The organism is Martinezella sp. CNPSo 3964 (assembly GCF_057784375.1).
In genome coordinates this window covers 55664-171006 of the sequence record NZ_JBXSOW010000012.1, presented here as the reverse complement: position 1 = coordinate 171006, position 115343 = coordinate 55664, and the positions used below count along the sequence as shown (strand labels likewise).

Below are 115343 nucleotides of genomic sequence, written 5' to 3'. Positions count from 1 at the left end.
GATGGCGGCTGAGTTGTTGAAGGCAAGCAGCGAGGTCAAGGGGGCATAGGGTTGCTTCAGCTTGATGACGACGGTCGCCGGGTCCTGGGCGGTGATCGATTCGATGAAGCCGCCCGCCTGCTTGCCGCGCGAGGCGAGCTTGATCCAGCGGTTGAGCGAGGCGACCACGTCGTTGGACGTCATGACGCTGCCGTCGTGGAACTTGATGCCGGTTCTCAGCTTGATCGTGTAGGTTTTGCCGTCGGCGCTGATCTCGGGCAGGCTGTCGGCCAGCAGCGGCGTGACGTTCCAGCCCTTGTCGAAGGTGTAGAGCGTTTCGAAGATGTGCTGCGTGACGATGCCGACGAGATCGGCCGTGGAGGTCATTGGATCGAGCGTCGGCGGCTCGCCGATCGTTGCGACGTTGATGACGCCACCTTTTTCCTGGGCCATCAATAGCGAGGGGGTTGCAATCAAGGCAGCTGCAATCAGCAAGCCGGCACTTAGCTTCATCGATATTCTCCCAATTATGTTCCACAATTATGTTATATACAATTTTATAACAGAATACAGGACGCATGCGGGCTGTCAATGGTGGTGAAAACAAGGGTATCTCGGCTCGAATGCAACCAGGTTCCGTCTTGCCGAAACACTTTGGTCGGAGCAGATTGCTGCGATAGAGGAGATAGTGCATGGCGCTTTACGATGCTTCCGGCTCCAACGTGAACGGTATCGAACCTCGCTGGACGTCCAGTGCAAAGAGCGGAATTGGCACAGCGCTTTCGCCAGCCTGCCGCATCTGGTTCACACTCAGTCACGGCATCCTGAACGAAGTCTATTATCCCCGCGTCGACAGCGCCTGTACCCGCGACATCGGATTGATCGTCACGGGTCCCGATGGTTATTTCTCGGACGAAAAGCGCGATACGGAAAGCGTCGTCACGACGGTCGAGGATGGCGTTCCGGCCTATCGGTTGATCAATACCGCAATCGACGGTCGTTACCGGATCATAAAGCGCATCATCGTCGATCCGATGCGCAGCAGCTTGCTTCAGCAGATATCATTAGAGCCGCTCGAAGGATCGATCCACGATTATCGCCTTTACCTGCTTGCGGCCCCGCATCTGGTTAATGCCGGTTACGGCAATACGGGCTGGGTGGGAGATTATAAGGGCACGCCGATGCTTTTTGCGACCGGCACAGGCGGCGTCTCGCTCGCACTTGCCGTCAGTGGCGGTTGGAGGACGGCATCTGCCGGCTATGTCGGGGTGTCCGACGGATGGCAGCAGTTGCGGAAAGCGGCTCAACTGGACCCGGCCTTCGCGCGTGCAGCCGATGGCAACGTCGCACTGACCGGCGAAATCGATCTTACGGGTGGCAGTGATACGGTCGTCGTATCTCTCGGCTTTGGAAGCCATGCCACAGAAGCCGGCTACAATGCCCTTGCCAGTTTGCAGGCCGGCTATGACGATGCGGAGCGCAGCTATGTCTCCGACTGGCGGGCGTGGCAGGACGGGTTGCTGGCGCTCGACGAACCGAGAGCACCACCGCCGGAGCTCAATCGCTATCGGATATCGACAGCGGTGCTGGCGACGCACCGGCCCCTGTCCTTCGAAGGGCCGGCCGTTGCTTCCCTGTCCATCCCTTGGGGCTTTGCCAAGGGTGACGAGGACCTCGGAGGCTATCATCTGGTCTGGCCGCGCGATCTGGTCGAGACCGCCGGCGGCTTCCTGGCTGCGGGCGCCTCGCAAGACGCGCTGCGCATTCTTGCCTATCTGCGCGTCATCCAGGAAGAGGACGGGCATTGGCCGCAGAATTGCTGGCTGGACGGCGAGCCTTACTGGACCGGGATACAGATGGACGAATGCGCCTTCCCGATCCTGCTGGCAGATGCACTGCGCCGTGAAGGGGTGTTAACGGGCGAACTGCTTTCATCCTACGTGCCGATGGTCGAAAAAGCGGCGCGTTACGTGGTCGTCAACGGTCCGGTCACCGGTGAGGACCGTTGGGAGGAGGATGGCGGTTTTTCCCCCTTCACCTTGGCGGTTGAGATCGCTGCGCTGCTGGCGGCGGCCGATATTCTTGAAATCGCCGGTCAGACGCACAATGCGGACTACTTGCGCCAGACGGCGGATGCCTGGAACGACCAGATCGAGCGCTGGACCTATGTCAGCAGCGATGCGGAGAACTCCGCTCCCGGGGTCAAGGGCTACTATGTCCGCATTGCGCCGCCGGAAATAGCCGACGGAACCTCGCCGGCCGATGGTTTCGTGCCGATCAAGAACAGGCCGCCAGCCGAATCCTTTTTGCCGACCGCTCGCGTCGTCAGTCCCGATGCTTTGGCGCTGGTGCGGTTCGGATTGCGTGCCGCCGACGATCCCCGCATTCTCGACACCGTGAGGGTTATCGACGCACAGCTCAAATGCGACCTGCCGCAGGGCCGGCTATGGTATCGTTACACCGGTGACGGCTATGGCGAGCATGAAGATGGTGGGCCATTCGACGGCACCGGCATTGGGCGCCCGTGGCCGCTGCTCGCAGGTGAACGAGCCCATTACGAGCTTGCAGCCGGCCGGCCTGAAATGGCTCTGGAATTGCTCAAAACACTCGAACAGTCCGCAGGCCACGGTGGATTGTTGCCCGAGCAGGTATGGGACCAGCCCGATGTTCCTGAACTGGGCCTTGTCCTGGGCAAACCTTCCGGCAGCGCCATGCCGCTCGTCTGGGCTCACGCCGAGCATATCAAGCTCCTGCGCTCGCTGAGAGACGAAGCCGTTTTCGACATGCCGCCGCAGGGTATCGAACGCTATGTGAAAAACAACGTTGCGGCACCGTTCGTGCTATGGCGTTTCAACAACAAGCTGTCGCAGCTTGCCGTCGGCAAGCGCCTGCGGGTCGAGGTCATGGCGCCGACGGTCGTGCACTGGAGTTTTGACGGCTGGGCGAGTGTCAACGATACCGAAACGCGCCAGAATGGCTTCGGCATCAATGTTGCGGAGCTTGCAAGCGAACGCCTGCCCAAAGGCGCGGTGATTGCCTTCACCTTTTACTGGCCTGACACCGACCATTGGGAGGGAGAGAATTTCTCCGTCTCGGTCGTTGAAATGCCATAGCATGCATGGTGCCGGTCATGGATAGAAAGTGTGGACGAAGATGAGCCAGGTAACAGAGAGCCGCAAAGCAAACGCAAAATCGAAGAAAACCGTGGCTCCGGCTGCGACAGAAGAACTGGTCGTCTTGGCAATCGATCTCGGCGGTTCGCATGTAAAGATGCGTCTCAGCTCCGGCGGTGAGCGCCGAGCGGCCGTCTCCGGTCCAACAATGTCGGCAAAACAGATGGTTCAGACCGTCAAGGAGCTGACGAGCGATTGGCAATACGACGTTATCGGCATGGGATACCCCGGCCCGGTATTGAACAACAAGCCGGCTGTGGAACCACACAATCTCGGACCTGGCTGGCAGAATTTCGATTTTTCTTCCGCTTTCGGAAAGCCGGTCAAGCTTGTCAATGATGCCGTGATGCAGGCAATCGGCAACTACAAGAACGGCAACATGCTGTTTCTCGGCCTCGGCACGGGATTGGGTTCGGCGATGATCGCCAATCACGTCTGCCTGCCCATGGAACTCGCCCACCTGCCCTACAAGAAGCGTGACACTTTCGAAGATTTTATCGGCGAACGCGGCCTTGAAAAATACGGCAAGAAAAAATGGCGCCAGTCGGTCGAGGAGATCGTGGAAAGGTTGCGGGCGGCGTTGTTGCCACACGAAATCGTCATCGGTGGCGGCAACGCTGAAAAGCTCAAGGAGCTGCCAGCCGGTTGCCGTGTCGGCGAGAACGAAAATGCCTTCCTTGGGGGATTTCGCCTCTGGAAGGACACGACTTTGAGCTTCTAGGCTACGCAGGCGTGGTCGAACGCACTCGCAAAGGACCAGACACAAGCCGGTCGATCTTTCCTGACAGGAGGCTGGCTCAAGGTCCGTATTTCAGCGGCATTTTCTCCCGATGGACGATGTCGGCAAACAGCCGCAGCGCGCCACTTGGCTGTTCATCGCGCTGTGCGAGATAAAGTGGCGCTATGAGGTTGGTGCGGGGGTCAAGACTTAGATAGGCGATGCCGTTCGTCTCCAGCCGGGCGATCGATCCTGGAATGATGGAGATTCCGAGCCCGGCGGCGACAAGGCTGAGCGTCGACAGCAACCGGGGAGCTTCATGCCGTATTTTCGGGCTGAAACCCGCGGCAAGGCAGGCCGCTATGATGCCGTCATATAGTCCCGGCCCCGACGGTCGCCGGTAAAGGATGAAGGGCTCGTTTGCGAGTTCCGACAATTGAACGGGGTTCTCGCCCCTCGTCGTAGCAAGCGGATGACGATCGGGAAGAGCCACCAGCATCTCTTCGTCGAGAATTCGAGAAATTATCAGCCCGCTCGATTGTGCGACGGGAGAGCGCACGAATGCGACATCGAGAAGGCCGGAATGCATCATGGTAATGAGATCGGGCGTACTGGCTTCCTCAAGCTTGAGCACGACATTGGGCGATGTCTCGCCGAGCGAACGGACGGCCGAGGTGACGAGGGGATGAAACGCGGCCGAACTGGTAAAGCCGATGGCGAGGCTTCCCTCCTCTCCACGCGCGTTGCGTCTTGTTGCCTCTATCGCAAGATCGACGTCATGCAGGATGGTCCTTGCTCTCTCCACGAAGGTCTGCCCTGCATCCGTCAGTGCAACGCCTCTCGGCAAACGCTTGAAGAGCGGGGCACCGACGATCGCTTCCAGCTTGGCGATCTGCTGGCTGAGTGGCGGCTGCTGGATGCCGAGCCTTTCCGCGGCACGGGTCATATGCCCCTCATCGGCAACGGTTACGGCATAGCGAAGATGTCGAAGCTCGATCATGGCATATCTCAAACATATGGATACTAATAAATCCATATATTGGACGCATGGTCGATGAAAGCCTATTTTGCCGCCTTGTTCGACAAGAAGCATATAGGCCAAGATATGGATGCCATTTCCCCTCACAGCACCGTTCAACGCGAAGAGCCAACCGTCGCCGAACTCTTCTTCGGCTTTTTCAAGCTCGGCCTCATCGGCTTTGGTGGTGTCTTGCCGCTTGCACGCCGCATGGTGGTGGAGGATCGCAAGTGGCTGACCGGGGAGGAATTCACCGAGCTGCTCGGGCTCTGTCAGTTCCTGCCTGGCGGCAACATCATCAATATGTCGGTTGCGATCGGCTCGAAATTTCAAGGTGTGGCAGGCGCTTTTTCGGCCCTTTTCGGCCTGATCGTCGCGCCGACGGCAATCGTCATCGGTCTCGGCGTCATTTACGATCAGTTCAACAGCGATCCGCGGATCCAGCACATGTTTGCCGGCCTTGCCGCGGCAGCTGCCGGTCTGCTGATCTCGATGGCCGTCAAGATCGTCCTGCCGTTGCGCCGCAGGCCCGTCGCCCTGGTCATTGCCGCCGTTTGTTTTGCTGCCATCGCCATCGCCGGATTGCCCTTGCTGCCGACCATGCTGGTTCTGGCGCCTCTCAGCATCATCGCCACCTGGAAGCTTGAATCATGACCACGACCCTGCTCGCTCTCGCAATCATTTTCACGCAGCTTTCATTGCTGGCCTTCGGCGGCGGCAATTCCATCCTCCCTGAAATGCACCGGCAGGTCGTCGACGTGCAGCATTGGATGACGGCGCAGCAATTCGGTGCGCTGTTCGCATTGGCGCAGGCGGCTCCCGGTCCAAACCTGATGGTCGTGCCCCTGGTCGGTTGGCATGTTGCCGGATGGGCGGGCGTCTTGGTGACATCGGCGGCAAAGTTCGGGCCTTCTTCGGTGCTGACATATCTGGTGCTCCATCTCTGGAATCGCTTCAAGGACAGGCCGTGGCGAAGGATCGTACAGGCAGGCCTGGTGCCGATGACCGCGGGGCTTGTCACCGCCAGTGCGGCTGTCATTACCGAGGCGTCAACTCAGGGCTGGATTCTGGCGGCCATAGCGGCAGCTGGCGCGCTTGTTCTCTCGACAACGCGCATTCATCCGCTCATCGTTCTGGGCATTGGCGCGTTGATCGGGCTGAGCGGCGTTGGCCAGGTGTGATCAGGAAATCGCTGGCGCCAAGTTTGGGAGCAAATGCCCGCACTGACCTTCGACTCATTTTCGAAAATGGCGCGCTGCAGCCATTCAAGCGGCTGGCGGCGAAGCAAGTTCCCCCGTCAAGCTGCGCCCGTCGGTTGCTCCATGCTTTGCAAATACGTCTGCCGCTTGAAATAACCCCTTCTTTGGAGGCTTGGTCTCAAATCAGGGCTGTTGATATCGGCGATAATCGCAGCGCTCGTACTTTTAGAAACCAAAATGCAAACAATCCATGTAATCATTCCATTGGGAAAGATTCCCAGCGATAAAGCTGGTGACGCTCTTTTTGATCAGCTGGTGAGGGCCTCCAGTGTCTTGCGATGGAAATGCAATACTCGATCCACAGGCAATCGGCTCCCGCGAGTTCATGCATTTGCGGGAATTGTTCGATCGATCGTTCAAGGCCGCTCGCATCGGGGTATGGGAATGCAGCCTCCCCGACCAGACGCTCAGTTGGACGGATATGGTCTATGAGCTCTTTGATCTTGCGCCGCAAACGCCGCTGACGAGGGAGGAAATCCTTAAACTTTATACGCCGGAGACCCGAATACGTCTCGATGAGGTGCGCGAGAAAGCAATCCGCACCGGCGAGGGCTTCAGCCTGGATGCGCAGATCATTACCGCAAGGGGCAATCGTCGATGGATCAGGATAACCGCCTGCGTCGAGTTCGCGAATGGAGCCGCGACTAGAATTTTCGGGATGAAACAGGATGTCACCGCCGAGAAGACGATGGTCGAGCAGCTTCGTCAACTGGCCGAGTATGACATGCTCACCGGACTGACATCCCGCACCAGATTTGAAACGTTCTTCAACGAAATATGTGCGGCCGAGGGCCGAACCGGCAGAGCGCTCCTGCTGGTAGATCTCGACGGCTTCAAATCCGTGAACGATACTCTCGGGCATCAGGCTGGAGATGATTGTCTCAAAGCGGCAGGGCGCAGACTTTCGCGCGCAGTCCCCAAGGCCAATATGGTGGCGCGAATTGGCGGCGACGAGTTTGCCGTTATCCACGAATGCCTGTCGACCGAGCATCTTGCAAAAATCGCCGATCGTGTCGTCAAGGGATTGAACTGGACCGTCTCCACGCCGGCGAAGACCATTCGCATCGCAACCTCCGTCGGCGCGGCGATAATCGTGCCCGGCCATTCGTCCAAGGACATTTTTGCGAAAGCGGATCGTGGTTTGTACGAAGCGAAGTCGTCGGGGAAGAACGGCTTCCGGATCGCGCCGCCGACATGGTCTGCATACAAGGCAGCCCTTTAGATCGAGCCCGCCGATCGGTTACCAATCACAAGCATCGAATAGCGAATTGCCGGCGAGAAACGGGGAAAAATATTTCTCCATAGAGTATATAGACATTATGCAATTACTTTTCGAATTGCATTGCCGCCCCTAGCTTGATCGTCGGTTCAATTCGTCCGGAGCTGGCATGACAAGGCATATTCGATTCAACGCGTTCGACATGAATTGCGTCGCGCATCAGTCCCCCGGTTTGTGGAGGCATCCGCGCGATAAATCATGGAAATACAAGGATCTGGACTATTGGCAGGATCTGGCGCGGACGCTGGAACGCGGTATTTTCGACGGCATATTCATCGCCGACGTCATCGGCTATTACGATGTCTACAAGGGCTCGAACTACCATGCGATAGAGCAGGCCGCGCAGATACCGGTCAACGACCCGATCCAGCTGGCGGCGCCGATCGCGCTTGCGACCGAACATCTCGGTATCGGAATAACCGCCTCCACCTCGTTTGAGCATCCCTATACCTTTGCTCGACGGCTTGCGACCGCCGACCACCACACCAAGGGTCGCATCGGCTGGAATATCGTGACCTCCTATCTCGAGAGCGGCGCCAAGAACATCAGTCAGGGTGGCTTGAAGACCCATGACAACCGTTATGAGATCGCTGCCGAATATGTGGAGGTTCTCTACAAGCTCTTCGAAGGAAGCTGGGAAGAGGGCGCCGTGCTGCGCGATGCCAAGCGCGGCATTTTCACCGATCCTACCAAGGTTCACGAGATCGGTCACAAGGGCAAGTATTTCGAGGTTCCCGGCTATCATCTCTGCGAACCGTCGCCCCAGCGCACACCCGTGCTCTATCAGGCAGGTGCATCGGGGCCTGGCAAGGCCTTTGCTGCCAGCCATGCTGAATGCGTCTTCGTGGCGGCTCCGACCAAGAGCCTGCTGCGCGCCTATGTCGCCGATATCAGGCAAAGGGCTGCGGCTGCCGGCCGCGACCCACGAAAGGTGCTGATCTATAATCTCACGACGCTGATCATCGCGGAAACCGACGCAAAGGCGCAACAGCTCTTCGAAGAGTATCAGAGCTACGCCTCCTATGACGGCTCGCTTGTCTTCATGTCGGGCTGGAGCGGCATCGACTTTGGCCAATATGCGCCCACTGACGAATTGAAGAAGGTCGAGACCAATGCCATCGTCTCGATGATCGAGCATTTTGGCGGCAAGGATCGGGCTTGGACGGTCGAGGAACTCGCCAAATGGGGCGGGATCGGCGGAACTGGGCCGGTTTTCGTCGGCTCACCCTCGACCGTCGCTGATATCCTGCAGGAATGGGTAGAAGAGACCGATGTCGATGGCTTCAACCTCGCTTATGCCGTGACGCCCGACAGTTTTGAGGCGGCGGTCGATCTGCTCGTTCCGGAACTGCAAAAGCGTGGGGTATATCCGACGGCCTATCGCCCAGGCACGCTGCGCGAAAAGCTCTTCGGCGAGGGACCTTACCTGCCGGCGACCCATCCGGCCAATGGCTATCGCGACATCGAGGCCGTCAAACGCCGGGATGCCGAACTTGCCGCGCCGCTGCGCCAGTCGGCCGGCGTCTAGACTTTGCCATATAACCGAGTCGATTGAAGTATGCGCATATTCGGCCTGCTTTTGACGATGCTCTCAGGGCTGACGGCCCGGATTGATCCGGGAGATATTCCGCGCGGTCGGCCATTTAAGGTAGCAGCACATTAACGCTCTGTTCACCTTAAGATTACTAAGGTTTCCTGATGAAAAGGAAGGAAGCCCAATGAAAAAGATTTTTGTTCTCGCCATGGCTGCGGTAACGCTGGCAGCGCCCTTTGCCAACGCGCAGGAATGGCCCCGTCATCATCGCGATCGTCCCGACGAAGTTCATCGCAAGATGCCGCCGCGGGGACCGGGACGCCCGGGATGGGGACCATATCGGGGTAAGGACCGTTCGGGTTACTATCACGGCTACAGAGGTTACCACGATCGCCGCCCGGGCTATCGCCGTCACAGTGATGGTCTTTGGTATCCTGCCGCAGCCTTCGCACTCGGCGCCATTATCGGCGGCGCTTTGAACAACTAGAGCTCTTCCGCTTTTCCGGGAATTGCTCTTAAGCTTTCGATGCTCATTGAAGCGGTTTGGGGGAATGCGATCCGTCATTTCCCCAAACGCGCAGGCGGATCGAAGTTCGCCGCGAGCCGGAACAACGAGCCAATTTTCATGTCTCTTCGGCTGCGGAACATCGGCCGGCATCTGCTGCCCACAAAGCCAGACTTTCTTCAGGCGAAAGAGCCTCGCGATTGTCGCTAATCGATAGTCTCACGCAGAAATGGAGGAGTCGTCCGTTGGACAGTCATGGTTATTCCGGCCGCTAGAAAAAGCCGCTCTTAAAATCGCCCCATCTCGCGGCCGACCTTCGCCAAAAACTCCTTGCGGGAAGTCTCTGTCGAGCGGTTCATGTCGTAATGGGCGAGGAAGACGACCGGGGCGAAGGGCTTGATCTGGGCGCGCAGCACGCGCTTGACGATCTTTTTCGGAGGGTTGCCGGCGACGAAGGCGCGGAATGGGTCCGCGCCGTAGGTCAAGACCGCACCGAGCTTGCGGATATGCTGCAGCTTTGAGCGCACCTTGCCGTTGACGAGCTCGAAGGAAACGCCCGGAAGCCAGACCCGGTCGAAATAGCCCTTGAGGATCGCGGGAAAGCCGAAGTTCCAGACCGGGGTCACGATGACGAGGGCTTCGGTGCGCTCCAGCCGTTCCACGTAAGATTTCAGCGCATCGGTATTTTCGGGATAGTCATGGTAGATCAACCGGTCATGACGTGACAGGACAGGGTCAAAGCCCTCTGCGTAGAGGTTGCAGTCGTCGACCTCGTGGCCGGCTCGCTTCAGGCTCTCGATGGTCTGCCGGTGCAGCGCGCCGCCAAAACTTTCCTCGACCGGATGGGAATGAAGGACGAGAACCTTCATGAAGCCTCCATCAGGTCGGCGAGGCCGGGGAAGAGGTAGTTCTTGCCCGATTTAAAGTCAAAATTCGGATCGTCCCAGGCGATCATCTTGCCGGGATTGAGCAGGCCCTTCGGGTCGGTCTCCTTCTTGAAGGCAAGCTGCACGGCATCCGTCTGTTTCATGCCGCCTTCTTCCAGCGTATAGCGGTGCGGATTGAAGATCGGGCAGCCGTGGTCCTGGTGAATCCTAATGATCTCTTCCAGTCGCTCCTCGGACGTATAGCGCACAAGCGGCAGGCCGGCGCACTGGATCTGGCCGTCGAAGCGGATGAATTCGAGATGGCCGGGCACTTCGTCGCCGAAGATTTCCACCATCTTCTGGACCTTGGCGACGTGATCCGGTCCTGGATACTGCACCTGCAGATAGGTGATCGAGGGATCGACCTTGATGGCGCGCAGCGTCGTGTGGTTCCAGGCAAGCTCATAGGCATGTGGAATGCCCTTCATGCTCTCCACCTTGTCGGAGCGGAAGGTGATTTCGCCCTTCTGCTGCCGCGTAAAGGCAACGAAGGGATCCATCGCATGCGGTGCGATCATCAGCGCCACGATCGATTGCCCCTCACGGATATAGGGCTTGTGGCGGGCAAAATATTCGTGCGGAATGGGGGCGGCGATCGGGGCGATTTCCTTGACCAGAATGCCGTTGCACTTGGCAAGCGCATCGGAAAAGCGCACGGCATCCATGAAATCGTCATAGCCGACCAGCACATCGACCCAATCATAGGCCGGCGCCAGCGGCATTTCGATCTCGGTGATGATGCCGTTCGTGCCGTAGGCGTGGCTGACCTTGGTCAGGTCCCAGCCAGTCAAATCGAGGGTACGCGGCTCGGCTTCCATCGTCACGACGCGCAGGCGCAGGATATTGCCGAGATCGCGCAGGCCACCCCAGGTAATCGAGCCGACGCCGCCAGAGCCGCCGGCGATGAAGCCGCCGATCGTCGCAGTCTGGGCGGTTGAGGGATGGAAGCGCAGCTCCTGGCCCGAATGGGCCTTGGTCTGGCGGTCGAGTTCGGCAATGACGATGCCGGGCTCGCAGATGACGCGGCCGGGATGGATCTCCTTGATCCTGTTCATGGCGGCGAGGTTGAGCACGATGCCGCCGGAAAGCGGCATGGCCTGGCCGTAATTGCCGGTGCCGGCGCCGCGTGGTGTGACGGGCACGTCATGCGCGTAGGCGACCTTTAAAGTGCGGATCACCTCCTCCTCGGTCTTCGGCGTGACCACGAGATCGGCCGTGACATTGTCGAGCTGGGCTTTCAGGATCGGCGAATACCAATAGAAGTCACGACTCTTCTGGCGCACGAGCGCCGGATTGTCTTCGACGGCGATGCCTTCGAGTTCTTTCTTGATGCGCTGATAATCCGGCATGTCAGGCTCCAATGACGCTGTCGAGTTCACGATAGTCCGGCAGGCTGCGGTCGATCACCTTGCCCTTGCGAAGGACGACGCGGTCAGACTGTGGACGGGAAAGGAATTCGCTCCAGCGCCGGGCGCTGAAAAGCACGAGATCGGCCGGGCTGCCGACGGCGATCCGCCCGATATCCGGGCGGCCAAGTATCTCTGCGGGCGAGGTGGTGACGACCCTTGCAGCCGTATCCAGCGGATGGTCGAGATGCAGGATGCGCACGGCTTCGCGGAACACCTCGACCGGATCGAGATCGCCGTAGGCGTAGAAGGGGTCTCGCGTATTGTCGGAGGCAACCGCAGTCGGCACGCCGGCCTCGGCAAGCTCGTGCAAAAGCGTGACGCCGCGCCAGCGCGGCGTGCGGCCGGCATGGCGGTCCTGCAGATACATGTTGCACATCGGCAGTGAGACGATGGAGATCCCGGCCTTGGCGACGAGATCGATGGTGGCGCGAGCGACATCCTCGTCCTGTCGGGCGAGTGAGCAGCAATGGCCGGCCGTCACCTTGCCCTTGAAGCCATTGCGAAGCACGGCTTCGGCAAGCGCCTTCAGCGTCAAGACCTGCTTGTCTTCCGTCTCGTCCACATGCAGGTCGATGTCGAGGCCGTTATCGGCGGCGGCGCGCAGAAGCTTGTCTAGCTGCGCGTCAAGTTCCGGGGTCATCTGCGTGACACCGCCCATCAAGCCGCCGGCCTCGCGCACAACACGGAGCAGATCGGTGAAGAAGGCGTCATCCACCATGGCATCGAGCGGAAACAGGGCGACGGCCTGCAGCGCGATCTTGTCTTTCCAGGCCTCGCGGACCGAGCTGAAGACCTCGAAGGAGATGCGGTGCTGCGGTGCCAATGAATCCAGGTGAGTGCGGATCAGACCGGTGCCATGGGCATAGGCCGAGCGCAGCGAAAATTCCATGCGCCTGCGCACATCGTCGGCCGACCAATTGGCCTCGCGGTCGGCACGCACGGCATCGAGCGCACCCATGAAGCTGCCATCGGGGTTGGAGCGCCGCTCCCATATGTGGCCCTTGTCCAGATGGGTGTGCATGTCAGCAAAAGTCGGCCAGACCATGCCGTCGCGCACGTCGACCTTGGCATATTCGGCCGGCGCAGTGCCGGGCGCGCGGATATCGCTGACGAGACCGTCGGTGACGACGATGTCGGCCTTGACGAGGCCCTCGCTGGCTGGTGCCTTGAAGCCTAAGAGCGTCACGGCGGGAATGGTGGCTTTGCTCAGCACGAAGCGGGCGGCATTCGGCGGCGACATGAAGGCGTGTGACATCAGTTCTCCCGCTTGAGGCTGCTCTCATGCCAGCGATGCAGGCTCAGCCATGAGATGAAAGAGGTAAAGGCGAAAATGGCGACGCCGAGCGCCGAGAGCAGAAGCAGGGCTGCGAAGAGCCGCGGCATGTTCTGACGGTATTGTGCTTCCAAAAGGCGGAACGCCAGGCCTGAATTCGGGCCGCCGGAGCCGGCTGCGAATTCGGCAACGACCGATGCGATCAGTGACAGACCACCGCCGATTCTCAAGCCCGTCATGAAATAGGGCTGGGCGGCCGGCAGCTTCAGATGCAGCAGCGCCTGCCAGCGCGAGGCGCCGTAGAGATCGAACAGATTGAGGAGATTGTGATCGACGCTCTTCAAGCCCTGAACCATGTTTGAGAGGATCGGAAAGAAGGCGACGAGGAAGCCGCAAATTAAGAGCGCCGCTTCGCGTGTCGGTGCGTATATCAGGATCAGCGGCGCGATCGCGACGATCGGCGTTACCTGAAGGATGACGGCCAGCGGATAGAAGGCAAGCTCGATCCAGCGGGACTGCACGAGGAAGATCGCAAAGCCGACGCCACCAATCAGCGCCAGGACCAAGGATATGAAGGTGATCTCCGTGGTCACCCATAGAGCGGGCCACAAGATGCCCCAGTCGGAAACGAGTGCCTTGGCGACGGCAATCGGGCTCGGCAGGATATATTGCGGAACACCGGTGCCGACGACCAGAAGCTGCCAGAGAACAAGAAGAACAAGGACGGTCAGAATCGGCACGAAGATGCCGAGGACGCGTTCGAAACTGCGCTGCCTCGCAGCTGCGGTAGCGGGCATATCGGCCGTTTCAATGGACAGAGTGGCGGGCAGGCTGGTGCTATCGCTCATCAATGGACCTCCGGCCAGCCGATGGCCTCGATCAGGGAACGGGATACTTTTTCACACACCTGCCGATACTCTTCGGACGAACGGTAAAGAGGATCGCGCTCGCCACTGGTTTCCAATGGAAAGTCGGTATGGACGCGGCCCGGCCGCGCCTTCATGACGACGATACGATTGGAGAGGTAGGCGGATTCATAGACGGAATGCGTGACGAAGATGACGGTGATCCCCGTTGTCTGCCAGAGACGAAGCACGTCATCATTGAGCTTCTGGCGTGTGATTTCGTCGAGTGCTGCGAAAGGCTCGTCCATCAAAAGCAGTTTCGGCTTCGTCACCAGCGCGCGGGCGATCGAAACCCGCATCTTCATGCCGCCGGACAATTCGCGCGGATAGGCGTCGGCAAAGTCCTGAAGTCCGACCGTGGCCAGTGTTTCCATGATCTGTTCGTGCGCGGCCGCCTGCGACACGCCCCGTAGTTTCAACGGCAGATGAACATTGCCGAAAACCGTCTTCCAGGGAAGCAATGTCGGCTCCTGGAAGACGAAGCTGATATCGCCCTCCGGCAGGCCCTTTGCGTTGATGCGCGAACTCGGCCAGTCGATCCTGCCGCTCGAGGCGCCGCCAAGACCTGCGATGATGCGTAACGCCGTCGACTTGCCGCAGCCGGAAGGGCCGAGCAGGCTGATGAACTCGCCGCTTTCAACATTGAGCGACATGCCCGATAGCGCCAGCGTGCCGTTGGAGAAGATCTTGGAGACCTGCTCCATGACGACAAGCGGTCGCTTGCGCATTTCCGTTCGATCCGTTGTAGTGGTTTCCGATAGTGTCATTGTTCGGCTCATTGTTGATCCACCCTCCCCTTGAGGGGGAGGGTCGGAGCGAAGCTCCGGGGTGGGGTGATCCTCCTAATCTTCAAATGTCACCCCCACCCGCCGCGTTGCGGCGACCTCCCCCCTCAAGGGGGAGGTGCTAGGGCTCACTTCTTCAGCGCCATCCCAAAACCCTTGCAGACAAACTGCGTGTCGAAGGCCTTCTTGTAGTCGATGTCGGCATCGAAGAGCTTGATCTGCACCATCTCGTCGAAGAATTTCTTGTAATGGGCGTCCGTGATGCAGCCGATGCCCTTGTCAAGGGCATCACCGGATTCGATGATGCCATATTCCTTCATCTTGGCGATGGAATAAGCGATCTGGCCATCCGTCATATCGGGATTGTCCCTCTTGATCAGCTCGTTGGCCGCCTTGTTGTCGCCGTAGAGGTAGTTGTACCAGCCCTCGATCGAGGCATTGACGAAGCGTTGCACGAGATCGGGGTTCTTGTCGACCAGTGCCTTCTGCGCGGTGATCATCGTAGAATAGGGCGAATAGCCAGCGTCAGCGATCAGGAAGACTTTCGGCTTCCAGCCGGCTTGCTTCTCGATCTCATAGGGCTCGGAGGTTACGTAACCCTGCTGTGCGGACTGCTTGTCGGCGAGGAAGGGAGCGGGGCTGAAATTGTATGGCTTGAACTGTTCGTCCTTGAAGCCCGGGAAGTTTGCCTTCATCCACTCGAAATAGGTGATGTAGCCATCCTTGCTCAAAAAGAGCGTCGGCAGCTTGGCAAGATCCTCGAATTTTTCCACGCCGGCATCCGGATGGGCAATCAGCACCTGCGGATCTTTTTGGAAGATCGCCGCGACATCGACGATCGGAATGCCCTGCTTGACCGCGTCGATCTCCTGCTGCGGTCCGCCCATGTAGAAATCCAGCTTGCCGGAAATCAGCAAGGCCGAATTGGCGGCGTTGGGGCCACCCTGGACGATGGTGACATCGAGGCCGTATTTTTTGTAAGTGCCGTCGGCGATGGCCTGGTAGAAGCCGCCGTGCTCGGCCTGCGCAAGCCAGTTGGTGCCATAAGTGACTTTGTCGAGCGCATTTGCGGGCTCGGCCGCCATGATTGCGGCGGCGAGCCCGATGGCGGCGAGGAATGTTTTTGTCTTCAAGGCTTTATACATGGCTGACTGTTCCCTCTATCTGCCATGGGACGTCGTTGTTGGCGCCCATTTCCTGCATTTGAGCGGTTGCCTTGCTCTTTGAAAAGCATCAAAATTCGTGCGCATTGATGCCTTTTCGGCATCTGTTCCCGGGTCTGTGCCTAAATTGTGCGGCCTGGGCAAAAATTAAGCAATGGGAACTCGCATGCTGCACTCAAGACGGCTTCTCTATATCAATGAAATCGCCCGCTGCGGCTCGATCCGCAAGGCGGCGGCACGGCTGAACGTGGCCTCATCGGCGATCAACCGCCAGATCCTGGCGCTGGAGGAGGAAATGGGCGCCCCGCTCTTCGAACGCCTGCCGCGCGGCCTGCGGCTGACGGCGGCCGGCGAACTCTGTATCGAGCACATCCGCGAGGTATTGAAGAATTACGAGCGGCTGGAGGGCCGCATCCGCAGTCTCAAGATGCAGCAGGCCGGCAAGGTCAGGATGGTCGCGACCGTCGGTCTTACGGGCGGTCCCTTGCCTGAGATCATCGCGCGCTTTCTCTCCGAACATCCAAGGGTCTTCATCCAGCTGCGCAACGATGCCGGCTCGACAACCATTGCGCCGGTGGTTTCGGGCGAGGTCGATATTGGGCTTGGCTTCAACATCCCAGCAACACCAGGTATTCGTTCGCTGGGCAATTTCGATATCCCGATCGGCGTCGTGCTGCCGCCCGGTCACCCCTTGATCGGACCGGGGCCGATCAACCTTGCTGACGTCGTCGAGGAGCGGCTGCTCCTGGCGCAGCCCGGCACCAGCCTTAGAGACGTCATCAACTTGACTCTCGCCCGTCTTGCCGTCCAGGTCGAGCCGGTTCTGGAGAGCAATGCTTCGGAGATGCTGAAGCAGATGGTCAAATGCGGGGCGGGGCTGACGCTGCTCAATCCGCTTGATGTCATCACCGAATGTCGGCGCGGCGAGCTGGTATTCCGGCCGATCGCCGAGCCACACTCACGGCCTCAGCCGATGAAGCTCTTCGCTCGCACGCGAGCACCGCTCGATGCCGCCACCAGCCTCTTTGTCGAATATTTGCTCGCGGAGTTGGCCGGGATCGTTGAGGAGCTGCAAGCGAAGGGGCATATTATCCCGCCCTCCGAGCGACGACGCGCGGACGCCTATTTCGAATAGAGGTTGGCAAGCGAATAGTCGCGCAGGTCGTGCAGCATCTCGATGAAGCCGGCGACCTCATGACGGCAGATCAGCGCGCCTTTTTCCGCCGTGCCGTTGGCGGCATTGCCGACGACGCCGTTCGGATTGAGGTCGTGCGCGATCCAGGCGAGCGAATGCGGCGGCAAAGGCTGCAGATATTTCGAATGTTCCTTCATCCACTCGGCCTTGGAGGCGAAATTCTGAGCCTTGTCCATCCGCACGAGCTCGGGCCGGAAATGGAGCATGAGCGAGGTTTCGACATCGCCGCCATGGATGCCGAAGCGCTGCTCATGGTCGTCGATCATGCCCTCAGGCGTGCCGAAGCGGGTCCATTGCGTGGCGACCACGGCCATCTGGTAGCGCACGCGAAGCTCGCGCGCGACGATGCCCATGATATCGAGGTTTCCGCCATGGGAGTTGACGATGACCATCTTGCGGATGCCGGCCTCGGCCACCTTGGCGCCGATGGCGGTCCAAACCGGGATCAGCAACTCTGCGCTCAGCGACAGCGTGCCGGGGCCGTAGACGTGTTCGTTGGCCTTGCCGATCTCCTGCAGCGGCAGGACGAGGAAATCGAGATCGTCCGGGCGCTGCACCTTCAGCTCCGCCAACATGCCCTCAGCGATCGCGACATCCGTTGCGATCGGCAGATGCGGACCATGCTGTTCCGTCGAGGCGATCGGCAGGATCGCGATGGTGGTATCGGGCGAGAGACCGGCGAAATCATAGGTGTTGAGTTCATTCCAGTAAAAGGGCTTCGCCATTGCCATGTCCTCTCGTCAGCGTCTTGTCCTTAAACGGATACGGCAAGGATGATGGCGGTGGAAAGCATCAATTTGCGGCCGTGCCGCTGCCTTTTTGCGTACGCGCAGGGCGGAGTCGTCAAACTGGCTCTTTGTCGCTCCGACGGTCATCGGGCTTCGGTTTTATCGCTAGGGCCTATGCAGGACGTGGGCCGCCTTCACCGCGGCAGATGCCCGGTTCTCGACGCCGAGCTTCACATAGATCTGTTCCAGATGCTTGTTCACCGTGCGGGCCGAAAGCCCGAGGATCTCGCCGATGTCGCGGTTCGACTTGCCCTTGGCGAGCCACAGCAGCACCTCGGACTCGCGCTGCGTCAGCGCAAAGCTCTGACGCAAGGTTTCATCGTCGGCGTTCTGATTGCTGGCCGTCAGGCGGAAGAGGTATTCGTCGGCCCCGATCGCGCCGAGGAAGGTGAATTGCAGGGCGGCCTGACGGCCATTGCTGATCGAAAGAAGATCGTCGCGTGCCGGGCCGAGCCGCTCGCGTTCGAGCATGAAGGCAGCAATATGTTTGGATGCCAGCTCCAGACCGTCGTCGCTGCCGGTGGCGGCGTTGATCAGGCGCGTTGCCTGCGGGGTCGACCAGTGGATGGCGCCATTGCCCTTGACCGCCAGGAGATGACGCCCGGCGGCGTCGAGCGCCACTCTGGCGCTCTGGGCGGAGCGGGCATTGCGCAGGTGCACGCGGATGCGGGCGCGCAGTTCGTCGACATTGATCGGCTTGGTCAGATAATCGACGCCGCCTGATTCCAGCGCATGCACCACATGCTCCGTCTCGGTGAGGCCGGTCATGAAGACGACGGGAATCTGGGCAATGCCCGCATTGGCCTTCAGCCGGCTGCAGGTCTCGAAACCATCCATGACAGGCATGACGGCATCGAGCAGGATGAGATCGGGCGTGATGCGTTCGACGATGTTGAGCGCCGCTAGTCCCGACGTGGCGATCAGTACCGAGAAGCCGGACTGCTCGAGCGCATCCGTCAGGAAGCCGAGCGCTTCGGGTGAATCGTCCACCAGCAAGACTATGTCGCGGGGATGGGTGGGCTCAGCCAATCTGTTCTACCTTTTCAGTGTCGAAGCTGCGCAGCACATTCAGGAATCCGTCGAGATCGAAAGCCTGGACATGAGCGCGCAAGGCGTCGGTGAAGGGCTTGTTCTCGTCGAGCCTGGCGAGATCCGCAAGCTTTGCCTCGATGCCCCTGACATAGCCGATCTCGCCAAGCCGTAGCAATTCGCGGACATGTTCGATGCCAGGGCTCTTCAGGGTTGGCGTCGGCTTCGGTGCGGCCGGGGCGGAGGCATCGGTGTAGATCCATTTCAGCCCGAGATGCAGCGCAAGCTTGTCGCGAAGCTGGCGGATGTCGACCGGTTTGGAGATGGCGTCGTTATGGCTGTCGTCGCTGTCGGTCGCCGCGGCGGCATCGCCGATATTGGCCGACAGCATCAGGATCGGCGCCGTCTGGCTGTTTTCCCTGAGACGCGAAACGAGCTGCCAGCCGTTCATGCCGGGCATGGAGATATCGACCAGGAACAGATCGGGCTTGATGCCTTCTATCAGCGTCAGGCAGTCGGGGCCGCCGGCGGCGGTCAGCACGATGAAATCGAGCGGCGACAGGATCTCGCGCATCAGCTCGCGATGATCCTCATTGTCGTCGACGACGACGATGGTACGCCGCGGCCCCTCGTAGCCGACGATACGCTGTTCCTGTGCAGGTGGTTTCATCGGCCGGATCACGGCAGATAGCATCAGGCGCACCTTGAAGGTCGAGCCTACATCCTTCTCGCTCGTAACTGAAATCTCGCCGCCGAGCGTATTGGTCAGCAATTGCGTGATGGTGAGGCCGAGGCCAAGGCCAGGCATCGGCCTGACGCTGTCGGCCTCGCCGCGCTGGAAGGGCTCGTAGATGCGCGTGATATCCTTGGCCGCGATACCGCGGCCGGTGTCCGAAACCGTGAATGTGGCGACCTGATTGCGGTAACCCACTTCGAAGCGAACGCTGCCGGCATCGGTGAACTTGATGGCGTTGGAGAGCAGGTTGACGAGGATCTGGCGCAGCCGCTTCTCGTCGGTACGGACATAATCGGGCAGGGCGGACGAGCGCTCATGGATGAAACTCAACCCTTTTGCCTGTGCCTGCGGGTGAAACATGTCGACGATCTGGTCGAGAAAATCCTGGATGTTGATCTCATTGGAATAGACCTGCAGGCGGCCGGCCTCGATCTTCGAAATATCGAGCAGCCCGTCGATCAGACCCGACAAATGCTCGGCGCTGCGGCGGATGACCTTCAGGGAGGATTGCCTGGGCGCCGGAATGGTCTCGTCGCGCTCCAGGATTTGCGCATAGCCAAGCACGGCATTGAGCGGCGTGCGCAATTCGTGGCTGAGGCCCACGACATAGCGGCTCTTGGCGCGGTTTGCCGCCTCGGCCGCTTCCTTGGCACCCTGCAGGGCGGCGTCCGTCTTCTTGTGCGCGGCGATTTCCTTTAAGAGCAGCGTGTTCTGGCGCGACGATTCTTCCTCGGCGACCACCCGGCTGTCATGGGCAAGCACATAGAACCAACAGGCCACGCCCGCGATGACGGCAAAGACGAAGAAGACGATGAGGATCGTGCGATTGACGACGGATGCCGTCTCGGGAGAAGCGGCGCCGACCTGATGCGCGATCATTGCGAGGATGGCGCCAATGGCGATCAGTGCCACGGCGACGGCAATGCCATAGCGCCCGAGGCGTGTTGCGAGCTTGGCGACGATGCTTTCGGGCAGCAGGGTCTTTGCGACGGTGGCGACCTGCGTGTTGAGCCGTGCCTTTGGCTTGCACATGTCGTGGCAGCGGCTGTCGAGCGAACAGCACAGCGAGCAGATCGGTGCGGCATAGGCCGGGCACCAGGCCATGTCCTCCGGCTCGAACGGATGCTCGCAGACCGAGCAGGTTATGGTGCTGAGGTTCTTCCAGCTCTGCCGCGGCTTGCGGGCGAGATAGTATTTGCCCTTGGTAGCCCAGGCGATGGCAGGCGAGGCGATGAATGCGACGATCAGGGTGATATAGGGCGCAAGCGATGCCGCGATCGATCCGAAGGCGCCGAAATGGGCGGCAAGGGCGATGGTCGCCGAAAGCGCCATGGCACCGAGGCCGACGGGATTGATGTCGTAGAGATGCGCGCGCTTGAATTCGATGCCTGATGGAGCTAGTCCCAACGGCTTGTTGATGAAGAGATCGGCCGAGATCGTGCAGAGCCACGCCATGGCGATGATCGAGAAGATGCCGAGCGTTTCTTCCAGCAGTCGGTAGATGCCGAGCTCCATCAGAAGCAGCGCAATGGCGACATTGAAGACCAGCCAGATCACGCGGCCGGGATGGCTGTGCGTCAGCCGCGAAAAGAAGTTCGACCAGGCGAGCGAGCCGGCATAGGCGTTCATGACGTTGATCTTCAGCTGCGAGATCATGACGAAGGCGGCCATCAAGAGCAGCGCGGCATTGTGCCAGGGGATCATGTAGCCGAAGGCCGTCAAGTACATCTGGGCGGGATCGGCGGCACGATCGGCCGGCACGCCGGAGGTCAACGTCAAGACGACGAGGAAGGAGCCGGCCAGCAGCTTCGGCGCACCGATGATGACCCAGCCGGGGCCGGCGAGGAAGACGGCGAGGCGATGGCGCCATTTGCGGTGGCCATCCGGCGGCAGGAAGCGCAGGAAATCGGCCTGTTCGCCGATCTGCGACATCAGCGCGAGGATGACGGCGGAGGCGGCACCGAATTCCACCAGATCGAAAGGGGCGGCACTGCCCGGCGCGCTGGCAGTATGGTGAATGCCGGCAAAGGCACGCCAAAGATCGAACTTTCCCCAATCGGCAAAGGCGATGAAGACGAAGGGCAGAATGTTGAGGACGATCCAGAAGGGCTGCGTCAGCAACTGGAACCGGCTGATGAGACGCACACCGTGCGTGACAAGCGGGATCACCATGACGGCGCTGATGATGTAGCCGATCCACACGGGTATGCCGAGCGTCAGCTCCAGCGCGCCGGACATGATCGAGGCTTCGATCGCAAACAGCATGAAGGTGAAGCTCGCATAGATCAGCGAGGTGATGGTCGAGCCGATATAGCCGAAGCTTGCGCCGCGCGTCAGGAGATCGATATCGACGCCGTGACGAATGGCATAGCGGCTGATCGGCAAGCCGACCGAAAGCATGACGATGCTCGCTACGATGATGGCGTAGAAGGCGTTCGTCGTGCCGTAGGAAAGCGTGATCGCGCCGCCGATTGCTTCCAGCGCCAGGAAGGAAATGGCACCGATCGCTGTTTGCGAAATGCGCTGCGAGGAAAACTGCCGGGCGCTCTTGGCCGTGAAACGCAGGGCGTAGTCTTCCAGCGTCTGGTTCGCGACCCAGCGATTATACTCGCGCCTTACCGGAATGATGCGTTGCCGCGCAGCCATGCTTGCCCTTCGTCCGTCCTGCCATAATCAGTCTGGCAGTCCAGGGATGTCGTAACATGGATCGATACCGTGCTTAAGGGCATGAGAGTGCCCAAAGCTGCACATTTCGCCCCGGCGCCTACGTCATTTTACGTATGTGGTTTCCCAAGAGGCGGCCGGATAGTCGCTGAAGGCAACGGCCAATCCTTGTTTACCGGCCGTTGCGGCAGACAAAAAGAGGGGAACCACGGATGAAATTCAAGACTCTCGTCTCCGGCGCGTTGCTTGGCGCCATCATGTCCACGACAGCATTCCACGGCGCTTTCGCAGCCGATGACACCATCAAGGTCGGCGTCCTGCATTCGCTTTCCGGTACGATGGCGATCTCGGAAACGACGCTGAAGGATGCCATGCTGATGCTCATCGACGAGCAGAACAAGAAGGGCGGCGTTCTCGGCAAGAAGCTCGAGCCCGTCGTCGTCGACCCGGCTTCCGACTGGCCGCTCTTTGCAGAAAAGGCCCGCGAGCTGATCCAGAAGGACAAGGTCTCGGCTGTCTTCGGTTGCTGGACCTCGGTATCGCGCAAGTCGGTTCTGCCTGTCTTCAAGGAACTGAATTCGATCCTGTTCTATCCGGTGCAGTTCGAGGGTGAGGAGTCCGAGCGCAACGTCTTCTACACGGGCGCTGCTCCGAACCAGCAGGCGATCCCGGCCGTCGACTACCTGATGAAGAACGAAGGCGTGCAGCGCTGGGTGCTCGAAGGCACCGACTATGTCTATCCGCGCACGACCAACAAGATCCTCGAAGCCTATTTGAAGTCCAAGGGCGTCAAGGACGAAGACATCATCATCAACTACACGCCGTTCGGTTTCTCCGACTGGCAGACGGAAGTCTCCAAGATCAAGGCCTTCGGTGCAGCCGGCAAGAAGACCGCCGTCGTCTCCACCATTAACGGCGATGCCAATGTTCCCTTCTACAAGGAACTTGGCAACCAGGGCGTCAAGGCCGAGGATATTCCGGTCGTTGCCTTCTCGGTCGGCGAAGAAGAGCTTGCCGGCGTCGACACCAAGCCTCTGGTCGGACATCTCGCAGCCTGGAACTACTTCCAGTCGGTCGATACGCCCGCCAACGCCGCCTTCATCAAGGAATGGCACGCCTACACCAAGAACGACAAGCGCGTCACCAACGACCCGATGGAAGCCGCCTATATCGGCTTCAACATGTGGGTGAAGGCCGTCGAGAAGGCCGGCACCACCGATCCGGACAAGGTCATCGACGCACTCGTGGGTGTCAGCGTTCCGAATCTCACCGGCGGTACCGCCACCATGATGCCGAACCACTACATCACCAAGCCCGTGCTGATCGGTGAAGTGCAGGAAAACGGCCAGTTCGATGTGGTTTCGCAGACCCCTGCCGTGGTCGGCAAGGAATGGTCCGACTATCTGCCTGACAGCAAGGATCTGATCTCGGATTGGCGCATGCCGATGAACTGCGGCAACTTCAACGTTTCCACCGGCAAGTGCGGCGGCAAGGGCTCCTGATATCAGCCGACGCAAGACCGCCGCGGGCAGGCTTTTCTGCCCGCGGCAGCTTGAGGGGACTAGTGCAATGTTCGACAAATTCGTTTACCGCATGGCCTTGGCGCTGGTCGCCGGCTTCTGTCTGGTGCTGGCGTTGACCGCGACGACCGTGCGCGCCCAGGAGGATGCTCACGGCCTCATCAACTCCCTCGGCCAGGCGAATTTCCAGAAGGCCGGCGATATCGTCCAAAGTCTTGCGAAGACAGGCGATCCGAAGGTGGTGCCGGCATTGCAGGCCTTTTCCGACGGCGATCTTTATATAAGAAAATCGGACAATCAGGTGTTCATCGCCAAATCCTCCGGCGACATGATGGATCTGGTGGATCCCTTGACCGGACAGGCGGCCGGCCAGGAAGCCAAGGACAATCTCGGCAAGATCAAGATCAACAACAATCTGCGCCGTGCCGTTCGCGCGGCTCTCGGCAGTCTGACGCTGATGAGCCCAGATCGCGCGACGCGGCTGGAGGCCGCGCAATCCATTCTGAAGGCGCCGAGCGCGGATTCGCTGGAAGCCGTCGAGACCGCGCTGCGGAGCGAGAAGGACGGAGAAATTCGCGGCGTGCTTGAAAGAGCAAGGGCCGTTGCGATCCTTGGCTCGGATCGCCCTGTGGAAGACAAGAAGGCTGCAATCGAGACGATCAAGAATGAAGGCGGGCGCGATGCCATTGGCATTCTGTCTTCGGTTTCCGTAGACGATAGCCTCAAGCCGGACATCGCAGCCGCCATTGCCGGCATTCAGGAGCAGCTGAAGGTCTGGGATGCGGTTCAGAATGTCTGGTACGGCCTGTCGCTCGGCTCGGTGCTGCTTCTGGCCGCCATCGGCCTTGCGATCACCTTCGGCGTCATGGGCATCATCAATATGGCGCATGGCGAGATGGTGATGCTCGGCGCCTATTCCACCTTCATGGTACAGAGCGTCATTCGCACGTCCTACCCCGAGCTCTTTGACTGGTCACTGGCCATCGCCCTTCCGGTCGCCTTCATCGTAACCGGTGCAGTCGGCCTCGTCATCGAGCGCGGCGTCATCCGCTTTCTCTATGGGCGACCGCTGGAAACGCTGCTTGCCACCTGGGGCATTTCGCTGATCCTGCAGCAGGCGGTGCGCTCGATCTTCGGGCCGACCAATCAGGAGGTCGGCAATCCCTCATGGATGTCGGGTTCCTTCGATCTCGGCTATCTCTCCATTACCTGGAACCGGCTCTGGATCATCGTCTTTGCGCTCGGTGTGTTTGTTGCGCTCCTGCTTCTTTTGAAGCGCTCGGCCTTTGGCCTGCAGATGCGCGCGGTGACGCAGAACCGACGCATGGCATCTTCGATGGGGATCCGAACGTCCTGGGTCGACGCCTTCACTTTTGCGCTTGGTTCCGGCATCGCCGGCATGGCAGGCGTCGCGCTCTCGCAGATCGACAACGTCTCGCCGAATCTCGGCCAAGGCTACATCATCGACAGTTTCATGGTCGTGGTGTTCGGCGGCGTCGGCAATCTCTGGGGGACGCTCGTCGGTGCCTTCTCGCTCGGCATTCTGAACAAGTTCCTCGAGCCCTATGCGGGGGCGGTGCTCGGAAAGATCCTTGTCCTCGTCCTCATCATCCTCTTCATCCAGAAACGTCCGCGCGGCCTTTTCGCGCTCAAGGGAAGGGCGGTGGAAGCATGATCACGGCCTTTATCCTTCGCTCGCTCGACCGCCGCATCAGCATCGCTATCGCGATCCTGCTTGCTGTCGCGGCGCTAGTGCCGCTGTCGAACCTGGCTCTGCCGGAAACGAGCGCGTTGCATGTGCCCACCTATCTCATGTCGCTGTTCGGCAAGTATTTGACCTATGCGCTGCTCGCCTTGGCGCTCGATCTGGTCTGGGGCTATTGCGGCATTCTTTCGCTTGGCCACGGCGCCTTCTTCGCGCTTGGCGGCTATGCGATGGGCATGTATCTGATGCGGCAGATCGGCTCGCGCGGCACCTACGGCAATCCCATCCTGCCCGACTTCATGGTCTTCCTGAACTGGAAGGATCTGCCATGGTTCTGGTACGGATTCGATCATTTTTGGTTTGCCATGCTCATGGTGCTCGTCGCTCCCGGTCTGCTTGCCTTCGTCTTCGGCTGGTTTGCCTTCCGCTCGCGCGTCAACGGCGTCTATCTGTCGATCATCACGCAGGCGATGACATATGCTCTGCTGCTTGCCTTCTTCCGCAATGACATGGGTTTCGGCGGCAATAATGGCCTGACCGATTTCAAGGATATTCTCGGCTTCAACATTCAGGCCGATGGCACCCGCGCCGTGCTTTTTGCCGTGACGGCGGTGTTCCTTGCGCTCGCCCTGATGCTGTCCTCGGCCATCGTGCGCTCGAAGTACGGCAAGGTGCTGGTCGGCGTGCGCGATGCCGAAAGCCGCACGCGTTTTCTCGGCTATCGCGTCGAACATATGAAGCTCTTCGTCTTCGTCGTCTCGGCCATGATGGCCGGGATCGCCGGCGCACTCTATGTGCCGCAGATCGGCATCATTAACCCTGGCGAATTCGCACCGGCCAATTCGATCGAAGTCGTCATCTGGACGGCTGTCGGCGGGAGAGCGACCCTGATCGGACCGATCATCGGCGCTATCCTCGTCAATGGAGGCAAGACCATCTTCACCGGCCTGTTTCCCGATTTCTGGCTGTTTGCCCTTGGCGGTCTGTTCGTCGCGGTAACGCTGTTCCTGCCCAAGGGCATCGTCGGCACCATCGCGCAATATCTCGGCAAGAAAAGCAAGCCGGCAAGCCCACCACCGAGGGCTGCGAAGGATGAGGGCCAGCAATCCGTGCAGGCTGCGGAGTAGAACCATGATCCCGGACATCAAACCCAACAACATGCTCTATCTCAACAATGTCTCCGTATCCTTCGATGGCTTCAAGGCCTTGAACTCGCTGTCGATCGTCATCGAGCCGGGCGAGCTTCGCGCCATCATCGGCCCGAACGGAGCCGGCAAGACCACGATGATGGATATCATTACCGGCAAGACGCGGCCCGACGAGGGCGAGGTGTTCTTCAACGGCCAGATCGACCTGACGAAGAAGGATGAGGCCGATATCGCCCAGCTTGGCATCGGCCGCAAATTCCAGAAGCCGACGGTCTTCGAAAGCCATACGGTCTGGGACAATCTCGAACTGGCGCTCAACCGCAGTCGCGGTGTCTTTGCGACGCTCTTCTATCGTCTGACGCCTGCCGACCGCGATCGTATCGAGGAGATTTTGGAGACCGTTCGGCTATCGCATCGGCGCGACGAGCTGGCGGCGAACCTTTCGCATGGCCAGAAGCAATGGCTGGAGATCGGCATGCTGCTCGCCCAGGAGCCGAAGCTCTTACTGGTCGACGAACCGGTCGCGGGCATGACGGATGCGGAGACGGCCGAAACGGCGGTGCTGCTGAAGGAGATCGCCAAGACACGCTCGGTCGTCGTTGTCGAACATGACATGGGCTTTATCCGCGATCTCGGCGTCAAGGTCACGTGTCTGGCTGAAGGGGCGGTGCTGGCGGAAGGGTCGATCGATTTCGTCAGCAGCGATCCGAAGGTGATCGAGAATTATCTGGGGCGGTGAGATGCTGACAGTCGAAAACGCAAATCTGCATTATGGCGCCGCGCAGGCGCTGCGCGGCATCTCCGTCAAGGCGGAGATGGGCAAGATCACCTGCGTCCTCGGGCGCAACGGCGTCGGCAAGAGCTCGCTCTTGCGCGCCGTCACCGGACAGCATGCACTGTCGGCGGGTACCGTGACCTTCAATGGTGTAACGCTGAACGGCATGGCGCCGTTTTCGCGCGCCAAACAGGGGATCGGCTATGTGCCGCAGGGCCGCGAGATCTTTCCGCTGTTGACGGTGAAGGAAAATCTCGAGACGGGCTATGCACCGCTCTTGCGCCGCGACCGCAGCATTCCCGATGACATCTACAGCCTGTTTCCCGTGCTGAAATCCATGCTGTCGCGCCGCGGCGGCGATCTCTCAGGCGGCCAGCAACAGCAGCTGGCGATCGGCCGGGCGATGGTGACGCGGCCGAAGATCCTGGTTCTGGACGAACCGACCGAGGGCATCCAGCCGTCGATCATCAAGGATATCGGCCGGGCGATCCGCTATCTCAGGGATTCCACCGGCATGGCGATCCTGCTGGTCGAGCAATATCTCGATTTCTGCCGCGAGCTTGCCGACTACGTCTACATCATGGATCGCGGCGAGATCGTGCATGAAGGGTTGGCGGAGACGCTGGATACGCCGGAGGCCCGCCGGCATCTGACCGTTTGAGCGGGGAATGGTGCTTGCAGCCGGGGTTCGGGAGTTACAGGCTAGCGTGGCGGTAGTTTCGGGATACGACGGAAATTGTCTCGATCAGATGCGTCGGTAGCTTTGACCCCACGATTTCGCCGAGGTGCCGCGTGGAATATTCCGTATCTGCTTCCCTGGAAGCGACCCTCACGTATTTGTGACAGTTTCCAGAATTCCTGGGATATCTTTGCGACAAATCGCGACTAAAGTGCCGGCAGTCATTCTATCTCTTGAAGGCGCCCCGACTTTTGAAAGAGAATCCCATGCAGCGACGTAAAAACATATCGGTCGAAGAACTCCCGGAAAATACAGCACTTGCGATATATGAGCTAATCGGCGGCACGTTCCGCAACTATTCCGAGATCCTTTACATTCGCGTACCGGATGTGACCGATGACGGCAAGTCCATGGGTGGCATCGAAATTACCATTCGCAAGACGACCTCTGCTGCATCACTGCAATGAGTGCGGCTGAACACAGGTAACAGCCTCGCTTCTCAGGTGGAAGCTGGGCGCGGGTTCGCGGTGGTGTAATAGTCATGCACAACTGATCTTCCATCGCATTGCCAATACACAGTGATCGATGAATGGTATGATCATTAACCTGTGATCGTGCCGCATGAGTATCGATGTTTTTGCGATGATGAACACGATCAGGATTGAGTAGATGGTGGTACACTAAACCATATATTGCAACACGGTTTCGTGAATAGTCGTATCGAGACCGATTGACATACTTTGATGATTTCTTGGCAAAACCATGCAACAAAATTGGAGTAATCCTGCTGATGGCATTGATCAAACAGGATTTAAAGCAGTGATCATCGGCTTGATATCGAGTTGTCAGATATACAAGAAGTACGATTCAAACAGAGATTGTGATAGCTCTACACTTACTATTTATCCGTCCATTTCATGTGATGCTGATACGAGAATAACGGCAGAGATCGCCGAGACCAACCAAGACATGCTCACCAATCCGTTTCATGCAGGTAGCGGCTTTTGCGCAGATCGATCGGATCTTCACGAGAATATGTTCATTCAGCGGGAGCGATGAAAAACGTGAATCGCGGTCGATCCCGTCAGACTTGACGGTGGTTCCCTGAGACGACGGGATGATCGCGAATTCGCGCCGAGCTGTGCCGCCGGGAAACAGCCTTCCCGCTCCCTTCTTCCCTTCAGATTTAGATCCGTACGCAACGAGGGTTATATGAAACGACATCTAACACGGGCCGTGGTTTCGGGATTCGTGGTCACATTGTTGGCGGGCTGCAACCAGCAGCCGGCAGCACAGAATGGCGGCAGAACGGTGAAATCCGAGGTCAGTGCGATGGCATTGCATCCGCAATCGGTCGCCATCACCGCCGATCTCCCCGGCCGCATCAGCGCCAATCTCGTTGCCGAGGTGCGACCGCAGGTCGGCGGCATTATTCGCAGCCGCAATTTCAAGGAAGGCAGCGAGGTTCGGGCGGGGGACGTGCTCTACGAGATCGATCCGGCCTCCTTCCAGGCCTCCTACGATAGTGCGGTTGCCGCTCTGCAGAAAGCTGAAGGCGCGGTGCCCAATGCCCAGGCCCGGCTGGATCGCTACAAGGGCCTGAGCGCACAGAACGCCGTCAGCCAGCAAAATGCCGATGACGCGCAGGCGACACTCGTTCAGGCGCGAGCGGATGTGGCCTCCGCCAAGGCGGCATTGGAGACGGCGCGGATCAACCTTGATTATACAAAGATCCGGGCGCCGATTTCCGGGCGTGTCGACGCATCGACGGTGACGGTCGGCGCCCTCGTCACTGCCGAGCAGACCACAGCGCTGACCACCATTCGCCAGCTCGACCCGATCAATGTCGACGTCACCCAGTCGAGCACAAACCTTCTGAGATTCAGGCGTGCAGTGGAGGAGGGGCGCCTGAAGACAAGCGGCGACAATGTTTCGGTCCGTCTGACGCTGGAGGATGGAACCCAGTACAAGGAAAGCGGCACGTTGGAATTTGCCGAGGCGGCAGTAGCCGAGACGGTCGGAACGCTCAATGTCCGCGCCACCTTCCCCAATCCGGGGCGGGTTCTGCTGCCGGGCATGTATGTGCGCGCCACCATCCAGGAAGGCGTCGCCGAAAACAGCTTCCTGGTGCCGCAGCGTGCCGTAACCCGCAATACGAAAGGCGAACCGATCGCCTTCTTCGTGAGTGCGGACGGCAAAATCCAGCAGCGTGTTCTGACCGTTCAGCGCAGCATCGGTAACAGCTGGCTCGTCGGCAATGGAATAGAGGAGGGAGATCGCGTCGTTGTCGAAGGGATCCAGCGCGTCCGTGACGGCCAAGAGGTGAATGTCGCGCTGGTGACGGTCGATGATGCCAGCGGAAATCTCGAACAGGCGTCGGCGACGGGTGCATCCCAATCCGCTCAACTGAGCAAGGCCAACGGCGCCGACAAAGGCGCGGTCACCGGTTCGACGAATTGAGGGTAAAACATGTCTCGCTTCTTCATTGATCGGCCCGTCTTTGCCTGGGTAATCGCCATCGTCATCATGCTGGCGGGCGCACTTTCGATCCTCACGCTGTCGGTCGCGCAATATCCGCAGATCGCACCGACGACGGTGCGTATCACCGCCACCTATTCCGGCGCTGATGCGGCAACCGTCGAAAACTCGGTGACCAAGGTCATCGAGCAGGGCATGACCGGCATCGACAATCTCGACTATATGACCTCGACCTCGACAGCGACGGGTCAGGCCTCGATTTCGCTCACCTTCACCAACAAGGCCAATCCCGACGTTGCGCAGATGCAGGTGCAGAACAAGCTGCAGCTCGTCACCGCGCAATTGCCGCAAGTTGTTCAGAATACCGGTATCACCGTCTCGAAATCGACCAGCAGCTTCTTCCTGGTTGCGGCGTTTGTGTCGACGGATCGCAAGCTTATGCCGACCGACCTTGCCGACTATGTCGATAGCACCCTCAATGATACTTTGAAGCGCGTTCCGGGCGTTGGCGATACCACGCTCTTCGGCGCGCGCTATGCCATGCGCATCTGGGTCGATCCCAACAAGCTCGTCAAATATCAGCTGATGACATCGGATGTCGTCTCCGCCATCCAGGCGCAGAACGTACAGGTCTCATCTGGCCAATTGGGCGGCCTTCCGCAACTTGGTGGTCAGCAACTCAATGCGACCGTCACGGCCGGCAGCCGGTTCCAGACGCCGGAGGAATTCGAAAACATCATCCTCAAAAGCCAGCCTGACGGCTCCCTGGTGCGCGTCAATGATGTCGCCACCGTGCAATTGGGTGCCGACAGCTACGTCACCTCGGGCGTCTATAACGGCATGCCCGCCGCCGGCCTCGGCATCAGTCTTGCGACCGACGCAAATGCCATCGATACAGCGGCGAGGGTCGTGTCGACGATCGATAGCTTGCGCAGCACGCTGCCGCCGAATGTCGAAGTCGTCTATCCCTATGATACGACGCCCTTCGTGAAGCTGTCGATCGAGGATGTGGTCAAGACGCTGTTCGAAGCCATCGTGCTCGTCTTCATCGTTATGTTCGTCTTCCTGCAGAACATCCGCGCCACGTTGATCCCGACACTCGCCGTCCCGGTCGTGCTGCTTGGCACCTTCGGCGTACTCTCGCTGTTCGGATACTCGATCAATACATTGACCATGTTCGGCATGGTGCTTGCCATTGGTCTATTGGTCGACGACGCCATCGTCGTCGTCGAAAACGTCGAGCGCGTGATGGAGGAAGAAGGGTTGTCGCCGCGCGAGGCGACGATCAAGTCGATGCAGGAAATCACCGGCGCGCTGATCGGCATCGCCACGGTTCTGTCGGCCGTGTTCATTCCGATGGCCTTCTTCTCCGGTTCGGTTGGCGTCATCTACCGGCAGTTCTCGGTGACGATCGTCTCGGCAATGGTGCTTTCCGTCATCGTCGCCCTGATCCTGACGCCGGCTCTTTGCGCCACGATCCTGAAGAAACCGGAGCATGGAGCGCGGGAACGCGGCCTGTTCGGCTGGTTCAATCGCAACTTCGAACGGGGAACGCGCGGCTATCAGCGAACCATCCATGGCATGATCCGCCGCGGTGCCGTATTCCTGGTGATATTCGTCCTGATTGGCGTCGGTGTCGGTTATCTCTTCAACCGCCTGCCGAGTTCCTTCCTTCCGGAAGAGGATCAGGGACGCCTTCTGACCAGCATTCAGCTGCCTCCTGGTGCTACGGCCGAACGCACGCGGAAGGTGCTCGATCAGGTCATCGCCTATTATCTCAACAATGAGAAGGACTATGTGGACGGCGTGTTCGGCAGCGTCGGCTTCAATTTCAGCGGTCAGGGCCAGAATGTTGCCGTTGCCTTCATCGACCTCAAAGACTTCGATCAGCGCCGGACCCCGCAATCCTCTGCCCAGGCGATCGCCCGGCGCGCGATGGCGGCCTTTTCCAAGATCAAGGACGGCAATGTTTTTGCACTGGCACCGCCGGCAATCCCCGGCTTTGGCAACAATAGCGGCTTCGACTTCTTCATCAAGGATATCAACGGCTCCGGCCACGCCGCGTTGATCGGTGCCCGCAACCAATTCTTGGGCGCAGCGTCCGGCAGCACGAAGCTGAGCGGAACACGTCCAAATGGACTGGACGACACGCCGCAATATTCGATCCATATCGATCAGGAAAAGGCCCGCGCCTTGAACATCGATCTGGCTGACATTAATGCAACCCTGTCGACCGCATGGGGTGGCACCTACGTCAACGACTTCGTCGATCGTGGCCGTGTGAAGAGAGTCTATGTACAGGCCGACAGCAAGTTCCGTATGCAGCCGGAAGACTTCGATCGCTGGTATGTGCGCAACTCCGGCGGCGACATGGTGCCCTTCTCGGCCTTCGCCTCAGGTATCTGGACCTATGGTTCGCCGCGTCTGGAGCGCTATAACGGCTCGTCCGCCGTCGAAATCCAGGGTGCGGCAGCGCCGGGGGTCTCCTCCGGTGACGCCATGAACGAGATCGACAAGATCATGGCGACCCTGCCACCGGGCTTCAGCCATGAATGGACCAGCCTGTCCGCCCAGGAAAAGCTTTCCGGCAACCAGGCAAGCCAGCTCTACGCCATCTCCATCCTGGTCGTCTTCCTGGCGCTCGCAGCCCTTTATGAAAGCTGGTCGATCCCGCTCGCCGTCATGCTGTCGGTACCGATCGGCATCTTCGGCGCACTCTTGGCCGCAACCCTGTTCGGACAGTCGAACGACGTCTACTTCAAGGTCGGTCTCTTGACGACTATCGGCCTGGCGGCGAAAAACGCCATCCTGATCGTCGAATTCGCCATCGAGCAGCAGAACCAGGGCAAGAACCTGATCGATGCCACGCTCGAAGCATCCCGCCAGCGTCTGCGGCCGATCCTGATGACTTCGCTCGCCTTCATCCTCGGCGTTCTGCCGCTGGCGATCGCCAATGGGGCCGGTTCCGGCAGCCAGAACTCGATCGGCATCGGCGTCATGGGCGGCATGATCTCGGCAACTGTCCTCGGCGTCTTCTTCATCCCGCTGCTCTTCGTCTCCGTCCGCCGTGTCTTCAAGGGCAGGAGAACGATCGACACGACGAGAGGGGAGCTGGACGTTGCTGGTGCGACGCCGGATTCGTCACCATGACGACTGCACGCAGGCCTGGCAGCAATGCCGGGCCTGCGGAAAGAAGGATTCCGGCTATTGCGTCCTCTCACTGTCGATGTGCTGTCCGCTTTCATCGAAGAGATGGACGGCGTTATGAGCCGGAGCGATACGCAACATATCGCCGGGTGCGGCCCTGATCCGCTCGCGGAAAACGCAAGTGATCGTCTGCACACCGAGGCGCGCGATGACCATGGTCTCGGATCCCGTCGGTTCGACGACGACGGTTTCCACTTCGATGCCGTCATCGACCAGCTTGATGTCCTCGGGGCGAATGCCATAGGTGACGGCGGTTGGCGGGCTTCGTTCGCTCGGCAGGATAAGTCCGTCCGTGGTGCGGAAGCCTTCGTTCGTCATGCTGCCCTTGATGAAATTCATGGCGGGGGAGCCGATGAAGCCCGCAACGAAGAGATTGGCCGGCTGGTCGTAGAGATCGAGCGGCGATCCCGACTGCTCGATCAAGCCATCCTTCATGACGACGATCTTGTCGGCCATGGTCATCGCCTCGATCTGGTCGTGCGTGACATAGATGGTGGTGGTCTGCAGCCGCTGGTGCATTTCCTTGATCTCCGACCGCATCTGCACACGCAGCTTCGCATCGAGGTTCGACAGGGGTTCATCAAAGAGAAAGACGGCGGGATCACGCACGATCGCCCGGCCCATGGCAACGCGCTGCCTCTGCCCGCCCGACAATTGCTTCGGATAGCGCTCGAGAAGATTTTCGAGGCCGAGGATCTTTGCGGCGTTACCGACCCGCTGGTCGATTTCCGCCTTCGGCATCCGCTTCAGCCGTAAGGAGAAGCCCATGTTCTTGGCGACCGTCATATGCGGATAGAGCGCATAGTTCTGGAAGACCATGGCGATGTCACGGTCCTTCGGCGCCAGCTCGTTGACGATATGCTTGCCGATCTGGATATCGCCCGACGTGATCCCCTCCAGGCCGGCGATCATTCTGAGCAGGGTGGATTTTCCGCAGCCCGAAGGGCCGACGAGCACGACGAACTCGCCGTCGCGAATATCCACCGACACGCCCTTGATGGCTTTGAATGCGCCATAGTCCTTGCGCGCGTTGTTCACTCTGACATGTGCCATTTCCGTCCTCCCAAGGCTGCGTCAAAGCGTGTCCAAGACATTTCGAAGATAGGCAAGGCCGAGGCGCTCGCCCTCCTTCCGTTGGGCGAGATCCTTGCCCGGCCAACCGAAAGCTGCATCCTCGTGTTCGATTGAAAGCGTGCCGTCAAAGCCATTGGTGCGCGCCTGACGCAGGAAGCGCGGCCAATCGAGAAGGCCCTGTCCCGGCAGCTTGTATTGCCACCAGCCCTTGCGGTGATAGCCGAGGGCTTGCTGCGCAGTCGCATCGATTGCCGTGTCCTTGCCGTGAAGGATAGCGATGCGATCCTTCACGGCGTCCATCGCGACATAGGGATCGACGCCGATGCGGATGAGATGGGAAGGGTCGAATTCCAGACCGAAGCGTCTGTCGGGAATGCGTTTGAAGAGCTCCTCCCAGTCCCGCGGCGTGGTGCCGATGAAACTGTCCTTCGGGCCTGGCCAGTTCTCGATCGCGAAGATCAGGCCGCTCGATGTCGTTCTTTCGATCAGCCGGTTGGCGAAGTCGGCGAAATCGTTATAGTTGGCCTCCTCGTCCGCATTGTCGTCGCGGCCGGGAAAGATCACGAAGATCGGTACGCCTGCTTCGCCGATCGCTTCGGCGAATTCCTCGGTGAGGGCTCGAAGCTCGCCGCGCCTGGCGCGATCGGCATCGAGCTGATTGCCGAAAAAGGCAATCGAGGAGACGAAGAGGCCGTGATCGCGGGCAAGGGCGACGGCGGCCCGCACCTTGTCGGGCGTCTTGATATGGCCGCGGACATCGATTTCGATCGCATCGAAGCCGGCGGAGGCGGCGAAATCCACGACCTCCTCGAATGGCCTGTCGTTGAATGTCGACGTATAAAAGCCGATCCTCATCAAAATCCTCCCTGCGGCCGTGACGGCCAATTCAGTTGTTCATGCTCAGTTGTTCAGGCGATCCATGAATTTGAGTGGCGAACGCGTACGCTGGACCTCGTCGGAAGAGGCGAGCATGAGTGCCGCCGCCATCGGCATTGCGGCGGCGCCGATTGCACAGGCGTCTTCGCCGAGTGAGGCGCGATGAATGGATGGTAGAGTCATGTCGTCGGTATCGAGGTGTTCGTGGACATAGCGCAGCAGCTCATCGATCATGCGGATGGGCAAGCGGCCGCCGAGGATGATGGCGTCGGGATCGACGATCATACCGATGTGCTTGACCGCGACGGCGAGATGCGCGCTCATGCCTTTCAGCCATTGGGAGACCAGCTTCCTGCCGCGGGCATCCAGGGTGAGGAGGTCGGAGGGCACGCTTGCCTTGATGCCGTGCTCGCCCAGGAACTTGTAGAGGAAGAAGAGCGAGAATATTTCGCCGAAAAGCTCGACTTTCTGGGCCGCCTTGTCGCGAGGGTCGGCAATCGGCAGCCAGCCGATCTCGCCGCTGAGGCCCATGGCGCCGCGATGGCCGTTGCCGTCGAGCACAAGGCCGCCTCCGGGGCAGGCATTGATCGCGATATAGAAGAAGCTGCGGCTTTCGGCGCCGAGCCCGTAATCGAGTTCCGCAAGTGCTGCCGCATTGGTTTCGTTCTCGATGAAGACAGGGTGTGGCGAGAGGTTCTCCAGCGCGGCGCGCACGTCGAAATCCATCCATTCCCCATAATTGTCAGGCTTGCCCATGAAGGCGATCTCGCCTAGCCAGTCGGGCATGGCAAGGCCGATGCCTGCCAGATGCGCGTCGTCGATCAGGCGGCTTCGCTGGAAATGCGATATCGCGTCGGCGGTCAATTGCATGAATTCGCCCGGAAGGATGTAGCGTTTCTCGTGGTGCACGCGAGCACGCACGTTGCCGACCGCATCGACGGCAAGGATCGTCAGGTGATCGCGATCGATATTGATGCCGATGGCGAAGAAAGCATCCGGATTGATTTCGAGCTCGATTGCCGGCTGTCCCCTGAGGCCGTGACGCCGGCGGGCCTCGATAATCAGGCCCTCGTCGAGCAGGCGATCGACGATCCGGGCAATCGCCGGCTTGGTGAAGCCCGTCTGGCGAGCGATTTCCGCCCGTGACATCGGCGCCTGCCGATGGATGCGGCGCAGAACCACGGCCCTGTTATATTCGCCTGCATCTTCGACATTGGCTCCCGTCAGATCGGGAGAGAGTTTGGCGCTGGTTGTTTGGTTCATGGTCGGGATCCTCTATCAGCCACGGGCATGTAACCGCCTCAACCCTTCACGGAGCCGCTGGTCATGGAGCCAAGGATCAGCCGCTGCAGCGACAGGAACGCCACGATCGCCGGTACGACGGAGATGAGGCAGGCGGCCGCCAGCAGCTGGATGGACGAGTCGGTTTGCATGCCACGGAAGTTAAAGATCCCGACGCCGATCGGCATCAAATTGTTTTGAGTCAGCAGCAGAAAAGGCACCAGGAATTGCGACCAGCCGGCAATCACGGTGATGATGAAGACGGAGGCGATACCTGGTGCCGACAGCGGCAGGACAATTCGCCAGAAGACCGAGAAGCGGTTGCATCCGTCGATCATCGCCGCTTCGTCGAGGCTGCGCGGAATGCCGTCCACCGTGCTCTTCAACAGCCATGTCGCGAGCGGCACGCCAAGCGCGATATAGACCATCGTCACGGCGAAATGCGTATCGAGCAGGCCGAGGCGGTTCATGTAGCGGTAGAGCGGCACCATGATGACCAGCGGCGAGATCATCTGGAAGAGCAGAAGTCCCATCATCGACAGGCCCTTGCCCCGGAACTGGAAGCGCGAGAAGGCGTAGGCCGCGGGCATGGCGACGATCAGAACGCCGAAGCCACTGAGCGCCGCAAGCTTCAGACCATTCCAGAGATAGAGCGGGAAATAGCTGTTGTTGAGCACGGCGATGAAATTGTCGATGGTTGGATTGTGCGGGATATAGCGCGCCACGCCGCGGTAGATTTCGCGTTTGTCGCGTAGCGCCATCGACAGGAGATAGGTCAGCGGGCCGGCGAAAAAGACGAACATCGCCAGCATGAAAATATAGCTCAGGAAATCGCCGAAGCGTGTACCGGTGCGCCTGCTCATTGCTCGTCCTCCTTCGGCAGGAACGACGCATAGACGACGGCCAGCCCGAGGCTGATGATCAGCATCAGCACGGAAAGCACGCTGCCGCCGGACAGGTCGTAATTGCGGAAGACGATGTTGAAGACGTAGAGCGATATGACCTCGGTCGCGCGTCCCGGCCCGCCACCCGTCAAGGTGATGATCGCGTCGAAGGTATTGAGCGTCATGATCGTGATGAGGATCATGTTGACGAGGATCGCTGCGCGCAGCTGCGGGATGGTGATGAAGAAGAATTGTTGCGAGCCCGTCGCACCGTCGACCTCAGCCGCTTCATAAAGCGACGGATCGATCGCCTTGAGCGCGGCATACATGACGACCATCGAGAAGGCCGTTCCGCGCCAGATGTTCGAGATCAGAGCCGACCATGGCGCGATCGCAGGATCGGAAAGCCAGGCCACCGTCGGCAGGTGGATAAGCCGCAGAATGCTGTTCAGCGCGCCATAGGGCGCCTCCGAAAACAGCATCTGCCAGATTATGCCGCCGGCAATTCCCGGCACGACCCAGGCAATCAGCGCCGTGGTTCTAAGGATCGTCGTGCCGAACAATCCGCGTTTTTCGCCGCGAACGACAACGACCGCGACGGCAAGGCCAAGAATCTGTTGCCCGATGACGCTGCCGCCGACGAAGACGAGGGTTGCCCAAAGGATGTCGGGAAGCTGCGGCGAACTCAGCATGTTGGCGATCGAGCTGAGCGTATAGTCCTGATTATCACCGATCAGCGTCGCATTGGTGAAGGACAGACGGAAGACGTCGATCACCGGATAGAGATAGAAGATGCCGATGACGATGATCACGGGCATGATCCAGGGCAGAGGTGCGCCGGCAAAGCGGCGCATGAACGATCTGCTGTGAGGCCGACTGGCGGCCTCGATGGCGATTGGGGTCATTGGGCTTCTCTGTCCGGGTTTGACACTACCGGCGGCGCCCGCAAGGGGCGCTGCCGCGATCACAATCGTTAGAGACGCTTGTAAGCCTCCATCGTCGCCTTGAATGCTGCGTTCAAGGCCTCTTCTGGCTGCTTGGTTCCTGACAGGACGTCACCCATCATGATCTGGATCTGGTTGGAGATTTCCGGATAGATCGAGGCGCCCGGACGGGCCTGGCCATTGGCGAGCGCCTGCGCGAAGGTCTTGTTGGCTTCGGTCGCAAAGACCTCATACTTGTCGAAGAGCGACTTGCGCGTCGGCAATTGCTGCTGCAGCGCGTTGCCCGGCCCCATATAGATGTCGCGGGCAAGGTTTGCGCACATCTCGACCTTGTCCTTGTCCTTGCTGAAGGAAGCGATCGTCCAGCCGCCGGTGCCGGTGGAGCGCTGATCGGCCGTCGGGCCGGGGATCGGCGAGAAGGTCCAGTTGGCGAACTCGTCCGCATCCAGTGTTGCCTTCAATTGCGCAAGCTGCCAGTTGCCGCCGATGAAGAGCGCCGTGGTTCCTGCGGCCGCAGCAGCATTCAGGTCGTCATAGTTGCCGATGGTGGTCACACGCTTGGGCGCGGCGCCGGAATTGACAAGATCCTTGTAATAAGTGAGCGCCTTGAGGAATTTTTCCTTGTTTTCACCTTCGCCGAAGACGGGCTTGCCGCTATCGTCGACGAGCTTGCCGCCGAGCGCCCAATAATTGGCGAGCCAGTCGAAGGTTGAGCCCTCGTAGCGGCCGGCGTTGAAGAGGATGCCTTCCATCCCTTCCTTGACGGAAGCGATACCAGCCTTCTTCAGATCATTCCAGGTCTGCGGCGCGTCGGGAACGATGGACTTGTTGCGATAGAGCACGCGAAGGTCGGTATCCCACCACCAGGCACGGATGGTCTGGTCCTTGTCGGTGATGCCGTTGCGGATGAAGGGGAAGAGGTCGGCGATTTCGTCTTTCGAGAAATAGGGCGTGAAATCGGCAAGCACATGGTTGACCATGAACTGCGACAAGACGAAGGAGTCGACGGCGGCGCAATCCGGAGCGTTGCCGGCCTTGGCCTGTTCAAGCATTTTCGCTTGCTCCGTGCCGATATCCGCGGACATGAACTGCATCTGCAGCTTCCAGTCGGGATGTTTCTTGATGAAGTCGACGAAGAGCTTCTGATAGCCCTGTGCGATCGCCGGATCGGCATTGTTCTGGCTGTCGTTCGTGAGCCGGACAGTGAGTGTTTTCGGCGCGTCGGCAAGGCCGATCCTGTCCTTTGTCGCCAGTTCTTGGGCAAATGCGGCAGGCACTGAAAACAACATTGTGCTCAGCGCTAGCGCGCTGACGAACGCTCTCTTCATGATGGGTCTCCTCCCCATTTTGAACGGATACAGCATGGTGGCCAGTTGACCTCTCCTCATTTCCATGCTGCATTAATTAGATTAAGTTACTTTGGTTTGATGTCAAGTCGCAGCTCGGGAGGATTGAGATGCTGGCGACATTCAACAGCAGCTAGCGGCCTCAAGCCGCATTTCCCGATCGCATAATAGTCGAGCCATTGCGGGCATCCGTGATGGGCGGCGGGGTTTTGCCATGGCTGGCGGATGCTGGCCGAACCGGACATCTATGGAGGATCAGATGCGCCTACTCATTCTCGGCACTGGCGGAATGGCCAACAAGCATGCGGCAAGTTTCAAGGAGATCGAGGGTGTCAGCGTCGTAGGCGGCGTTGACGTCGTGCCCGAGCGATTGGCCGCCTTTTGCTCGGAACACGGCATTCCCAATCATTTCAGCTCGCTCCAAGAAGCGCTCGCCTGGGGCGAATTCGATGCCGTCGCCAATGTGACTCCCGACGCGGTTCACCACGCGACGACGCTGCTGGCAATTGCGGCTGGCAAGCATGTCTTCTGCGAAAAGCCGCTTGCGACCGACGCGATCAAGGCAATGGAAATGACCGAGGCGATAGAAAAGGCCGGTAAGGTCGGCATGGTGAATTTCACCTACCGCAATTCGCCGGCCTTGCAAAAAGGTCGGCAAATGGTGCTTGCCGGCGAGATCGGCGAGGTGAGGCATGTCGAAGCCTCTCATCTGCAGAGCTGGCTTGTCGGCAGGCATTGGGGAGACTGGAAGTCGGAGAGCAAATGGCTGTGGCGCCTCAGCAAGAAGCACGGTTCGAACGGAGCGCTTGGCGATATCGGCATCCATATCGTCGACTTTGCCTCTTATGGCTCCGGGCTCGACGTCGCCCATGTCTTTGCGCGGCTAAAGACCTTCAACAAGGCGCCGGGTGACAAGATCGGCGAATATGATCTCGATGCGAATGACAGCTTCACGATGAATGTCGACTTCACGACGGGAGCGATTGGCACGATCCAAGCGACGCGCACCGCCGCCGGCCAGATGGATCAACTGCGTCTAAGGGTCTATGGCGAGACGGGTTCGATCGAGATGATCTACGACACGGGAAAGTCGACGCTTAGAGCCTGCCTTGGCGAAGATGTTCACACGGCAACATGGCGCGATATCCCCTTCGATGATGTGGAGACGAACTACCAGCGGTTCGTCCAGGCCGTCAGAGCGGGCAAGACGCAAGAGCCATCATTCCGCCGGGCAGCCAATATTCAGAAGGTTCTGGACAAGGCGCTGGCTTCGGATGCCAGCCATAAAGACGAGGCGCTTGCCTGAACCGGCGACGGTGGGTCAGGCGGAAACCGGTGGCAGCAGGGTGTTGAGGAAAGGCAGCAGTGCCGCCCCCAGCGCCACGCCGCCACCGCTGAAGCTTGCGGGTTTCATCGGCGAAATCCAGGGCGTCAGGAAGGGCCGTTTCGACGTGTCGCGGCGCTCGACGGAAAGCTGATGGATCAGCGCCTCGATGACGCCTCGCGGCAGGTCGCCGCCGATCATGATGACGCTTGGAGCAATGAAGCCGGCAATCGCGATGATCGGGTCAAGAAGGTGGCTTGCTGCCTCGCGTATCCACGGCGCCAGCAGCGGAGAAGCCGGTTCTTCGCCCTCCAGAATGCGTGTGAATTCATCGTCGCTCATCAATCTGCGCAGCGCATCGAAGCCGACGACCGTGTTCAGACGGATATTGTCGGGGCCGGTGCGCATGTCGCCGATATTGCCCGCGCGTCCATGAACGCCCGAGTAGGGAATGCCGCGAACGAGGAAGCCGGCCTGGACATCCTCGTCGATGATAATCATTGCGAGCCCGCCTTTCGGCGCTGGCGTACCGATCGTGCGCTCGGCGAGCAGGCTTGCCGTGCATTCGTTCTCGACATAGCTGCGCGGGAATTTCGATGCGGCATCCAGCTGGTCGCTTTCTTCCGGGCTCCAGTCATTCGAGCCTATTCCCAAGCCGATGATCGCCGCGCCGGTGTGACGCGCCATCATGGCTTCGACGACTGACAGAACCGAGGCCACTCTTGACCTTGCCGCTACCGGAAAATAGGTGCGATCATGAACCTGGCCACTGAGGTCGATCAGTACGGCTTCGCCGCGGCTCTGGCGAACCCTGACACCGAGCGAGAAGGCTCCTTCGGGCCGCAGTGCAAATTCCGTTGACGTCGCACCGCCGCCGGCGCCATTGCGCCGATGCGACGTCACCAGCCCTTCATCGCCAAGCCGGCGCAGAATGTTGGTGATCCCCGGCCCGGTCAGTCCGGAATGCTTTCCGAGCTCCATGCGGGTCAAGGGACCGTGGCGGCGGATTGCCTCCAGGATGACGCGGATGTTTCTGTCGGCGATTTCTCCCGACCGCAGACCGAGTGTCTTACCCCGCGTAACGTCCGTCTCCTCCGGCAGATGCCGTCGTGGCCCGGATCGAAGATACCGCATAGCCGATTTCCTTGCGTACCTTCACGCTTGTGTATCACGGACAAAACTCTCGCAACTTATTTCTTGTGCGCTTGACGCCAAAACAAAGTTACTTAATCTAAACCGGGCTATGCGATCCGCTTGGAGGAGATGGGACGCAGGGCCTGCGACCTGTTTGCGCTGATATGTTCTCTCCTCCGCCGTCAGTTGCCGATCTTCCGATAGGACCCGCCATGTCTCTCACTATTGCCCAACGCCTTGATCGCCTGAAAGTCCGCACTACAGAGCTTGCGCATTGGCGCGACAGGCAAAGCCTTACGATCGACGGCTGGACGTTTGACGGGGAGCCTATTGCGCATCATCAGGATTGGCCGCACCGCAAGGGAACGGTTCGCTTCGCTGCCACGGCAACGGTGCCGCAAGACTGGCCGCTTGAGCAGACCCGCCTGCAGCTCGATCTTGGGGGTGAGAGCCTGTTGACGCTGCGTTATCCCGATGGCCATACCGAGACGTTCGGGCTCGACCCCTATCACCAGGAGTTTCCGCTCAAGCACGGGGAATTCTCGATTGCAACCGAGAGCGTCGCGCGGTTTCCCTTCGGAGAGCCGAACAGGGTACCGAAGCTGAACAAGGCGCGATTGATCTGGCTGGATGAACCAGCCCACAGGTTGCATCTCCTGTTGCAGCAGATCAGCGAGGCGGCCGATATCCTCGATGGTCACGAAGTCGTGCCGCATCTGATCGATGCGGCCGAACAGGCGCTTCGCAGCCTGGACTGGCCCTCGGACACGCCAGCCTATATCTCGCGCACGTCAACCGCAGCGATGCAGCAGAAGATATGGGAGCTGCCGGAGCTTCAGGATAATCCAGCCGGTCTCAACGAAGCGCAGAGCGCCTCGGCGGCCGCTGCCTATGATCGTCTGCTCGCGCAGCTGAAAGAGCTGCAGAAGCGTTTTCCGCAAAACGGCGAGCTGTTGTTGACCGGCCATGCCCATATCGATCTGGCGTGGCTTTGGCCCTATGGCGAGACGCGCCGCAAGATGCGCCGCACCTTCAACACCACGCTTTCGCTGATGGAACGCTCCGACGACTTCCGGTTCAACCAGTCGACTGCCCATTATTATGCGCAGATGGAGGAAGATGATCCGGAATTGCTGGAACGGATCAAGAAGAAGGTGGCCGATGGCAAGTGGGAAACCGTCGGCGGCATGTGGGTCGAGCCCGATACCAATATGCCCACGGGCGAGAGCCTGGTGCGCCAGGTTCTCTATGGCCAGCGCTTTTTCGAAAAGCATTTCGGTCTGCGCCATAGCGTCTGCTGGCTGCCCGATTGCTTCGGATTTTCAGGTGCCTTGCCGCAGATCCTCAGGCTCGGAGGTATCGACAGCTTCTTCACGATCAAGGTGAACTGGAGCGAGACCAATCATATTCCATCCGACCTGTTCTGGTGGAAGGGGCTCGACGGCAGCAAGGTTCTGACCCATACGTTCGACAATCCCATGCAAGGATATAACGGCTTCGTGCAGCCGGATTGCTTCGTGCCGACGTGGAAGAATTTTCGCGGCAAGACAGAGCACGACACATCGCTGCTGGCCGTCGGCTATGGCGACGGCGGTGGCGGCGTCACGCCTGAGATGGTCGAGCGCGAAGTGCAGTTGCGGGACTTTCCTGCGATCCCCAGGGCACGCTGGGGCACGGTAAAGGGCTATTATGAAAAGGCTCATCGCACCGCGGCGCAAAAGCAGCTGCCGGTCTGGGATGGCGAAATCTACCTCGAACTGCACCGCGCGACGCTGACGTCGCAAAGCGGCGTCAAGCGCAAGCATCGCCAGGCCGAGCGCGCCCTGATCACGGCGGAGACGTTGGCCTCGCTTGCCCATATGCTGGGTGCTGCCAAACCTCAAAGCCTCGAGGCGGATTGGCGGGTCGTTCTGAAGAACGAGTTTCACGATATCTTGCCGGGGTCCAGTATCCGCGAGGTCTATGTCGATGCCGAGCGCGAACTTGATGGCGTGATCGGCAATGCCAAGGCAGAGCAGGCCAAGGCTTTGAAGGTGCTGGCGGCCCATCTTCCGGCAGGCGGTGTTGCGGATGCGCTTGTTGTCGTCAACCCGTCGCTTTCGCCGCGCCCGCTCACCGCAACCCTATCGGATGGAACGGCCCTGGCTTCGGCCGATTCCGTCGCGCCTCTTTCCGTCGCGGTTTTCGATCGCAAAGCGCTGAAGCCCGCCGGTGGGCTCAAAGCCGATACCCATCATCTCGAGAACGAGCATCTGTCCGTTGTCATCGACAAGGATGGGGCGGTATCAAGCCTTGTTCACAAGGCGACCGGGCGGGAAGCGATCGAGGGGGCCGCCAACCAGCTCTGGGTCTATCCCGCAGACAAGCCGCGCAACTGGGATGCCTGGGACGTGGATGCCGATTATGCCGAGAAAGGCATCCGGCTCGATCAGCCGGAAAGCATTACCCTGATCGAGGAGGGGCCGCATCGCGCCGCGATCCGCGTCGTCAATCGATATCGCCACTCGACCGTGACCCAGCTCTATGTTCTGACGGCCAATGCCCGCAGGCTGGATATCGAAACGACCATCGACTGGCACGACCGGCGCACTTTGCTCAGAACCCTGAACCCGGTAGCCGTGCGGTCGCGTACCGCGACTTTCGAATGCGCCTTCGGTATCGTCGAGCGGCAAACGCATACCAATACCTCCTGGGAGCAGGCGATGTTCGAGGCGGCGGCGCACCGCTTTGTCGATCTGAGCGAGCCCGGCTTCGGCGTCGCCCTGCTCAACAACGCCAAATACGGCCACAGCGCCCGCGGTAATCTCCTCGGCATGAGCCTCGTGCGCTCGCCGATCTATCCCGATCCGCTTGCCGATGAAGGTCAGCAGAGCTTCACCTATGCGCTGATGCCACATGAGGGCGCCTGGTATGAAGGTGGCGTTCTGCCGGAGGCGATCGATCTCAATCAGCCGCTGGTCAGCATCGAGGCTAGCGGCCTTGCGGCGGGCACCTCGTCGCCGCTCGGCATCGAAGGCATACCGGTCGCCTTTTCGGGCCTGAAGCCGGCCGAGGAAGGGGAGGGCCTTGTCCTGAGGCTTTACGAACCAGCCGGCCGGCGCGGCCGCCTGTCGCTGACCCTGCCGTCGGGATGGCAGACATCGGGGCCGCTGAACATCCTCGAAGAGCCGATCGAACGCACCGGCCCCGCCGACATCATGCCGTTCGAAATCCGGACCTGGAAGTTGCAGCGGAGCTGACGGCAAAGTTCGGCTCTGTTGGACTACCGCCTTGCTCAGGAGAGCCGCCTCGTCAGCGGCTCTCCAATATCCGCATCAGCCGGCCGCGATAGCTGTCGAGAATGACGGCCAGAACGATGACGGCGCCGATGACGATCGGCTTGATGTTGTCGTCGGCGCCGAGTAGCTGCAGCCCCGTGGACAGCACCTGCAGGATGCAGGCTCCAACAAGCGTTCCGATGATCGATCCCTTGCCGCCGGAAAGGCTGGTGCCGCCGATGATGACGGCTGCGATGGCGTTCAGTTCATAGCCGATGCCTGCAACCGGGCTGCCGACATTGAGACGGAGCAGGTAGACCATGGCTGCAATGCCGGCGGTCAGTCCGGAAATGGTGAAGACTGCGATCTTGTATCTCTTCGGTTCATGCCCTGACAGGCGGACAGCCTCCTCGTTCGTCCCGATCGCGAAGACGAAACGTCCGAACACCGTGTAGCGCAGCACGAACCAGCCGATGAGGACGACGACGATTGCGATCAGGAAGATCGACGGAAAGACGCCCCAGAAGATCAGATTGCCGAAATCGACAAAGGGTTGCGGCAGGCCGGTGATGGTGGAGTTGTCGCTGACGACGCGCGCCAGGCCGCTTGCGACGTTGAGCATGCCGAGCGTGACGATGAAGGATGGAAGTTTCCATTTCTCGCAGATCCATCCGTTGATGGCACCCAGGATCGCGCCGGCGCCCATCGAGGCGAGCGAAGCAAGAACGATCGCCTGCCACGGAGAAAACCTCGGGTCGATCATGATCGTCGCGCCGATGACTGTGCAAAGGGCAAGCAGTGACCCGACGGAAAGATCGATACCGCCCGTGAGGATGACGAAGGTCATGCCGGCGGCGAGCACCGTGTTGATGGCGATCTGCACGAAGATCTTCAGGAAATTCTCCGGCGTCGCGAAATACGGCGCCGTCAGCGAGAAGAAGATCAAAATCAGGACGAGAGCGATGGCGACGCCGGCCTCTTTCATCGAGATCCGGATGAGCTTGTCCCAGACGCTGGCCTCTTTCGCCTCGGTCGTCTTTTCAATGTTGCCGGACACGACTGTACTCCTTGTAAGCGAGTGAGAGGATCCTGCTCTCGTCAAAGTGCTCCCGGGCTATTTCCCCGGCTATCTTGCCGTCCGAGAAGACGATGATGCGGTGGCAAATGCTCATGAGCTCCGGCAGGTCCGAAGACACGACCAGAACGCCTTTTCCCTCGGCGGCAAATTTCCACAGAAGCTCGTAGATTTCCGCCTTGGCACCGACATCGATGCCGCGCGTCGGCTCGTCGAAGATCAGCACTTTGGGACCGCGAAACAGCCATTTGGCGATGACCACCTTTTGCTGGTTGCCACCTGAGAAGGTCCTGACGGCCTGATGGATGGATGGTGTCTTGATCCTGAGTTCGCGCACCAGGCGTTGCGAATGGCCGTCTTCCTGCTTGCGGATGATCAAGCCGTTGCGGGAGACCTTGCCAAGATCGGTGATGGTGGTGTTCTCGGCGCAGCTAAGGTCGAGCATCAACCCTTGAATCTTGCGGTCTTCCGTTGCCAGGCACAGTCCCGCGGCCACCGCATCCTTCGGCGACGTGATATCGATCGCCTCGCCGTCCACACGGATTTCGCCGGCAGCCTTGGCGTCAGCGCCGAATATGGCGCGAACCGCCTCGGTGCGGCCGCTGCCAACAAGCCCGGCAATGCCGACGATTTCTCCCTTGGCGACGGAAAATGACAGCTCCGGGCTGTGGCGCGTCACCTTCAGGCCGGAGACGCCAAGCGCCTCGCCGGATATGGTGCTGTCGCCGCGGAAGGCGTCGTGCTTCGCGAGTTTACGCCCGACCATGAGTTCAACGATTTTCGGAATGCCGAGCCCTTCGAGCGGCCGCGTAATCACGTGCTGTCCGTCGCGCAGGATGGTCACGTCGTCGCCCACCTCGAAGATCTCCTCGAGCCGGTGCGATATGTAGAGCGTGGTGACGCCGCGTGCCTTCAGCCGCTTCAGAATCTCAAAGAGACGGTCAACTTCCTTGGAGGTCAAGGTCGCCGTCGGTTCATCGAGGACCAGAAGCTTGCTTTCGTTGGAGAGCGCCTTGGCGATCTCGAGGAGCTGAAGCTGGGCGACGCTCAAGCTGCTGGCAAGCGTCGTCGGTGCCACGTTGAGGCCGACTTCGGCCAGCAGTTCCGCCGCCCTGGCATTCATCTGCTTGTAGTTCACCAGACCGTATCGGCGCGGCAGATGCTCAAAAAGCAGGTTCTCGGCGACGGTGAGATTGGAAAGAGGATGCAGTTCCTGGTGGATAACCCGGATGCCCGCCTTGAATGCCTCCAGCGGCGAGGATGGATGATAGGCTTCGCCGTCAAACAGGATGCGGCCGTCGTCCGGCTTGAAGACGCCGCCAAGCAGATTGATCAGGGTCGATTTTCCGGCGCCGTTTTCGCCAAGAAGTATGTGACCCCTGCCGCGGCCGATCTCTATCGAGACATCCTTCAGCGCCACGACGCCCGGAAAGCGCTTGCCTATTCCTTCCAGCTTCAGGATGGCATCATCGACTGTCTCTGGCACGTCCACCTCATGCGCGTTTCTGTTTCGAATTGGAGAGGGTGGCCGCCCTTGTGCCGCCGTCTGGCAGGATTCAAAGTTCGATCCTGAGCGGGCGGCAAGAAGAGCGATCGCGGAGCGGATGCGCCGGCAAAATGCCGACGCATCCCTGTCCGCAAGACCGATAGTATCGGCTATTTGAGATCCTTGGCGGTGACGAGCGTTACATCCGTCTTGACCCAGCCGGTGAATTTTTCGCCGGCATATTCGCGAAGGCCGTACTTGATGCCCATGGCCGCCATTTCCGCACCATATTGCTCGACGGTGGCCAGCATCTTGCCGTCCTTGATCAATGGCTTGACAGACGGAATGTTATCGAAGCCGACAACCTTGATCTTGCCTGCCTGGCCTGATGCGTCAAGCGCCTTGACCACACCGAGGGCCATGGAGTCGTTGGCGGCCATGACGCCTTGAATATCCTTATATTTCGTCAGGAAATTCGTCATGACGGTATTGGCTTCCTCGGTCTCCCAATGCGCGGTCTTGCTGTCGAGAAGATCGAGCTTGCCGGCCTTGATCGAGTCCATGAAGCCGACCTTGCGCTCCTTGGCATTGTCGGCCTCTGGATTGCCCTCCAGAATCACGACCTTCGCGCCAGGTCCCAGATCCTTGGCAAGCGCGTCGCCGGCAAGCTTGGCGCCGGCCGTGTTGTCGGGACCGAAGAAGGCGAGATCGATGCCGGCCGCCTTCTTGGCGTCGGCATCGAGCGGCACGTCAATGTTGATGACCTTCACGCCGGCCTTCACGGCCTTGGCAAGCGGCGTCGCCATGGCCTTGGAATCGGCAGGCGCTACGACGATGATGTCGTATTTCTGCGTCACGAAGTTCTCGACGGCATCGACCTGCGAGGCGAAGTCACGCTCGTCCTTCATGCCGACGGCCTTGAAGTCGAACTTGTCCTTGTTTTCGGCCGCATACTTGTCTGCGCCGGCCTTCATCTGCTTGAAGAACTCATTGGACAGGGATTTCATGATCAGCCCGACCTTGGGCTTGCCTGCAGCAAAGGCAGGCGAGACGCCGCAGGACAGCGCAAGCACGAGAGTGCCGGCCAGCCCGAACTTCAGCGCTGCACGCCGTTTTGCGTTGATCAAGACGGATTGATGCTTTGTAGAATTGGTCATTTCTCTCCTCCCGAACGGTCCTGGGCTCAGCTCCACCTGAGTTGTCTGCGACAATGAACCGTTTCCACGCATATTGGGTAGCATGCCGCCAAGAATTGTCAAGGCGCCGAATTTCGGACTGAAAGGCAGCTGAAATTGTAACTTTACCAGTCCGGGAAGATAGATATGATGAACCGTTTCCATTTGACGCGAGCTTTGCTCTCGCGCGGCGGAGGATAGGCTTGACATGAAGCCTTTGACTAAGGCGGCAGAGATCATTAGCTGAGAGCCCGGATCAGGCGCATCCAGGGCGTCTCGGAAGGTGAAATGAAGGGATATTGGTTCCGTTATGCCAAAGGTTGGAATTCGAGACGTTGCCAAGCTGGCGGGAGTTTCCACCGGGACCGTTTCACGAGTTTTGAATGATCATCCTTCCGTTACGGATGAATTGCGGGCGCGGGTCAGGGGCGTCATCGAGGAGCTCGGTTATATGCCCGACCCCTCTGCCAGAAGCATGCGCGGCAAGGTCAGTCGTCTCATCGGCATCATCATTCCCGACCTCACCAATCCCTTCTTCTCGGAACTCGTCCAATCCGCGGAACAAGCAGCAGCGCGACATGGCTATAACATCATCGTCATGACCTCTTTTGACCATGCGGCCAAGGAGGCGGATCGGATCGGCCAGCTGACAAGTCGGAAGGTGGATGGCATCATCCTTGTTCCGAGCAACGATTTCCATACGCTCAAGTTGCCGAAGGGGCTGCCGATCGTCATCGTCGACCGCCTCCTGCCGGGGTATTCCGGCATTGCTGCCGATCATCGCAGTGGCGTGCGCCTCGGCGTCGAGCATCTTGTGAAGCTTGGCCATCGCCGCATTGGCTTCATTTCTGGTCCCAAAGACTCCGTCCCCGCCAACGATCGTCTCAAGGGCTATCTCGATGCGATGGAACTCGCCTGCGATGGCGAGCAGAATGCAGCGCCGCTGATCGCGGAAGCGGCTTTCGACTATGAAAGCGGCCGGTCTGCCGGAAACTATCTTCTCGCGCGCGCGCGTCACGAGCGCCCAACCGCCATATTCGCAAGTTCCGACCAGCAGGCGATTGGCTGCATGCGTGCAGCCCACGATTTGGGAATCCCGATCCCGGCTGCCCTTTCCATCGTCGGTTTCGACGGCATTCCGCTCGCAAGCATGACAACACCACGCCTGACCACCGTGAAGCAGCCGATTCAGGAAATAGCAGCAGCGGCAGTCGCTGTTTTGCTGAGCAAGCAGGATGCCCCGGGCCTCGGCAAACCACTCTTGCTGGGCTGCGAGATTTCGGAGGGGGAAACAACCTCTTCACCGCAGCCGGATTGAAAGCTGATGATATGTCGGTGATCGCAGCAGGCGCTATAGCCCAATATTGATGAGTTGCATGTATCTTTTTATCTGTGCGTATTGATCCGCTGATATGTCTTCAGCAATCTCCGAACTGTATCGGAATTGCCTTACCACTGCATTGTTTTATACCGGTCAAATCCCGAGCGTATTAAGCCAGTCGCTGAAAGTGGATGTTTCCGTCTTCCGCGGTAGATGCTCTATCTTGCAGTCTCCGGTATGCCTGCGGACTTCGCTTGGGCTGTAGCCGAATTCGTGCGTAAAGGCCCGGCTGAAGTTGGCTGCAGACTCGAAGCCGAGATTGCCGGCGATATCTGCAATTTTCTGACCATTGCTCGCGTCGGCAAGTGCTGCGCGTGCAGCCAGAAGTCGTCTTCTGCGCACGTAGTTCAAGACGCCACCCGATGCCTGGAACAGTTCGTAAAGCCTGGTTCGGGAGATTGCCAATTCACGGCTCAACGCTTCCGGAGTTAGGTCTGCTGATCCGAGATTGCTCTGGATAAAGCGACGAGCTTTCGTCATCAGTCCGATCTCGGAGCTGCGATCGCCGGTCATATGGCCATCCACCAGCGATGTGACGCTATGAAATATCATCTCTTGCAGCTGGTTGCGTACACTATGGAGATCGTCCCTTGTCAAACGATCGAGGTTTGCTTCGAGAAAAGCGATGTAGTCAGCCAGCAGCTTGACGCGTGAGCCCCCCAGGACAATGTTGTTGCTTGCTCCAGGCAGTCCGCCGTGATCGGCAAACAAATCGCAAGGTAGAATGAGGGCGACAGATTGCGCGCTTATGGTGCGGCCGTAAAACGGGCAGCCAAGCGCCCGGATTTCCATCATGCCAGGCTCGTTTTCGACTACATGCCCATTGACGCTGGTCCATGTCTTGCCCGTGCGCAGGAAGGTGATTTGCCAATGGTCTATGGCGCTGAAGCGCACTTTCTCCGGTGAGCGCTCGTAGCTGAAGGCTGGCGTTTGTTGCTGGATGAAGAGCACCCCTTCAAGATTCCAGACGGTTTGACTTGCTACGAAACCATCCCCCGCCTGAGCGCTTTCGGGGAGATAAGCGTCTATCAGCGGCGCCATATGCTTCTGCCAGGCTGGGAATTGCTGGCTGGGAGCCTCATTGGATGTGGAAAATGGCAGCGACGCGAGCTCTGGCAGATCTGTGGTCTGGCCGCAAAGTGGAGCTTCGGAAATGCGAGGCCACCGGCGCCTTTCGACAAAAGCTGATTGTCCGGCGGTAATCTCGGTCTTGTCCCACATCATCGTGGTGGCCTTTCGACAGAACGTGCCAAATCGGCTGGTAGTCGCCGCGGTGTGCTTGCCACAGGCGGATGAAGAGGTCCCGCCCTCATGGAGGCGAATGACAGACGTCCAGAATGGACCGCGCGCCAACAATACAGGCCTCTTATGTCTGCGATCTTCCCCATGCGTCGCAAAACAGCCCGAATTTCAGTCCATCCGAGCGCCCGCCAGGTGGCGGACGGACATAAAGGAAGTGACCGTATCATGTCTCGATAAAAGAATTCTGCCTTGCGGTGCGCCTTGGCCGGCAAACCAAAGAAGTCTGTGGATGTCTGAGCTAACGCTCTGTGCATCCATCGAATGTTGCGCCAAGTTATTGCCATTGCAGGCAGCATTGTTGCAGATCCCCGCCCGAAGGCCATGAGGGGAAATTAAGCAGATTTCGTTAATATTTTCAAGATATTTATAGAAATTGCTTAAATATTTTTCGCTGAAATACACGAATGAAACTTGTCAAGGAGAGTAAACTTATGAGTTTTTGGAAAAACTCTTGCAATCTATCCGCTGGTAATCGAAAAATTGGTGTTGCTGTAGCGGCAATACTTGCGATTGCATCTTCGATAGTCATGACTGAAAATGCAAATGCTGCCGAGAGCGCACATGTAAAGAATAAGACTGTTCAGCTGTATATGAAGAAGTATCAGAAGAACAATGTTGTATTCTATAGTGGAAACTCACTCGCCAAAACGACTTCGGTTTCTGCCCAGGATTACTTCAAGGGGTCTCCCTATATCTGCACGCCAAGTGGGTTTGGAAGAACGTCGCATTGCTACAATCGCAGCGCATTCTGAGTTGAACCGGTCGCTGTCGCGCGGTGCGCGCGGCAAAGAATAGGGGCATTTCCCGGATAGCGGTTCGACGGAACAGGTGAGACGCATGCCGTTCGCTATCCAAGTAAAAGCCCCTATGCGAGTATTCGACTTCAACCGGGCAGATGTCTGCGAACATAGTCGCCCGGCCGCAGTTTCAGAACTTCGTCATCATGTTTGATTGGATTATGACGGAACACATACCATTTTCCGCCTGATGCTCGTTTCTGATAGATGATCCCGGCTTTCTTGCGATGCAGGAAGCAGGACACGTTGGGTGCGGCACTTTTCTTGCTGTACCAGACAGCGCTCATGCAGAGCCTACCGCGATCGGTCGCATACCAGATGCCCCGTGCGTAGGATTTTTTGGCACCCGTGTGCGACCAGGCCGTAAATCGACGGTGATGACGAGAGAAGAAACCGGCCCCGTCTTTCCATATCCAGGAACGTCCCGCGTAGAGCTTTTTCAGTTCCTTGGCGCTCATCGGCATGGCTTGATGAGCCGCACGTGCCGTCATTCGATCGATTTGATGTTGCGTCGCCGCGTTCGCGGTGCCGACCAGCAGCATCGCGAACATGGCATTCAGGATGATGAAACGGAACCAAGACATGTGTTTCTCCTCAAGCTTTCATCATCGCGGTCAATTCAACAGGGGCGGCGTGGCAACGCGCCAGTCCGGCCGGCCCAGACCATCCGGCCAGGGGTAGACTTCACGGTCGTTGAAGTAGACGACCGCTTTCAGGTCAGGGAATTCGGAATGTGGCTTGTTGGCTTCCTCGGCCCATGCGTGAACATAGGCCTCATTTCCCTGGTAGCCCAATTCCGCGATCACGATGGGTTTCTTGAAGCGCTTCACGCGGTCGTAGCCGGGTTTGGTCGCTTCTACAAAGGTCGAATCCCGCCCGAGCTTGCGCAGATCGAACGGCTGGTAACCGAAGACTGACAGCCCGACGACGTCGACGAATGAATCACCGGGATAATAGGCTTCGAGCCCATCCTTGCCCATCGGCGACCACATGTACTTTGCCGAGGGAAGGCTCTTGCGGCAGACGGTAACGGCGTGTCTGTAGGCTTTCACGTAGTCGTCCGCTTTCCAGTAGGCCCAGGTGAACTGTCCGTTCTTCTCGTCCATTTCCTGAGCCCAGCGAATGGTGACGGGCGCATTGAGCTTGGCTGCCGCAGAACAGATTGCCGTCATGTTGGAATCGTAGTGACCCGCCAGAATTCCATTGAGAAGATCGGTTGGCGTGACGCGCCAGTCGCGAGCCCATGACCAGGGCTCGACGGTGATCAACAGCGAACGGCCGCGCTTGCGGGCATAATCGTCTGCCGTACTCAGCGTCGACAGATCGACATCTTCCCAGGGCAGGAAGAGATGCTCGATCTTCGGACTGGGATCATTGGAAAAGTCCCCGTTGGGATCATAGGCACCCCCCGGTAGCGATTGGGATGTGATGATCGGCCTCTTGTCGTTGAAGAGAGGCCGGGTCTCGGCCTTTGCGTCCAAGCCGTTGCTGGCAGCGTACACGCCCCCGCAGAGGGCGCCAGCCGCAAGCAAAGCCGTCGTTAGTTTTGATAGAGTTTTCATCGCATTGCCTCCTTCCTCTATTCGGTCTTGCGGACGGTCAAAGAGGTCTTCAAGGCCTCCAGTCGTTGTGAGACCAGATCGTCGGCGATCAAGTTTGTCGCCTCATCGGTTTTCTTAGTGATGGGATGGCGGAACACGAACCATGCTCCGCCAGTCTCGCGTTTCTGATAGATCGTTCCATCGAGAATGCGATGGACGAAACAGGTCTTGGCCGGAAACTGGCCGTTTGCAGCATGCCAGGTTGCGTCAAGGCAAAGGCGGCCCGTATCCGTCACGGCCCAGCGGCCTTCGGCCCAGGATTGTCCGCCGGTTCCGTCGACCCAGGCTGAAAATCGACGGTCGGTATTCTGCATTCGGCCAGCGCCATCGGGCCAGCGCCAGCTCTTGTCGTGATAGAGCATGTAAAGTTCGGCTGCCGTCATGGGTCTTGCGCCATCCGGCACCTTGGTGGTCGTCGCGGCTACGGCCGCATTGCTCCCCGCTGCAAGCCCAAGCACGATCGCACATGCCAGCGATGCTGCAGGGACCAGGGAGGTCTGTTTCCTTGATGGCTTCATATTATTTCTCCCGTATTGTGATTGGGACGAGCTTTGGCGTTGCCGCCTTTACGGCTCGCGGCCGGTTTCGCCGCTTGGCAATATCGCGCAGGCTGCTATGTGTGCTTGCCGACTTACCTATGGCGCAGACATGAAAGCCAATCTGGCGGGCCGCTTCCGTATCCAGCGCATTTCGCAGATCTATGAGAACAGGCTGACGCAGCTTCTGCTTGAGCTGAGCCAGGTCGATCTTGCGGATGGCGTCCCATTCCGTCATGACGACGACGGCATCCGCATTTTTCGCGCATTCATAGAGATCCTCGTAGAAGTCGACGCTGCTGAGGACCTTTGCTGCATTCTCGATGCCGACGGGGTCATATGCCCGGATGCGGCCGCCCAGGCGCTGCAGGGTTTCGATGAGCGGCACGGACGGCGCATCGCGCATGTCGTCGGTATCGGGCCTGAAGGTCAGGCCGAGAACGGCAATCGTCAGGCCGTCAATATCGCCGCCAAGTGCCTTGGTGACCTTGCGTGCCATGCGCCGCTTGCGCGTCTCGTTGACGGCGAGGGTTTCCTCGACGATACGCAGCGCCACGCCATGGTCCTGCGCCGTCTGCAATAGTGCGAGCGCGCTTTTGGGGAAGCATGAGCCGCCATAGCCGGGGCCGGCGGCAAGGAGGCCTGCTCCGATGCGCTTGTCGAGCCCCATGCCGAGAGCAAGCTCTCCGACGTCGCTGCCCATCTCCTCGCAAAGGTCGGCAAGCTCGTTGATGAAGGTGATCTTCGTGGCGAGAAAGGCATTGGCAGCATGCTTGATCAGCTCGGCCGTCCGACGCATTGTGATGATGACGGGCGTATTCTGGCGCTCGATTGGGACATCATAGAGCTCGACGAGCCGCTTGCAGGCCCACTCTTCCTCCACGCCGAGGACGATACGGTCCGGAACGAGAAAATCGTGCACGGCAACGCCTTCGCGCAGAAATTCCGGATTGGAGGCGACGGCGAAGGTGCCTGCCGTCCGGGCCGAGCTGATGATCCTGTGCACGGCGTCGCCGGTTCCGACCGGCACCGTCGATCTTATCACCACAACGCTATCAGGCGAGATGAGCGCTGCAAGTTCGCGCACTGCCTGATAAATGACGGAAAGGTCGGCGTCCTCTTGCCCCGGATGCGGCAGAGCAGCGATCGCTATGAAGACGATAGCCGCGCCTTCGACGGCCTTTGCGATGTCGCAGGTAAAGTCCAGCCGTCCCGCGGCATAGTTTCGCTCCACCAGCTCGTCGAGATCCGGCTCGTAGATCGGCATCCTGCCGTGACGAAGAGCGGCGATCTTATCGGCATTCTTGTCCACACAGACGACACGATTGCCCCATTCGGCGAAGCATGTGCCGCTGACCAAGCCTACATATCCGGTTCCAATAACAGCTATTTTCATGTGCGTTCCCGCCAATAGCGTCCTTCCCGTCATGAACCTCAGTTGTCTGTGTCACTCACGTGCCAGTGCGGATTGAGAACCATTCTGTGCAGTCCACGCCCGCCAATTCCTGCGCCTGCCACCGAAAAGCGATTGTCGAACAATACGTAGCCGTCGGTGTCCCAAATCAGTGATTGCACTCCGGCGCGGCCGTGCTCCATGATGCCGACAAATGGCAGGGCAGTCAGAGCAAGCAGAGCGCTCGCGAGCGCCGGCCGATAAAGGCGCTTATTCGTGCTGAGCGTGTTTTCACGCGCATGTTGGACGATGATGACCAGCAGCAGTAAAGTATAGATGGCGGCATTCATCGTTGCGAAGATATAGAAGCCGCTGCTCTCTTCGACGCTGACAGACAGCACCGGGGCGATGGAGGCGAGAGAGAGCATGGCATAGGGTGCAAGGACCCGGAACGGCAGCGGGTCGACTTCCGATGTGCCTTTCGGAGTGACGCGGAAATCCACGAACGATCCGGTCGCCCAATCGCGAATGGCAGCCAGAGCACCCACGAGCGCCCACGGCCAGCGAGCAAACAGGAACAGCGTCATCTCCCAGCTCAAGATCCTGGCATCGACCGGTCTGAACGTATGCGTACTGCGCCAGCGATAGGCGAACAGGATCAGCAGGACGGATTGCGGCACGAAGTGCAGCAGGAAGTCGGGGTAAGATACATCGACAAAGGTCTTTCCCCTGATAAGCGCGATGATCGGCATGATGAACATCAGAGCCATGAAGAGCGAGAAGAGTGAATACCAGAGCTGCGAAAACAGGAACTGGATCTTGAGACGTGGCGGCAGCCGCTTGATCAAGCTTGGTGAGTACTGCAGCAGGATCATCATCAGGCTGCGCGACCACTGAAACTCCTGGGTGATGAGATCGGCAAAGGTGCGCGGGCCATCGCCATGAGCAATGGCATCGAGCGCATGAATGCCACGCCAACCATGCGCATTCATCATCAGCGTGGTGGAATGGTCTTCCGCCAGCTCAGGCCCCAGCCCGCCAATGCTCTTGAGGGCCTTGGTGCGAACGGCATAGTGCGAGCCGATGCAAAGCGGCGAGAGCCCGTGATTGAACCCCGCCTGAAGCGACCCGTGCATGCTGGCTTCCGCATAGAGACGGCCACGTGCCGACCAGCTTTCACGGGCGTTCTGGTCGCAAATGCTCGGCGCGGATACATAGCCGACTGCCGGATCGGCGAAGGGACGAAGCATTTGGAAAAGATAGCCTTGCTCGGGCACATGATCGGCATCGAGCTGCACGACGAAATCATAGCCTTCATAGCCGTATTGATCGTAGAAGAAGGCAAGATTGCCTTCCTTGCAGCGGGTGCGCCGCGGCCATGTCTGGCGATGATAGTCTTCCCGTCCCTTCCGGGTGGAAACCTGGACACCATGTTTGCGGCACCAATCCAGCGTCGAGGGTGACGGGTCTTCATCTGCGAGCCAGGTGTCGTGCGGCACCTCCTGCGCCAGCATCGCATCCAACGTCCGGGCGACCACCGCAAAGGGCTCCGATGGCGCTTTGGTTACGACCATGGCGATGCGGCTGCCCGCCGGGAGCCGCAATTGCCCCGTCGGCTTTTCGGCGCGAAAGAAGACGACGATGAAATAGGCCGGAATGACCGTCACCCAAGCGAGCACCAGGGTCAACAAGACCGAACCTGCAACGTCGACATGGTGTGCGGGCGTAAGCCACCAGCTCCAGAAATAGCCGAGTGCCGCAAGCCACAGCATGGCGCAAACCGCATATTCCGCGCGCCGGCGGCCCTGCAGGACCGGCGTCATCAGCGCCCTGTCCTTCATTGCTTCGGCTCGTGTCCGGATCGATGTCATCCTCGCATCTCCAACCCGAAGAAGGGAGCTGCGGTCCGGATGATCGTGTCGATATCCGAATGCAGAGCGCGGAAGCCGAGCTTTTCGGCGGCAAGATCGGAAGCGGCATAGAGGGCAGGCGGATCGCCCGGTCGCCGCCTGTGCATGACGACAGGAACCTTGCGCCCGCAAACGCGCTCGATCGCGCCGACGATCTCCTTGATCGACGTGCCGCGTCCTGTCCCCAGATTGACAGCGAGATTGTCGCCGCCGGCCAACAGATATTCGACTGCCAGGACATGCGCCCTGGCAAGATCCAGCACATGGATATAGTCGCGCACACAGGTGCCGTCCGGTGTGTCGTAATCGTCTCCATAGACTTCCAGGGTTTCGATCGTGCCGGCCGTTGCCAGCAATGCGCGGGGAATGAGATGCGTTTCGGGATCATGCCATTCGCCGAGCTCTTGCTCCGGATCGGCGCCCGAGGCGTTGAAATAACGCAGCGCCACATAAGAAAGTCCGTAGGCGGCCGAATAATCGGCAAGCATATGTTCGGCAATCAACTTCGTTCTGCCATAGGGATTTATCGGCTGGGGCATCTCGCATTCGCGGATCGGCAGATGGGTGGGAATTCCGTAGATCGCGCAGCTCGATGAAAAGATCAGCTTATCCGCTTCCGTACGGCGGCATGCCTCCAGAACCGACAGCGTGCCGTTGACATTGTTGGCATAGTATTTCGCGGGGTTCTCAACGGACTCGCCGACATAGGCTGAGGCGGCGAAATGTATGATTGCCGCAGGCCTGTGGTCCTCGATCGCCTTGGCAAGACGGGGCGTATCGAGAATATCTCCTTGCACAAAAGGCCCCCAGCGCACGGAGGTCAGGTGCCCCGTCGAGAGGTTGTCATAGACGACCGGCTCGAAGCCCCGACGATGGAGGAGCTTTGCGGTGTGGCTGCCGATGAAGCCGGCGCCACCCACGACGAGTATCTTTTGCCTGATCATCACGCAACCTCGAAAAGCTCGCTGTTCGGACGAACCAGCTGACGTTCGAAGTAGGCGATGGTGGATTTCAGCCCATCCGCCAAGGCGACGGATGGTTCCCATCCCAGTTCGCGTTTTGCGACGGTGATGTCGGGCCGGCGCTGGCGCGGATCGTCGATCGGCAAGGGCTTATGGACGATCTTTGAGTTCGAACCGGTGATCGCGATGACCTGTTCGGCAAGGTCACGCACGGTAAATTCCGCCGGATTGCCGAGATTGACAGGCGTATGGATGGCTGTTTGGTCGGCCATCAGTCGAACGAAAGCATTGATCAGGTCGGCGACATAGCAGAACGAGCGCGTCTGGGAGCCATCGCCATAGACGGTGATGTCCTGGCCCTTGAGTGCCTGGACGATGAAATTGGAAACGACACGGCCGTCGTCGGGGCGCATGCGCGGCCCATAGGTGTTGAAGATGCGCGCAATCCTGATATCGACGCCGTGCTGGGCGTGAAAGTCACGGAAAAGAGTTTCGGCGGAGCGCTTGCCTTCGTCGTAGCACGAGCGGGGGCCGAAGGAATTGACGTTGCCCCAATAGTTCTCCGGTTGCGGATGTACCAGGGGATCTCCATAGATCTCCGAGGTCGAGGCCTGGAAGATGCGCGCTTGGTGATGCGTGGCAAGCTCCAGCAGATTGAGCGAGCCGAAGACGCATGTTTTCATCGTATGGATCGGATCGGCCTGATAATGCGGCGGAGATGCCGGGCAGGCCAGATTGTAGATCTCGCTGACAGGCAGATCGAGTGACGCTATGACGTCGTGGCGGATAAAGCTGAATGTGTCGTAGCGAAGCAGATGCCATAGATTGTCCATCCGCCCCGTTGAAAAATCATCCACGCAGATAACTTCGTGGCCATCCTGCAGAAGTCGATCGCAAAGGTGCGAGCCGAGGAACCCCGCGCCTCCCGCAACAAGAATAGTGCGTCTCTTCGTATTTTTTGGAGCTACACTTGCAGATTTGAACGCTATGCCCATCAAACCCTCCCGGTAATTTAGACACGCAGCCGAGTATTCAGGGCGAAGTAAGACTTCCGCCCCTGTTCAAGGCTTTTACAACTGGGAATTATTGCTGCAATTTACGGTTATAGTTTACTAATGTTTAACTATGCTGTCGTTATCAGGGAATGCAGAAGTTTTACATTCTGTCCATTTTTGCGGATATAATAATAGGTGCGTTCTCTCAAAATAAGTTATATTGAGCGCATGTTTTAAGCTGAAGTTTTTACTATGGAATTTATATATACTTATATTATATAGCATATCGATAGAATATCATTGAGTATTGTTATTTATGTTCGCCCCAGACGGAAAAACCGACAGGCGTAAGGGGGAGCTAACCGAAATTCGGCTTCAAATAAATTCGCGCAATATGCTGTGTCACGATGCGCCTCTTCTCCAGCAAGTTTTCGTGTCCGAGCGCGGCGCAACGGCGACAAAAGCGCTGTGGCTTATTTGAGGTTTTGTAAGCGGACATCCCACAAGCCGAATGCCCGGGCGCATGAGCTCTCTGGCACCCCGCGGGAACACCCCGGATAAGGGGCGTGAGCGTTTGATGGCTAGGTCAGGCGCAAATCCAGGCGCGGATGCAGCTTTTTCAGGTTTGGCAATGATTTCATCTGCCAGGGAATTTGCGACGAGCCGCACACGGTGAGGTGGATATCTGGATGCTTGCGTGCCTCTATCGTCAGTTTGGCAAGCAGGTTGATGCCCGAAGAATTCAAGAATTGCAGACCGGTCAGATCGAAAGTCGCTTTGCCTCCACCACCATGAAGGATTGTCCTGGCCAGATCGTAGACCGGCGCATAGGCATCGGGACCAGCCAGACGCATGGTTCCGTCAAAATACAAAGTACTGCCTTCGGACCAGACGCGGAATGCTTCTTCTTTGATTTCCATAAAGGGCCTCTCGCGGGTTCACGCCGATGATATCGCCATCGCGGCATAGGTTTGCAGCTTGATCCGTTTGTGCGGACCATCCTCTTCGAAATGCCAGGCCAATTGAACCTGGTAGTCGCTCATCAATGTCAACAGTCCTAACCCGGATGCATTGTCACCGGCAAGAACGCTTGCCTCGATCTGTTCTATCAGGAGATCGCTGGGGTCGCCGGCTGTAACCCTCAGCAATAATTCCTGGAAACGGTTAGTCGCTTCGCGGTCGATCAGGTTCACGATCCGCATTCTGAAATGATGGGCATCCTTCAGCGCCTCGATAAGGATCTCGCCCGAGGAGCGGAACTTGATGGAGTTTTCGATGAGCTCGTTGGTCAGGTAGCCTATGTCGTGTCGCACCGTCTTATATTGACGCTCGGAAGCGCGGAAGCCGAGCGCCATAGTCTCCGCGATAAAGTCGGATGTCATGGCCGAATGGCGCCATGCCAGATGAAGAGGTCCGTCGAACAGGCGAATACGAAGAGCGTTGGTGCCGTCGAACGAAACCAGATGTTCCTTGCCGAAAGTTGCCGTCCTCATCTCCTCACCTGTGCCGCATCACCACAAGAGTAATATCGTCATGGATCTTATGGGTTCCGATGTAAGCCATCAAATCGTCGAGTATGCCTTCGACGACCTCTTCCGCAGTCCCGCCATGCAGGCGGCGGGCATCCTCCAAAAGCCTGTCGAAACCGAACAGTTCGCCTTTTGAATTCTCCGCTTCGGTGACGCCATCAGTATGCAGGACAATCATGTCACCTTTCTCGAAGGATATTTGCCGCGTGTCGATAAACGGAGCAATATCAGGCTCGAGGCCGACAGGAAGACCGAGATCACCTGTGTCTATCCGCTCTACCTTGCCGTCCTGACGAATGATGATCATGTCTTCGTGCTGGCCGGAGATTGTCAGTCTCTCGCCGTCATAGTCGAGGAACGACAAGGTAAGATGCTTGTCGGTCCGCGTGCGCTCGATGTTCTTGAAGATTGCGCGATTGAGATCGGTCAGGAATTTCGCCGGGTCCATCTCGCCCGCCTCCTGCAGGGCGCGCGCGATCGATTGCACCATCAGCATCAGCACGCCGCTCTCCAGCCCGTGGCCGGTCACGTCGCCAATGCCGATCTTGAGGTTGTTTCCGTTCTGTAGAACATCGTAGTAGTCGCCGCCGACTTCGTCGGCAGGGCGCATGTAGGCGGCTATTTCCAGGTGCTTGATTGCCGTCAGCTCCTTGGCCCGCGGCAGGACCATGAGCTGGATCTGTCTGGCGACATTGAGTTCGGCACCCAGCCGCAGGTTTTCGTTTTTCAACTGGCTGTTGAGGGTCGAAATCTCTTCCTTGGCCGCCTCGATCTCCTTGGTTCGGTCCGAAACGAGCTTTTCGAGGTTTTCGGTGTGGAAACTGATATCCTCCGCCATCCGGTTGAATGCGACGCCGGCTTCCGCCACTTCGTCCCTGGTCGAGATATCGACCCTGACGGAATAGTCCTTCGCCTGTATGCGCTTGGCGGCGCTCGCCAGCGCGCTGATGCCGCTGGTGACGCGCTTCGAGGCAGCAAAGACCGCCGCCGTGACGATCATCAGGGACACCAGGACCGCCATGATTTGATAGAGCAGGATGCGATTGGTCGCCCGCGATATCTCATCCTTGGCGGCAATGAGCGAGGCATAGATCTCGCGCTCAGGTACGACTATCCCGAGCGACATCACCTCGCGCTGCACCGGTCCATCCACCCAGAGATTGGTCGGGTGCAATTGCTTGACGACCACGAGATAGGGAACGTCCTCTCCCTGTTCGTTGAGGGAAATATGCTGGATCGCGCCGTCGGCATCGAGCGGCAGCTTGGTAATCGCCGTTTGGCTACTGTTGCGCAAGGATCGGTCGACGCCGGTGACCCCCTTGGCAGTCGCATCGTTGGCGGCACGCAGGCCGATGACCTTCTCGCCCACGGGATTGATTGCGACGACATTTCCATTCGACATGGCGAGGAAGCCGAAGCCGGTCTGGGCGACTTTCACATGCTCAACGATCTCGGCAAGTTGTGTGAGCGTGATATCGGCGCCGGCTGCACCGGCCAGGTGATGCCGATCCGGCGTCCAGAGCGGATGAAAAAAGCTGACGATCAGCTTTCCGGTGATGGCATCGGTATAGGGAGCCGTCTGGGTAATGTAATCGGCAACGGGGCGCGATGACGGGTTGGAGGCCCATTGCTGCCAGGATTCGTAGAGACCCGGAAAGAAGAATGTCCAAAAATCAGAGCTGTTATGGCCTGGATAGAGCCGGTCGAAGGTCTGCGCCTGCGTCGTATAGGGCGCGGTCCGGAAAATCGGGCGCTCTCTCGGGCCGATATAATACATCTGCAGCTTGGACGCGCCGTTATGCAGCAATGAAGGAGCGACCAGATCGAGCACGGCGCTCCATTCTATGTCAGCCTGGACCTGGGGCAGGGGGCGGTGATCCTTATCCAGAAGGTAGCCCCAGACGCTGACGACCGAGGGCGTTCCGGGAAGATTTTGCGCCCACTGACCGCCTGGATCGTAGGTCACCGTTACGGCGCCCGGAGAAGCCTTGGTCATGGCGGCGCCGACATCGCCACTTCTTGCCGGATTGTCGATCTGTCCCTGAAGCACACCCGCCAGCGCCTTCACATCGGAATGGACCTGATCGATCAGCAAACCGACCTCCGCGGCGGTCGAATCCGCATAGGAGCGAATGTAATCCTGGCTGGCCTTCTCCAGGCCCTGTCCCACTTCCGTCGTGGCGTTGCGCGAAAGGCGCTGCACGTTCCACAATGCAAGGCCACCACTGACCATGAGGTCGAATAGGACGGCTCCCCCGACGACGAGTAGAAATTTGGCGCGAAATGAGCGTAGGCCCAGCCGTTGCTTGACAATTGACGCGTCTGTCATAGCGGTTTCTGTCCCGAAGAAGCCCAGATCGGCCAGCCGGCATAGCCTCTTGGATGGAGCGCGGCAAAAATATGATCGGCGAAACCTTGCTTGAATCGCTCGATGAATGCGGCCGAATCCCCTCTTCTGACCGCCATTTCATCGGCATAGACATTCTGCCATGCCGTGATGATGTCGGCGAAATCCTGGGGATCGCCATCGAGATTGGTGACCATGAAGCTTTCCATCCGCACATCCTTGAAGCCGGCGTCCAGCAACATGCGGCGGCCCTTGGGACCCATTTCGACATCCATATCGAAGTGAGCGAACAGCTTCGCGACCTCGTTATAGGTCCACTGGATGCTGTCGGCTCTGGGCTCGCCAAGACAATGGGAGTTCTTCTCGTTGGTGATGTAGACCCGGCCGCCGGGCTTGCATATGCGATAGAGCTCCCGAAGCAGAACATCCGGGCGGTCGAAGATCTGCAGCGAATGCCTGCAGGTCACGAAATCGAACTGGTCGCTGTCGAACAGCATCTGGGATGCATCGCCATAGGTATATTCGATGTCCTGGACGTCGAAGTCGTCGGCGACCTTGCGAGCATATTCCAGGCTGGGCACCGAATGGTCGAGGGCAACGATCCGCGCCGGCTTGAAATCCTTTCGCAGCAGCATGGCGAAATCGCCGATGCCGCAGCAGATATCGGCGACATGCAAACCCTCGCGAAGGCCGTGCCGCGGCAATATCTCGCGCTCGTGCCGCCAGGTCATTTTCGTCTGGGTCCGGAGGATCGGGATGAAGCTCTGGTTCTCCACGAATGTCTGCCCCGGATAGAAGGCGGAATCATAGATCTCGACGATGATGTTGGGCGACAGATCGCTCAAATGGCGAAACAGTCGCGATGCCCATGCAACGACGCTTGAAGCGACGACCGTCAGTTTGAGATCGGGTCTCGATCGCGTCGCATCGAGGAGCACATGGGTCAAGGCACGGAACGCCGTATTGTTCATGTGGGTGACGCGCTTCAGATTGATGTAGCAAATGCCATTTACCGTCTCGATGCCGTTGCGCAGCAGGGCGAGGTCATCGGCAAGCTCGGCAACCGAATGCGGTCTAAGGACCCCTGACAGGGAGAATTCCTGATTATTGGCATCGAATTGCGCCGTGAAGCGGCTGGAGGAGAGGTTGCTCAATTGAGTAGCCTTTCGAGCGCAAGATCCACCACGAAAGTCATCAGTCCTGTATCCTGACCGGACAGCGCGATATTGGCATCGTAATTGACGGCAAGACCGAGAAGGATCGCATGCTCGGCATGCGCCGCGTCATCGGTGATGACATCGAGATAGCTAGCAAGGGCCTGGCCGCTTCCAATGCGCTCTACGATTGCCTCATATGAATTGCATTGCTCGGCTGAGCAGGGAAAGGTCAATTCGATCCGTTCGGTCGAGCCATTTCGGTAGAAGCGGCAGGTAAGAGCACCGTCGTTCTCTCTGGTGTGGAACGACATCTCGAAGAGCTCGTTCAAGGCTGCCGAAAGCAGGTTGGCATGTCGGATGGGATCGTGGCGATCGTGGCTGACCATATGGGCCACATAGGCAGCGCATTGGTCGCAATGCGACCAGTCCGCCACCAGGGTTGCCATTTCCATCTCCAGTTCAAGCAATGGCTCGAAAGCCGCGGCCACTTGCACCTCCTCCATGGTACCCCTTCGAGAAATTCCCAAATGAAATGCGCTTCAGAAACTCACGGACTGGCGTGATATTCGTCAAATGTCGCGGCCGATTGAGTGCGCGCACCCTGTCTTATGAAATCATCGAGCTTGTCGGCGCCGAGCGGAGGGCTGATGCTATAGCCCTGCAGACGGTCGCAGCCCTCGTGCTGGAGCCAGGCTGCCTGCTGCTGTGTTTCGACACCTTCTGCCGTCACTCGCATGTCCAGGCCGTGCGCAAGGCTGATCACGGAACGTACGATGGTTTGGCTCTTGGTATCCTGCAAGAGATCGCGGATGAAATAGCGATCGATCTTGATCGTATCGAAGGGAAAATTCTTGAGATAGCTGAGCGAGGAATATTCCGTGCCGAAATCGTCGAGGGAGATCTGTATGCCGAGAACGTTCAATGTGTTCAGCGTGTCCAGATTGTTGGTGGTGCGTTCGAGAAGCACGCCTTCGGTGATTTCCAACTCCAGGCGCTCGGCCGGGAATCCGACGATATCGATCGTTTGAGAGACGCGATCGGTCAGGCCTGGCGTCAGGAATTCCGCCGGTGAAAGATTGACTGCAAGCGTATAGTGGGCCGGCCATGTCAGGGCTTCGCGGCAGGCTTCTTCCAGCATCCACTGGCCGATTTCGCGCATGAGACCGTCGGCTTCGGCCATGGGAATGAAAGCCGCCGGCGGAATGATCCCGAGGGTCGGATGTCGCCAGCGCAGCAGCGCCTCGAAGCCGACCACATTGGACGGGGGCTCCACCAGCGGCTGATATTCGATGAAGAACTCGTCGCGCTGTAGCGCCACGCGCAGGCTGCGCCGCAGCAGCTCCCTCTGCTCGACCACGATCAGCATGGCCGGATCGAAAGTCCGCGCCCGTCGCCGCCCTTCTTTCTTGGCGGCATAAAGGGCGACGTCGGCAGCCTTCATTAGCTGCTCCCCCTCGTTGCCGTCGCGCGGCGCAATTGCGATCCCCACGCTGACGCCGACGAAGAGAGAGATGCCGTTGACCGTGAACGGCTTCTTGAATTCGGCCACCAGCGCATCCGCCAGCCGTTCCGCCTCGAAGGCTCGCTGTGGGCCGACCTGGATGATGGCGAACTCATCGCCGGCAAGACGGTAGACCGTTCCGCCGTGGCCGAGTGCCTCCTTGATTCTTTCGGCGGCGAGTTTCAGTACGATGTCGCCGGCGCCGTGGCCAAGTGTGTCGTTGACGGGCTTGAAGTCATCGAGGTCGAGCTGCATCAGCGCCGGCCCGATCTTGCCGCTCGCCGGAAGCAGTTGCGCCAGTGCCGCGCTGAATTGGCGGCGATTGGGCAATCCGGTCAAGGCATCGTGCGTTGCCTGATGGATGAGTCGCGCTTTTTCATTATCGTCGGATGGCGGGCTCTCGCCTGCTCCGTTGGTTTCGACGATCAGCAGCTCTACCCGGATATAGGAGATGAGGATGTTGCGTTTTCCCCGCCTCGGATCGTCGAGCGGGATGGTGCGAGGTTCACCCGTATCGATGACCTGATGAATGAGCTCGGCAAGCGCCGGTTTTGCAAGCGCCGGGTAAGCTTCCCACAGTGTCACCTCGTTCCGGGTGGGAAGGCCGACATGCTCTTTGAATCTCCTGGAGGAATCGAGCAGTTTGAGATCGAGATCCCAAAGCGAAATCACCGCCTCTAAACCGTTGTCGGATTCGGACTCATATGGAATTCGCTGCGACCGATCCACTCGGTTCTCGGGCATATGGCCTCGTCCTCCCCCAAGCCGGCCACGCAAAATCCGGCCATTGTCCAGTTTGAAATGGTCCATTCGCATCGGAGCATGCGTATCAACGATCGCAGTCTCATCGAGCGCGCGGACGCAAGTCGTAACTTACCAGAACGTGGCAGCCGCTTTAAGCGAATATATTACGAGATCTTCATATTTAGCAATGATTGCTGAGACATGTGCAGATTAAATCGGCCACGGCGACATTATCTGTTTCATTCCAAGTACAAGAAGATTGTATTCCCGGGATGGAGGCAGTGTAATGGTTGTAGGGTTTCCATCGGGTGGTTTCGATTGCCCGTTGGTTGATTCGCAAAGCATGCCCGCCATCGGTGCTTCTTTCACGGTTCGCTTCCGATCGAGGTTGGTAGCCGCTGCCCGTGACGCCTACTGAAGCGTCCTGCTGTGCGGCTCCATCGCAAGTACCGGCAATTGCGCCTCGCGACCTACCTGAACGGCAGGGTGGCTGCGGAGCCTTGCGGCCTTGCGGATCAGCAGCTCCTCATTGATGATCGCTAGCATGCTTGCGGTGAATTTGCGCGTGCTGAATTGTTCGGCGTGTGCCTGCAGTGTTTCCGGGTGAAAGCGGTGCTGCATGGCCTCGAAATCGATCACAGCCTTGATCAGAGCGTCGACAGACTGCTGGTCGAAGAGAATGCCGGTCACTCCCGGCGCGACTGTTTCCAGCGCTCCGCCGCTTCCGTAAGCGATAACGGGCCGCCCGCTCGCCATCGCTTCCACCGGAACCATGCCAAAGTCTTCCTCGCCGGGAAAGATCAGCGCCCGGCAGCGCGCCAGTTTTTCCTTCAATATTGGAAACGGAGTTCGACCGAGGAAAGTGATCGAGGGACCGGCGATGCGTTTCAGCCCGTCTGCTTCGCTGCCTTCGCCGATGACGACCAGCTGGCGATTCATCCGGGTAAAGGCCTTGACCGCCAGATCGATCCGCTTGTAGGGAACCAGCTGGCCGGCGCAGAGATAAAAATCCTCGGTCGCCGGCGCCGGCATGAAATCATCGACATTGACGGGTGGATAGACCACGGTCGCGGACCGCCGATAATATTTGGCGATGCGGTCGCAGACATGATGCGAATTGGCGACGAAGCGATCGACCCGCATACTCGTATTGACGTCCCAGGAGCGCAGCATCGGCGCAAGCATCGGCATTACGAGCCGCGATGCGAGGCCCGCGTGGGATCGATAGAAGTGATAGTGATCCCAAAGATAGCGCATGGGGGAATGGCAATAGCAGACATGCGTTGCCCCCGGCGGGGGGATGATGCCCTTGGCCGGGCCTGATTCGCTGGAAATGATCAGATCGTAGCCGGTAAGGTCGAAGCTCTCCAATGCGAAGGGCATCAGCGGCAAGAGCGATTGATAGGCCTTGGCGGCACCCGGAATTCGCTGAAGGAAGGAGGTGAAAATCTTGTGTCCGCGGATCTTCTCGGAGACACGGCTTTCATCATAGACGAGAGTGAAGATATCGGCGTCCGGATACATGTCGCAGAGAGCCTCGACCACTTTTTCTCCGCCCCGCATCGACACCAGCCAATAATGTACGATCGCTACCCGCATTGCTCTTCCCTCCATGGGCCGAAACAACATTGGGCAGCCGGCAACTTTTGCGACAGGGCCTACATCGGTTCAACGCGGCATACAAATGGCCGAAGGGAGTAGCCAAAAGATTTAGCTGCAGGTCTGCGCCTGCACACAAGGATATGCTCGCCCGACCAAGAGACGGCAGCGTCGCCTACCTCCCTGCCAGAAATGATAAGCCCTGTTGCTTCGGTAGGGGATTTACACGTTATGCGTTCAGCTGCTGATCTCGTTGCATGGCGCCTTTCCGCGTGATGGCGCAAGCGATCAAGAAAGCGAGATTTCGACTCATGTCCAGAGTGTGCGCTTCAGCTTACCATTCCATCTCCAGGCCGTCTCGGCTCATGGCGCCCTGGTTGTTGGCGTTGCTTCTTTCCGGCGCAGCCATGCACGGCATAGCGAGCGCCGCAGCCACCGACGTCTATCATGTCGGGCCTCAGGCCCGGATCAAGGTCGCCATCGTCGAGTGGATCGCCGCAACCGGCGAATACAAGGAATGGACGGCACTGAACGGCGAATACGTCGTATCGCAATCGGGTTCGATCTCAATCCCGATGATTGGAGAAATGCAGGTCGGCGACAAGACCGTCGAAGACATCAGTGCCGATATTGGCGAGAAGCTGAAACAGATCACCGGTCTGGCGCTTGCGCCGACAGCTTCGGTCGAGGTTGTCAAATATCCGATGATCTATGTGTCCGGTGCTGTCGAAAAGCCGAGCGAGCTGGAGTTCAGGCCTGGCCTGACGGTGAAGCAGGCCGTTGCCATGGCGGGCGGGCGTGAACGCCGGTCCAGCCAGACCGGCGATTATTCGGAGGCGCAGCAGGTCAGCTATGCCGGCGAGATCAGCCGGATGGAGCTGCAATTGAAACAGCTTGGCGCCCGGAAGGCCCGCCTGATGGCCGAACTTAACGATCAGCCGGCGATCGCATTTCCGCCGGAAATCAAGGCCGCTCCCGAAGGATCGGCTATCTGGCAGATCATGACGAGCGAAGTCGACCTGTTCAATGCCAGGGCGGATGCTCTGCGTCAGCAACTCGCCGCCGCCGCGGATCTGGAAGTGCTGTTGCGCAACGAAATCAACATTCTTGATGAGAAGATGTCGTCGCAGGACGAGCAGGTGAAGATTGCGCAGGACGAGTTGAGCGACATTTCCAAGCTGGTCGACACCAAAATCCTGACCACCTCGCGAAAGACCTCGCTGGAGCGGATCGTCGCCGAGATGCAGGCAGGCAAGCTGGATCTTGTCGTTGCTTCGATGCAGGCAAAGCAGAAGCTGAGCGAGACCGAGCGCGATGCACTCAATCTCACGGGTCAACGCAAGACCGATGCTGGACAACAGCTGCAGACTACCGAGACCGAAATCGAGGATACGAAACTGAAGCGAAACACAACGCTGCAGCTGCTGCAGCTTTCAGGCGCTTCGCTTTCGAGAAGTCAGAGCATGAAAGCGCTCGATCTTCAGCCGATGGAATACTGGATCACCCGCAACGGCGACGAAGCCAATGCGATCAAGGCATCGGAAGCGACTGCGCTGCAGCCAGGGGACGTTCTGGACGTGCGCTACAACATTTCCGGAAGCCTGGACGGCACGGCGCTTTCTTCCGCCGACACCGGCCAATCTCAATAGTGATAAGCGAGCAATGTGGGGCGACAATCATGGCAATTCACGAGATCGGTAAGGGCTTGCGCAGCATTCCTTCGAACGCCAAAGGTACAGGGGGCAGCGAATATATCTCCTTTCGCGACGTCTGGCGTTTCCTGCAGCGCCATTGGATGATCTTCGCGCTGTTTACGGGGGCGGGTCTCGGTATCGGCGGCTTCTATATGGCGACGACCCAGCCAGTCTACTTGGCGACCACGCGGCTCGTCATGGATCCCGACCAGGGGCGCATCGTCTCGCAGGATGCCTTCACAGGAACGGTCATCATCGAAGCGGCGGAAATTGCGAGCCAGGTCGAGATCGTCAAATCCGAGGCGATTGCGCGCGCGGTCGTGCAGAAACTCAATCTCACAGAGGATCCGGAGATCGTAGGCGGCATGTCCTGGCAGGCTACGCTGCATGACAAGCTGCGCGCAGTCTTCAGCTATTTCAAGCATGGCGACGATGGCAGCGCGAAAGCGGAAACCACGGAGGATGACCTCATGCGCCGCACCATGGCGTCCTTCCTGTCGAGGGTCGAGGTTACGCGCGTTGGTCAGTCCTACATTCTTGAGATCGGATATAGTTCGGTCGACCCGCAAAAAGCGGCGAACGCGGCGAATGCGATTGCTGAGGCCTATATCAGCACCGGTCTGTCGGAACGGGCTTCCGCAGCGCAAAGCGGAGCCAAGTGGCTGGAGACGCGTTTGATCGAGGTCGGACGGCAGGCACGTGAAGCAGCGATGAATGTCGAGGAGTTTCGCGCCAAGAACGGCATCATGGAGATCAGCACGTCGTCCTCTCTCGATCAGCAGCAACTATCGGAGATCAGCAGCCAGGCGGTTGCAGCCAAGGCGCAAACGGCGGCGGAATCGGCCAAACTCGAGACACTCGACCAGCTGATGTCAGGTGGAAAGGTCGAAGGTGATGTCAATGAGACGATGAACAATCCGCGTATACAGAAGCTTCAGGAAGATCTCGGAGGCGCCACGATCAAGTTGAATAACCTAACCAGCAGATATGATGCCGATAACCCTGCCATCATTGCTGCCCAGCAGGAAATCGATCGAATAAAGGGGGACATGCGCAAGGAGTTCGAGCGCATCCAGGCAGTATATAAAGCAAATCTGGAAGTCGCTAAAACTCGGGAAAAGCTCCTCAGCGACGAATTGGCCTCGCTGAAGGACGCCGGAACGGACAAGAATCTGGCAAGAGTGGAGCTGTCGGAGATGGAAAGCCGCGCTACCACCTATCGCCGGATGTATGAAAGCATCCTGCAGCAGCTGATTGGCGCGCTACAAAAGGAATCGTTTCCGCTCGGCAATGTTCGCGTCGTGACCGCGGCTGCCGTGCCGCTGGCAAAGACCTGGCCGAAATCCTCCTTCGTCCTGCCGTTCACGGCCATGCTCGGCCTTGCAGCCGGCGTCATGGCGGCCCTTTTGCGGGATGGCCTCGATCGTCGCGTCAGCTCCAGCGAAAAGCTGCGGCGGGAATTGGGGATCAGCTCTCTCGGCCACGTGCCCGTCTACATCAGCCCGTCCTTCCTGCCGGGGCGCATGGCGACCGCCAATGCCGGCTGGCGACGAACGATGCTGCCGCTGAGGTCCGTGCTCGATACGCCCTATTCGCAATTTTCCGAAGCCTTGCGTGGCGTCAAGCACTCGATCGATTCCGCCTTCCCGCCGAACGCACCCATGGTGATCGGCATCACCTCGGTCGGCACCGGCGAAGGCAAGACCACGATCGCAACCAATCTCGCACAACTCTACCAGCACGAAGGTGCATCCGTTGTGCTCGTCGACGCCGATTTCCTCAATGCGAGACTGAGCTGCGTGGTGACCGAAGCCGGCACGGATTTCGGCATGGAGGCCTTAAGTATCAATGACGTGCCGCGCCGCTATGCCGTCGCCCATGAAGGTGGCGTGCTTGTCGCGAAGGCTGGGCAGGAGCCTGAGGCCGAGGTCATGCAGGCCCATGGCGGTGTCCCGGTCGTCACCGTCGACGAGACCGAAAAATCCGTGACCGCTTTTCAGCGCTATGGGCATCTGCCCGCGCTGAAGGCTGAGATCGACTTGTTGCGCCGGCGATACAAGGTCGTCATCGTCGATATGTCCGCTTTCGAGGATTCTGCCGATACCCGCGTCATCTGCACCTATCTCGAGGGCATCGTCGTCGTTGTCGGGCAGACGAACAAGATGACGGTGGAGAGGCTGTCGGACGCACTGGCGAGCTTCGGCACGACAACGATCAATATCCTGGGCATCATCGCCAATCGCAGCCACGAGAGGCGTCACCACCAGGATAAGCGTCTTTTGCGTCGCAGGCAGGACCGTCGTCAGGTGCGTGCATCCGCAAGGCGGCTTACGGGCAGCGTAACGGGTCGCCCCCTGAAGATCACGCTCGGTATCGCAAGCTCCGGCCGCCGCGATATCCTGTCGTCCATACTCCCGCATGTTGCCAGCCAAACCCGGAAGCCGGACGAGATCGTCGTCTGCCTTTCCTCGCCGGAAGACATCGATCCGAGCTGCCTGCGAAATCTCGACATTCCGGTGCGGGTGCTTATCAGCGAGCGGGGGCTTTGCCGTCAGCGCAATCGCATCCTCGACAGCGTTCAGGATGCGGATATCGTCCTTTTTCTCGATGACGATTTTCTGATGACGCCTGCCTATATCGAGGAAACGGAACGGCTTTTTCAGTTGCAACCCGATGTCGCCATGTGCACCGGAACCATCTTGGCCGACGGCATTACGGGACCGGGTATTTCCGTTCGCGATGGCTTACGTCTGGTCGATGCGGGGCGCCGCCGCCGCTCCGATCCTTCAATGCAAATCCGACCTGTCTACAATGCCTATGGCTGCAACATGGCGATCCGCATGGCCATCGTCAAAGCCGCGGCCCTGCGTTTCGATGAGAACCTGCCCTTCTATGGCTGGCTCGAGGATGTCGATTTCAGCCGGCTCGTGGCCCATTATGGCCAGGTTGTCAGCGTCAAGCAGCTCGAAGGCGTTCATCTCGGCACGAAAGGTGGCCGATCGGGTGGTGTCCGTCTCGGCTATTCGCAAATAGCAAACCCGCTTTATCTCATGCGCAAGCGCACGATGAGCGTGCCGCAGGCAACGATGCAGATCAGCCGCAATCTTGCAGCCAACCTCGTCAAGGTGTTGCGACCGGAACCCTGGGTCGATCGCAAGGGTCGCCTCAAGGGCAATGTCATCGCGCTTCGCGATCTGCTCAAGGGCAGACTGGCGCCGCAGAACATCGAAGCATTGGAATAGTCCTGTGGCGCGCTCATCCGGCCTCGATCGCATCGTCGTCATCAACGACCGCTCCGCCAAGATAGGCGGAGCGTCGAATCTTGCGATACTTTCAGCTACCTTGCTGCAGGAAGCCGGGGTCGCCGTCACCTATTTCGCCGGCGATAGCGCCGGCTCCGAAAGACCGGCATCTGACACCATCAATCTGGCAGCGCAGCCGCTGATGCAGCAGCCACGTCTCAGCGCGCTTGCCAGCGGCCTTTACAGCCGTCAAGCCTATGACGGGCTCAATGCTCTGATGTCGCGCGTCGATACCAAGGGCACCATCTATCATGTCCATGGCTGGTCGAAGATCCTGTCGCCATCTATTTTTCGGGCTTTGTGGCCGGTTCGCGACCGTGTCGTCCTGCACGCTCACGACTATTTCCTCTCCTGCCCGAACGGTGGGTTTGCCAATTACCGCAGAAGCCAGGTCTGCCCGTTGACGCCGATGTCGCTCGGCTGTCTGGCGACAAACTGCGACAAACGCGGCTACCACGAGAAGATCTGGAGATCGGCCCGCCATATGGTGAGGGAGCATTATTATCCCATCCAGCAATTTGCCGCCAATATCGTCGTCGTGCATCAACGCATGCGCGAATATTTCGCCCGCGGGCAGATCGACATGGGCAACATCGAGACAATTCGCAATCCGGTTGAGCCCTTCCTTGACCATCCCACGGAGCCCTGGAAGAAGCGCGACTTTTTCTTTGTTGGCCGGCTGGAGCCGGAAAAGGGATTTGAGGATGCCGCGATCGCGGCACGGCTTGCCGGTGGGAGGCTGCAGATCATAGGCGACGGCGCCGGTCGCGCTCGCCTGGAGCGGGATTTTCCCGAGGTCGTCATTCATGGCTGGAAGTCCAAGAGCGAGATGCGGAACATCCTTTGCGACGCGCGTGCGCTCGTTGTTTCCTCCCGGGTGCCGGAACCCTTCGGACTGGCAGCACTCGAGGCCGTGACAAGCGGCATACCGGTGATCTTGCCGGACACCGCGCTTCTCGGCGACGAACTTTCGATGCTCGGATGCGGCCTGACCTTTCAGGGCGGAAAGGTGGAAACGCTCGCAAGCGGAATGCGCCGGCTTGCCAGCGATGACATGCTGCTTCGCCTGATGAGTGTGAATTGCCTCCGCCGGTCAGGTGAGCTGGCGCATACACCGGTCTCGTGGCGCGACGCATTGCTCGCCCTGTACGATCGCGTTCTCGACCGCGCAAACGCCGCCGGGATGCACTTGCGGTCGACCTTGAATGACGACTTTTCAGCCGCTCATCGGCTGATCGATGAGGCAGGCTGAGGCTTGGGGGTAGCTCTGTGTCCGGCGTCCTACGCCAATGGGACTAACCCAATGTCCGCAGGGTCAATTGTCAAGGATTGGGGCAGCTGGCAGCCTTTGAAGGAAGCATGATAGTGGTGAGGGGTCCGGAAGATGTTATCGACTTTTGACAGCATTGCCCATCGCGAGCGATCTCGTCGCGAGGCGAAGCGGACGGAACGGCGCGGACGCGCCAAGCGTATTGTCGATCTTGTTCTTTCTGGGCTCGGGCTGTTGTTTCTGGCGCCGGCTCTGCTTGTCATCGCGATTGCATTGCTTCTGGTCGACGGCCGGCCCATCATCTATCGCCATACGCGTGTCGGCCGCGATGGACGCCCGTTCGACTGCCTGAAATTCCGCACGATGCGCAAGGATGCCGATCGGCAGCTGGCGGAGCTGCTAGCCCGTGATGAGGTGCGAAAGCAGGAATGGCTATCGACGCAGAAGCTGACCAACGACCCGCGCGTGCACTGGCTCGGGAAGTATCTGCGCATGAGCAGCGCCGACGAGCTGCCACAATTGGTGAATGTTCAGCGCGGTGACATGAGCCTGGTCGGACCTCGACCCGTCGTTGCCGCGGAGCTCGATCGCTATGGAGCCAATCTCTATTGCTATCTGGGGCTGCGGCCGGGGATCACGGGCCTCTGGCAGGTCAACCGCCATGCGGAAACCACCTATGAGGAGCGTATCCAGTTCGATCTGGATTACTTCCACAGTCGTTCATTGCGCACCGACTTTGCAATTCTCGTAAAAACGGTCGGCGTCGTGTTGCTCGCACGCAACGAAAAAGAACGTCTCACCAAATGAAAAAAGCGGCGACAGCAATCCAAGCGACAAGGCAGAAGATCACCAGAATCCAACGAAGCAAAAGTTTCTGGCGCAATCCACCTGGCTGTCTCGAGGCGATGCGATCATTGTTTTCGTCTTTCATAAGCGGCTCTGCGTGGTGTTTCATGACAATTGCCGGCAAGCCCCTCTTCTATTGCCGAGAATTTCGATGGGACCCTGACGTTCAGGGCGATAATTTCTGCAAAACAAAATCGAATAATTCCGGCGCACCCCGCTTACAGGCAGCGTTTCATTACACGGAATCATGTCCTGAATGGGAACATTATAGATTTTATCTGGTGCAGGGCTGGAAAGAACTGTGGATTATCATGTTAAATTTAAACAGAATTTCTCAACCGGGCGATGCGAAGGCCGGATTTGCTCGTATTTACTTACCGCGACGGTGCGCTGATGGATAGCTTTCCGCTTCGCCCCAAGCGCACTGTCTGGACGAGCCTGCGTCATTGGCTGCGCGCCCGCATGCCCGCGATCGTCGGCGACGGAGCCTCGACGCTCGTTTCGAAAGTCGTATCGCAGGTCGTCCAGCTTCTCATATTCCTCGTCGCCGCCCGCGTGCTGGAATCGGCCGAATTCGGCCTCTATGCGTTCAGCTCCGCCATCGTCGTCATGCTTGTCGTGATCTCAGAGGGCGGATGGGGCGAGTTTGTCATGAAGGCCGAGTGTACGGACCGGGAGCTCGACCAGATCGGCACACTCTCGATCGTTGCCGGCGTGCTCGTCACGGTCGTCGGGCTGCTGGGTGCCGCCATTGCCTGGCGCTTTTTCGGCAGGCAGCACGAAGCGCTTCTCCTCGTTCTTTTCAGCTGCTGGTTTTTGCCATCGTCTCTTTACGCGGTTTACGATGGGCTGTTGGTCGCGCGTGGCCTGCTGCGCAAACAGGCCGCTATCCGCATAGCGAGCGAAATTGCCGGGTTCTGCGCCACGTTGTTGGGACTGTGGCTCGGATGGAACGTGTTTTCGCTCGCGGCCGGACGGCTCGTTTCGCAGCTGGTCTGTCTTGCCGGCTCGGCAGCCGTACTCGCCTGGCGTCCCAGGCTCTATCTGACCTGGCCTTTCGCGCGCGAGATTCTCGAATTTTCAAGCCATATCCTGTCGAACCGGCTGATCCTCTTTCTGCGATCCTATTCCGGAACGCTCGCGATCGGCAGCTTTCTAGGCCTTTCGGAGGCAGGTTACTATCGGGTTGCGGAGCGCATCGTCGCGGCATTTTCCGAACTCATTGGCGAGCCGGCGCGAATGCTGGCCTGGACCTTGTTTCGCCGGGCGGCGATCGTGATCGGGGTGGACGGAAGGCAGGTTCGCGACGCCGGCCCCTCTGCAACCGTCTTCATGACGGTTCTCATGGCGATCTGCACGCCGATCTATCTTGGTCTTTCGCTGATATCCTCCGATTTGATCGAGATTGTTCTCGGCGAAAAATGGGCGCCTGCGGCAGTTCTCGTGGCGATCCTGTCGCTGAAACAGATCCTGTTGATGCCGGGTTACGTGACGGAGGCGCTGTTGTCCCTGTCGGGCAATATCAGGCGCATGCCGCCGACCCTCCTGCTCAACGCAGTGGTCTCCGTCTCGCTGATCCTGCTTCTGGCACCTTTCGGCGTTGTCGCTGCTGCCTGGGGCCAATGCGCGGCATCCCTGATCTCCTTCTTCACATCGATGCACCTGCAAAAGAGCTATGGCGGCCTCCGGTGGGGACGTGTGCTGCGCAAGAGCGGCTATCTTGCCGTTGCCGTCGCATTGATGGCGTCGGCGGTTTACGGGCTCGGTTATTTCGCCGGATCGCTCAGTATGCAACGTGTACTGACTGTGTTGCTGCAGGTGGTCTCGGGCGGCGCAATCTATGTCTGCACGCTTCTGGCTCTGGAGAAGATGAGTGGAGGCACAGTTTCGATTCTCTCGGGCAGACGCTGATCGGCGACGATTGAATGGACAGAGATAAGGGGTGCAAGATGACAGCTTCGTTGTGGTCCGGTTCATCGTGGTCGGCGCATGCACGTTCGGCCGTTAAGGGCACCGCACAGACGGTCGCACAGGGGCTTTTGCCGCTGCGCCTGGCCAGAGGGCGGCTGAACTATCTCTTGCCCTTTCCACGCCGGTTTACGGGCGCCTACGACAGCTATGAGGCTGCTATGGCTGCTGCCCCCAGGCACACTATGGCCGGCTACGATCACGATGAGATCGCAACCGTTGCATTCGCCAAAATGTGTGAAGTGACGCCGTGGGACTATCCGGTGCTGTTCTGGGTCCGCAATTTGCTGCACGAGATCGATGGCCTCGTCGACGCCGGTGGGCATATGGGCACGAAATATCGGGCCTTTCGCCCCCTGCTGCCGCTCGATGGTGCATTTCGTTGGGTCGTATATGATTTGCCGGCCATCGTCCGCGCCGGGCAAGGCCTTGCCGAGAAGGAGGGCCTGACGAGTTTATCCTTTGTCGATCGGATCGGAGATGCCGGCGAGATGCCATTGCTGCTCGGATCCGGGTTGATGCAATATCTCGATATGCCGCTGTCCGGCCTGGTATCGCAAATGCCCTCTCGGCCGCGTCATCTGATCCTCAACAAGGTTGCACTCCGCAAGGGCAGGACTATCGTCACACTGGAACGCATCGGCAGGTCGTATGTCCCCTATCACATGCGCAACGAAGCGGACTTCACCGGCGATATCGCAAGGCTCGGCTACAAACTGGTCGATCGCTGGTCCATTCCTTCCCTGTCGCATGCCATAGATACCCACCCCGAGCTCGGCCGCAGCGAGAGCGCCGGCTTCTATTTTCGGCTGGGCTAGAGCAATTCTAGGAAAAGTGCATAGCGGCTTTCAGTCAGGAATTACCAAAAAGGCTGGAGCCTTTTCGCGATTCGAGCGGAAGGCTCTAGCCGTGATGGAGCGATAGGCCCGGTTCGCTCTGATGACGCAGTCTGTGCACCTGCGTGGCCGCGTGTCGTTGCTTGAGGTGATCGGCAAGACGGATCGACAAGGCAAGCAGCATCAGCGTCGGATTGGCGTGGCCCGGCGTTGGAAACACCGAGCTGCCGGCGACGAACAGGCCGTCGATGCCATGAACCATGGCGTTGGTGTCAACGACGCTCGTCCGCGGGTCGGTTCCCATGCGGGTGGTGCAGGAGGGATGCGCCATATCCATGAAGACGGGCAGGGTGTTCTCCCTTGCCACGATCCAATCCGGTAGCTCGGGCCTCGGTAAGTCAACGCGAACGAATTCGCTTGAAACAAGCCCAGCAAGCCGCTTGACGCTGTTTATTTCGCGCGGCCCTATCTTCCAGTCGATACGCGGCAATGGCTGACCGAATCGATCGCGTTGTTTCGCCAAGGTGATGCGGCTCTCCGGATTGAGCTGTTGTTCGACCATGACGTCGAAGCGCAATTCCGTCGAGCGATGCGGCAGACCGCGCTTGCGCACGAGGCGTCCGTAGAGCCCTGAGGCGATCATGTCAGCCGATTTCACGACCGTCGCAAGATCTCCCATGGCGGTCTTGCCCGCCCCCTTCGTCAGGCGCTTCAGCGCTGCCCAGGGATCATCCGTAGCGTGGATCTGCACCGGATAGGCGGCGCAGTTGGTAAGGCCTTCGCGTGCTTGAATTTCAGGGCTCAAGGACAGGCCCCTGAGATAGAAATGCGTATGCCCGCCATGGCTGAGGCCATAGAAATTGAAATGCCTTGCGATGGCGTCGATGTCGCGCCCCGTAAAGCGGCAGAGCGATGTGCGGGGATGGTCGCAGAGATAGCGGCCGACAACGTCGTGCTTGTTGCCCACGCCTGCCGGCAACCGGGAATTGGATGCAAGCAGCAGGCGTGCATTCTCGACGCCGCCGCCGCAAAGAACGATCGTGTTCGCATGGACAATCGCGTGTCGGCCGATCGGGCTCACGAGATCGAGCGAGGTTACTCTTCTGCCCTGGCGGTCGACATTGATCTCGGTCACCGTCGCTTGTGTCAGAAAACTTATGTTCGCCGCCGCGATATCGCCCGCAAGTCGGGCAAAGCGGGTCGGCTCGGCGCGCGGATGGCGCATGTGGCTGAATTGCCAGAAGAAGGGCTTGAGAAGCTGATTGTCCAGACCGAGATCGTCCGGGCGTGAATGCAGCAGCGCAAAGAGGCGTTCATCGTAAAGGTTAGGCCCGAGGTTGAGCAGTTTGCCAGCACGATCGAGTGCGGGCAGCAGCTGATCGCGACTGATCGGCCAGCCGGAAAGCAGCAGCCAAGGCCGGTTCAGGAAATCGATGTCATCGAAGGCGGAGCATTTGCCGATCCAGGTATGGCTGCTGCCGCCAAGCATGCGATTTCGCAGCTCGAATGCGGGAATATCGTTCAGCCATGCCAGCTTGCCGGTATAGCCTCGCCCTTCGGGCACGGCATTCGCCGAAACGAATGGCTCACCAATATTTTCGACAGTATTCAGTGCCTGAATTTCAGCCTCGTAATCTTGGCCACCGCTCTCGATGACAAGGACACGAATCCGGGTATCCGCAAACTCGCGGGCGATCGCAATTCCAGCCGGTCCGCCGCCGATAATCGCAATATCGGCATGTATTTCAATCCCTTCCGGCATAGATCTCAAGTCGCTGGTTATCATGATCGTTTTCCCGCCCATTTTCGTAATTTTTACCAGCATCGCGAGCGTGCGGATAACTGTTCGATTGGCATAGGCGCGGACGATATCTACCGATTTCGGATAGGTGATCTGATCGGTTCCGGCGGCCCTTTCAGTCGGAAGTCCATGCTGAAAATGCGGCAATCACAGGCTAGGCTCTCCAGCAAATGCCGAGTTTCCTGGGGAGCGAAAATCATGGCCAAAGTGGGGTTACGTGAGTGGTTGGCGCTCGCGCCGGTATTTGCCTCGGGCAAATTGGCACGCTACAGCGACGAGACCGGTGGCCCGCTGGGACGCTTCGAAGCGGATTTTTCCACCAAATTCGGTGTGCGCCATACGCTGGCGACGAGTAGCGGAACAGGCGCGCTGATCTCGGCGCTGGTTGCCGCCGGCGTCGGCCCCGGAGATGAAGTGCTCGTGCCAGCCTATACATGGATTGCAACCGCCGCTGCCCCACTGGCCGCAGGCGCGGTGCCGGTTCTGGTCGATATCGACCACACGCTCACCATGGACCCGCAGGACATCCTGCGTAAGATCACGCCGCAGACGAGGGCAATCATTCCGGTTCATATGTCGAACATGGTGTGCGATATGGACAGCATCATGCGCATTGCCCGCGAGAACAATCTCGTGGTCATTGAAGATGCCTGCCAGGCTGTCGGATTGCATTACAAGACCAAGCGGGTCGGTACGATCGGTGATTTCGGAGCCTTCAGCTTCAATCAGTTCAAGAACATCAATTGCGGAGAGGGCGGGGCTGTCGTTACCAACGACGCGCGGCTGTTTGCCCGAGCCCGGATGTATCACGATATCGGCTCCATGTTTCGCGGCCACCTCGACAATGCCAACGAGCCGCCCATGCTGGGGGTAAATTTCAAGGCGAGTCAGATTCAAGGCGCCATGCTGAACGTGCAGTTGAAAAAGCTCGATCCGATGATTGCCCGCATGCGTGAGCGTTACGATGTGATGAGCGAAATCTTCGCCAAGAGCGCATGGATCATGGTGGGGCCTCACAACGATATCGGCAATGCGGCAGGCCTCCACGTCATCTTCGAAACGTCGGACGAGGCCAAGAGATTTGCCGAGGAAAACAGGCGCGGCGTCTATCGGCTCTTCGATTCCAGCCGCCATGTCTATACCAACTGGCAACCGGTCCTGCAGCAGCGTACCGGTCACCCGGCGATGAACCCCTTCCACTGGACGGATCGAAAGATCGAATACACGCCGGAACTCTGTGCGCAGACGCTCGACATCCTGAAGCGCAGCTGCCGCATCAGTCTTGGAGAGAATTATCCGGTGGCGCTGGTCGCCTACCTGGCCAGGCGGATGTCGCGTCAGGCCAAACCGAAGAATGCCAATCTCTTGTACGCAACGATCTGACATGGAGAATATCGGGCCTGACACAATCGATGTCTGGCACTGGAAGCTGGACATGCCGTTGCCTGATCTCGGCATGTACATCACCTTGCTGTCGCTCGATGAGTGCGTCCGGACCATTCGCTTCGTCCATGATCGCGACAGGCATCGTTTCGTCGCCGCCAGGACCGGAATGCGGGTGATCCTCGGGCGCTATCTCGGCATTCCGCCGCGGTTGATAGGCTTCGACTATGGCGACAACGGCAAGCCTTACGTCGCGATCGGCGGTGCTTGTCCCATCCATTTCAATCTCAGCCACAGCGCCGACCGGGCCGTGCTTGCCGTTTCCGATCACTATGAGCTCGGCATCGATATCGAGGAAATTCGATTCCTGAAGGAAGATATCGCGAAATGGTTCTTCTCCCGCAAGGAGTATCAGACGCTTCGATCGCTGCCGGCTGATGGCTACCTGGATGGTTTCTATCGCTGCTGGACGCGCAAGGAAGCGTTCATCAAAGCCCATGGTGCCGGTTTGTCGCTGCCGCTTGATAGTTTCGATGTCACGTTCGACAGATCGAAGCAATCGCGATTGGAACGGCTGGAGGGGGATGAAGATGCACCACAGAACTGGGCCATTCTGGAACTTGCCACACCTGCCAACTTCGCCGGCGCCGTCGTTGCCTCGACCGGCGGGCACCAGGTGTGCCTGCGCTATCGCAATGGAAATATCAGTCAGATGGTCAGCCGCGCATCGAGAATGTAGCGCCCATCGGTGGCATCGAAATGATGGCAACCATGGAGCCCGGCCTTGAAAACCGGGGTAACGGTGCGGATGCGGCGCTCGCAATAGTCGTCGAGCGTGAGTTTCTCGATCTCCATGATGTTGAGAGCATAGCCGTAAATGCCGTGCGCATTGTGCTGCGAGGGTCGCAAGAGCCTGCCGTCACGTTCGAAGATACGCCCTGCGCCGCGCGCCTCGGTGCTGCCGATGACGACGGGATTTCGCTTGTGGGGTCTTATGCCTGTGAGCGCCGGGCCGTCGACCTCGAACAGATAGAGCTCGCTGCAATGGTCTTCGTAGGCATGGAAGTCCGACAGGTTGGTGAATAGCCACCATTTGCCGTCATGACGGATCAAGACGCTATCGGCCGGCGACTGGCCCTCGAAGGCCGTGGCGTGGAGCTCCCATTTCAGCGGGAACTCACAGCAGCGCCAGACCTCGAGGCGCCGTGCCTGATGCGTTTCCGGTATCATGAAGATCTGGTCACCATCGCGAAAGATGAATGGATAGGAGAGATGGTAGGGGCGCTCCAGCGCTACCCCGACCTGTGTGAGCGCATCACCGTCGAAACGGCCGACCGCGATATGCGCCTTGCGGTCGCCGCGGGAATAGGCCTCGTAGAACAGATAGCATTTTCCATCTTCCTGAAACAGGAATGGATCGGCCTTGATGCTGTTGTCGGAAGGCGGAATTTCGACCGCCCTGCTCGGATCGAAATCATCGATATGGCCGCGTCCCGTATAAAGCGTCCATATGGCCGACTCGGCGCGGAGCCTCGCCCTGATCGATTTGAATGCTTTGACCGAGACAGATCCTGCGACGATGCAGCCGTAGCGAAAGAGGTCACCGAGCGATGGTGGCCGATCGGCAATCGGGCCAGTGAAGGCGGATGGATTGAAATGCTTGGTGTCGGCGAGCCGCGTCAGCTCTCGCAGCAGAAGTGTAACGCTTCGCTCTCGCACGAAGGCACTCAATCGTGTTGCGCTCGGCTTGATGTTGAATGACGCCCGCGCGATCTCGAGCCTTCCGGCCTTGCCGCCGCGCTTGGCATAGAGGACCAGATCGGCAGTCGACGCGCGGGCAAGGACCTCGGCATAGCCGTACCAATCCACATCGGCCGATCGTCGGTCGGAGAGATTGAAGGCCCATTCTCCGAATGGGAGAGCAGCGATCGCGTCGTCGGCCATGCTCGTTGGAACCATGCGGACGACGAGATCCAGCTTCAGGCGGCGCAACGATGCCGCCGTGATGTTGTCAGGGGTGCATGTCTTGTCGCCATCGGATTGGTAGCAGTCGATAAAGTGACGCCGGCAATTGAAATGCTTTGGCGAATAGGCGGGTTGACGCGCAAGGGCTCGCGTCTCCAATCGTGTGCTCCAGGATAACAGCTTCGATGTCTTCCCGTCGCCAAACGGATAAGGATGGGTCAGCACGGCTGCGAGCTCCAGACCCGGCGCCGCCAGAATCCGGTCCAGGATCATCAGCTCCCAGTTTTCGAGCGCATGTCCGCGCGCGACGAGAATGCCGACCCTCAATGGCTTGGTCTCGTTCATGGCTGTTTCCTCTTATGGCTCGGCCGCTTGCCGGATATTGTTCCGGGGCATTGGCGGATACCTAGAGCCGGATGATTTTAGGTCTGTTCGACTTAAAATTTGAATCCGCTCTAGTCGGCGGTGAGTTTTCGCGAGAGCGTCGAGGCCAGGTCGCGGATACCGTTGCTGGTCAGCGAATCCTCGTGCCAGCCGTCGATATCGACCACCATGCAGTCCTCTCCGACCGCATCACCCCATCCAAACCGCATTTTGCGCGCCCGAGGATGGGTCGCACTGCTTCTAAGCAGAACGACGCTTTCATCCTTTGTCTGCGGCGGCTTGTAGCGACGCGCTGCCGCCACCAGCAATTTGGTAACGGCCTCGTTCGCCTCCTCTTCAGGGGAATATTGACCGGCCTTGACGCCAAAGATCCTCAGAAGCGACAGTGAGACTTCGAACTCCTTGAGATAGTCGATCAGCCGGATACGGCGGGACAGCAGCTTTCGGGTGAAATAGGCAAGACGCTTACGTCGCCGCTCCCGGTGCCATCGCGCTTGCTCCCGTTTGGGCAAGGAGGCGAAATAACCTGGAGCCCAGGCATCGATGATGGCCGTGACGCCGACATCCATGCCTCTTTCGCGCAGTTGCCGGCTGATTTCCATCGCAAGGACGCCATTGACGCAGAGACCGACGATGGCAATGCGTCCCACGGCCTTGTCGATCTGCATGGCATCGATCGCACGGCCGGCGATATCCTCGATACTGAGACGGTCCAGGCCGCCTTTTAGATCCGCGTGGAACATGTTGACATTGTATACCGAGACCCTGTCCGGTAATTCATTGGCAAGGCGGTAGTACAGGAATGGATGGTTGAGAGTATAGACCGCGCCGGTCCCCACGCCATGTTTGCAGGTAATCAGCTCCCACGGGTTTACGGCTTTTTCCTGCGGTTTCTCGACCTCTTCGCTATCGAAGATTGCAGCTGCAAAGCCCGCAAACGTCGGCTGCTTGAATAGAAGCTGCAATGTCGGGTTTGCGTCGAATCTTGCGCGTGTTTCCGATAGTAGCCGGAGCGCGAGAAGCGAGTGGCCACCGAGCGCGAAGAAATCATCATCCGGGCGTATTTGCGGAACCTGTAGGACTTCCTTCCAGATTTCAGCAAGCGCTTCCATTCGCGTATTCGGTGGCGATTTGCCTGTGACGGCGCCATCCATCGGCGCAGTCTTGGCGGAAGTTGCCACGTGCCGTTCCGGCGCAATGAGCGAAGAAAGCGGCGCCTCAGGGCGATCGAGAGCAATTTCATACGCGTTCCTCCATAGTTGCAGGAGGCTTTCGATGGTGCTGGCTTCGAACAGGTCGGCATTGTATTCGATCGACATGCGCCAGCCGGTCGGCCGTCCGATCATGATGAAGCTGAGGTCGTAGATGACGCCGGGGGACTGCGAGGGCGAGCTGATGAGCTCGAAGCCGCCATAGCGACGATCTTCCAGAAAGGCCTTCTGCAGGTTGAAGTTGACCGAAATCAGCGGGTTGCGAGCCGGATCGCGCACCGGATTGACCAGTTCCACGAGCTTGTTGAACGGCATGCGCTGATGGTTCAGCGCCCCTTCGATCGTCGCGCTGACGGAACGAATATGCTCGGCAAAGCTGACATCGGAGCCGAAATCGAAACGCAGCACGAGATTGTTGATGAAGACGCCGATCATGTCTTCCAGATCGCTGTGTTCGCGACCGGCAATCTGCGAGCCGAAGAGCACGGTCGGCGCTTCGGTCAGCCGATGAAGGGCCGCGCTGAGGACGGCCGCGCCGAAACTATATTGCGAGACGCAATGCGCGCGCGCGGCCGCATCCATGCGATCGGTGAAGGCCGCTGGCTGTACGATGGAGAGAATATCGCCGCGATTGGTTTTGACCTGACCGCGAGGCCGGTCGGAAATGACTTCGAAATAAGGGGCGCCAAGCAGAGTTTCGCGCCAGAAGGTTTTTTCCGTTTCGAAACCATAGCTCTGCAGATATTCCTGCTGCCAGAGGGCATAGTCGCCATATTGCAAGGGCAGCTCGGGCAGGACCGGTGCACGCCCCGCATCGATTGCTGCGGCTATTTCGCCGACTTCCCGCCCGAGAACACGGATCGACCAGCCGTCAAAGCAGCTTTGATGAGCTGTTATCAGCAGGAAGCCACGCTCGTTTTCAGCCATCAGCAGTGTGACGCGGAATAGGCCTGCCGTGCTGAGATCGAAGGGTGCCTGCGCCGTCTCCTCGCCGATCGACAAGATCCGTGCCTGGCGCTGTTCCGGCGGCATGCCGCGCAGATCGATCACCGACATCTTGAAATTGACGTCGCTGACGGCCTGCTGGAAGGGGCTGCCGTTCCTTTCGATAAAGCGGGTTCGAAGTATTTCGTGGCGCTGAATGATCTTTCGAAAGGCTGCCTCAAGGGTCGAGACCCTGAATATCCCCCGGATCTCCCAGCGGACCGCAACGTTGAGCGCGGGGTTGCCGGGATTGAGCTGATCGAGAATCCAGCAGCGCAGCTGTGTCTGCGTACAAGGAAATTCACCGATGATCTGCGGTTCTGCAACCGAGCCGCTTGGACTGTTGTCGACTGTACTCATAGAGATGCCCCCAGGCCGCGGCGTGCGCCGTTACGAAAATCTCGCAGTGATGGAATATGGAGCTGCACAGGGTCGGACTGGTCCCCCCCCTGGGCATCGGCAAAGGCCGCCAGTGCGGTAATCGTTGGATGGCGCAACAGATGTTTTGCCTCCAGCGGCAGCCCGTTGTCGCGCATGCGGGCTGCGATGCGGAATATGGCAAGTGAATCGGCGCCCAGCGCGTAGAGATTGTCGTCGACGCCGATGTCGCCAAGGTTCAGGACATCCTGCCAGATCGCCAGCAGCCGTTGTTCCATCTCGGTTTTCGGCTGGACCTTGGTTGGCGCGGCACCGCGCTGCGGCACGCCACGCTGCTGCAAGGTCTTGCGGTCGAGTTTCCCGTTGCCGGTCTGCGGTAGCTCGCTTTCCATCACCCAGAAGCTCGGCACCATGTGCGCCGGCAGATTAGCTTTGGCATGTGCCGCGATATCGGCTGCGAGTGCATCGTTGCCGCTTACGGCTGGCACGATGTAGCAGACCAATGAACGATCGCCCTTGGCGTTTTCGGCGACGACAGTTGCACATTGGCGCACGCCTTCCACCTTGGAAATGACGGCCTCGATGTCGCCGAGTTCGATGCGGAAGCCGCGCAGCTTGATCTGCTGGTCACGCCGTCCGAGCAGCTGCAGCGACCCATCGGCAAGCCGTCGTCCGACATCGCCGGTCTTGTAAAGCCGCATCGGCCTGCCGACCGCAAAGCAATGCGGAACGAAAGCCTTCTCGGTCAGATCGAGACGATCGAAGTAGCCCTCGGCAAGCCCGTCGCCGCCAATGTGCAGCTCGCCAACGACGCCGACCGGCGCGATATTCTCGCTCTGGTCGAGGATGAAGAGCTGGGTGTTGGCGATCGGATGACCGATTGTGATCGGCTGATCGGCATCCGTGACGCGCTGCAGCGACGACCAGATCGTCGTTTCCGTCGGGCCATACATGTTCCAGAGCTCGCCGCCGATTTGAAGCAGGGAGCGCGCCAGTTCCCTGGGCAGCGGTTCGCCGCCGCAGAGCATTTTCAGCGCCGGCCGATCCTTCAGACCCGCCTCGACAAGCATCTGCCAAAGCGTGGGCGTTGCCTGCAATACAGTAGCGTCGTGGTCGCAGACGAGCTTTGCCAAAGCGAAACCATCCTGCACCTGGCTGCGGCTGGCGATGACGACCTTTCCGCCTGAAATCAGCGGCAGGTAGAGTTCGAGGCCGGCAATATCGAAAGAGATCGTCGTGACGGCAACGAGCGTGTCGCTTGCGCTGAAGCCTGGTTCCTTCGCCATGGAGAGAAGGAAGTTCGTCAGGGATCGATGCGAAACCTCCACGCCCTTCGGCATGCCGGTCGAGCCGGAGGTGAAGATGATGTAGGCCGACGCGGTCGTATCGACGGGCAGGGTCTTCAGCGGAAGGCCAGTCATCGAGCTGATCGCCTTGGCATCCTGATCGAGCCGGATAACGGGAATATCCGCCGCGGCAAGCCGAGCCATGTCGTCGCTGTCGCAGATCAGACCACGGATGCGGGCTATATCCAGCGTCTGCCGCAGGCGCGGTTCCGGATGCGCCGGATCCATCGGAACGTAGGTATGCCCTGCCTTCATGACGGCGAGGAGGGCAACGATCATGTTCAGTGACCGTTCGATCAGGATTGCAATGCGCTGATCCGGGTCTGGAAGCGCCATCTGGAGGTAGAGGGCCAGCTGGTTCGATCGCGTTTCCAGCTCGCCGTACGTGATCGACTGGCCGTCATGTTGAGCAGCAACGGCATCCGGATGTTCGGCTGCACGCCTGGAGAAAAGCGAGAAAACGAATTGATCGTGATCGTAAGACATCGCCGTCCGATTGAGATCGTCGACCAGCCAGGATTTCTCCTCGTCAGAAAGCAGTGGCAGCTCGCCCACCTTGTGATCCATATCCTTGGCCAAGGCTGCCGCCAGCGTCGAGAAATGGCCGATCCATCGTTCCACGGTCGCGCGGTCGAAGACATCGGCGTTGTAGTCGACATCGATGCGGATGTGGTCGCTCGCCTCGATCATGTTGAAGAACAGGTCGAAGTTGGAGAAGGCCTTTGCATTCGGCTCGATGGTCGGCTTGAGGCCGCCAAACGACGATCCGCCGGCCATGCGCTCCAGGTTGAACTGGATTTCGGTGAGCGGCAGGCGGCGCGGATCGCGTTTCGTATCCAGTTTGCGCACCAGCGTACCGTAGGTGTAGTCCTGATGTTCGAAGGCCTGGAAGACGAGCTGCTGCGTTGCCTTCAGATGGGCAGCAAACGGCTCCGCCAGCGAAACCGCCTGACGCAACGGCAGCAGATTGACGCAATGGCCGACGAGGATCTGGCCGTCGAGCAGGCTTTGGCCGGCCGAGGGGATGGCGATGACGATGTCATCCTGACCCGACAGCCGCGATATCATCACCTGGAGGGTCGCGAGCAGGGTGGAGAACAGCGTCGCGCCCGACTTCGCCCCTCTTTTCTTCAGCGCCTTGTAGACATCGGTGCCGATATGGCCGGTGCAGCTTCCGCCGGCAAAGCTGCGATATTCCGGCCGCGGACGATCAAGCGGCAGATCGGGAAGATCCGGAACCGTCTTGAACTGATCGAGCCAGAATTGCTCGGTTGCCTGGGACTTCTCGGGTCTTGGGGAAAGGTCGGTCGAATAGGTGGCAAAGGAGAGCGCCGGCTGGAGTTCCGGAGCACTACCGGCCTTATAGGCCTCGTAAGCGGATGCCAGTTCTTCGACGACGGTATTGATCGACCACCCGTCGCAGATGATGTGGTGGGCCGTGAAGACCAATACGTGTTTTTCGGGTGCCAGCTTGATGATGCTGGCGCGAACCAGAGGACCATTGATGAGATCGAAGGGCGTATGAGCATCATCGTCTATGAGAATGGCAAGCCCCTGGTCATCGATGTCTTCAAGGATCGGCAGCAGGTCGAGCTTGAAGTCCGGAATGAACTGGAAGTGCTCGCCGCCGCGGTCGAAGCGAATATGAAATGCGTCGTGGCGGGCAATAACGGTGTCGAAGGCCTTCTGGATGGCTTTTTCATCCAGCAGTCCCTCCAGCGTCAGCGAAAAGGACTCGTTGAACGAGCATGAGGCTTCGTCGCCCGCCTGGGCTGCAAGCCATATTTCCGTTTGCGCTTCCGTCAGCGGCGCCGATTGCAGCCTTGTTACGGATGCCTGTATCGGCATTGCAGATAGGGTTGGCTCTTCAATCGCGGTGAATATGCCGACGGCCTGCATGGCGTCCAGGCTGTCGCGGAAGGCTTTCGCGATGGAGCGGAAGTCGTCCTCGCTGTGGGCTGTCGTCAGGAAGCAGGGGTAGCCGTCCTGTATATGGACGCCGTTCAGCCGCATCTGAGCATAAAACAGCGCGCCGAGCGGATCCTGGCTGGAGAAGTCGGTGGCAAACCAGCTCTTGTAGCCATGAACGATATCGGCGATGCCGCGCCTGGCAAGATCGGCTTTGATCTCGGCGACGAGCGCCTCGGTTCGCTGGGCCACGCGATCGTAGAGGGCGGAGCCTTCTCCCTTGATATGGTGCAATACCGCCTCGGCGGCTGCGAGCACCAGCGGATGACGCACGAATGTTCCGGCAAAGAAGGTGGGCGCGGTCATCGGAACGGAGTTGTCGCCGTAAGCCCAATGGCCGCCGTCGAGCGCATCCATGAAGCGGGGGCTGCCGACCAGCACGCCGATCGGCATGCCGCCGCCGACGACCTTACCGTAGGTCGCCATGTCACCCTTGATGCCCCAGATCGCCTGCATGCCGCCCGGATCGACGCGGAAGCCGGTGACGACTTCATCGAAGACGAGCGCGAATTCGGATTGGGTGGCAATGTCGCGCAATTCCCGGACGAATTCGCGCGGCTGCAATTCCGGATGGCGGCTCTGGATCGGCTCGATGATGACGGCTGCGATATCTCCGGCATTGGCACGGATAAAATCGATACTTTCCGGCGCGCCATAGCGCAGGACCGTCATGTTCGACACGGAGGCCATCGGGATGCCCGAGGCAACCGGCAGGGCAATCGGCTTGTCGGCGCGATTGCGGCCCTTGACCAGAACTTCGTCGAACTGGCCGTGATAGTCATTGGCAAAGACCACGACCCGATCGCGGCCGGTGACGGCGCGCGCAAGCCGCATCGCGGCCATGACGGCTTCCGAACCTGTGTTGCAGAAGGTCACCCGATCATGGCCGGTCACTTCGGCAATCATCTTGGCGACATCGCCGGCAAGCGGCGTCTGCGGACCGATCGCAAATCCGCGGTCGGCTTGAGCTTTAACGGCGTCGATCACGAAATCAGGCGCATGGCCGAAGGCCGTCTGTCCGAAGCCATTGACCAGGTCGACATACTGGTTGCCGTCGATGTCCCAGATATAGGCGCCTTTGGAGTGGTCGCAGACGATCGGGAAGACCATCTCCTTCCAATCCGCGCGGAAACCGGATGCGGAGCGCGGATCGGCCAGATGCCCGCGATGACCCTGCGTGAACGACTTGGACTTGGCGTTCTTGGTTTCATAGGCCCTCGTGAGATTGGCGATGAAATCCCGTTTGGCAACGGAAATCTCAGAGGTCACGCTCTTGGCGTTCGGTCGGTAGAGCTTGATGCGCTCAGTGCCGAAATCGCTTTCTGCAGGAGCTGCGGTGGCCGGAGGAGAGGAGGGTTGGCTTGCTGCAGCTTGCGGCGCCGGCAAGACGGGCGCTATAGGCAGCGTGCTTGGCGCTACGGCAGCCGGAGCCCCGCCCTGCATGGCCTGCAGCATCAGCAACTGCTGGGAAAACAGCGTTTGCGCCATCTGGATCTGGGATTGCAGCACCGTCGCAAGATCCGATGTCCCCGCCGGCATCGATACGGCTTGCGGAGCGGGCATCATGATCGGCATCGGCGCCGGAAGCGGTGTGGCCGGCATCGATGCGACAGCGATTGGGGCGGCGGGCAATGGTTCTGCCATTTTTACCGCATCCGGCGGCATTTGCTGATCGAGATAGACTGCCAGATCGGCTACGGAGGGAATGTCGCTCAGCAGTTCCCGGAAAGAGATCTTGACCTTGAAGTCCTTCTCGATGCGTTGCGCAAACTGGCCGACGAAGAGGGAATCGAAGCCAAGTTCCAGGAAGGTTGCTGCCCGCTCGTCCGGTCCGAGCGTTTCGCCCGACATGTCGCTGAGCAAGGTCAGAAGAGCCGTTTCCAATTGCGGCAGACGGTTGGAGGTGGGAATGGTTGCTGCAACATTCATTGCTCGATTCTCCCCGGTAAGGTTGACGTCAGAGACAAGGGGTTCGGCCACTGGCCGGCTGTCTGTTTCGGCATCGATGTGCTTGGTCGATGCACGGCGCGCGGATGGCGGGGCATCGATCCAGTGGCGCTGCCGCTGGAATGGATAGGTCGGCAGGGACAGCCGATGCTGGGCCGACGATGGAAGAGCCGGCCAATTGAGGCGGCACCCTGCCATCCATAGCTTGCCATGAGCCTCTGCAAGAGTTGCTGCAGCGGCGGATGCCCGATCGTGTTCGGGCAGGCTTTGTACGACCGCGGCAAGACTGTCTCGTGCGATCGTCTGTGCGGCAAAGACCGACAGTGTGCGGCCTGGTCCCACTTCGAGAAGAACCGGTTTGCGGTCGCGGCAGAGCGTAGCAAGCCCGTCGGCAAAGCGAACGGCGTCGCGGCAATGCATGGCCCAGTAATCCGGGGATGTTGCCAATTCGGCGGTCTGCCAATCGCCCGTGACGCCGGAGATGAAGGGGATGGTGGCCGTACCGTAGGTGACCTTCTCCGTCTCCTGGCGTAGGGCTAGAGCCGCATCGTTCATCATCGCGGAATGGAACGCGTGCGATGTGTGCAACCGGCTGAAGGCGATCTCAGCTTCCGAAAGTGCTGCGCAAACCGTCTCGATATCGGCAAAGGGGCCGGAGATGACGCAAAGTTTCGGGGCATTGATCGCGGCGATCTCCACCTCACCTCGCAGATACGAGGTGGTCGTTGCGGCATCGGCGCGAACGGAGACCATCGCCCCTTGCGGCTGATGCTGCATCAACCGCCCGCGATTTGCCACAAGACGCAGGCCATCTTCGAACGAAATGACGTTGGCGAGCGTAGCGGCAACAAATTCGCCAACGCTGTGACCGATCATGGCATACGGCTTGACGCCGCGGCTGAGCCACAATCGGGCAAGCGCATATTCGACAAGATAGAGGCAGGGCTGGGCGATGCGGGTTTCACGCTGCTCGTCGGCGATGGCTTGCGTCGCTGGGCCGATGTGGCAGATGTAGTCGCGCAGGTCGAGCCCGAGCGTCATCTTCAAAAGCTCGGAACCGCGGTCGATCCAGCGGGCAAACTCCGGTTCCGAGCGGTAAAGCCCGGCACCCATGCCGACATATTGCGCGCCTTGGCCGGGAAACATGAAGGCGACCGACGGCTGATCGGCGGCGACGAGAGGCTGGTAGCTCTCCGTCGTCAGCTTGAGGATCGCTTCCTCGATATTTTCGGCGGCGACGGCCAGCCGGTGGTTGAACTCGCGTCGTCCGGTTTGAAGCGTGTGAGCCAGCTGCGCCATCGCAAGCTTCGGGTTTTCGGCGAGATGATTGCTCAGATTGGTGCGCATCTCGGCGAGCGCCTGCTTGTTGCGGGCCGAAAGGGGGAGAATATAATGCCCTTCTACCTCTTTCGACTTAGCCGGTTGGTAGGGGGGCTCCTCCAAAACGACGTGAACATTTGTTCCGCCTACGCCGAAAGCGCTGACCCCCGCTCTTCGCGGCTCCTGTCCCTGTGGCCACTCGATTGCTGTTTCTGGAATGTAGAAGGGGCTTTTCTCAAGATCGATGCGCGGATTTGGCTGGTGATAGTTGGGCATCGGCGGGATCTTTGCGCAGCGCAAGGCCAGCGCCGTCTTGATGAGGCCTGTCACGCCGGCTGCCGCGTCCGTATGGCCGATCGTGCCTTTGACCGACCCAAGCGCGCAATTGGCCGAGCCCGGCGCATCCTGCGCGAAGGCGCGCGTCAATCCGTTGAATTCGATGGGGTCGCCGAGCGGTGTCGCCGTGCCATGGCATTCGATATAACCGATGGTCGAGGGATCGACGGCGGCATTGGCGAGAGCCGTCGCGATTGCTTCGGCCTGGCCTTCTACACTCGGCGCCGTGAAGCCGACCTTGTCGCTGCCGTCATTGTTGATGCCGTAGCCGCGAATGACCGCATAGATGTGATCGCCATCCTTGAGCGCATCTTCATACCGCTTCAAGAGGACGACGCCCGCTCCGCTGGCAAACACCGTGCCGGCGGCGTTGGCATCGAACGGCCGGCAGGTTCCGTCGGGCGAGGCCATGCCGCCTTCCTGGTAGATATAGCCTCGTTTTTGCGGAATGGTAACGGAAATGCCGCCGGCCAGAGCCATGTCGCAGCTATAGGTCAGCAGGTTCTGGCATGCCTGAGAAACCGCGAGGAGCGAGGTTGAGCAGGCGGATTGCAAGGTGAAAGCCGGACCGCGCAGGTTGAATTTATAGGCGACGCGGGTCGCCAGCGTGTCGTTGAGCGCGCCGACAAGCTCATGGAAGCAGCCGATCTGGTAGTTCGATGTGAATTCTTCCGCCTTGGTGCGATCGTGCAGAACATTGTTGATCAGATAGGTCGGCATCGAAGAGCCGGCGAAAACCCCGATCAGGCCGGCATAGCGCTGTGGATCGTAACCGCCGTCTTCGAGAGCTTCCCAGCATATTTCGAGGAAGATCCGGTGCTGCGGGTCGGTAACAGCAGCCTCGCGCGGAAACATGCCGAAGAACTCGGCGTCGAACATGTCCGCACCATCGAGATGGGGCCTCGCGGCGACATAATTCGGCTGCGCCCGTTCCTCGTCGGTAAACGCGTCTTCGATCTCCTCTGGCGAGAAGAGCGAAAAGGCGCTTTTACCTTCAAGCACCAGCTGCCACAGCGCCTGCACCGAGGGCGCGCCGGGAAAGCGGCCGGACATGCCGACAATGGCGATGTGCCCGGAAGTTTGCTCGCTCAGCTCCTCATTGTCTTCGAAATCACGCTGCTTGCCATTCTCCTGGTGATTCCCTTTCATAAGGAGCTCCTGCGGATATGAGAGATCGCCTTCTTCTGCAACGCGGCACGCTGAGCCGCGGCGGCAATGCGGGTCGGGCCGGATGTGCGACCATCCAGATGAAGCGCCAGTTCACGAATTGTCGGATGACGCAGCAACGCAACCACATCGATCGCATGGCCGAGTGCTTCTTCGAGACCGGCATGAATTTCCATCAGCTGAAGGGACGTGCCGCCAAGATCGAAGAAGTTCCGGTCGAGATCGACGCCTTCGAGCGCCAATGCCTCTTGCCATAGGGCCGTCAGCAGTTCCTCGGTCCGGCTCCTGATGTCTGCCGGCTTTGTCTGGCTTTCGACCGGAGGAGGCAGCAACTTCGAACGATCGACTTTACCGGCCGGCGTCAGCGGGAAGGCGTCAACGATGACCGTGGCATTCGGGATCATATAGGCGGGAAGAGCCGCGCGCAGCGTCGCCATGACACCTTGCACCAGATCGGCGCCCGCGCCCACATGGCTTTCCTTCGGGCATAGATAGGCCACGATGCGTTTGAGGTTCTCGCCCTGTATGTGGCAAAGCACGATGCCGTCGGCAAGGCGTGGGTCGCGGCGGAGCGCGGCCTCGATTTCATCGAGTTCTATCCGCTTGCCGTTGATCTTGATCTGCCGGTCACGGCGTCCCTTGAAGGTGACGGTGCCGTCCGGCTTCAGGCAGGCCACGTCACCCGTCAGATAGAAGCGTGTCGCGCCCTCCCTGGTTTCGACGGTGACAAATTTCTGTTCCGTCAGTTCCGGGCGCTTGAAATAGCCGATAGCGAGACCGTCGCCCGATATCGCCAATTGGCCTTCAATGCCGGGAGGAACGACACGCAATTCCTCGTCCAATACCGCGATTCCGGTATGGGCGATCGCCTTGCCGATCGGCAGCTCGGTGCCCGAAAAACTCGGCAGAACCTGAAAGGCGGTGGCAAAGACTGTCGTTTCGGTCGGCCCATAGGCGTTGGTGAGCCTGCAGCCGGGATGATGCTCCAGAAAGCGGCGGGCGTGAACGGCCGAACCGACGTCGCCTCCGAAGAGGATATGACGAAGCTTCGGCAGGGATGAGCGGGCATGATCGGCGAAGAGATTGAACAGCCCTGTCGTCAGGAAGGCGATAGTGACGCCTGTCTCCTGCATGAAATCGGACAGGCGTGAAATCGAGAAATCGGTATCCGGCATGACTGCCAAGATGCTGCCATTGAGAAGCGCACCCCAGATTTCAAGCGTCGATGCGTCGAAGGAGATGGTGGCCGTATGCAGGACGACGTCATTGCGGCTGAATTCGACATAGTTTTGATCGAGAACGACCCGCGAAATGCTGCGATGGCAGATCATCGTTCCCTTGGGCCGCCCGGTCGAGCCGGACGTATACATGATATAGGCAAGATCGCCGCCCGTTATGTCTATTGCCGGCATCGCAGCGCCAGGCCGATGCGCCATTTCTGCGATAATGGCATCCGCTTCGATGACCCTGCCGTTCATGCTCGGCACGCTGGCAAGCTTCTCGCCATGGGCATTATCGACGAAAATGACCTTGGGAGCACATTCTGCGATAACGAAGTCGAGATGTTCCACGGGAAAGGCTGGATCGAGCGGGAGATAGGCGCCACCGGCCTTCAGTATGGCCAGGGTGCAAATGATCGCATTGACGCTGCGCGGTAGAAAGAGGCCGACGATATCGGCCTTGTGCACGCCCACCTTTATCAGATGCAAGGCCAGCGCATCGGATATGCGATCAAGGTCACGATAGTTGATATGGGTGTCGCCGGAGACAAGAGCCGTTGCCTCCGGTGCTGCTCTGGCCTGTGCGCGCAGCATTTGATGAAGGCAAAGATTGCGATCGTAATGCATGCTTGCTGCGCCAATTGCGTCTGCCTGCGCCTCGCGGTCAATCATTATCGCTCTCCGGGTTGTCCTGCGATGGATGACGGCATGTTGCGAAATGCTTCATCGTCGACCGCAGAATTTCACGCTGGAGCAAAAGCACCAGCTGGTCATTGGGATGATTGTCCGCACCACCGAAAGTCGTAAGTCATAGGGGCGCGTAGCCATTTTGTCGGAGAGGTCCGCCATGGCGGTCATAACGCGGCCGAAAGCATTATGCGCAACACCGATCCTGCTGGTCGGTTGATGGTCACGTGGCAGCGTGCAGTTCGGGAAGAAATTGCCGGATGGCTGGATGATCAGGAGCTATCTGAACTGATAGGCTCTGACGTAATCAACGAACATGAAGGATGGGTCGGCCGCGGCCATCTTGGATATGCCGTCGACGATACCAAGGTCGATGAGCATATACATCGGCTGGCGATGTTCCGGCGGGATCTTGGTTTTCCAGACAAGATTGCCGTCGAAATACATGCGGATGAAATCGGAATCGATCTTCACGCCATAGGTGTGCAAATCAGCGGGGTTTGCAGTGGCGAACACATTGATGCGGGAAAAGGCAGAATCGTGCCGCCCGTCCCGATGCCAGACGTGTACCGTCGAAGAGTAGGCACCGGGCTTGTCACCATAATACTCGATGACGTCTATCTCTGAGGTAGCCTTTGAGCGATCCTTGCCGATAAGCCAGAAGGCTGGCCAGACACCCGGGTCATCCGGCAATCGTGCCCGCATCTCGAAGTAGCCATATTGCTGAGAAAAGCCATTTCCATGCTCATCGACCGAGGCGATCAAGCCGGAGCGCCATAGACCTTTGCCGTCGCGGGCAGCAGTAATGCGCAACATCCCATCCTGTATTGCGAAGGGGAAGTCGCCGCTCGGATCCGAGAAACGGGCACCACCAAAGTCGCCATTCCATGGTGTGTGGGAAATCCAGCGGGTACCAGGACCCCAGGCAGAGATGCTGAGATCGTTGAAAGCGTCCTCGAAGGTGAGTGTCATGCTGCTGACATCGAGCGTATCGCCGGTATCACCGGCGTGAGCAATTCCTATATCCATGATCGAAATGAGAGCAGCCGCAATGGATGCGTGAAGAAACACGCGGCGGTTGCTCATGCATCGAACATTAGATATCGGCGAGAACTGATCCATGCACATAAGCATGAACGGTACAATTTCTGCGGTATAGAACGTATTTCGGCCAGGGCGTCCACCAAAAGGCTTAGGCAAGGCGGAAATACAGTTGCATGGCGCCGTGATAGCTTGCGGCAACATTGAGGCAGAACAACCGGATTGCCAGACATGAATGCCATGGGGCTCGTGACGCTGATTGTAGGAGTTGTTGCGCTGACCGCGCCTGTGCGATGGTCGTTCATTATCATGGTCTTGTCGACGGTATTCGGCGCAGCGGCAGCCTTCAGCATACCCGGACTTGGCGGTGCATCGGTACTCGTGCCGAGCCTGTTTCTGATATTCTTCGCCGCACGGCTGTTTGCAGCCTATGGTGAGGGACCGTTCCTCGGCGCCCTGGTTCCGTGGCGCCCAGGTTTCTTCCTGCTGCTGCTGACGGCTTTTGGCATCTTTACGGCGATTTTCTTCCCGCGCATGTTCCAGGGGATGACGCAGACGATGATGGTTGAACGATCGATCGGCGCACGCAGCCTGATTGCGTTGGTGCCGCTGCGCTTTTCGTCCAACAATATCACTCAATCGGTCTATGCCGTGGGCGGCCTCATTTGTTTCATTACAACCTTTGCCTTCTTTCGGCGTCAGGGTACTCCTTCGGCCTTCATCAATGGCATGCTGGTCGTTGTCGGTGTCAACCTCGGCTTCGCGCTCGCTGATATAGTGACCCATTTCACCCATACAGACTTTCTGCTGAGTTTCGTGCGGACAGCCAATTACGCACTCCTGACCAATGCCGAAAAGGGCGGATTGAAACGCATTTCGGGAACTTTTCCAGAGGCTTCGGCCTTCGCCGATTTCACGCTCGTGCTCTTTGCCATCGTCACCAGTCTCTGGCTTGGAGGCATCCGTTCGAAGGTTACCGGCACTTTGGCGGGTCTGCTGCTGGTCGCGCTGATTCTATCGACGTCGGCGACCGCACTTGTCGGTCTCGCCGCAATCCTGCCGATCCTTAGCCTGCAGTCATTCCTGGCCTCCCGTCGCGAGCCTGGCGCGGGCCGGCCCGTTCTGATCGTGTCCATTCTGGCGAGCATGCCTCTCGTCATCTTCTTCGTTCTCATCGTCATGCCGGATCTCGCGCGTAATTTGCATGATTTTCTGGACGAGATGCTCTTTTCGAAGGCTGATAGCCAGTCGGGGCGCGAGCGTTTCATGTGGAATGCCATGGCTTACCAGGCGTTTCTGGACACCAGCGGCTTCGGTGCCGGCCTTGGGAGCGCTCGGGCATCGAGCTTCGGTCTGGTGCTGCTGTCCAATATCGGCGTCTTCGGCACGCTGCTCTTTGCAATATTTGTCGCTCGGCTTCTTATGGCCGACATGCGCGATCTGCATTCACCATCGCTGGAAACCGCCGCGGTTCTGCGCGCCGCCAAGGCCGGGATCATCACGGTTCTCGTTTCTGCGGCCACGTCCGGCACGGTGTATGATCTCGGGTTGATGTTCTACATCCTCGCAGGCAGCATTTCCGCGTTCAGTGTCGGAGCGCGGCAGATCCGGAGCGACTACAGTCCGCAGTTGGGTACCGTCGGAGAGCTGCGATGAGGATCGTCGTCTTCAACGTCAAATACAGCGAAAACCTCGGCGACGGGCTGCTTGCGGAATGCGTCGAATCCGGCCTGGCGAGCGGCAGGGATGAGATCGAAGTGGAGACGATCGACCTTGCCGGGCGACAGGCCTTCGCGACGGGCCATGGCGGCCGCAGGCGGCTCGTACTGGGATTGCTCCATCGATTGCCCGCAGGCGCCCGTCGACGGCTTGTTCGCGCAGTGCTGGAGCGCAGGTTGCGCGCGCTTCGCGGACAATGGGAAGAGAAGGTTGCGGTTGCCGATGCCGTCGTGATCGGCGGCGGGAACCTGTTTCAGGACGACGACCTCAATTTTCCGCTGAAGATCGGTGCGGTGCTTGATTGTGTCGTGCGGTACGATCGGCCGCTGGCGATCTATGCGGTTGGTGTCGGCGGCCATTGGTCGGAGCCCGCATACCGTCTCTTTGCCCGATTGAAGCAGGCGCGCCTTGTTCATCTTTCGGTGCGCGACGGCTTTGCGCAGGATACCTGGCGCGAGCACTTTCCAGATGGGCCTGCTGCGAAGATCGTACGTGATCCCGGACTGCTGATCCAGGCCTTGCCGGGGCATGGAGGCGCGCGCGCTCCATCCAAAGGCCCTTTGACCATAGGTCTATGCGTCACCGATCCCATCGTCCTGCATCGGCATGGTGCCGTTCATGCCGATGGTATTCCCTTTGCCGATATCGAGGCGTACAGGGATCTGACCGAGCTTCTCCTGGATGATGGCCATCATGTGGTCCTGTTCTGCAATGGGGCCAAAGAGGATCAAGCCTTTGCCGAGCGTATCCGCGCTTCGGTTGCCAAGCATCGCATGGTCACGTCCGGCACCCTTGATATTTCCAGGCGCCCGCGGCTTCCGATCGATCTCATCCAGACCATCCAGTCGCTCGATGTGGTGCTGGCGCACAGATTACACGCATGCATTGCCGCATATGCGCTCGGAATTCCGCATGTTGGCCTGGGCTGGGACAAGAAGGTCGAAGGTTTCTTCAATTCCGTCGGCCGCGAAACCTACTTCATAAAGGGTGCATCGCCGCCGCCCAAGCATGTCGCCCTGTTGCTGAAAGCAGCACAGCAGGAGGGGATAGAGGCGCGCCGCCATCACGATACGATTTCGGAAGCCCGCGCCGGAATCTCGAACATGCGGCGGCATCTGGTCGAGCTCGACCAATGCGCTATGTCGCGAATATAGCTGCACGCAGAACGATACAAGAGACTCTTAGTATAGAATTTGTGATACTGACGGAAATACTAAAAAATATACATAAAAACGGCAAAGTTTGTGCCGCTGTGGCGGTAAAAATTCGAGGAACAACAGATATCGATTTGCAATAAAGACATCGTGGATTTTCTATGGTATTAAATACTTGGAACTCACGAAAAATATATTTTCGAATGACCCACAGAGCATTCGAAATATGCTTTTCGTCCGAGGGGATGACGGCATGGCAGCGCAGCTTTCAATTGAGCATATTCGCAGCCTCGGTGGCGTAGCGCGGACCTTCGTTGCAGGTAGTGCGATCTGCGACTACGACAACGATACGCCGCGCCTTCTCTTTGTGCTTGATGGGTGGGCCTCGTGCAGCAAGATGCTGCCGAATGGCACGCGCTTCATGACGGAATTCGTGCTGCGCGGCGATATGATTTCGACATCCTTGACGGCGCTTTCACGCGAGACCGTGCGGGCGATCACCAATGTCACGGTGATGGTTTTCCCGGACTTCACCTCTCTGCCGAAGATCGAAGCACCAACGTTTTTCTATCGTATCGTCATTGCCGAGCTGGTACGGCACCAGGCGCGCATGTCGGAGAGGCTTGCCAATATAGGGCGCCGCGATGCTCTGGAGAAAACCGGCTACCTGCTGCTTGAACTCGGGGCACGCATCGGCACCTCGCGGGACTATGCAAACGCAGAATACTTCGATTGTCCTTTGACACAGGCGGACATTGGTGACGCGGTCGGCCTGTCGACCGTACACATCAACCGCGTCCTCAGGGACATGCGTGAAGCGGGGCTCCTGTCCTTCCGCAACGGTATTGTCGCCTTTCTCGATCGGCCGCGTCTAGCCGATCTCGTCGACTTCGACGAATCCTGCTTCGACACAACTATGGTTTGAACAATACTTTGTCTCCATTACTAATGGAGCAAGAAAGAATTATTTTATCCAATATTTAAATTCATTATTAACATATGTTAATGCGCGGAAAAACAAAATAAGTAATTACTACGATAACATAAACCTAAAAAAGAGGGGCGAGATATGGGAACTCAAGAAAAGTCTCGGCTTAAACAGAAGTTATTCTCTTTAAATCGAGTAAATACTCTAGTAGTTGCAAGAAATACAAAGGCCATTTTAAGAGTTGGGGGTAACGGCCATGATTGGACAATCGCTCACAAGTGAAAAATTCACGTCAGACACGGGCGCACGCATCATTTCAGTTCGGACATCCGACAGCTTGAGGCCATTCATCGCATCCGGCACGCCCGGCGTCGATGAATGGGAAGACTATATTCTTCTCATAGATTCTCGCGCTCTCGATCGCGAGTGCCTGTCGAAAAGCCTGACCGAATGCGACAGCGCCATGCATATCGTCACGGTGGGTTCGCTCGACGAATGGCAGATGCGCAATATGCAAGTATTACCATCCGCAGTTCTCTTCATGATCGGCGGCCGCAAAGTTTCCGACGCGGATGTGAGCGCCAAGATTTGCGCTCTGGTGGAGAGATTTCAGACGAGCCCGGTGATCGTGGGGGCTGATGGCGACGAGCTTGCACAGTTGCTGCATGCGCTGGAATGCGGCGCCCGCGGTTACATCCCGACCAGCGTCGGAATCAAGGTTGCCGCCGAAGCGGTGGCTCTTGCGCGCGCAGGCGGTGTCTTCGTGCCGGCAAGCAGCCTGTTGGCCGCCAAGGAGGCGATCGCACCGGTTGCCAGCCGCAACTGCTGCCTCGACAGCTTGTTCACTCCGCGCGAAGTCGTCGTTGCAGAGGCTCTGAGGCGGGGTAAGGCAAACAAGATTATCGCCTACGAGATGGATCTTTGCGAGAGCACGGTCAAAGTGCACATTCGCAATATCATGAAGAAGCTGAACGCGACGAACCGAACGGAAGTTGCCTACAAGATCCGGGAACTCGTTCGGTAATATCTTCCGGTCAGGGCCGTTGATCGTGGCAAGCAATGCCGGCAAGGACCGTGTCGCTTCAGCTCGAAGTTAGCGGTCCCGGCACCGGAGTATGCAAATGCCCCGCAGGGTTGGCCTATATAGAACGTCGGCCTTTGAAGTCGCGGTCGTTTGACGGAAAAGCGCCGGCGGCGACGTGCCGCCGAAGGATCACATAACAAGCTTGAGATTCCCGTGTGTTTGAGCTGCCGCGCCCTTTCCAAGGGGCGGGCCAATAGGCATGTCTGTCCGGAGTTTGAGCTTGCGGTCTTCGCACAACCAGCGGAGCTTCCACGCGCTGCGGCGACGGAAGCTCGAAAACCCAATCCAACAATGTCGATGCTGTTTGGCGGCCGAAGCTCGTGCAGGTTAGCTCAGTGCTGTACTATACGCAGCGAAGCGATCTCCGCGGGCTTGTCGTCGATGATGGCGCTGACGGTCAGGAGACCGGGCTGACGCAATCTCAACGGCGAAAAGACAAGGCTGGCGCCGACGACGACATTGATCGGAATATCGCTTGATTCCGCATCCTCGGTGATATCCCTCTGCTCGCTGAGCTGGGCGGCGTCCAACCGCTCTTCAAGAAGCGGTTGACGGTCCCCTGGCGCTATGCAGCGCAAAACGATCGATCGGTAGGGTTCCGTTGCCAAGGTGATCAGATTCACGTGCACACAGAATTTGGGCAGTGAAATGGGAAATTCCGGTAGCATCAGTACGCCGCTATAGACGCCGATGAAGCTGAGTTTTTCGCCGATTTCGGTGCGAACGTCGTCGCAGAAGATGCAATATCCGTAGCGCATGTGCTTCAATCATCCCGATCGTTGTTGCCGCGAGCGATTATCGTGCGGATGGCCCTCGAAGAACTCCAGGAAACAGCTCCGCCGGAACGAACGGGATGGATAGCTGCCCGCGTCTCCGGTTCGGAGAGGTAATTGCCTTCTGCTGGCGACCCCTTGGGATCGCACAGCTCAATGTGGATTTCTTTGTCGAGCGCCCAGGCGAGATCCGCAATCGAACGAAGCGGAAGCTCCGTCTGTCCGCAGAGATAACGGTTCAGGTCCTTTCGGCTGACACCGACCAATTCCGCAAGTCGCTGCTGAGTAAACCCTTTCTGTGACCGCCTTTCGAGGACGGCGGCAGCCAGATCACTGCGAACATTCGCGATGAAACGGCTGGCCGCCCGCGCCCGCGCCCCTATCTCAAACCGAAATGACATCTTCCGGATTTACTCCCTCTACGCACAACGCATCATCCACACCAAGCGTCCGGCGCAATCGACGCACCTCCAGCCGATAGCCGCGGTAAAGATCATGATCCTTCACATGATCGGCCCAGTCTCCAAAGACAGCGACAAAGCAGTCACGCATGGCGAACCAGCCGAATATGCGGAAATCGACGGTCTTTAATTCCCAAACTGCATTTCGTTCGACCCGGATTGCCCGGAACTGCCTGCAATGAATGAGCGGTTTCCCTGAAACGAATGTATAGAAAAGAAAATCCAGCTGCTCGACAGGCCTGAGGACCGCACCGAGCGACGATGGTTCGTCCTTGCTTACGCGTTCGCTCAACCAATTCACAAAGCTTGGCGTCGCGAAGAGCAGTCGCTTGGGTGACTGCTTTCGACCAAGCTGAATCTCAACTTTAACGATTGCTTCGGACGCCACGAGACTGTCAAACGTAGCCATAGCTGTCAATTAATCCATTATCATGTGGCAAGCCTTTCACCGAAGCTATCTATGGGTAGCATGAATTGCTGCACACTTGGATTGTATTTATCTAGCTTTCATATGGGTTAGAATGCCTAAGCAAAGAAGAGTATAGCTCATACGTCATAGCGATACACATCTAATCATTTACCCATTTCGAGGTAGGCGATTTATATTTCACATAATCCTGCGTTGCTGTCTTAGTCCGAACGGTTCTCTTGTTCGGCTCTCCATCCGCAGCCTATTAAAATGCTCGAGGGCTGCGAATGGTCGCTTGCCCCGTCATGGAGAACAGGGAGGATCACATGAGGACGATTGGAGCTCTCGCCATCTTGCTGGCAAGCACGTCTTTGACACTTGCCGGACCCCCGTCGCCGCCAGCCGAAAATGAATCGTTTATCGGCCAGGTGGGTGCGTTCAATGGTGCTTTCGTCAGTCAGAACACTGGTAACAATGACGCTCTGACATTCCAGAATGGCGTCGGCAATTTCGCCGTCACCAATCAGGACAAGGCCAAGTCCAACACATCAGCCATCCTGCAATTCGGTGACGGCAACGTCGCTTTCGCTGACCAGAAAGGCAAGACCAACGACCAGAGCACGTTTCAGGCCGGCGTCATGAATTTCGCCTCCACCCTGCAGCGGGACGGTGCGGATAATAACTCGACGATCGCCCAGTTCGGTTTTGGCAATTCCGCCTTCGCGGATCAGTCCAAGGGAGATAACTCTCAAGATACTTTACAAGTCGGCGGCCTGAACTTCGCCTCGACGACCCAGACCGACGGCAAGCATGGCGGAAACGACTCCAATACCATGCAGTTCGGCTGGGGTAACGGCGCCATCGTCGGCCAGGACGGCGGCGGCAACGACCAGACGACGCTGCAGGTCGGCGCCGGCAACTTTGCCGTCACTTCTCAATTTGGCGTCATCGGCTTCAACGGCAATGCCTCGACGACGACGCAGTTCGGTTGGGGCAACATATCCTTTGCCGATCAGGCTGGCGGCAACAACTCGCAAGACACGTTCCAGGCCGGCGGGCACAACTTCGCCCTGACCGGCCAATCGTCGTTCTTCGGATCGAACAAGGCGACCACGGCTCAGTTCGGTGTGGGCAATACCGCTCTGACATCCCAGATCGCCAATCCGCTCGGCTCCAACAATTCGATGATCGTGCAGGCCGGCTATCGCAATACCGCGATCGCTTCGCAATCGGGGCTGCAGACCGTGTTCCCCGTCAGCGGCTCGAACCTTCAGGGAACCATCCAGATCGGTTCGGGGAACTATGCCGTTACCTCTCAGACCAGCTCGAGCGGGCTGACGAACACGTCGGTTACAGCGCAGTTCGGCTATCGCAACACGGCCGTTACCGTCCAGCACTGAGTGAGCCTATGGAGGAGGCGAAAGCAAATGTCCGCCTCCTCCTCCTTTAACCGGATTGAGCCAGTCATCTATGCTGGTACCAATCGCAGGCGATCAGCGTTTTCTTTATTTCTGCATTCCTTTTTCTTTTCGATGCTGCTGCTTCCGCGCATCGCTCCCGCCTCGCAGACCGGGATCGAGTGCCTGGTAACGGCAGATAAAAGGGAACCGTTTCTTGTTGTACGGGCGATCGCAAGGTCAGATGTAGCAGTATCCGGGACATACAAGCTGGTTCTCATCAAGCACAATACAGAAGGAACGAGTCACAGCATTCAGCAAGGCAGCTTTGACTTGCAGCCAGGTTCGGACAATCTCCTTGCCACGACGATGATCGACGCCGGAGACGATGCCGAACTGATTGCAAAACTATTGATCGAAACCGATCGAGGTATGTCACAATGCGAATTACCGGAATGAAATGTCTGAAGAGTTCGAAGATCTTATCAAGTGCGATCATCGCATTGAGCACTTCATTCTACGTGATGACAGCAGAATGCAGAGCCGAAACGGCCTATGTCGCTCAAATTCCGGTTAATGTGACCACACCGGTAACATTCAACGATGTTACCACTCAGCCACTACCGGAGAGGCGCCATCCATCGGCAAATTACGCCGGGACGGGCGCTATAAATGTGCCGGAAGCGAATGTTGGGTCACGCGGCAATAATATAGCGCAGACACTGCAGATTGGTATGCGTAATAGTGTGTATCAGCTCCAAGGCGGGTCAGGTAATATATCAACTGCAGGAATCATAGGAAACTACGGAAATATAAACGTACTGCAAGCCGGAAATAACCTTAGATCGAATGTCGTATTGCTGAATGGGGCGGGCTTGAATGTCAGTGTTCTTCAGCCTGCAGGTTCCGCACCGGTCAATGTGCTGATCGCACGCTTGCCGGGTGGTGGATTGCTTATCAAGCGCTGAGTGGGCGCGGCCATGTTTTCGGGCAACGGAGAAGATGCCAATGATGATACGTAGGGCGATCGCTGCAATCGGTCTGATTGCAGCAATGACAATGTCGGCCTCCGCCGGGCAGTTGGTCTATCAGCCGACCAATCCGACCTTTGGGGGCAATCCGCTGAATGGCACGTTCCTGCTGTCGACGGCGCAAACGCAGGGCGATGGCGTCAAATCCGGCCAGCAGCAGACACCGGATCTATCCGGTCTCAACAATGCGCTGGGCAACCTTGGAAATGTCAATCAAGGCACGGGTTCAACTGGAACATCTCCAGTCATCGTGATCCAGAGCGGCCAGGTGCCGGCTAATCCTTGAGCCAAATTGATTGCGTCATCGTTCGGTGTTGTTGGGAGCGATTTATTCGAGCGGCCATGTCACATGTTGGTTTTCCTGTCGCAGCCATTCTATGCGGGTTGGGTCTTGGTGGCTGCGCCGCCGCGGGCAGCAGCCTCGACCCGATGAGTACTCCAGCAACGCTTATGCCTGCCACGAAGTCGGGTGTGGCATTGGAGAGTCTTCCGCCGCCCATACAAAAGCTTGATGTGGCAGTCTATTCGTTTCCTGACCTGACTGGGCAGAACAAACCCAATGAAAACTTTGCCGAATATTCCCGCGCTCTGACGCAAGGCGGCGCGCAGCTGTTGACTGACGTTCTGACCAAAGCCGGTAACGGCAACTGGTTCAATGTCGTCGAGCGCACGGACCTGCAATCGCTGCTGCAGGAACGGCAGATCATCCAGAATACACGGTCGGCGGTCTACGGCGCCAAGGCTGGCGGCATCCCGCCGCTCCGGTTCGCCGGCGTGCTGCTCGATGGCGGTATCATAGGTTATGATTCCAACGAAACGACGGGGGGTATCGGCGCCAACTATCTCGGGATTGGCGGAAACACGCAGTATCGCAAGGACATCGTGACCGTCTCCCTGCGGGCCGTCAGCGTCAGTACGGGGCGTGTGCTGGCCTCAGTCAGTACCACCAAGACGATCTACTCCGTCCAACTGCAGGGATCGGCGTTCCGCTTTGTTGGCGTCGACCAGTTGCTCCAGATAGAAGGCGGCATTACACGAAATGCACCCACGACCCTGGGCGTCCAGGAAGGCATTCAGCTTGCGGTCTATTCGCTGATCTTCGAAGGCGTGAGGAACGGGCTGTGGCAATTCAGGGATGCGGCCGCCGGCGCGGCCTTTATGCGATATCTGGACGAGCATCAAAGGGCCATGACGTATAAGCTCGATGCCAACGGCCGGCCGATCGGCCCGGCGGTCACCGTTCCCGCCGCCAGCGTGGCGCAACCGGCCGTCGAGGCGGCGTCCCAGCCCATCCCGATCAAAGACAAGCCGAAAAGCTCGTGATCAGTGTCGGCGCCGCATCATTTTTTCCGGCAGATTTCCGATTGTGCGTTGTCAGGTCCGCACGTTGCCGCTCCATTCTGGGTGCTTGCGCTCGGATTTGGTTTGGCCGTCGCCTTGGCGGCAGGTCCTTTTTCCAGAGCGCCGTTCTTCCTCACCGGAATACGTCCTTTCACCTGGGGAATTTGGGTCTCCGAAAATCCGGACCGCCGGATGATGGGCTGGCTGCTTGCTAGAACATCCGCTGCGCCAAGCGTGCCGGCAAGAAGCAAGATAATCGTAACAGCGATGATTTTATTGGGATGCATCATGACGATACTGCTCCTAAATCGCAATCTCGAGCCGATATCGAATTATCGGCTCCGAACATGTCGCTCTCGACGTTTCAACTGGCTGAAGGCCCCTCAATTTCATATTTGCTGCCGTTCTTATCGGCGATCTTGTGCTGGCCGCGCGCACGGGGCGATTCATCATTGTCTGCCGTCGAAACGCAGTCAGCGTGACACTGTGCCTGACCCAACCGTCGGCAAGTGGCCATCGGTCGGTGTGGGTGCGGCCCGCTCGGTGACGCCATTGCCCACATTCGGAAAAATGCTGCTTGCCAATCGGACTTTTGCTTGCGCTCGTGATGCCTGCCTTGGTTTGCGCGGCGTCGTCCGACGGTTGGCCGGCGGCTGAGGCGCGGGCATGACGGATGTCTCCGGCAGTTGTTCGACGAAGGCAGGATTTGTTTCCGCAGAGGGGGCTTGTTGCAGATAGCTTTCGTCGCATACGGCGCCATCGGTCAGCGCAAGCATGACGATCAGGGAGTAACCGGCAACGAGCTTTGATGTCATCTGAATCGATTCCCCTCGCGTGTCATTAAATATTAAATGACTATATCTTCCTATATTGAATAATGAATTGAAATTTCATTTATTTAAGTCAAACTTAAAGCAATCTATATTCGACATTATTATCATTTTATTGTAAAATTGCAACTTAAATCGGGAGGAGAGGATGAATTTATATTTGAGGCCGTCCGTGTGTTGTGTGGCTTTCCTGCTTTGGGGAGCAGGTGTTTCCTCGACGCTAGGGGCCGATAATGGCCCAGGGGTGCCGCAATCGGGGTCTCAAAATGTGACGCCGGATGCCGGCAAGAGCGATCCGTCCAATGCCATGGCGCCAGCTCCGGCCACACCCGCGCCGGCCGTTCCGCAGATTACCGAACAGAAGTTCGATGCATGGACACTGCAATGCTCGGCCGACAAAGCGATGAAGCCACGCTGCCAGATCGTCTATCGATTGACGTCACCGGATCAAAAGCAGGTATTCATGGTCATCAGCATGGCGCGTTCCGCGGACAATAAGGTTGGTATGCAGATGGCTCTTCCGCTCGGTTTTGCCATTCAGGGCGGTGTGAAGATTGGCTTTGGCAGCAAGTATTCGACAATGGCGAAGGTATCGCGCTGCACGACACAAGGATGTCTGGTGGAGGGGTTGTGTCCGCCCCAGATGCTGGCCGCCTTGATGAAGGAGAAGTCGGGAAAAGTCTCGATCCGCATGATGCAGGGAAATATGGCGGAGCTTCCGGTTTCTCTGAGTGGATTCGTCGCCGCCTTCCAGGCAATGCAGGCAGATAGCGGATGATGACTGAGGCGCTTCTGCCCTGCCGACGTCATGACTTCGCGGGCGGCAAAGGGAAATCTTTCGATATTGTTGCTAACAAGGGGTTGGCGATCTCCGGAAATTCAGGATCGCTCGTGACTTCCCATGATTTGGCAGGTTCCATGCTTCTCGCGTGTTCCTGCAAAGCGGCGGAGGAAGCCGCTCGCACGACCTCCTCCGCCACTTTCATCATCAGTCGAAGCTACTCTCCATTCACCGCTTGCAGGTCGGCAATATCGATACCGTGCGTGTCAAACCACCATTCTGGCGGCATGTCGGGATATTTGTCGCGAAGGCGCAAATATTTGGAGCGCAATCGTTCCTGACGTTCGACTTCCCGTTCGAAATAGGGATGGTCCACCGCTCCTCCCATCACATGGATGCGGCGAAGGAGCTTTCGCAAGACGTATCCTTGCTCCTTGTTTCCCGGTTCATAGCCGCTCTCCACGATCGTCGTGACTGTGTCGCGCAGCGTGCTGAGCGCATCGCCGGGCAAGGCGCCGTTCAAGATCATGTCCAGGCGTTCGGCGCCGAAACCGACGTCGATACAGGTCCCGAGTGGATTGACGATGTTGCCGATCTCGATGCCGTCCTTGTAGAACTCGGTGCAGTATCCGTTGATGCTGCCGTCGCTCCAGGTGCATTCGTCATCCGGGACGATGGGAATGCGGCCGCGATAGAGCGGCGTCCACTCTTCGAGGCGATCCGGATGGATCGTGACATGATCAGGCACCAGGCCAAGGGTCTCGAGAAACTCCAGCCAGAAATCGATGGCGTCACCGACAGCCATCTCCCTGAACGAGAAAAGTCCGAGCATTGTGAAGTGAAGGAAATGCGTTCCGTCCCCGATTTCGTCGAGATCGCCCATTCTCAGGCAGGCCTGAGCATTGGCAACGGTACCAATGTGGGAGGGGTCGGAGAAGAGGGGTTTGTACTGCTGCATTCCAGCGCTGCAGAAGAGCGTGGTATTATCGTGCGGCCTTACGGAGTCCATGCGTGTGAATTTGATGCCTCTGGAAAGGCAAAAGTCTTGGTATTGCTGGATCAGGCGTCCCGCGATGACATAGGCAACCTCCTTTGCTGTTCGTGTGCCTTTCCAAAACATAGCGACAGGATGCAGGATCTGCAATGCGAAGATCCGAGTTTCATATCGCAGGGCAGAAAAGGACCCGCTACCTCAAGTCGTGGATCTTCTTCCTTTTGCTACATGCCTGTCTTGTTTGTGCTGTAGAGCAGGTTCCAATGTACTGATGGTTATTTTCGGCGGGAGCGGCGAGATTGCTTCATCGATCGGTTTGGTGTACGGCCTTGCCCCATAATGATCGCAAGCGATCGCCGTGCTGCGGTCATTGCTCTCAGAGAATGCCAGCCTCTCATCAATACTGATTGTCCATCAACTGCGCTCCGTCGTCGAGCACACACTGAAACATCATGGTTAAACAGACAAAGCCCTTCATCATCGAAATCAAAACCTCCCGTCGAGCAAAAGCAAAACCAGTCGAATCGGCAAGATCGATCTGGGGGGAGCTTGCTGCTGACCTCAAGCAGACCCTGGCAATGGAGCAGGAAACGCAAGCAAGCCCGCCTGCACACGCGGATTGCGCTGAACGGCCGGCGCCTCAGCCCGCAGTGGCCGCGGATCATGATGAAGCAACGGCTCCACAGCCCGAATTTCAGTTCCTTGAAAAATGGATTGCAAAGAAGGCGGAAAGGCCCCGGGCGGGCGGGCAGAGCGTGGTTGAGACATTCCTCGCGCGAGTTGACCAGCAAAAGATCTTGCTTGCGGAATTTCAGTCGGATCCCGATGGGTTCAAGCGCTGGCGCTCGGCATGGTTTCGCAAGGTAGCCGGCGGTTTCGGCGTGAGCGTCAGCCACGACCTGATCGATGCCGGTGACGGTCTGCGATATGTCGTCGTCGATACGCTTGATGGCGTCTCTCAATTTCTCGACGACCTCCGTCACCACGCGCAAACCGACCTGGATTTTCAGCAGGCTCTGGAAGCAAACCGCAGGCAGCGTGCTGCTCGACTGGCGGGCGGCAAGGCAGTATGATGGTTTTTCGGGACAATCGTATGTCTCAGGTCAAAGACCCGGAGTGCGGCGCGCTCTGGTAAATTGGCTTCAGGCACTTGATGTCCTGATCTGCAGTGTCGTTGCTGTAAAGCGCGCTACGCGCTTTAGTGCGGCTGATTTGCGGTTCTCGAGAGAAACCGGGCCAGCCCTCTATCTGTCGCGTCTCAGTATTTCGCGTTCTTCCTGCGGGCAGCCTCCATGCGGCGCTCCCACAGGACGAGCAGGAAGCTTGAGGCGATGATAAGGAGGGCGCCGGCAAAAACATTTGTCGCGGGAACCTCGGCCCAGATCACATAGCCGTACACGAACGCCCAAACGAGGCCGCTATATTCGATGGGCGCCAGCGTCGAAGCGGGTGCGTATCGGAAACCTTCATAGAGTAGAAACTGCCCGATCGTAGAGATCACGCCGAGGGTCAGCATCAATGCCCAGCCGCTTGCATCGGGAGTCTTCCATGTCCACGGGAATGACAGGGCGCAGGCAATGCCGAATATCAGGCTCGTGGCATACATCTGGGTGAGCGTGGTCTCGCTTCGGCTGACAAGCCGGATCAGAATCGTGCTCCATGCCCAGCAGAATCCCGCGACGATGCACATGGCGGCGGGCAGGAGATTGGGCGAATGACTTGGATTTGCCGCGATCGTCACGCCGATGAAGCCGCCTATGCAGGCGATCCAGCGGCCTGCATGGACCTTCTCCTTGAGAACGAAGATCGACAGAACCACGACGATGATCGGCGCCGAAAAGTATAGTGTCGTCAGTTCCGCCAGACCCAGATAGCGGGCCGCGTTGTAAAACAGCAGCCAGGCAAGCAGCATCAGCCCGGCGCGCAGGACGACTGTGCCGCGATAGGGGCTTTTGAAAATTGACGGATGGCGCCGATAATGGACGAGCACTCCGGCGACCAGCACGATGACCAGGCTGCGCATGAAGAGGATCTCCGGCACTTCATAGCTGGCGACCAGCCACTTCACCATCGCGTCCTGAAGTGAAAAGCAGGCATATCCTGCGCAGGCGAGTGCGATCCCGGCAATGGGTCCCTTCTCACGGTTTCCGGAAATCATATGGCCTCGCAGGGTGTGTCGAATCGATATGGTCGCTTCCCGTTGCAGGAAGCGGTTCGCGGCGCAATGGCGCGAGCGATCTTCTGGCTAGGCGCTTTCCCTCGAGCTGACAAGGGAGCATGAAATCATCATGCTGCTTCTATCGCGCTTTTCGCGAGCGTTCCCATCGAGGATGGAACGAAGCGCCGTCTGCGATATTCCGCAGTTGGAAAATCCCGGTGGTGACACGCCTTGGGAGGACATCGTGCCTGACCTGAGCGATATCATGCGCATGGATGTAGACTGGCTGGATATTGTCGTCCGTCTGGTGCTGGTTGTCGTCGCTGGCACCGCGCTCGCGATATTCCCTGCCATTGTTCACCTCGATGACGGTATAGAGTTTCTCGTTGCGAAAGACGCTTGCCATCCTGGTCGTTTTGTCCTGCTCGGGGGTGGCATCGATATCCATGAAATCCAGCTCCCTTTCGGTCGCCACGATAGGGGTGTCGCGAGCGGTGCGGGCGGCAACGAGAACCTCGCCATGCGATTTTGCATCCAGCCAATTGGGGTCGTCGTCGGCGGCGATTGAGACCAGACGGTAAAGCTTCAAAGGCTTATCCATCTTCCATCTCCTCGAACGTTGGCTCCTCGAACGTTGGAAAGGCTGCAGATCGGATGGGTAGGAAGCTCGCCTGCCGTTTCGTTGGCTATGGAGAGAAAGCGGAAAAATCTCCATATTCTTCAGCACCATCGTGTCCGCTTGGCACGATCTGTAACCTCATGAGGCTAACGCCGGGCTTTGTGCATTGTTCCGGTTCGATGCCGCTCGGATGCGGGTGCTCCTCGATGGAACCATCTTTCGACGTTCCAGCTAGACCAGTGTGGAATTTGCATACATGGAGGCTTGCAATGGCATTCCAGGAACCGAACAAGCCCCGGGACCAGAAGAAGTCATTGTCCGCGACCGAGGCCCGCCAGGGTGTGCGTGGCACGCACCAGTCTACCATTCTGATCACGGCATTGGTTCTGGCGGCAGTCGTATGGGCCGGTGTTGAAGCTTGGGGTCGTTATATCGAACCAGACAAACCGCAGAACCCGGCACCGACGATAAGTTCTTCCAGCGGGCAGCCGCAGGCAGGTACGATAGACAATACGCTGCCAGCTGGACAATCGGCACAGCCCGCTCCGACCGATCGCACGGAGAACAATCAGCAGGGCGCGAAGAGCACGCCGGCCCAACCAAATCGCGGCGGAACGCAGAATTAGCAGGTCGGCTTTCGAAATTTAAGGAATCAATGCGCGTTGCGGATATCCGTTCATCTTTGAGAGGACCGGATATGGGACCGAAACGGTTCGGGAGTTTCCTGGCGGGAACTGCCGATGAGTAGAAATTATCCGGCGCGCCGGTCGTCGGAGTGCGGGTCTTCCTCGGCTTCCCGAGCATTATCCTCGGGTGGGTGTACTCCAGCCGTCCGTCGAAATCTTGCGAGCACTTCTTCGCCGTCTGCGGATGCTCGCGTTCTCTCCATGATCTCGCGCTCCCTGGCTGCCTGCTCCCAGTGATGCTGGCTACGGCCCCAGGGACGGCCGGCTGCTTCCCAAATGGCGTAGGCCCGCTTGCTGATCCACTCGAATCGTTCGTCCGTCATTTTTTCCTCCTTCGTGGACGCTCCCACAACTGCGGGTAAGGGCGAATGTTCCCTATGGGGAACAATAATGAATCTGATGTGTTCCACCTTAGGTTCAGAACTTCACAGGCTCATGAATCCACGACAAGAAGAGGAGGATCG

The 115343-nt window shown here is 58.7% G+C and carries 91 protein-coding genes (1 of these 91 cut by a window edge); 40 read left to right on the top strand and 51 right to left on the bottom strand.

Features of this window, described 5'->3' with window-relative positions:
- Positions 1-492 carry the 5' end (the start) of an ABC transporter substrate-binding protein gene (locus AC13Q5_RS29140; RefSeq protein WP_488504042.1) on the bottom strand. It extends 1035 nt beyond the left edge of the window, so only the first 492 of its 1527 coding nucleotides appear in the window; its start codon is at positions 490-492; its stop codon lies off the left edge, out of view.
- A 179-nt stretch (positions 493-671) separates the two neighbouring features.
- On the opposite strand from AC13Q5_RS29140, the gene AC13Q5_RS29135 reads away from it, so the two are divergent.
- Complete coding sequence (locus AC13Q5_RS29135) at positions 672-3092, top strand: glucan 1,4-alpha-glucosidase (RefSeq protein WP_488504041.1); 2421 nt, start codon at positions 672-674, stop codon at positions 3090-3092.
- Between the two features lie 40 nt (positions 3093-3132).
- On the top strand, positions 3133-3873 hold the full coding sequence (locus AC13Q5_RS29130; RefSeq protein WP_488504040.1) for an ROK family protein: 741 nt from the start codon (positions 3133-3135) through the stop codon (positions 3871-3873).
- Positions 3874-3949: 76 nt separating this feature from the next.
- Here the strand turns inward: AC13Q5_RS29130 and AC13Q5_RS29125 are convergent, their stop codons facing one another.
- A complete protein-coding gene (locus AC13Q5_RS29125; protein WP_488504039.1) occupies positions 3950-4870 on the bottom strand; it encodes a LysR family transcriptional regulator in 921 nt (306 codons plus the stop codon).
- Positions 4871-4924: 54 nt separating this feature from the next.
- Between AC13Q5_RS29125 and AC13Q5_RS29120 the strand changes: the two genes are divergently transcribed.
- The 5 genes from AC13Q5_RS29120 to AC13Q5_RS29100 all read left to right on the top strand — a co-directional run bounded on the left by AC13Q5_RS29120 (position 4925) and on the right by AC13Q5_RS29100 (position 9447).
- Positions 4925-5542, top strand: a complete 618-nt coding sequence (locus AC13Q5_RS29120; protein WP_488504038.1) for a chromate transporter — start codon at positions 4925-4927, stop codon at positions 5540-5542.
- The gene (locus AC13Q5_RS29115; protein WP_457878182.1) at positions 5539-6069 is read left to right on the top strand and encodes a chromate transporter; all 531 of its coding nucleotides are present in this window, start codon (positions 5539-5541) and stop codon (positions 6067-6069) included. Before AC13Q5_RS29120 ends, AC13Q5_RS29115 begins: the two co-directional genes overlap by 4 nt.
- Positions 6070-6415: 346 nt before the next feature.
- Entirely contained in the window at positions 6416-7369 is a 954-nt protein-coding gene (locus tag AC13Q5_RS29110) for a sensor domain-containing diguanylate cyclase (protein ID WP_488504037.1), read from the top strand.
- Positions 7370-7535: 166 nt separating this feature from the next.
- Entirely contained in the window at positions 7536-8954 is a 1419-nt protein-coding gene (locus AC13Q5_RS29105) for an LLM class flavin-dependent oxidoreductase (protein WP_488504036.1), read from the top strand.
- Positions 8955-9144: 190 nt separating this feature from the next.
- Positions 9145-9447 (top strand): hypothetical protein, encoded by a 303-nt coding sequence (locus AC13Q5_RS29100; protein ID WP_113347362.1) that lies wholly within the window; start codon positions 9145-9147, stop codon positions 9445-9447.
- A 305-nt stretch (positions 9448-9752) separates the two neighbouring features.
- Here the strand turns inward: AC13Q5_RS29100 and AC13Q5_RS29095 are convergent, their stop codons facing one another.
- The 6 genes from AC13Q5_RS29095 to AC13Q5_RS29070 form a co-directional block, all read right to left on the bottom strand.
- A complete protein-coding gene (locus tag AC13Q5_RS29095) occupies positions 9753-10334 on the bottom strand; it encodes an NAD(P)H-dependent oxidoreductase (protein WP_488504035.1) in 582 nt (193 codons plus the stop codon).
- Positions 10331-11740, bottom strand: a complete 1410-nt coding sequence (locus tag AC13Q5_RS29090; protein WP_488504034.1) for an FAD-binding oxidoreductase — start codon at positions 11738-11740, stop codon at positions 10331-10333. The genes AC13Q5_RS29095 and AC13Q5_RS29090 overlap by 4 nt, the downstream gene beginning before the upstream one ends.
- 1 nt (position 11741) lies before the next feature.
- Positions 11742-13055 (bottom strand): cytosine deaminase, encoded by a 1314-nt coding sequence (locus tag AC13Q5_RS29085; protein ID WP_488504033.1) that lies wholly within the window; start codon positions 13053-13055, stop codon positions 11742-11744.
- Positions 13055-13921 carry an ABC transporter permease gene (locus AC13Q5_RS29080; protein WP_488504032.1) on the bottom strand — a complete coding sequence of 289 codons (867 nt, stop codon included), beginning with the start codon at positions 13919-13921 and terminating at the stop codon, positions 13055-13057. Before AC13Q5_RS29080 ends, AC13Q5_RS29085 begins: the two co-directional genes overlap by 1 nt.
- Positions 13921-14745, bottom strand: coding sequence for an ABC transporter ATP-binding protein (locus tag AC13Q5_RS29075; RefSeq protein ID WP_457878187.1), 825 nt, complete (start codon positions 14743-14745; stop codon positions 13921-13923). Before AC13Q5_RS29075 ends, AC13Q5_RS29080 begins: the two co-directional genes overlap by 1 nt.
- 146 nt (positions 14746-14891) lie before the next feature.
- Positions 14892-15908 carry an ABC transporter substrate-binding protein gene (locus AC13Q5_RS29070; protein WP_488504031.1) on the bottom strand — a complete coding sequence of 339 codons (1017 nt, stop codon included), beginning with the start codon at positions 15906-15908 and terminating at the stop codon, positions 14892-14894.
- Between the two features lie 184 nt (positions 15909-16092).
- Between AC13Q5_RS29070 and AC13Q5_RS29065 the strand changes: the two genes are divergently transcribed.
- Complete coding sequence (locus AC13Q5_RS29065) at positions 16093-17061, top strand: LysR family transcriptional regulator (RefSeq protein ID WP_075855047.1); 969 nt, start codon at positions 16093-16095, stop codon at positions 17059-17061.
- On the opposite strand, the gene AC13Q5_RS29060 is transcribed toward AC13Q5_RS29065, so the two are convergent.
- From AC13Q5_RS29060 to AC13Q5_RS29050, 3 genes are all read right to left on the bottom strand, one after another.
- Positions 17049-17846: a creatininase family protein gene (locus tag AC13Q5_RS29060; RefSeq protein WP_488504030.1), complete on the bottom strand. Its 798-nt coding sequence runs from the start codon at positions 17844-17846 to the stop codon at positions 17049-17051. The genes AC13Q5_RS29065 and AC13Q5_RS29060 overlap by 13 nt on opposite strands.
- Positions 17847-18014: 168 nt before the next feature.
- Entirely contained in the window at positions 18015-18938 is a 924-nt protein-coding gene (locus tag AC13Q5_RS29055; protein ID WP_488504029.1) for a response regulator, read from the bottom strand.
- Positions 18931-22320 carry a hybrid sensor histidine kinase/response regulator gene (locus tag AC13Q5_RS29050; protein ID WP_488504028.1) on the bottom strand — a complete coding sequence of 1130 codons (3390 nt, stop codon included), beginning with the start codon at positions 22318-22320 and terminating at the stop codon, positions 18931-18933. The genes AC13Q5_RS29055 and AC13Q5_RS29050 overlap by 8 nt, the downstream gene beginning before the upstream one ends.
- 230 nt (positions 22321-22550) lie before the next feature.
- Between AC13Q5_RS29050 and urtA the strand changes: the two genes are divergently transcribed.
- From urtA to AC13Q5_RS29010, 8 genes are all read left to right on the top strand, one after another.
- Positions 22551-23840, top strand: a complete 1290-nt coding sequence (gene urtA, locus AC13Q5_RS29045) for an urea ABC transporter substrate-binding protein (protein ID WP_075855044.1) — start codon at positions 22551-22553, stop codon at positions 23838-23840.
- Positions 23841-23907: 67 nt separating this feature from the next.
- Complete coding sequence (urtB, locus tag AC13Q5_RS29040) at positions 23908-25533, top strand: urea ABC transporter permease subunit UrtB (RefSeq protein ID WP_488504027.1); 1626 nt, start codon at positions 23908-23910, stop codon at positions 25531-25533.
- Positions 25530-26690, top strand: coding sequence for an urea ABC transporter permease subunit UrtC (urtC, locus tag AC13Q5_RS29035; protein ID WP_488504026.1), 1161 nt, complete (start codon positions 25530-25532; stop codon positions 26688-26690). Before urtB ends, urtC begins: the two co-directional genes overlap by 4 nt.
- Positions 26691-26694: 4 nt before the next feature.
- Positions 26695-27450 (top strand): urea ABC transporter ATP-binding protein UrtD, encoded by a 756-nt coding sequence (gene urtD, locus AC13Q5_RS29030; RefSeq protein ID WP_488504025.1) that lies wholly within the window; start codon positions 26695-26697, stop codon positions 27448-27450.
- A gap of 1 nt (position 27451) precedes the next feature.
- On the top strand, positions 27452-28147 hold the full coding sequence (urtE, locus tag AC13Q5_RS29025; RefSeq protein WP_488504024.1) for an urea ABC transporter ATP-binding subunit UrtE: 696 nt from the start codon (positions 27452-27454) through the stop codon (positions 28145-28147).
- Between the two features lie 284 nt (positions 28148-28431).
- Positions 28432-28632: a hypothetical protein gene (locus tag AC13Q5_RS29020; protein ID WP_075855040.1), complete on the top strand. Its 201-nt coding sequence runs from the start codon at positions 28432-28434 to the stop codon at positions 28630-28632.
- 745 nt (positions 28633-29377) lie between these two features.
- Positions 29378-30625: an efflux RND transporter periplasmic adaptor subunit gene (locus AC13Q5_RS29015; protein ID WP_075855039.1), complete on the top strand. Its 1248-nt coding sequence runs from the start codon at positions 29378-29380 to the stop codon at positions 30623-30625.
- Positions 30626-30634: 9 nt separating this feature from the next.
- On the top strand, positions 30635-33793 hold the full coding sequence (locus AC13Q5_RS29010; RefSeq protein ID WP_488504023.1) for an efflux RND transporter permease subunit: 3159 nt from the start codon (positions 30635-30637) through the stop codon (positions 33791-33793).
- A gap of 54 nt (positions 33794-33847) precedes the next feature.
- Here the strand turns inward: AC13Q5_RS29010 and AC13Q5_RS29005 are convergent, their stop codons facing one another.
- The 6 genes from AC13Q5_RS29005 to AC13Q5_RS28980 form a co-directional block, all read right to left on the bottom strand.
- The gene (locus AC13Q5_RS29005) at positions 33848-34903 is read right to left on the bottom strand and encodes an ABC transporter ATP-binding protein (RefSeq protein WP_488504022.1); all 1056 of its coding nucleotides are present in this window, start codon (positions 34901-34903) and stop codon (positions 33848-33850) included.
- Positions 34904-34924: 21 nt separating this feature from the next.
- On the bottom strand, positions 34925-35779 hold the full coding sequence (locus AC13Q5_RS29000) for a sugar phosphate isomerase/epimerase family protein (protein ID WP_488504021.1): 855 nt from the start codon (positions 35777-35779) through the stop codon (positions 34925-34927).
- A gap of 45 nt (positions 35780-35824) precedes the next feature.
- On the bottom strand, positions 35825-37063 hold the full coding sequence (locus tag AC13Q5_RS28995; protein ID WP_488504020.1) for an ROK family transcriptional regulator: 1239 nt from the start codon (positions 37061-37063) through the stop codon (positions 35825-35827).
- Between the two features lie 38 nt (positions 37064-37101).
- Entirely contained in the window at positions 37102-37944 is an 843-nt protein-coding gene (locus AC13Q5_RS28990) for a carbohydrate ABC transporter permease (RefSeq protein ID WP_457879853.1), read from the bottom strand.
- The gene (locus AC13Q5_RS28985) at positions 37941-38870 is read right to left on the bottom strand and encodes a carbohydrate ABC transporter permease (RefSeq protein ID WP_457879854.1); all 930 of its coding nucleotides are present in this window, start codon (positions 38868-38870) and stop codon (positions 37941-37943) included. The genes AC13Q5_RS28990 and AC13Q5_RS28985 overlap by 4 nt, the downstream gene beginning before the upstream one ends.
- A gap of 68 nt (positions 38871-38938) precedes the next feature.
- Positions 38939-40237, bottom strand: coding sequence for a type 2 periplasmic-binding domain-containing protein (locus AC13Q5_RS28980; protein ID WP_488504019.1), 1299 nt, complete (start codon positions 40235-40237; stop codon positions 38939-38941).
- 277 nt (positions 40238-40514) lie between these two features.
- Here AC13Q5_RS28980 and AC13Q5_RS28975 point away from each other — a divergent pair, with 277 nt between their 5' ends.
- Complete coding sequence (locus AC13Q5_RS28975; RefSeq protein WP_075855031.1) at positions 40515-41561, top strand: Gfo/Idh/MocA family protein; 1047 nt, start codon at positions 40515-40517, stop codon at positions 41559-41561.
- Between the two features lie 15 nt (positions 41562-41576).
- Here AC13Q5_RS28975 and AC13Q5_RS28970 read toward each other — a convergent pair whose 3' ends face one another.
- Positions 41577-42713, bottom strand: coding sequence for an ROK family protein (locus tag AC13Q5_RS28970; RefSeq protein WP_488504018.1), 1137 nt, complete (start codon positions 42711-42713; stop codon positions 41577-41579).
- Between the two features lie 212 nt (positions 42714-42925).
- Between AC13Q5_RS28970 and AC13Q5_RS28965 the strand changes: the two genes are divergently transcribed.
- A complete protein-coding gene (locus tag AC13Q5_RS28965; RefSeq protein WP_488504017.1) occupies positions 42926-45952 on the top strand; it encodes an alpha-mannosidase in 3027 nt (1008 codons plus the stop codon).
- A gap of 52 nt (positions 45953-46004) precedes the next feature.
- On the opposite strand, the gene AC13Q5_RS28960 is transcribed toward AC13Q5_RS28965, so the two are convergent.
- The 3 genes from AC13Q5_RS28960 to AC13Q5_RS28950 form a co-directional block, all read right to left on the bottom strand.
- The gene (locus AC13Q5_RS28960; protein ID WP_075855029.1) at positions 46005-47027 is read right to left on the bottom strand and encodes an ABC transporter permease; all 1023 of its coding nucleotides are present in this window, start codon (positions 47025-47027) and stop codon (positions 46005-46007) included.
- Positions 47011-48537: a sugar ABC transporter ATP-binding protein gene (locus tag AC13Q5_RS28955; protein WP_488504016.1), complete on the bottom strand. Its 1527-nt coding sequence runs from the start codon at positions 48535-48537 to the stop codon at positions 47011-47013. Before AC13Q5_RS28955 ends, AC13Q5_RS28960 begins: the two co-directional genes overlap by 17 nt.
- 164 nt (positions 48538-48701) lie before the next feature.
- Complete coding sequence (locus AC13Q5_RS28950) at positions 48702-49688, bottom strand: substrate-binding domain-containing protein (RefSeq protein WP_488504015.1); 987 nt, start codon at positions 49686-49688, stop codon at positions 48702-48704.
- 328 nt (positions 49689-50016) lie between these two features.
- Here AC13Q5_RS28950 and AC13Q5_RS28945 point away from each other — a divergent pair, with 328 nt between their 5' ends.
- On the top strand, positions 50017-51024 hold the full coding sequence (locus AC13Q5_RS28945) for a LacI family DNA-binding transcriptional regulator (protein ID WP_075855026.1): 1008 nt from the start codon (positions 50017-50019) through the stop codon (positions 51022-51024).
- A 156-nt stretch (positions 51025-51180) separates the two neighbouring features.
- Here AC13Q5_RS28945 and AC13Q5_RS28940 read toward each other — a convergent pair whose 3' ends face one another.
- Complete coding sequence (locus AC13Q5_RS28940; RefSeq protein ID WP_488504014.1) at positions 51181-52311, bottom strand: helix-turn-helix domain-containing protein; 1131 nt, start codon at positions 52309-52311, stop codon at positions 51181-51183.
- Between the two features lie 509 nt (positions 52312-52820).
- Between AC13Q5_RS28940 and AC13Q5_RS28935 the strand changes: the two genes are divergently transcribed.
- The gene (locus tag AC13Q5_RS28935) at positions 52821-53141 is read left to right on the top strand and encodes a hypothetical protein (protein WP_075855133.1); all 321 of its coding nucleotides are present in this window, start codon (positions 52821-52823) and stop codon (positions 53139-53141) included.
- A 131-nt stretch (positions 53142-53272) separates the two neighbouring features.
- Here AC13Q5_RS28935 and AC13Q5_RS28930 read toward each other — a convergent pair whose 3' ends face one another.
- The 14 genes from AC13Q5_RS28930 to AC13Q5_RS28865 all read right to left on the bottom strand — a co-directional run bounded on the left by AC13Q5_RS28930 (position 53273) and on the right by AC13Q5_RS28865 (position 69460).
- Complete coding sequence (locus tag AC13Q5_RS28930; RefSeq protein WP_075855025.1) at positions 53273-53770, bottom strand: DUF995 domain-containing protein; 498 nt, start codon at positions 53768-53770, stop codon at positions 53273-53275.
- Positions 53771-53800: 30 nt separating this feature from the next.
- On the bottom strand, positions 53801-54748 hold the full coding sequence (locus tag AC13Q5_RS28925; RefSeq protein ID WP_488504013.1) for a glycoside hydrolase family 26 protein: 948 nt from the start codon (positions 54746-54748) through the stop codon (positions 53801-53803).
- 17 nt (positions 54749-54765) lie between these two features.
- On the bottom strand, positions 54766-55305 hold the full coding sequence (locus AC13Q5_RS28920) for a DUF995 domain-containing protein (protein WP_075855023.1): 540 nt from the start codon (positions 55303-55305) through the stop codon (positions 54766-54768).
- Between the two features lies 1 nt (position 55306).
- Positions 55307-56719, bottom strand: coding sequence for a UDP-glucose dehydrogenase family protein (locus AC13Q5_RS28915; protein ID WP_075855022.1), 1413 nt, complete (start codon positions 56717-56719; stop codon positions 55307-55309).
- 38 nt (positions 56720-56757) lie between these two features.
- The gene (locus tag AC13Q5_RS28910; RefSeq protein ID WP_488504012.1) at positions 56758-58587 is read right to left on the bottom strand and encodes a glycosyltransferase family 2 protein; all 1830 of its coding nucleotides are present in this window, start codon (positions 58585-58587) and stop codon (positions 56758-56760) included.
- Complete coding sequence (gene galE, locus AC13Q5_RS28905) at positions 58584-59570, bottom strand: UDP-glucose 4-epimerase GalE (protein ID WP_488504011.1); 987 nt, start codon at positions 59568-59570, stop codon at positions 58584-58586. The genes AC13Q5_RS28910 and galE overlap by 4 nt, the downstream gene beginning before the upstream one ends.
- Complete coding sequence (locus AC13Q5_RS28900) at positions 59570-60583, bottom strand: UDP-glucuronic acid decarboxylase family protein (RefSeq protein ID WP_488504010.1); 1014 nt, start codon at positions 60581-60583, stop codon at positions 59570-59572. The genes galE and AC13Q5_RS28900 overlap by 1 nt, the downstream gene beginning before the upstream one ends.
- A 581-nt stretch (positions 60584-61164) precedes the next feature.
- Positions 61165-61503 carry a slr1659 superfamily regulator gene (locus AC13Q5_RS28895; RefSeq protein ID WP_075855018.1) on the bottom strand — a complete coding sequence of 113 codons (339 nt, stop codon included), beginning with the start codon at positions 61501-61503 and terminating at the stop codon, positions 61165-61167.
- 18 nt (positions 61504-61521) lie between these two features.
- On the bottom strand, positions 61522-62076 hold the full coding sequence (locus tag AC13Q5_RS28890; RefSeq protein ID WP_488504009.1) for a slr1658 superfamily regulator: 555 nt from the start codon (positions 62074-62076) through the stop codon (positions 61522-61524).
- A gap of 4 nt (positions 62077-62080) precedes the next feature.
- The gene (locus AC13Q5_RS28885) at positions 62081-64441 is read right to left on the bottom strand and encodes a PP2C family protein-serine/threonine phosphatase (protein WP_488504008.1); all 2361 of its coding nucleotides are present in this window, start codon (positions 64439-64441) and stop codon (positions 62081-62083) included.
- Positions 64438-65613, bottom strand: a complete 1176-nt coding sequence (locus AC13Q5_RS28880) for a class I SAM-dependent methyltransferase (RefSeq protein WP_075855015.1) — start codon at positions 65611-65613, stop codon at positions 64438-64440. Before AC13Q5_RS28880 ends, AC13Q5_RS28885 begins: the two co-directional genes overlap by 4 nt.
- Positions 65610-66119 carry a ubiquinone biosynthesis methyltransferase UbiE gene (locus AC13Q5_RS28875; protein WP_488504007.1) on the bottom strand — a complete coding sequence of 170 codons (510 nt, stop codon included), beginning with the start codon at positions 66117-66119 and terminating at the stop codon, positions 65610-65612. Before AC13Q5_RS28875 ends, AC13Q5_RS28880 begins: the two co-directional genes overlap by 4 nt.
- Positions 66120-66163: 44 nt before the next feature.
- Entirely contained in the window at positions 66164-67861 is a 1698-nt protein-coding gene (locus AC13Q5_RS28870; protein WP_488504006.1) for a putative bifunctional diguanylate cyclase/phosphodiesterase, read from the bottom strand.
- Positions 67862-68272: 411 nt separating this feature from the next.
- Positions 68273-69460 (bottom strand): glycosyltransferase, encoded by a 1188-nt coding sequence (locus tag AC13Q5_RS28865; RefSeq protein WP_488504005.1) that lies wholly within the window; start codon positions 69458-69460, stop codon positions 68273-68275.
- A 365-nt stretch (positions 69461-69825) separates the two neighbouring features.
- Here AC13Q5_RS28865 and AC13Q5_RS28860 point away from each other — a divergent pair, with 365 nt between their 5' ends.
- From AC13Q5_RS28860 to AC13Q5_RS28835, 6 genes are all read left to right on the top strand, one after another.
- The gene (locus tag AC13Q5_RS28860; RefSeq protein WP_244557928.1) at positions 69826-71109 is read left to right on the top strand and encodes a polysaccharide biosynthesis/export family protein; all 1284 of its coding nucleotides are present in this window, start codon (positions 69826-69828) and stop codon (positions 71107-71109) included.
- Between the two features lie 29 nt (positions 71110-71138).
- On the top strand, positions 71139-74396 hold the full coding sequence (locus tag AC13Q5_RS28855) for a nucleotide-binding protein (RefSeq protein WP_488504004.1): 3258 nt from the start codon (positions 71139-71141) through the stop codon (positions 74394-74396).
- Between the two features lie 4 nt (positions 74397-74400).
- Complete coding sequence (locus AC13Q5_RS28850) at positions 74401-75708, top strand: glycosyltransferase family 4 protein (protein WP_457877812.1); 1308 nt, start codon at positions 74401-74403, stop codon at positions 75706-75708.
- A gap of 132 nt (positions 75709-75840) precedes the next feature.
- The gene (locus AC13Q5_RS28845; protein WP_488504003.1) at positions 75841-76533 is read left to right on the top strand and encodes a sugar transferase; all 693 of its coding nucleotides are present in this window, start codon (positions 75841-75843) and stop codon (positions 76531-76533) included.
- Between the two features lie 399 nt (positions 76534-76932).
- Positions 76933-78483: an oligosaccharide flippase family protein gene (locus AC13Q5_RS28840; RefSeq protein ID WP_488504002.1), complete on the top strand. Its 1551-nt coding sequence runs from the start codon at positions 76933-76935 to the stop codon at positions 78481-78483.
- A 38-nt stretch (positions 78484-78521) separates the two neighbouring features.
- Positions 78522-79358, top strand: a complete 837-nt coding sequence (locus tag AC13Q5_RS28835; RefSeq protein ID WP_488504001.1) for a methyltransferase, TIGR04325 family — start codon at positions 78522-78524, stop codon at positions 79356-79358.
- Positions 79359-79443: 85 nt separating this feature from the next.
- On the opposite strand, the gene AC13Q5_RS28830 is transcribed toward AC13Q5_RS28835, so the two are convergent.
- Positions 79444-81162, bottom strand: a complete 1719-nt coding sequence (locus AC13Q5_RS28830) for a GMC oxidoreductase (protein ID WP_488504000.1) — start codon at positions 81160-81162, stop codon at positions 79444-79446.
- 213 nt (positions 81163-81375) lie between these two features.
- Here AC13Q5_RS28830 and AC13Q5_RS28825 point away from each other — a divergent pair, with 213 nt between their 5' ends.
- Entirely contained in the window at positions 81376-82560 is a 1185-nt protein-coding gene (locus tag AC13Q5_RS28825) for a DegT/DnrJ/EryC1/StrS family aminotransferase (protein WP_488503999.1), read from the top strand.
- Between the two features lies 1 nt (position 82561).
- The gene (locus tag AC13Q5_RS28820; RefSeq protein WP_075855007.1) at positions 82562-83299 is read left to right on the top strand and encodes a 4'-phosphopantetheinyl transferase family protein; all 738 of its coding nucleotides are present in this window, start codon (positions 82562-82564) and stop codon (positions 83297-83299) included.
- On the opposite strand, the gene AC13Q5_RS28815 is transcribed toward AC13Q5_RS28820, so the two are convergent.
- The 5 genes from AC13Q5_RS28815 to AC13Q5_RS28795 all read right to left on the bottom strand — a co-directional run bounded on the left by AC13Q5_RS28815 (position 83269) and on the right by AC13Q5_RS28795 (position 98718).
- Entirely contained in the window at positions 83269-84870 is a 1602-nt protein-coding gene (locus tag AC13Q5_RS28815) for a glucosamine inositolphosphorylceramide transferase family protein (RefSeq protein ID WP_488503998.1), read from the bottom strand. The two genes, AC13Q5_RS28820 and AC13Q5_RS28815, sit on opposite strands and share 31 nt — an antisense overlap.
- 110 nt (positions 84871-84980) lie before the next feature.
- A complete protein-coding gene (locus tag AC13Q5_RS28810) occupies positions 84981-87464 on the bottom strand; it encodes a condensation domain-containing protein (protein ID WP_488503997.1) in 2484 nt (827 codons plus the stop codon).
- A complete protein-coding gene (locus AC13Q5_RS28805; RefSeq protein ID WP_488503996.1) occupies positions 87461-95548 on the bottom strand; it encodes an amino acid adenylation domain-containing protein in 8088 nt (2695 codons plus the stop codon). The genes AC13Q5_RS28810 and AC13Q5_RS28805 overlap by 4 nt, the downstream gene beginning before the upstream one ends.
- Positions 95545-97458 carry a non-ribosomal peptide synthetase gene (locus AC13Q5_RS28800; RefSeq protein WP_488503995.1) on the bottom strand — a complete coding sequence of 638 codons (1914 nt, stop codon included), beginning with the start codon at positions 97456-97458 and terminating at the stop codon, positions 95545-95547. Before AC13Q5_RS28800 ends, AC13Q5_RS28805 begins: the two co-directional genes overlap by 4 nt.
- Positions 97459-97752: 294 nt before the next feature.
- Positions 97753-98718: a glycoside hydrolase family 16 protein gene (locus tag AC13Q5_RS28795; protein ID WP_488503994.1), complete on the bottom strand. Its 966-nt coding sequence runs from the start codon at positions 98716-98718 to the stop codon at positions 97753-97755.
- 27 nt (positions 98719-98745) lie between these two features.
- Between AC13Q5_RS28795 and AC13Q5_RS28790 the strand changes: the two genes are divergently transcribed.
- The 4 genes from AC13Q5_RS28790 to AC13Q5_RS28775 all read left to right on the top strand — a co-directional run bounded on the left by AC13Q5_RS28790 (position 98746) and on the right by AC13Q5_RS28775 (position 103339).
- Positions 98746-100170 (top strand): hypothetical protein, encoded by a 1425-nt coding sequence (locus AC13Q5_RS28790; RefSeq protein WP_075855001.1) that lies wholly within the window; start codon positions 98746-98748, stop codon positions 100168-100170.
- The gene (locus AC13Q5_RS28785) at positions 100167-101387 is read left to right on the top strand and encodes a polysaccharide pyruvyl transferase family protein (RefSeq protein ID WP_075855000.1); all 1221 of its coding nucleotides are present in this window, start codon (positions 100167-100169) and stop codon (positions 101385-101387) included. The genes AC13Q5_RS28790 and AC13Q5_RS28785 overlap by 4 nt, the downstream gene beginning before the upstream one ends.
- Before the next feature lie 253 nt (positions 101388-101640).
- Positions 101641-102312 (top strand): Crp/Fnr family transcriptional regulator, encoded by a 672-nt coding sequence (locus AC13Q5_RS28780; protein ID WP_075855127.1) that lies wholly within the window; start codon positions 101641-101643, stop codon positions 102310-102312.
- Positions 102313-102571: 259 nt separating this feature from the next.
- Positions 102572-103339 carry a response regulator transcription factor gene (locus AC13Q5_RS28775; protein ID WP_075854999.1) on the top strand — a complete coding sequence of 256 codons (768 nt, stop codon included), beginning with the start codon at positions 102572-102574 and terminating at the stop codon, positions 103337-103339.
- 392 nt (positions 103340-103731) lie between these two features.
- On the opposite strand, the gene AC13Q5_RS28770 is transcribed toward AC13Q5_RS28775, so the two are convergent.
- From AC13Q5_RS28770 to AC13Q5_RS28760, 3 genes are read right to left on the bottom strand one after another with little or no spacing between them, the layout of a single operon-like run.
- The gene (locus AC13Q5_RS28770; RefSeq protein WP_075854998.1) at positions 103732-104157 is read right to left on the bottom strand and encodes a DUF6941 family protein; all 426 of its coding nucleotides are present in this window, start codon (positions 104155-104157) and stop codon (positions 103732-103734) included.
- Between the two features lie 5 nt (positions 104158-104162).
- Positions 104163-104573 carry a helix-turn-helix domain-containing protein gene (locus tag AC13Q5_RS28765; RefSeq protein WP_143525512.1) on the bottom strand — a complete coding sequence of 137 codons (411 nt, stop codon included), beginning with the start codon at positions 104571-104573 and terminating at the stop codon, positions 104163-104165.
- A complete protein-coding gene (locus AC13Q5_RS28760) occupies positions 104557-105042 on the bottom strand; it encodes a hypothetical protein (protein WP_075854996.1) in 486 nt (161 codons plus the stop codon). The genes AC13Q5_RS28765 and AC13Q5_RS28760 overlap by 17 nt, the downstream gene beginning before the upstream one ends.
- Positions 105043-105368: 326 nt before the next feature.
- Here AC13Q5_RS28760 and AC13Q5_RS28755 point away from each other — a divergent pair, with 326 nt between their 5' ends.
- The 5 genes from AC13Q5_RS28755 to AC13Q5_RS28735 all read left to right on the top strand — a co-directional run bounded on the left by AC13Q5_RS28755 (position 105369) and on the right by AC13Q5_RS28735 (position 108793).
- On the top strand, positions 105369-106442 hold the full coding sequence (locus tag AC13Q5_RS28755) for a hypothetical protein (RefSeq protein WP_488503993.1): 1074 nt from the start codon (positions 105369-105371) through the stop codon (positions 106440-106442).
- A gap of 27 nt (positions 106443-106469) precedes the next feature.
- Positions 106470-106898, top strand: a complete 429-nt coding sequence (csgH, locus tag AC13Q5_RS28750) for a curli-like amyloid fiber formation chaperone CsgH (RefSeq protein WP_488503992.1) — start codon at positions 106470-106472, stop codon at positions 106896-106898.
- Complete coding sequence (locus AC13Q5_RS28745) at positions 106880-107407, top strand: hypothetical protein (RefSeq protein WP_457877837.1); 528 nt, start codon at positions 106880-106882, stop codon at positions 107405-107407. Before csgH ends, AC13Q5_RS28745 begins: the two co-directional genes overlap by 19 nt.
- Positions 107408-107447: 40 nt before the next feature.
- Positions 107448-107756 (top strand): curli assembly protein CsgF, encoded by a 309-nt coding sequence (locus AC13Q5_RS28740; protein ID WP_244557923.1) that lies wholly within the window; start codon positions 107448-107450, stop codon positions 107754-107756.
- 143 nt (positions 107757-107899) lie between these two features.
- Positions 107900-108793: a CsgG/HfaB family protein gene (locus AC13Q5_RS28735; protein WP_488503991.1), complete on the top strand. Its 894-nt coding sequence runs from the start codon at positions 107900-107902 to the stop codon at positions 108791-108793.
- Positions 108794-108810: 17 nt separating this feature from the next.
- On the opposite strand, the gene AC13Q5_RS28730 is transcribed toward AC13Q5_RS28735, so the two are convergent.
- Positions 108811-109101 (bottom strand): hypothetical protein, encoded by a 291-nt coding sequence (locus AC13Q5_RS28730; protein WP_457877841.1) that lies wholly within the window; start codon positions 109099-109101, stop codon positions 108811-108813.
- A 183-nt stretch (positions 109102-109284) separates the two neighbouring features.
- Entirely contained in the window at positions 109285-109626 is a 342-nt protein-coding gene (locus AC13Q5_RS28725; RefSeq protein WP_488503990.1) for a hypothetical protein, read from the bottom strand.
- A 283-nt stretch (positions 109627-109909) separates the two neighbouring features.
- Between AC13Q5_RS28725 and AC13Q5_RS28720 the strand changes: the two genes are divergently transcribed.
- Positions 109910-110419, top strand: a complete 510-nt coding sequence (locus tag AC13Q5_RS28720) for an invasion associated locus B family protein (RefSeq protein ID WP_488503989.1) — start codon at positions 109910-109912, stop codon at positions 110417-110419.
- Positions 110420-110639: 220 nt separating this feature from the next.
- Here AC13Q5_RS28720 and AC13Q5_RS28715 read toward each other — a convergent pair whose 3' ends face one another.
- The gene (locus AC13Q5_RS28715) at positions 110640-111542 is read right to left on the bottom strand and encodes an alanine--tRNA ligase-related protein (protein ID WP_488503988.1); all 903 of its coding nucleotides are present in this window, start codon (positions 111540-111542) and stop codon (positions 110640-110642) included.
- Positions 111543-111868: 326 nt separating this feature from the next.
- Here AC13Q5_RS28715 and AC13Q5_RS28710 point away from each other — a divergent pair, with 326 nt between their 5' ends.
- Positions 111869-112489, top strand: a complete 621-nt coding sequence (locus AC13Q5_RS28710; protein WP_457877847.1) for a hypothetical protein — start codon at positions 111869-111871, stop codon at positions 112487-112489.
- A 185-nt stretch (positions 112490-112674) separates the two neighbouring features.
- Here AC13Q5_RS28710 and AC13Q5_RS28705 read toward each other — a convergent pair whose 3' ends face one another.
- A complete protein-coding gene (locus AC13Q5_RS28705; protein WP_488503987.1) occupies positions 112675-113574 on the bottom strand; it encodes a DMT family transporter in 900 nt (299 codons plus the stop codon).
- Between the two features lie 139 nt (positions 113575-113713).
- Positions 113714-114175 (bottom strand): hypothetical protein, encoded by a 462-nt coding sequence (locus tag AC13Q5_RS28700; RefSeq protein WP_488503986.1) that lies wholly within the window; start codon positions 114173-114175, stop codon positions 113714-113716.
- A gap of 287 nt (positions 114176-114462) precedes the next feature.
- Here AC13Q5_RS28700 and AC13Q5_RS28695 point away from each other — a divergent pair, with 287 nt between their 5' ends.
- Positions 114463-114819 carry a hypothetical protein gene (locus AC13Q5_RS28695; protein ID WP_488503985.1) on the top strand — a complete coding sequence of 119 codons (357 nt, stop codon included), beginning with the start codon at positions 114463-114465 and terminating at the stop codon, positions 114817-114819.
- Between the two features lie 125 nt (positions 114820-114944).
- Here the strand turns inward: AC13Q5_RS28695 and AC13Q5_RS28690 are convergent, their stop codons facing one another.
- Positions 114945-115202 carry a DUF2934 domain-containing protein gene (locus AC13Q5_RS28690; RefSeq protein WP_075854985.1) on the bottom strand — a complete coding sequence of 86 codons (258 nt, stop codon included), beginning with the start codon at positions 115200-115202 and terminating at the stop codon, positions 114945-114947.
- Between the last annotated feature and the right edge of the window lie 141 nt (positions 115203-115343).

What these genes read in the sequence shown, in the direction of transcription:
- csgH (WP_488503992.1), top strand. Translation starts at nt 106,470, where the DNA reads ATGTCCGCCTCCTCCTCCTTTAACCGGATTGAGCCAGTCATCTATGCT.
- AC13Q5_RS29050 (WP_488504028.1), bottom strand. Translation starts at nt 22,320, where the DNA reads ATGGCTGCGCGGCAACGCATCATTCCGGTAAGGCGCGAGTATAATCGC.
- AC13Q5_RS29020 (WP_075855040.1), top strand. Translation starts at nt 28,432, where the DNA reads ATGCAGCGACGTAAAAACATATCGGTCGAAGAACTCCCGGAAAATACA.
- AC13Q5_RS28925 (WP_488504013.1), bottom strand. Translation starts at nt 54,748, where the DNA reads ATGAAAACTCTATCAAAACTAACGACGGCTTTGCTTGCGGCTGGCGCC.
- urtC (WP_488504026.1), top strand. Translation starts at nt 25,530, where the DNA reads ATGATCACGGCCTTTATCCTTCGCTCGCTCGACCGCCGCATCAGCATC.
- AC13Q5_RS28710 (WP_457877847.1), top strand. Translation starts at nt 111,869, where the DNA reads ATGGTTAAACAGACAAAGCCCTTCATCATCGAAATCAAAACCTCCCGT.
- AC13Q5_RS28770 (WP_075854998.1), bottom strand. Translation starts at nt 104,157, where the DNA reads ATGCGCTACGGATATTGCATCTTCTGCGACGACGTTCGCACCGAAATC.
- AC13Q5_RS28910 (WP_488504012.1), bottom strand. Translation starts at nt 58,587, where the DNA reads ATGACATCGATCCGGACACGAGCCGAAGCAATGAAGGACAGGGCGCTG.
- AC13Q5_RS28945 (WP_075855026.1), top strand. Translation starts at nt 50,017, where the DNA reads ATGCCAAAGGTTGGAATTCGAGACGTTGCCAAGCTGGCGGGAGTTTCC.
- AC13Q5_RS28760 (WP_075854996.1), bottom strand. Translation starts at nt 105,042, where the DNA reads ATGGCTACGTTTGACAGTCTCGTGGCGTCCGAAGCAATCGTTAAAGTT.
- AC13Q5_RS28780 (WP_075855127.1), top strand. Translation starts at nt 101,641, where the DNA reads ATGGCAGCGCAGCTTTCAATTGAGCATATTCGCAGCCTCGGTGGCGTA.
- AC13Q5_RS28950 (WP_488504015.1), bottom strand. Translation starts at nt 49,688, where the DNA reads ATGACCAATTCTACAAAGCATCAATCCGTCTTGATCAACGCAAAACGG.
- AC13Q5_RS29135 (WP_488504041.1), top strand. Translation starts at nt 672, where the DNA reads ATGGCGCTTTACGATGCTTCCGGCTCCAACGTGAACGGTATCGAACCT.
- AC13Q5_RS28965 (WP_488504017.1), top strand. Translation starts at nt 42,926, where the DNA reads ATGTCTCTCACTATTGCCCAACGCCTTGATCGCCTGAAAGTCCGCACT.
- AC13Q5_RS28990 (WP_457879853.1), bottom strand. Translation starts at nt 37,944, where the DNA reads ATGAGCAGGCGCACCGGTACACGCTTCGGCGATTTCCTGAGCTATATT.
- AC13Q5_RS29010 (WP_488504023.1), top strand. Translation starts at nt 30,635, where the DNA reads ATGTCTCGCTTCTTCATTGATCGGCCCGTCTTTGCCTGGGTAATCGCC.
- AC13Q5_RS28800 (WP_488503995.1), bottom strand. Translation starts at nt 97,458, where the DNA reads ATGATTGACCGCGAGGCGCAGGCAGACGCAATTGGCGCAGCAAGCATG.
- AC13Q5_RS29080 (WP_488504032.1), bottom strand. Translation starts at nt 13,921, where the DNA reads ATGAGCGATAGCACCAGCCTGCCCGCCACTCTGTCCATTGAAACGGCC.
- AC13Q5_RS28980 (WP_488504019.1), bottom strand. Translation starts at nt 40,237, where the DNA reads ATGAAGAGAGCGTTCGTCAGCGCGCTAGCGCTGAGCACAATGTTGTTT.
- AC13Q5_RS28715 (WP_488503988.1), bottom strand. Translation starts at nt 111,542, where the DNA reads ATGTTTTGGAAAGGCACACGAACAGCAAAGGAGGTTGCCTATGTCATC.
- AC13Q5_RS28700 (WP_488503986.1), bottom strand. Translation starts at nt 114,175, where the DNA reads ATGGATAAGCCTTTGAAGCTTTACCGTCTGGTCTCAATCGCCGCCGAC.
- AC13Q5_RS28745 (WP_457877837.1), top strand. Translation starts at nt 106,880, where the DNA reads ATGCGAATTACCGGAATGAAATGTCTGAAGAGTTCGAAGATCTTATCA.
- galE (WP_488504011.1), bottom strand. Translation starts at nt 59,570, where the DNA reads ATGATCAGGCAAAAGATACTCGTCGTGGGTGGCGCCGGCTTCATCGGC.
- AC13Q5_RS28820 (WP_075855007.1), top strand. Translation starts at nt 82,562, where the DNA reads ATGGAGAATATCGGGCCTGACACAATCGATGTCTGGCACTGGAAGCTG.
- AC13Q5_RS28915 (WP_075855022.1), bottom strand. Translation starts at nt 56,719, where the DNA reads ATGAAAATAGCTGTTATTGGAACCGGATATGTAGGCTTGGTCAGCGGC.
- urtE (WP_488504024.1), top strand. Translation starts at nt 27,452, where the DNA reads ATGCTGACAGTCGAAAACGCAAATCTGCATTATGGCGCCGCGCAGGCG.
- urtB (WP_488504027.1), top strand. Translation starts at nt 23,908, where the DNA reads ATGTTCGACAAATTCGTTTACCGCATGGCCTTGGCGCTGGTCGCCGGC.
- AC13Q5_RS28790 (WP_075855001.1), top strand. Translation starts at nt 98,746, where the DNA reads ATGAATGCCATGGGGCTCGTGACGCTGATTGTAGGAGTTGTTGCGCTG.
- AC13Q5_RS28855 (WP_488504004.1), top strand. Translation starts at nt 71,139, where the DNA reads ATGGCAATTCACGAGATCGGTAAGGGCTTGCGCAGCATTCCTTCGAAC.
- AC13Q5_RS28785 (WP_075855000.1), top strand. Translation starts at nt 100,167, where the DNA reads ATGAGGATCGTCGTCTTCAACGTCAAATACAGCGAAAACCTCGGCGAC.
- urtA (WP_075855044.1), top strand. Translation starts at nt 22,551, where the DNA reads ATGAAATTCAAGACTCTCGTCTCCGGCGCGTTGCTTGGCGCCATCATG.
- AC13Q5_RS28940 (WP_488504014.1), bottom strand. Translation starts at nt 52,311, where the DNA reads ATGATGTGGGACAAGACCGAGATTACCGCCGGACAATCAGCTTTTGTC.
- AC13Q5_RS28755 (WP_488503993.1), top strand. Translation starts at nt 105,369, where the DNA reads ATGAGGACGATTGGAGCTCTCGCCATCTTGCTGGCAAGCACGTCTTTG.
- AC13Q5_RS29075 (WP_457878187.1), bottom strand. Translation starts at nt 14,745, where the DNA reads ATGACACTATCGGAAACCACTACAACGGATCGAACGGAAATGCGCAAG.
- AC13Q5_RS28835 (WP_488504001.1), top strand. Translation starts at nt 78,522, where the DNA reads ATGACAGCTTCGTTGTGGTCCGGTTCATCGTGGTCGGCGCATGCACGT.
- AC13Q5_RS28920 (WP_075855023.1), bottom strand. Translation starts at nt 55,305, where the DNA reads ATGAAGCCATCAAGGAAACAGACCTCCCTGGTCCCTGCAGCATCGCTG.
- AC13Q5_RS28705 (WP_488503987.1), bottom strand. Translation starts at nt 113,574, where the DNA reads ATGATTTCCGGAAACCGTGAGAAGGGACCCATTGCCGGGATCGCACTC.
- AC13Q5_RS28935 (WP_075855133.1), top strand. Translation starts at nt 52,821, where the DNA reads ATGAGTTTTTGGAAAAACTCTTGCAATCTATCCGCTGGTAATCGAAAA.
- AC13Q5_RS28825 (WP_488503999.1), top strand. Translation starts at nt 81,376, where the DNA reads ATGGCCAAAGTGGGGTTACGTGAGTGGTTGGCGCTCGCGCCGGTATTT.
- AC13Q5_RS28815 (WP_488503998.1), bottom strand. Translation starts at nt 84,870, where the DNA reads ATGAACGAGACCAAGCCATTGAGGGTCGGCATTCTCGTCGCGCGCGGA.
- AC13Q5_RS28970 (WP_488504018.1), bottom strand. Translation starts at nt 42,713, where the DNA reads ATGCGGTATCTTCGATCCGGGCCACGACGGCATCTGCCGGAGGAGACG.
- AC13Q5_RS29065 (WP_075855047.1), top strand. Translation starts at nt 16,093, where the DNA reads ATGCTGCACTCAAGACGGCTTCTCTATATCAATGAAATCGCCCGCTGC.
- AC13Q5_RS29105 (WP_488504036.1), top strand. Translation starts at nt 7,536, where the DNA reads ATGACAAGGCATATTCGATTCAACGCGTTCGACATGAATTGCGTCGCG.
- AC13Q5_RS29005 (WP_488504022.1), bottom strand. Translation starts at nt 34,903, where the DNA reads ATGGCACATGTCAGAGTGAACAACGCGCGCAAGGACTATGGCGCATTC.
- AC13Q5_RS28735 (WP_488503991.1), top strand. Translation starts at nt 107,900, where the DNA reads ATGAGTACTCCAGCAACGCTTATGCCTGCCACGAAGTCGGGTGTGGCA.
- AC13Q5_RS28730 (WP_457877841.1), bottom strand. Translation starts at nt 109,101, where the DNA reads ATGATGCATCCCAATAAAATCATCGCTGTTACGATTATCTTGCTTCTT.
- AC13Q5_RS28830 (WP_488504000.1), bottom strand. Translation starts at nt 81,162, where the DNA reads ATGATAACCAGCGACTTGAGATCTATGCCGGAAGGGATTGAAATACAT.
- AC13Q5_RS28725 (WP_488503990.1), bottom strand. Translation starts at nt 109,626, where the DNA reads ATGACATCAAAGCTCGTTGCCGGTTACTCCCTGATCGTCATGCTTGCG.
- AC13Q5_RS28810 (WP_488503997.1), bottom strand. Translation starts at nt 87,464, where the DNA reads ATGAGTACAGTCGACAACAGTCCAAGCGGCTCGGTTGCAGAACCGCAG.
- AC13Q5_RS28765 (WP_143525512.1), bottom strand. Translation starts at nt 104,573, where the DNA reads ATGTCATTTCGGTTTGAGATAGGGGCGCGGGCGCGGGCGGCCAGCCGT.
- AC13Q5_RS29060 (WP_488504030.1), bottom strand. Translation starts at nt 17,846, where the DNA reads ATGGCGAAGCCCTTTTACTGGAATGAACTCAACACCTATGATTTCGCC.
- AC13Q5_RS28740 (WP_244557923.1), top strand. Translation starts at nt 107,448, where the DNA reads ATGATGATACGTAGGGCGATCGCTGCAATCGGTCTGATTGCAGCAATG.
- AC13Q5_RS28900 (WP_488504010.1), bottom strand. Translation starts at nt 60,583, where the DNA reads ATGGGCATAGCGTTCAAATCTGCAAGTGTAGCTCCAAAAAATACGAAG.
- AC13Q5_RS29115 (WP_457878182.1), top strand. Translation starts at nt 5,539, where the DNA reads ATGACCACGACCCTGCTCGCTCTCGCAATCATTTTCACGCAGCTTTCA.
- AC13Q5_RS28875 (WP_488504007.1), bottom strand. Translation starts at nt 66,119, where the DNA reads ATGGAGGAGGTGCAAGTGGCCGCGGCTTTCGAGCCATTGCTTGAACTG.
- AC13Q5_RS28865 (WP_488504005.1), bottom strand. Translation starts at nt 69,460, where the DNA reads ATGCGGGTAGCGATCGTACATTATTGGCTGGTGTCGATGCGGGGCGGA.
- AC13Q5_RS29120 (WP_488504038.1), top strand. Translation starts at nt 4,925, where the DNA reads ATGAAAGCCTATTTTGCCGCCTTGTTCGACAAGAAGCATATAGGCCAA.
- AC13Q5_RS28870 (WP_488504006.1), bottom strand. Translation starts at nt 67,861, where the DNA reads ATGCCCGAGAACCGAGTGGATCGGTCGCAGCGAATTCCATATGAGTCC.
- AC13Q5_RS29125 (WP_488504039.1), bottom strand. Translation starts at nt 4,870, where the DNA reads ATGATCGAGCTTCGACATCTTCGCTATGCCGTAACCGTTGCCGATGAG.
- AC13Q5_RS29085 (WP_488504033.1), bottom strand. Translation starts at nt 13,055, where the DNA reads ATGTCACACGCCTTCATGTCGCCGCCGAATGCCGCCCGCTTCGTGCTG.
- AC13Q5_RS29070 (WP_488504031.1), bottom strand. Translation starts at nt 15,908, where the DNA reads ATGTATAAAGCCTTGAAGACAAAAACATTCCTCGCCGCCATCGGGCTC.
- AC13Q5_RS29100 (WP_113347362.1), top strand. Translation starts at nt 9,145, where the DNA reads ATGAAAAAGATTTTTGTTCTCGCCATGGCTGCGGTAACGCTGGCAGCG.
- AC13Q5_RS29130 (WP_488504040.1), top strand. Translation starts at nt 3,133, where the DNA reads ATGAGCCAGGTAACAGAGAGCCGCAAAGCAAACGCAAAATCGAAGAAA.
- AC13Q5_RS29015 (WP_075855039.1), top strand. Translation starts at nt 29,378, where the DNA reads ATGAAACGACATCTAACACGGGCCGTGGTTTCGGGATTCGTGGTCACA.
- AC13Q5_RS28995 (WP_488504020.1), bottom strand. Translation starts at nt 37,063, where the DNA reads ATGAACCAAACAACCAGCGCCAAACTCTCTCCCGATCTGACGGGAGCC.
- AC13Q5_RS28895 (WP_075855018.1), bottom strand. Translation starts at nt 61,503, where the DNA reads ATGGAAATCAAAGAAGAAGCATTCCGCGTCTGGTCCGAAGGCAGTACT.
- AC13Q5_RS29000 (WP_488504021.1), bottom strand. Translation starts at nt 35,779, where the DNA reads ATGAGGATCGGCTTTTATACGTCGACATTCAACGACAGGCCATTCGAG.
- AC13Q5_RS28860 (WP_244557928.1), top strand. Translation starts at nt 69,826, where the DNA reads ATGGCGCCCTGGTTGTTGGCGTTGCTTCTTTCCGGCGCAGCCATGCAC.
- AC13Q5_RS28695 (WP_488503985.1), top strand. Translation starts at nt 114,463, where the DNA reads ATGGCATTCCAGGAACCGAACAAGCCCCGGGACCAGAAGAAGTCATTG.
- AC13Q5_RS28890 (WP_488504009.1), bottom strand. Translation starts at nt 62,076, where the DNA reads ATGAGGACGGCAACTTTCGGCAAGGAACATCTGGTTTCGTTCGACGGC.
- AC13Q5_RS28985 (WP_457879854.1), bottom strand. Translation starts at nt 38,870, where the DNA reads ATGACCCCAATCGCCATCGAGGCCGCCAGTCGGCCTCACAGCAGATCG.
- AC13Q5_RS28775 (WP_075854999.1), top strand. Translation starts at nt 102,572, where the DNA reads ATGATTGGACAATCGCTCACAAGTGAAAAATTCACGTCAGACACGGGC.
- AC13Q5_RS28845 (WP_488504003.1), top strand. Translation starts at nt 75,841, where the DNA reads ATGTTATCGACTTTTGACAGCATTGCCCATCGCGAGCGATCTCGTCGC.
- AC13Q5_RS28805 (WP_488503996.1), bottom strand. Translation starts at nt 95,548, where the DNA reads ATGAAAGGGAATCACCAGGAGAATGGCAAGCAGCGTGATTTCGAAGAC.
- AC13Q5_RS29095 (WP_488504035.1), bottom strand. Translation starts at nt 10,334, where the DNA reads ATGAAGGTTCTCGTCCTTCATTCCCATCCGGTCGAGGAAAGTTTTGGC.
- AC13Q5_RS28795 (WP_488503994.1), bottom strand. Translation starts at nt 98,718, where the DNA reads ATGTTGCCGCAAGCTATCACGGCGCCATGCAACTGTATTTCCGCCTTG.
- urtD (WP_488504025.1), top strand. Translation starts at nt 26,695, where the DNA reads ATGATCCCGGACATCAAACCCAACAACATGCTCTATCTCAACAATGTC.
- AC13Q5_RS28690 (WP_075854985.1), bottom strand. Translation starts at nt 115,202, where the DNA reads ATGACGGACGAACGATTCGAGTGGATCAGCAAGCGGGCCTACGCCATT.
- AC13Q5_RS28930 (WP_075855025.1), bottom strand. Translation starts at nt 53,770, where the DNA reads ATGTCTTGGTTCCGTTTCATCATCCTGAATGCCATGTTCGCGATGCTG.
- AC13Q5_RS29090 (WP_488504034.1), bottom strand. Translation starts at nt 11,740, where the DNA reads ATGCCGGATTATCAGCGCATCAAGAAAGAACTCGAAGGCATCGCCGTC.
- AC13Q5_RS28885 (WP_488504008.1), bottom strand. Translation starts at nt 64,441, where the DNA reads ATGACAGACGCGTCAATTGTCAAGCAACGGCTGGGCCTACGCTCATTT.
- AC13Q5_RS28975 (WP_075855031.1), top strand. Translation starts at nt 40,515, where the DNA reads ATGCGCCTACTCATTCTCGGCACTGGCGGAATGGCCAACAAGCATGCG.